Origin of the sequence: Duganella sp. Leaf61, from assembly GCF_001421905.1 — a bacterium.
GTDB classification, from domain to species: Bacteria; Pseudomonadota; Gammaproteobacteria; order Burkholderiales; family Burkholderiaceae_D; genus Rugamonas; species Rugamonas zoogloeoides.
Map to the genome: position 1 here is coordinate 1 of NZ_LMLM01000023.1, position 112,028 is coordinate 112,028.

At 63.8% G+C, this 112,028-nt stretch carries 110 protein-coding genes, 1 tRNA gene and 2 pseudogenes (1 of these 113 running past the window's edge); 44 read left to right on the forward strand and 69 right to left on the reverse strand.

The features are described from left to right. Window positions 1–92 precede the first annotated feature (92 nt). On the reverse strand, window positions 93–653 hold the full coding sequence (locus ASF04_RS13045; RefSeq protein WP_056142217.1) for a recombinase family protein: 561 nt from the start codon (window positions 651–653) through the stop codon (window positions 93–95). Window positions 654–865: 212 nt separating this feature from the next. Here ASF04_RS13045 and ASF04_RS26820 point away from each other — a divergent pair, with 212 nt between their 5' ends. Further along, window positions 866–1,510 carry a DUF4145 domain-containing protein gene (locus ASF04_RS26820; protein WP_082488748.1) on the forward strand — a complete coding sequence of 215 codons (645 nt, stop codon included), beginning with the start codon at window positions 866–868 and terminating at the stop codon, window positions 1,508–1,510. A gap of 354 nt (window positions 1,511–1,864) precedes the next feature. After that, window positions 1,865–2,179, forward strand: coding sequence for a hypothetical protein (locus ASF04_RS27905; RefSeq protein ID WP_200931093.1), 315 nt, complete (start codon window positions 1,865–1,867; stop codon window positions 2,177–2,179). 76 nt (window positions 2,180–2,255) lie between these two features. Here the strand turns inward: ASF04_RS27905 and ASF04_RS13055 are convergent, their stop codons facing one another. The 7 genes from ASF04_RS13055 to ASF04_RS13085 are packed head-to-tail and all read right to left on the reverse strand — an operon-like array spanning window position 2,256 to window position 5,489. Next, window positions 2,256–3,431 (reverse strand): AAA family ATPase, encoded by a 1,176-nt coding sequence (locus ASF04_RS13055; RefSeq protein ID WP_229205048.1) that lies wholly within the window; start codon window positions 3,429–3,431, stop codon window positions 2,256–2,258. Continuing rightward, entirely contained in the window at window positions 3,428–3,745 is a 318-nt protein-coding gene (locus tag ASF04_RS13060; protein ID WP_056142227.1) for a hypothetical protein, read from the reverse strand. Before ASF04_RS13060 ends, ASF04_RS13055 begins: the two co-directional genes overlap by 4 nt. Further along, the gene (locus ASF04_RS13065; RefSeq protein ID WP_056142230.1) at window positions 3,742–4,281 is read right to left on the reverse strand and encodes a hypothetical protein; all 540 of its coding nucleotides are present in this window, start codon (window positions 4,279–4,281) and stop codon (window positions 3,742–3,744) included. Before ASF04_RS13065 ends, ASF04_RS13060 begins: the two co-directional genes overlap by 4 nt. Then, complete coding sequence (locus tag ASF04_RS13070) at window positions 4,278–4,502, reverse strand: hypothetical protein (protein WP_056142234.1); 225 nt, start codon at window positions 4,500–4,502, stop codon at window positions 4,278–4,280. The genes ASF04_RS13065 and ASF04_RS13070 overlap by 4 nt, the downstream gene beginning before the upstream one ends. Next, a complete protein-coding gene (locus ASF04_RS13075; protein ID WP_056142238.1) occupies window positions 4,499–4,927 on the reverse strand; it encodes a hypothetical protein in 429 nt (142 codons plus the stop codon). Before ASF04_RS13075 ends, ASF04_RS13070 begins: the two co-directional genes overlap by 4 nt. After that, complete coding sequence (locus tag ASF04_RS13080) at window positions 4,924–5,292, reverse strand: hypothetical protein (protein WP_056142241.1); 369 nt, start codon at window positions 5,290–5,292, stop codon at window positions 4,924–4,926. Before ASF04_RS13080 ends, ASF04_RS13075 begins: the two co-directional genes overlap by 4 nt. Next, window positions 5,289–5,489 (reverse strand): hypothetical protein, encoded by a 201-nt coding sequence (locus ASF04_RS13085; protein ID WP_056142244.1) that lies wholly within the window; start codon window positions 5,487–5,489, stop codon window positions 5,289–5,291. The genes ASF04_RS13080 and ASF04_RS13085 overlap by 4 nt, the downstream gene beginning before the upstream one ends. A 337-nt stretch (window positions 5,490–5,826) precedes the next feature. Here ASF04_RS13085 and ASF04_RS27515 point away from each other — a divergent pair, with 337 nt between their 5' ends. Together ASF04_RS27515 and ASF04_RS13090 are read left to right on the forward strand one after the other, a co-directional pair. Continuing rightward, window positions 5,827–6,393: a hypothetical protein gene (locus ASF04_RS27515; protein ID WP_156368638.1), complete on the forward strand. Its 567-nt coding sequence runs from the start codon at window positions 5,827–5,829 to the stop codon at window positions 6,391–6,393. Beyond that, window positions 6,393–6,608 carry a hypothetical protein gene (locus ASF04_RS13090; protein ID WP_162241439.1) on the forward strand — a complete coding sequence of 72 codons (216 nt, stop codon included), beginning with the start codon at window positions 6,393–6,395 and terminating at the stop codon, window positions 6,606–6,608. The genes ASF04_RS27515 and ASF04_RS13090 overlap by 1 nt, the downstream gene beginning before the upstream one ends. Before the next feature lie 1,030 nt (window positions 6,609–7,638). Here ASF04_RS13090 and ASF04_RS13100 read toward each other — a convergent pair. The 8 genes from ASF04_RS13100 to ASF04_RS13140 form a co-directional block, all read right to left on the reverse strand. Then, window positions 7,639–7,947: a hypothetical protein gene (locus ASF04_RS13100; RefSeq protein ID WP_056142251.1), complete on the reverse strand. Its 309-nt coding sequence runs from the start codon at window positions 7,945–7,947 to the stop codon at window positions 7,639–7,641. A gap of 181 nt (window positions 7,948–8,128) precedes the next feature. Continuing rightward, window positions 8,129–8,512, reverse strand: a complete 384-nt coding sequence (locus ASF04_RS13105) for a DUF2280 domain-containing protein (RefSeq protein WP_056142254.1) — start codon at window positions 8,510–8,512, stop codon at window positions 8,129–8,131. Window positions 8,513–8,549: 37 nt separating this feature from the next. Beyond that, window positions 8,550–8,852, reverse strand: coding sequence for a hypothetical protein (locus ASF04_RS13110; RefSeq protein WP_056142260.1), 303 nt, complete (start codon window positions 8,850–8,852; stop codon window positions 8,550–8,552). Window positions 8,853–8,966: 114 nt separating this feature from the next. Further along, window positions 8,967–9,587: a DUF6651 domain-containing protein gene (locus ASF04_RS13115; protein WP_056142265.1), complete on the reverse strand. Its 621-nt coding sequence runs from the start codon at window positions 9,585–9,587 to the stop codon at window positions 8,967–8,969. After that, complete coding sequence (locus ASF04_RS13120; protein WP_056142270.1) at window positions 9,584–11,299, reverse strand: plasmid recombination protein; 1,716 nt, start codon at window positions 11,297–11,299, stop codon at window positions 9,584–9,586. The genes ASF04_RS13115 and ASF04_RS13120 overlap by 4 nt, the downstream gene beginning before the upstream one ends. A 109-nt stretch (window positions 11,300–11,408) precedes the next feature. After that, window positions 11,409–11,639, reverse strand: a complete 231-nt coding sequence (locus ASF04_RS13125) for a hypothetical protein (protein WP_200931094.1) — start codon at window positions 11,637–11,639, stop codon at window positions 11,409–11,411. A gap of 504 nt (window positions 11,640–12,143) precedes the next feature. Beyond that, window positions 12,144–12,815 (reverse strand): hypothetical protein, encoded by a 672-nt coding sequence (locus tag ASF04_RS13135; RefSeq protein ID WP_056142278.1) that lies wholly within the window; start codon window positions 12,813–12,815, stop codon window positions 12,144–12,146. Window positions 12,816–12,922: 107 nt separating this feature from the next. Beyond that, window positions 12,923–14,230, reverse strand: a complete 1,308-nt coding sequence (locus tag ASF04_RS13140; protein ID WP_056142281.1) for an integrase family protein — start codon at window positions 14,228–14,230, stop codon at window positions 12,923–12,925. A 607-nt stretch (window positions 14,231–14,837) separates the two neighbouring features. Between ASF04_RS13140 and ASF04_RS13145 the strand changes: the two genes are divergently transcribed. The 6 genes from ASF04_RS13145 (at window position 14,838) to ASF04_RS13165 (ending at window position 21,211) form a co-directional block, all read left to right on the forward strand. Further along, the gene (locus ASF04_RS13145) at window positions 14,838–15,086 is read left to right on the forward strand and encodes a helix-turn-helix domain-containing protein (protein ID WP_056142284.1); all 249 of its coding nucleotides are present in this window, start codon (window positions 14,838–14,840) and stop codon (window positions 15,084–15,086) included. Between the two features lie 2 nt (window positions 15,087–15,088). Beyond that, a complete protein-coding gene (locus tag ASF04_RS13150) occupies window positions 15,089–16,435 on the forward strand; it encodes a type II toxin-antitoxin system HipA family toxin (RefSeq protein ID WP_056142287.1) in 1,347 nt (448 codons plus the stop codon). Between the two features lie 18 nt (window positions 16,436–16,453). Then, window positions 16,454–16,741 (forward strand): hypothetical protein, encoded by a 288-nt coding sequence (locus ASF04_RS27520; RefSeq protein WP_156368639.1) that lies wholly within the window; start codon window positions 16,454–16,456, stop codon window positions 16,739–16,741. Between the two features lie 119 nt (window positions 16,742–16,860). Next, window positions 16,861–17,244, forward strand: a complete 384-nt coding sequence (locus tag ASF04_RS13155) for a BlaI/MecI/CopY family transcriptional regulator (RefSeq protein WP_056142291.1) — start codon at window positions 16,861–16,863, stop codon at window positions 17,242–17,244. Beyond that, entirely contained in the window at window positions 17,241–19,136 is a 1,896-nt protein-coding gene (locus ASF04_RS13160) for a M56 family metallopeptidase (protein ID WP_056142294.1), read from the forward strand. The genes ASF04_RS13155 and ASF04_RS13160 overlap by 4 nt, the downstream gene beginning before the upstream one ends. Then, window positions 19,136–21,211 carry a TonB-dependent receptor gene (locus ASF04_RS13165; RefSeq protein ID WP_056142297.1) on the forward strand — a complete coding sequence of 692 codons (2,076 nt, stop codon included), beginning with the start codon at window positions 19,136–19,138 and terminating at the stop codon, window positions 21,209–21,211. Before ASF04_RS13160 ends, ASF04_RS13165 begins: the two co-directional genes overlap by 1 nt. 102 nt (window positions 21,212–21,313) lie before the next feature. Here ASF04_RS13165 and ASF04_RS13170 read toward each other — a convergent pair whose 3' ends face one another. Then, window positions 21,314–21,955 carry a TetR/AcrR family transcriptional regulator gene (locus ASF04_RS13170; protein WP_056142300.1) on the reverse strand — a complete coding sequence of 214 codons (642 nt, stop codon included), beginning with the start codon at window positions 21,953–21,955 and terminating at the stop codon, window positions 21,314–21,316. A 69-nt stretch (window positions 21,956–22,024) separates the two neighbouring features. On the opposite strand from ASF04_RS13170, the gene ASF04_RS13175 reads away from it, so the two are divergent. Further along, on the forward strand, window positions 22,025–23,191 hold the full coding sequence (locus ASF04_RS13175) for an MFS transporter (RefSeq protein ID WP_056142303.1): 1,167 nt from the start codon (window positions 22,025–22,027) through the stop codon (window positions 23,189–23,191). A 62-nt stretch (window positions 23,192–23,253) separates the two neighbouring features. Here ASF04_RS13175 and ASF04_RS13180 read toward each other — a convergent pair whose 3' ends face one another. From ASF04_RS13180 to ASF04_RS13200, 6 genes and pseudogenes are all read right to left on the reverse strand, one after another. Further along, window positions 23,254–24,042: a hypothetical protein gene (locus ASF04_RS13180; protein ID WP_056142306.1), complete on the reverse strand. Its 789-nt coding sequence runs from the start codon at window positions 24,040–24,042 to the stop codon at window positions 23,254–23,256. Window positions 24,043–24,113: 71 nt separating this feature from the next. Continuing rightward, complete coding sequence (locus tag ASF04_RS13185; protein ID WP_056142310.1) at window positions 24,114–24,899, reverse strand: hypothetical protein; 786 nt, start codon at window positions 24,897–24,899, stop codon at window positions 24,114–24,116. Between the two features lie 99 nt (window positions 24,900–24,998). Beyond that, the coding region (locus ASF04_RS28210) for an alpha/beta fold hydrolase (RefSeq protein WP_229205049.1) at window positions 24,999–25,586 on the reverse strand (588 nt) is incomplete at its 5' end. Between the two features lies 1 nt (window position 25,587). Continuing rightward, window positions 25,588–26,186: pseudogene (locus ASF04_RS28215) on the reverse strand (alpha/beta fold hydrolase); the annotation flags it as partial. Window positions 26,187–26,370: 184 nt separating this feature from the next. Beyond that, window positions 26,371–26,980 (reverse strand): alpha/beta fold hydrolase (locus ASF04_RS27910; protein ID WP_229205050.1); only part of this gene is annotated, 610 nt, incomplete at its 5' end. Window position 26,981: 1 nt separating this feature from the next. Next, window positions 26,982–27,568: pseudogene (locus ASF04_RS13200) on the reverse strand (alpha/beta fold hydrolase); the annotation flags it as partial. Window positions 27,569–27,734: 166 nt separating this feature from the next. On the opposite strand from ASF04_RS13200, the gene ASF04_RS13205 reads away from it, so the two are divergent. The 3 genes from ASF04_RS13205 to ASF04_RS13215 all read left to right on the forward strand — a co-directional run bounded on the left by ASF04_RS13205 (window position 27,735) and on the right by ASF04_RS13215 (window position 29,764). Continuing rightward, complete coding sequence (locus tag ASF04_RS13205) at window positions 27,735–28,628, forward strand: LysR family transcriptional regulator (RefSeq protein ID WP_056142314.1); 894 nt, start codon at window positions 27,735–27,737, stop codon at window positions 28,626–28,628. Window positions 28,629–28,760: 132 nt separating this feature from the next. Beyond that, complete coding sequence (locus ASF04_RS13210) at window positions 28,761–28,967, forward strand: hypothetical protein (RefSeq protein WP_056142317.1); 207 nt, start codon at window positions 28,761–28,763, stop codon at window positions 28,965–28,967. 26 nt (window positions 28,968–28,993) lie between these two features. Continuing rightward, window positions 28,994–29,764: a GIN domain-containing protein gene (locus ASF04_RS13215; protein ID WP_056142320.1), complete on the forward strand. Its 771-nt coding sequence runs from the start codon at window positions 28,994–28,996 to the stop codon at window positions 29,762–29,764. A 103-nt stretch (window positions 29,765–29,867) separates the two neighbouring features. On the opposite strand, the gene ASF04_RS13220 is transcribed toward ASF04_RS13215, so the two are convergent. From ASF04_RS13220 to ASF04_RS13270, 11 genes are all read right to left on the reverse strand, one after another. Beyond that, window positions 29,868–30,671, reverse strand: a complete 804-nt coding sequence (locus ASF04_RS13220; protein WP_082488750.1) for a LytR C-terminal domain-containing protein — start codon at window positions 30,669–30,671, stop codon at window positions 29,868–29,870. A gap of 10 nt (window positions 30,672–30,681) precedes the next feature. After that, the gene (locus tag ASF04_RS13225) at window positions 30,682–31,614 is read right to left on the reverse strand and encodes a type II secretion system F family protein (RefSeq protein WP_056142324.1); all 933 of its coding nucleotides are present in this window, start codon (window positions 31,612–31,614) and stop codon (window positions 30,682–30,684) included. 14 nt (window positions 31,615–31,628) lie between these two features. Then, window positions 31,629–32,615 (reverse strand): type II secretion system F family protein, encoded by a 987-nt coding sequence (locus ASF04_RS13230; RefSeq protein ID WP_056142328.1) that lies wholly within the window; start codon window positions 32,613–32,615, stop codon window positions 31,629–31,631. 3 nt (window positions 32,616–32,618) lie between these two features. Beyond that, the gene (locus tag ASF04_RS13235) at window positions 32,619–34,010 is read right to left on the reverse strand and encodes a CpaF family protein (RefSeq protein WP_056142331.1); all 1,392 of its coding nucleotides are present in this window, start codon (window positions 34,008–34,010) and stop codon (window positions 32,619–32,621) included. A gap of 9 nt (window positions 34,011–34,019) precedes the next feature. Beyond that, a complete protein-coding gene (locus ASF04_RS13240) occupies window positions 34,020–35,192 on the reverse strand; it encodes a CpaE family protein (RefSeq protein WP_056142333.1) in 1,173 nt (390 codons plus the stop codon). A 9-nt stretch (window positions 35,193–35,201) separates the two neighbouring features. Beyond that, window positions 35,202–35,471 carry a hypothetical protein gene (locus ASF04_RS13245; protein WP_056142338.1) on the reverse strand — a complete coding sequence of 90 codons (270 nt, stop codon included), beginning with the start codon at window positions 35,469–35,471 and terminating at the stop codon, window positions 35,202–35,204. Window positions 35,472–35,486: 15 nt separating this feature from the next. Continuing rightward, the gene (locus tag ASF04_RS13250; protein WP_056142341.1) at window positions 35,487–36,926 is read right to left on the reverse strand and encodes a type II and III secretion system protein family protein; all 1,440 of its coding nucleotides are present in this window, start codon (window positions 36,924–36,926) and stop codon (window positions 35,487–35,489) included. Window positions 36,927–36,933: 7 nt separating this feature from the next. Then, complete coding sequence (gene cpaB / locus ASF04_RS13255) at window positions 36,934–37,764, reverse strand: Flp pilus assembly protein CpaB (protein ID WP_056142344.1); 831 nt, start codon at window positions 37,762–37,764, stop codon at window positions 36,934–36,936. After that, window positions 37,761–39,176 carry an ATP-binding protein gene (locus tag ASF04_RS13260; protein ID WP_056142346.1) on the reverse strand — a complete coding sequence of 472 codons (1,416 nt, stop codon included), beginning with the start codon at window positions 39,174–39,176 and terminating at the stop codon, window positions 37,761–37,763. The genes cpaB and ASF04_RS13260 overlap by 4 nt, the downstream gene beginning before the upstream one ends. A gap of 114 nt (window positions 39,177–39,290) precedes the next feature. Continuing rightward, window positions 39,291–39,845, reverse strand: coding sequence for a prepilin peptidase (locus ASF04_RS13265; protein ID WP_056142349.1), 555 nt, complete (start codon window positions 39,843–39,845; stop codon window positions 39,291–39,293). A gap of 60 nt (window positions 39,846–39,905) precedes the next feature. Further along, entirely contained in the window at window positions 39,906–40,091 is a 186-nt protein-coding gene (locus tag ASF04_RS13270) for a Flp family type IVb pilin (RefSeq protein WP_040378099.1), read from the reverse strand. A 285-nt stretch (window positions 40,092–40,376) separates the two neighbouring features. On the opposite strand from ASF04_RS13270, the gene ASF04_RS13275 reads away from it, so the two are divergent. Beyond that, a complete protein-coding gene (locus tag ASF04_RS13275) occupies window positions 40,377–41,420 on the forward strand; it encodes a GGDEF domain-containing protein (RefSeq protein WP_056142352.1) in 1,044 nt (347 codons plus the stop codon). Here ASF04_RS13275 and ASF04_RS13280 read toward each other — a convergent pair. Continuing rightward, window positions 41,417–42,634 carry an HD-GYP domain-containing protein gene (locus ASF04_RS13280; RefSeq protein ID WP_056142355.1) on the reverse strand — a complete coding sequence of 406 codons (1,218 nt, stop codon included), beginning with the start codon at window positions 42,632–42,634 and terminating at the stop codon, window positions 41,417–41,419. The two genes, ASF04_RS13275 and ASF04_RS13280, sit on opposite strands and share 4 nt — an antisense overlap. A gap of 144 nt (window positions 42,635–42,778) precedes the next feature. Here ASF04_RS13280 and ASF04_RS13285 point away from each other — a divergent pair, with 144 nt between their 5' ends. The 6 genes from ASF04_RS13285 to ASF04_RS13310 all read left to right on the forward strand — a co-directional run bounded on the left by ASF04_RS13285 (window position 42,779) and on the right by ASF04_RS13310 (window position 52,765). Next, window positions 42,779–43,714, forward strand: coding sequence for a LysR substrate-binding domain-containing protein (locus tag ASF04_RS13285; protein WP_056142358.1), 936 nt, complete (start codon window positions 42,779–42,781; stop codon window positions 43,712–43,714). A 264-nt stretch (window positions 43,715–43,978) separates the two neighbouring features. Next, window positions 43,979–47,530, forward strand: a complete 3,552-nt coding sequence (locus tag ASF04_RS13290; protein WP_056142361.1) for an indolepyruvate ferredoxin oxidoreductase family protein — start codon at window positions 43,979–43,981, stop codon at window positions 47,528–47,530. Between the two features lie 11 nt (window positions 47,531–47,541). After that, complete coding sequence (icmF, locus tag ASF04_RS13295; protein ID WP_056142364.1) at window positions 47,542–50,829, forward strand: fused isobutyryl-CoA mutase/GTPase IcmF; 3,288 nt, start codon at window positions 47,542–47,544, stop codon at window positions 50,827–50,829. A gap of 63 nt (window positions 50,830–50,892) precedes the next feature. After that, on the forward strand, window positions 50,893–51,306 hold the full coding sequence (locus ASF04_RS13300) for a RidA family protein (RefSeq protein WP_056143158.1): 414 nt from the start codon (window positions 50,893–50,895) through the stop codon (window positions 51,304–51,306). Window positions 51,307–51,475: 169 nt separating this feature from the next. Continuing rightward, the gene (locus ASF04_RS13305) at window positions 51,476–52,519 is read left to right on the forward strand and encodes a HipA domain-containing protein (RefSeq protein WP_056142367.1); all 1,044 of its coding nucleotides are present in this window, start codon (window positions 51,476–51,478) and stop codon (window positions 52,517–52,519) included. A 3-nt stretch (window positions 52,520–52,522) separates the two neighbouring features. Further along, window positions 52,523–52,765, forward strand: a complete 243-nt coding sequence (locus tag ASF04_RS13310; protein WP_056142370.1) for a hypothetical protein — start codon at window positions 52,523–52,525, stop codon at window positions 52,763–52,765. On the opposite strand, the gene ASF04_RS13315 is transcribed toward ASF04_RS13310, so the two are convergent. Continuing rightward, complete coding sequence (locus ASF04_RS13315) at window positions 52,740–53,753, reverse strand: substrate-binding domain-containing protein (protein WP_056142374.1); 1,014 nt, start codon at window positions 53,751–53,753, stop codon at window positions 52,740–52,742. The genes ASF04_RS13310 and ASF04_RS13315 overlap by 26 nt on opposite strands. A 328-nt stretch (window positions 53,754–54,081) precedes the next feature. On the opposite strand from ASF04_RS13315, the gene ASF04_RS13320 reads away from it, so the two are divergent. Then, window positions 54,082–54,339 (forward strand): hypothetical protein, encoded by a 258-nt coding sequence (locus tag ASF04_RS13320; RefSeq protein ID WP_082488753.1) that lies wholly within the window; start codon window positions 54,082–54,084, stop codon window positions 54,337–54,339. A 6-nt stretch (window positions 54,340–54,345) separates the two neighbouring features. Here ASF04_RS13320 and ASF04_RS13325 read toward each other — a convergent pair whose 3' ends face one another. Next, a complete protein-coding gene (locus tag ASF04_RS13325) occupies window positions 54,346–55,434 on the reverse strand; it encodes an MBL fold metallo-hydrolase (protein ID WP_056142380.1) in 1,089 nt (362 codons plus the stop codon). Between the two features lie 82 nt (window positions 55,435–55,516). Between ASF04_RS13325 and ASF04_RS13330 the strand changes: the two genes are divergently transcribed. After that, on the forward strand, window positions 55,517–56,137 hold the full coding sequence (locus tag ASF04_RS13330) for a TetR/AcrR family transcriptional regulator (RefSeq protein ID WP_056142382.1): 621 nt from the start codon (window positions 55,517–55,519) through the stop codon (window positions 56,135–56,137). Here ASF04_RS13330 and ASF04_RS13335 read toward each other — a convergent pair. Together ASF04_RS13335 and ASF04_RS13340 are read right to left on the reverse strand one after the other, a co-directional pair. Continuing rightward, window positions 56,113–57,204, reverse strand: a complete 1,092-nt coding sequence (locus tag ASF04_RS13335; protein ID WP_056142385.1) for a hypothetical protein — start codon at window positions 57,202–57,204, stop codon at window positions 56,113–56,115. The two genes, ASF04_RS13330 and ASF04_RS13335, sit on opposite strands and share 25 nt — an antisense overlap. A gap of 1 nt (window position 57,205) precedes the next feature. Then, entirely contained in the window at window positions 57,206–57,475 is a 270-nt protein-coding gene (locus ASF04_RS13340; RefSeq protein ID WP_056142387.1) for a MoaD/ThiS family protein, read from the reverse strand. A 98-nt stretch (window positions 57,476–57,573) separates the two neighbouring features. Between ASF04_RS13340 and ASF04_RS13345 the strand changes: the two genes are divergently transcribed. Continuing rightward, complete coding sequence (locus tag ASF04_RS13345; protein WP_056142389.1) at window positions 57,574–57,888, forward strand: hypothetical protein; 315 nt, start codon at window positions 57,574–57,576, stop codon at window positions 57,886–57,888. On the opposite strand, the gene ASF04_RS13350 is transcribed toward ASF04_RS13345, so the two are convergent. The 5 genes from ASF04_RS13350 to ASF04_RS13370 form a co-directional block, all read right to left on the reverse strand. Then, window positions 57,885–58,178: a 2Fe-2S iron-sulfur cluster binding domain-containing protein gene (locus ASF04_RS13350; RefSeq protein ID WP_056142392.1), complete on the reverse strand. Its 294-nt coding sequence runs from the start codon at window positions 58,176–58,178 to the stop codon at window positions 57,885–57,887. The two genes, ASF04_RS13345 and ASF04_RS13350, sit on opposite strands and share 4 nt — an antisense overlap. Window positions 58,179–58,223: 45 nt before the next feature. Then, window positions 58,224–59,885 (reverse strand): PAS domain-containing methyl-accepting chemotaxis protein, encoded by a 1,662-nt coding sequence (locus tag ASF04_RS13355; protein WP_056142395.1) that lies wholly within the window; start codon window positions 59,883–59,885, stop codon window positions 58,224–58,226. 192 nt (window positions 59,886–60,077) lie between these two features. Continuing rightward, complete coding sequence (locus ASF04_RS13360; protein ID WP_056142398.1) at window positions 60,078–61,004, reverse strand: ABC transporter permease; 927 nt, start codon at window positions 61,002–61,004, stop codon at window positions 60,078–60,080. Further along, the gene (locus ASF04_RS13365) at window positions 61,001–62,077 is read right to left on the reverse strand and encodes an ABC transporter permease (protein ID WP_056142401.1); all 1,077 of its coding nucleotides are present in this window, start codon (window positions 62,075–62,077) and stop codon (window positions 61,001–61,003) included. Before ASF04_RS13365 ends, ASF04_RS13360 begins: the two co-directional genes overlap by 4 nt. Beyond that, window positions 62,064–63,614 carry an ABC transporter ATP-binding protein gene (locus tag ASF04_RS13370; protein WP_056142406.1) on the reverse strand — a complete coding sequence of 517 codons (1,551 nt, stop codon included), beginning with the start codon at window positions 63,612–63,614 and terminating at the stop codon, window positions 62,064–62,066. Before ASF04_RS13370 ends, ASF04_RS13365 begins: the two co-directional genes overlap by 14 nt. 259 nt (window positions 63,615–63,873) lie before the next feature. Here ASF04_RS13370 and ASF04_RS13375 point away from each other — a divergent pair, with 259 nt between their 5' ends. The 5 genes from ASF04_RS13375 (at window position 63,874) to ASF04_RS13395 (ending at window position 67,745) form a co-directional block, all read left to right on the forward strand. Next, complete coding sequence (locus ASF04_RS13375; protein ID WP_056142410.1) at window positions 63,874–64,587, forward strand: GntR family transcriptional regulator; 714 nt, start codon at window positions 63,874–63,876, stop codon at window positions 64,585–64,587. 80 nt (window positions 64,588–64,667) lie between these two features. Next, window positions 64,668–65,534, forward strand: a complete 867-nt coding sequence (locus ASF04_RS13380; protein WP_019923934.1) for a hypothetical protein — start codon at window positions 64,668–64,670, stop codon at window positions 65,532–65,534. Window positions 65,535–65,565: 31 nt separating this feature from the next. Then, entirely contained in the window at window positions 65,566–66,645 is a 1,080-nt protein-coding gene (locus tag ASF04_RS13385; protein ID WP_056142412.1) for a BMP family ABC transporter substrate-binding protein, read from the forward strand. A 10-nt stretch (window positions 66,646–66,655) separates the two neighbouring features. Further along, complete coding sequence (locus tag ASF04_RS13390) at window positions 66,656–67,144, forward strand: nucleoside deaminase (protein ID WP_019923936.1); 489 nt, start codon at window positions 66,656–66,658, stop codon at window positions 67,142–67,144. Window positions 67,145–67,304: 160 nt separating this feature from the next. Then, window positions 67,305–67,745, forward strand: a complete 441-nt coding sequence (locus tag ASF04_RS13395; RefSeq protein ID WP_229205051.1) for an EF-hand domain-containing protein — start codon at window positions 67,305–67,307, stop codon at window positions 67,743–67,745. A gap of 52 nt (window positions 67,746–67,797) precedes the next feature. On the opposite strand, the gene ASF04_RS13400 is transcribed toward ASF04_RS13395, so the two are convergent. The 4 genes from ASF04_RS13400 to ASF04_RS13415 are packed head-to-tail and all read right to left on the reverse strand — an operon-like array spanning window position 67,798 to window position 73,992. Then, window positions 67,798–68,997, reverse strand: coding sequence for a hybrid sensor histidine kinase/response regulator (locus ASF04_RS13400; RefSeq protein WP_056142419.1), 1,200 nt, complete (start codon window positions 68,995–68,997; stop codon window positions 67,798–67,800). Continuing rightward, window positions 68,997–69,620, reverse strand: coding sequence for a chemotaxis protein CheB (locus ASF04_RS13405; protein WP_056142421.1), 624 nt, complete (start codon window positions 69,618–69,620; stop codon window positions 68,997–68,999). The genes ASF04_RS13400 and ASF04_RS13405 overlap by 1 nt, the downstream gene beginning before the upstream one ends. A gap of 2 nt (window positions 69,621–69,622) precedes the next feature. Further along, complete coding sequence (locus tag ASF04_RS13410) at window positions 69,623–70,438, reverse strand: protein-glutamate O-methyltransferase CheR (protein WP_056142423.1); 816 nt, start codon at window positions 70,436–70,438, stop codon at window positions 69,623–69,625. Next, window positions 70,438–73,992 (reverse strand): response regulator, encoded by a 3,555-nt coding sequence (locus ASF04_RS13415; protein WP_056143161.1) that lies wholly within the window; start codon window positions 73,990–73,992, stop codon window positions 70,438–70,440. The genes ASF04_RS13410 and ASF04_RS13415 overlap by 1 nt, the downstream gene beginning before the upstream one ends. Window positions 73,993–74,165: 173 nt before the next feature. Here ASF04_RS13415 and ASF04_RS13420 point away from each other — a divergent pair, with 173 nt between their 5' ends. Continuing rightward, entirely contained in the window at window positions 74,166–74,615 is a 450-nt protein-coding gene (locus ASF04_RS13420; protein WP_156368640.1) for a hypothetical protein, read from the forward strand. A gap of 10 nt (window positions 74,616–74,625) precedes the next feature. Here the strand turns inward: ASF04_RS13420 and ASF04_RS13425 are convergent, their stop codons facing one another. Next, window positions 74,626–75,384 carry a TauD/TfdA family dioxygenase gene (locus ASF04_RS13425; RefSeq protein ID WP_056142430.1) on the reverse strand — a complete coding sequence of 253 codons (759 nt, stop codon included), beginning with the start codon at window positions 75,382–75,384 and terminating at the stop codon, window positions 74,626–74,628. A gap of 105 nt (window positions 75,385–75,489) precedes the next feature. Here ASF04_RS13425 and ASF04_RS13430 point away from each other — a divergent pair, with 105 nt between their 5' ends. Further along, complete coding sequence (locus ASF04_RS13430) at window positions 75,490–76,392, forward strand: LysR family transcriptional regulator (RefSeq protein ID WP_056142433.1); 903 nt, start codon at window positions 75,490–75,492, stop codon at window positions 76,390–76,392. Between the two features lie 158 nt (window positions 76,393–76,550). On the opposite strand, the gene ASF04_RS13435 is transcribed toward ASF04_RS13430, so the two are convergent. The 6 genes from ASF04_RS13435 to ASF04_RS13460 form a co-directional block, all read right to left on the reverse strand. Beyond that, window positions 76,551–77,912, reverse strand: a complete 1,362-nt coding sequence (locus ASF04_RS13435; RefSeq protein WP_056142436.1) for a cytochrome c — start codon at window positions 77,910–77,912, stop codon at window positions 76,551–76,553. 9 nt (window positions 77,913–77,921) lie between these two features. Next, entirely contained in the window at window positions 77,922–79,697 is a 1,776-nt protein-coding gene (locus ASF04_RS13440) for a GMC family oxidoreductase (protein WP_056142438.1), read from the reverse strand. A gap of 121 nt (window positions 79,698–79,818) precedes the next feature. Then, window positions 79,819–80,544 carry a gluconate 2-dehydrogenase subunit 3 family protein gene (locus ASF04_RS13445; protein WP_056142442.1) on the reverse strand — a complete coding sequence of 242 codons (726 nt, stop codon included), beginning with the start codon at window positions 80,542–80,544 and terminating at the stop codon, window positions 79,819–79,821. A 21-nt stretch (window positions 80,545–80,565) separates the two neighbouring features. After that, window positions 80,566–81,246: a response regulator gene (locus ASF04_RS13450; RefSeq protein ID WP_056142446.1), complete on the reverse strand. Its 681-nt coding sequence runs from the start codon at window positions 81,244–81,246 to the stop codon at window positions 80,566–80,568. Continuing rightward, window positions 81,243–82,664 (reverse strand): ATP-binding protein, encoded by a 1,422-nt coding sequence (locus ASF04_RS13455; RefSeq protein WP_056142449.1) that lies wholly within the window; start codon window positions 82,662–82,664, stop codon window positions 81,243–81,245. Before ASF04_RS13455 ends, ASF04_RS13450 begins: the two co-directional genes overlap by 4 nt. 358 nt (window positions 82,665–83,022) lie before the next feature. Further along, window positions 83,023–83,098: transfer RNA gene (locus tag ASF04_RS13460), tRNA-Arg, on the reverse strand. A 194-nt stretch (window positions 83,099–83,292) separates the two neighbouring features. Between ASF04_RS13460 and ASF04_RS13465 the strand changes: the two genes are divergently transcribed. Continuing rightward, on the forward strand, window positions 83,293–83,841 hold the full coding sequence (locus tag ASF04_RS13465) for a cytochrome c5 family protein (protein ID WP_056142453.1): 549 nt from the start codon (window positions 83,293–83,295) through the stop codon (window positions 83,839–83,841). Between the two features lie 158 nt (window positions 83,842–83,999). On the opposite strand, the gene ASF04_RS13470 is transcribed toward ASF04_RS13465, so the two are convergent. The 4 genes from ASF04_RS13470 to ASF04_RS13485 form a co-directional block, all read right to left on the reverse strand. After that, a complete protein-coding gene (locus ASF04_RS13470; protein WP_229205052.1) occupies window positions 84,000–84,551 on the reverse strand; it encodes a hypothetical protein in 552 nt (183 codons plus the stop codon). A 119-nt stretch (window positions 84,552–84,670) separates the two neighbouring features. Next, the gene (locus tag ASF04_RS13475) at window positions 84,671–86,713 is read right to left on the reverse strand and encodes a M13 family metallopeptidase (RefSeq protein ID WP_229205062.1); all 2,043 of its coding nucleotides are present in this window, start codon (window positions 86,711–86,713) and stop codon (window positions 84,671–84,673) included. Window positions 86,714–86,885: 172 nt separating this feature from the next. Next, window positions 86,886–88,928, reverse strand: a complete 2,043-nt coding sequence (locus ASF04_RS13480) for a M13 family metallopeptidase (RefSeq protein WP_056142457.1) — start codon at window positions 88,926–88,928, stop codon at window positions 86,886–86,888. Between the two features lie 141 nt (window positions 88,929–89,069). Beyond that, a complete protein-coding gene (locus tag ASF04_RS13485; RefSeq protein ID WP_056142460.1) occupies window positions 89,070–89,657 on the reverse strand; it encodes a hypothetical protein in 588 nt (195 codons plus the stop codon). Between the two features lie 357 nt (window positions 89,658–90,014). Between ASF04_RS13485 and ASF04_RS13490 the strand changes: the two genes are divergently transcribed. The 3 genes from ASF04_RS13490 (at window position 90,015) to ybaL (ending at window position 94,564) form a co-directional block, all read left to right on the forward strand. Next, a complete protein-coding gene (locus ASF04_RS13490; protein WP_056142464.1) occupies window positions 90,015–91,439 on the forward strand; it encodes a S41 family peptidase in 1,425 nt (474 codons plus the stop codon). Between the two features lie 125 nt (window positions 91,440–91,564). Continuing rightward, window positions 91,565–92,686 (forward strand): beta-ketoacyl-ACP synthase III, encoded by a 1,122-nt coding sequence (locus ASF04_RS13495; RefSeq protein ID WP_056142466.1) that lies wholly within the window; start codon window positions 91,565–91,567, stop codon window positions 92,684–92,686. Between the two features lie 150 nt (window positions 92,687–92,836). Further along, on the forward strand, window positions 92,837–94,564 hold the full coding sequence (gene ybaL, locus ASF04_RS13500) for a YbaL family putative K(+) efflux transporter (protein ID WP_056142469.1): 1,728 nt from the start codon (window positions 92,837–92,839) through the stop codon (window positions 94,562–94,564). A gap of 169 nt (window positions 94,565–94,733) precedes the next feature. Here the strand turns inward: ybaL and ASF04_RS13505 are convergent, their stop codons facing one another. Beyond that, complete coding sequence (locus ASF04_RS13505; protein ID WP_056142472.1) at window positions 94,734–96,758, reverse strand: NADPH-dependent 2,4-dienoyl-CoA reductase; 2,025 nt, start codon at window positions 96,756–96,758, stop codon at window positions 94,734–94,736. A 101-nt stretch (window positions 96,759–96,859) separates the two neighbouring features. On the opposite strand from ASF04_RS13505, the gene ASF04_RS13510 reads away from it, so the two are divergent. Next, the gene (locus tag ASF04_RS13510) at window positions 96,860–97,483 is read left to right on the forward strand and encodes an SRPBCC family protein (protein WP_307140536.1); all 624 of its coding nucleotides are present in this window, start codon (window positions 96,860–96,862) and stop codon (window positions 97,481–97,483) included. Here ASF04_RS13510 and ASF04_RS13515 read toward each other — a convergent pair whose 3' ends face one another. The 6 genes from ASF04_RS13515 to ASF04_RS13540 all read right to left on the reverse strand — a co-directional run bounded on the left by ASF04_RS13515 (window position 97,484) and on the right by ASF04_RS13540 (window position 102,840). Further along, complete coding sequence (locus ASF04_RS13515; protein WP_026637657.1) at window positions 97,484–97,933, reverse strand: hypothetical protein; 450 nt, start codon at window positions 97,931–97,933, stop codon at window positions 97,484–97,486. Between the two features lie 13 nt (window positions 97,934–97,946). Beyond that, window positions 97,947–98,402 (reverse strand): DUF2721 domain-containing protein, encoded by a 456-nt coding sequence (locus ASF04_RS13520; protein WP_019923961.1) that lies wholly within the window; start codon window positions 98,400–98,402, stop codon window positions 97,947–97,949. A gap of 211 nt (window positions 98,403–98,613) precedes the next feature. Then, the gene (gene pip / locus ASF04_RS13525; protein WP_056142475.1) at window positions 98,614–99,570 is read right to left on the reverse strand and encodes a prolyl aminopeptidase; all 957 of its coding nucleotides are present in this window, start codon (window positions 99,568–99,570) and stop codon (window positions 98,614–98,616) included. A gap of 93 nt (window positions 99,571–99,663) precedes the next feature. Beyond that, window positions 99,664–100,404, reverse strand: coding sequence for an acetoacetyl-CoA reductase (gene phbB / locus ASF04_RS13530; RefSeq protein ID WP_056142476.1), 741 nt, complete (start codon window positions 100,402–100,404; stop codon window positions 99,664–99,666). A gap of 79 nt (window positions 100,405–100,483) precedes the next feature. Then, window positions 100,484–101,662: an acetyl-CoA C-acetyltransferase gene (locus ASF04_RS13535; protein WP_056142479.1), complete on the reverse strand. Its 1,179-nt coding sequence runs from the start codon at window positions 101,660–101,662 to the stop codon at window positions 100,484–100,486. 269 nt (window positions 101,663–101,931) lie between these two features. Beyond that, a complete protein-coding gene (locus ASF04_RS13540; RefSeq protein WP_056142483.1) occupies window positions 101,932–102,840 on the reverse strand; it encodes a LysR family transcriptional regulator in 909 nt (302 codons plus the stop codon). Window positions 102,841–103,100: 260 nt separating this feature from the next. Between ASF04_RS13540 and minC the strand changes: the two genes are divergently transcribed. The 3 genes from minC to minE are packed head-to-tail and all read left to right on the forward strand — an operon-like array spanning window position 103,101 to window position 104,985. Further along, window positions 103,101–103,880, forward strand: a complete 780-nt coding sequence (gene minC, locus ASF04_RS13545; protein ID WP_056142485.1) for a septum site-determining protein MinC — start codon at window positions 103,101–103,103, stop codon at window positions 103,878–103,880. Between the two features lie 35 nt (window positions 103,881–103,915). After that, window positions 103,916–104,731: a septum site-determining protein MinD gene (gene minD, locus ASF04_RS13550; RefSeq protein WP_026637660.1), complete on the forward strand. Its 816-nt coding sequence runs from the start codon at window positions 103,916–103,918 to the stop codon at window positions 104,729–104,731. Window positions 104,732–104,733: 2 nt separating this feature from the next. Further along, window positions 104,734–104,985, forward strand: coding sequence for a cell division topological specificity factor MinE (gene minE / locus ASF04_RS13555; protein ID WP_026637661.1), 252 nt, complete (start codon window positions 104,734–104,736; stop codon window positions 104,983–104,985). Here minE and ASF04_RS13560 read toward each other — a convergent pair. Beyond that, complete coding sequence (locus ASF04_RS13560; RefSeq protein WP_056142488.1) at window positions 104,982–105,554, reverse strand: hypothetical protein; 573 nt, start codon at window positions 105,552–105,554, stop codon at window positions 104,982–104,984. The two genes, minE and ASF04_RS13560, sit on opposite strands and share 4 nt — an antisense overlap. Before the next feature lie 241 nt (window positions 105,555–105,795). On the opposite strand from ASF04_RS13560, the gene ASF04_RS13565 reads away from it, so the two are divergent. The 5 genes from ASF04_RS13565 (at window position 105,796) to prmC (ending at window position 110,419) form a co-directional block, all read left to right on the forward strand. Beyond that, window positions 105,796–106,485, forward strand: coding sequence for a response regulator transcription factor (locus tag ASF04_RS13565; RefSeq protein WP_019923970.1), 690 nt, complete (start codon window positions 105,796–105,798; stop codon window positions 106,483–106,485). Between the two features lie 108 nt (window positions 106,486–106,593). Further along, on the forward strand, window positions 106,594–107,868 hold the full coding sequence (gene hemA, locus ASF04_RS13570; RefSeq protein WP_056142491.1) for a glutamyl-tRNA reductase: 1,275 nt from the start codon (window positions 106,594–106,596) through the stop codon (window positions 107,866–107,868). A gap of 69 nt (window positions 107,869–107,937) precedes the next feature. Beyond that, window positions 107,938–109,014 (forward strand): peptide chain release factor 1, encoded by a 1,077-nt coding sequence (prfA, locus tag ASF04_RS13575; RefSeq protein ID WP_040378104.1) that lies wholly within the window; start codon window positions 107,938–107,940, stop codon window positions 109,012–109,014. Between the two features lie 92 nt (window positions 109,015–109,106). Further along, window positions 109,107–109,580 (forward strand): disulfide bond formation protein B, encoded by a 474-nt coding sequence (locus ASF04_RS13580; protein ID WP_056142494.1) that lies wholly within the window; start codon window positions 109,107–109,109, stop codon window positions 109,578–109,580. Further along, window positions 109,577–110,419: a peptide chain release factor N(5)-glutamine methyltransferase gene (gene prmC / locus ASF04_RS13585; RefSeq protein WP_056142496.1), complete on the forward strand. Its 843-nt coding sequence runs from the start codon at window positions 109,577–109,579 to the stop codon at window positions 110,417–110,419. The genes ASF04_RS13580 and prmC overlap by 4 nt, the downstream gene beginning before the upstream one ends. Window positions 110,420–110,422: 3 nt before the next feature. Here the strand turns inward: prmC and ASF04_RS13590 are convergent, their stop codons facing one another. Both ASF04_RS13590 and ASF04_RS13595 read right to left on the reverse strand, forming a co-directional pair. Further along, window positions 110,423–111,613: a hypothetical protein gene (locus ASF04_RS13590; RefSeq protein WP_156368641.1), complete on the reverse strand. Its 1,191-nt coding sequence runs from the start codon at window positions 111,611–111,613 to the stop codon at window positions 110,423–110,425. Next, window positions 111,610–112,028, reverse strand: partial view of a response regulator gene (locus ASF04_RS13595; protein ID WP_307140539.1) — the 3' portion only. It continues 460 nt past the right edge of the window; 419 of the gene's 879 nt are visible here — the last part of the coding sequence; the start codon falls outside the window, past its right edge; its stop codon occupies window positions 111,610–111,612. The genes ASF04_RS13590 and ASF04_RS13595 overlap by 4 nt, the downstream gene beginning before the upstream one ends.

The window sequence follows — 112,028 nt, forward strand, 5'->3', positions numbered from 1 at the left end:
ATAACTGGATACGACCGCATCAGTTCAACCAGGGACTGGCGCCGGCTGTCGCCGAAGAAAAACTTAACGTAGTGTCCGGGATGGGTTGACCACTACATTACGATGCCTAAGATGTTTGCGCGAGACACGCTATAGAGCCGCGCCAGGGCGCTCACACTCTGGCCGGCAGTGTACTTAGCGATGATATCGCTGCGCTGCTCGGCGCTCGTCTTCGACGGCCGGCCCAGTGTCTTTCCTTCACTCTTGGCGCGGGCCAAGCCGGCTTGCGTGCGCTCCACCAGCAAATCACGCTCCATCTCGGCCACGGCTGCCAACATGGTCATCATCATCTTGCCCGCTGGCGAGGTCAGGTCGAGCTTGCCTAGTTGCAGCACGATGACGGCAATCTTGCGCGCGGCCAGCAGCTTGACCGTGGCACCGACATCCTGCGCGTCGCGTCCCAGTCGGTCCAGCTTCGCCACCACCAGAGTCTCGCCATTGCGAATCTGCGCCAACAGCGCGGCGAACTCCGGGCGCTCGCCGGCGCTGGTCTTGCCGCTGATGGTATCCGCATACCAGTAATCGACCTGGTGGCCGGCCGCCTCTATTTCCATCTTCTGGTTGTCGGCGGTTTGCTCTTTGGTGCTGACGCGGCCGTATGCGAAGGTTGCCATGGTGTATCTCCGGTTAAGACTGTTAGAAAACACTGTTAGAATATCGCCACCTGTTAGAAATAGCAACCCCTATCTTTCCAACATGGATATTGATTCCGTTTCTTACCTGTTGGAAATTGTTCGTTTTCTAACACTCAAACAGCGAACATACTGGACTTGGTGACCTTGAACCGATACAGTTGCCGATAAGAAAATATTAGGAGTGAATTTTGATGAGCTTGGTTGCGCCCAACCCTGAACTAAAAGCCTTTACCTGTCCGCATTGTGGAGTGCTGGCACGTCAGCACAAATGGGGACACGTACTGAGTGAGCCCCAGCAATTTGCTTATTCGGAGGGTGGAATAAATCACGCAGACCTTAAGGTAAGCCTTTGCGATAACTGCGCTGAGAATTGCATTTGGGTAAAAAATGAATATGTCTATCCGGCTCGTAGCTCAGCCCCTCCTCCAAACCCTGACATGCCTCCTGAGATTCAGGTGGACTACAAGGAGGCTGCTGCAATCTACACCAAGTCGCCGCGCGGAGCTGCTGCTCTACTACGGCTCGCCGTGCAAAAGCTGATGGTGCAATTGGGCAAACCTGGGAAGAATATCAATGATGACATTGCTGCCCTTGTGGCTGATGGTCTACCAAAGCTAGTGCAGCAGGCTCTTGATGTCGTGCGTGTTACTGGAAACAATGCTGTACATCCTGGCAAGCTTGATGCAGACGACACCCAAGTCGCGCAGCAGCTTTTTCCGCTGGTGAACTTGATAGTTGAGTATCGGATATCTATGCCCGCACGAGTGCAAGAGCTCTACGACGCGCTTCCCGCTGGGGCTTTGAATGGCATTGATAAGCGGGACGGGAAGTCGTAGCTAATCCATCACATTCCAAGGGAGCACCAAAGGGAGCATTGCTTTTTCTGCGTCCTTTACCCGGATACGCCGCCGGCCTGGGCGCGACCACCGCTCGAAGGTGTTCATTTTCGCACGAAGGTGCTCACATAATTTGATGAGCATCTTCGCAGGATTCTGAGCACCTTCGTTCTAACCTGTTGGCGTCGTGACAAAGTGAATGAATCGCCATGGTTTCCCACAGGCTATTGCCCTTGCGGTACATCTCCATTAAGCTGATTATCAAGTTCGCAACGAAAGACATTGTGTCTTCGATATCGGCTTGCTGGAAACAGCAATGGCTCGGCACGTTGAATTGCCGACAGGGGAAGTGGCATGAAAAAAATATTGATGGCGTTGGCGCTGCTAGTCAGCTATGGCGCGGTTGCGCAAGTCTCAGTGCATGGCTACACGAAAAAAGATGGGACATACGTCCAGCCACACCAGCGAACTGCGCCCGATAGTACGATTAACAACAACTACAGCACGAAGGGCAACGTCAATCCCTACAACGGCAAAGCGGGAACAGTCGAGCCTACCTCGACGCCTACACCATCCACTTGGGCGCAGCCGTCTGCCCCAACTCCGGCGCCAAAAACCTCCGGCTACGGTACCAAGCCTGCCTGCAATTCCAGCTATCAGACCTGCTAAGCCGTCGAAGAGCGCACGAAGGGAGCGAAGGGAGCGCGGAAAAAACAGTGCTCCCTTCGCTCCCTTCGCGCTCCCTTCAAGCCTCGACTCCCGATAGGCACCATATCCAGGCGCCGCCCATGCTGAGCTTTTTGGCCTCGATGCCGAGTGATTTCTTGAACCGCTTGGCCGCATCCCATGAATGCCCTGCATCGCGCACCTCGGCCTGCAATGCCTTTGTGGCCATCTTGCCGCCGGCCTCGCGCAGTGTGTCCACCAGCATGCGCTCTAGGTCCTGCCGGGCATCGCCATCCTCCCCGCTGTCGTCGTGCTCCACGTCTCCCAGGATTTCCCGCGCCGTGCCCTCGATGGCGCCGGCCCATACCGCATGCGTTGCCTCAATACCGCCGGCGATGGTCGCCAGTTCAAGCGAATAGGCTACGCCACCATCGTCAGGGGCGATGTTCGACTTGGCGCGGGCCATCACGCGCCGGTTACTGCCTTCCTCCTTCGCCGTCACCAGCACCATGCGCGCCAGGGCGCCGAAGGCCTGGGAGCCGATAACCCGGTCCTGCGGCGACTTGCCGGCGCCGCCCTTGGCGAAGTGCGTGATGCCGATGACCGCGCAGCCGTGGGCGTCGGCGAAGTCCACCACCGCCTGCAGGCTGCGGCGCACATCGTTGGCGCGGTGCATGTCGCCGGCGACCGCAGACACGATAGGGTCTATCAGCAGCAGACTGACGCCGCCTATGGCCTCGGCCGCGCGGCGAAGGTCGGGAATGTCCTGCGATGGGTCGAACGGTACGCTTTCGCCGTCCTGGGCGATGCCCTCGATGAAGTGGCAGCGCGCGAGGTCGGCGCCAGAGGCAATCAGGCGCGGCACCAGGGTATCGTCGGCCACGTCCTCGCTCGACCATATCAGCACGTTGCCGCCACCGGCGCACTCGCTGCCGTCCGGCCAGCGCCCGCCGGCGGTCACCACGGCGGCCAGCGCGAGGGCCAGCGTGGTCTTGCCGGTACCGGCGGCACCGGCCAGGATGGTCAGCTTCCCCGCCGGCACCCAGCCGGGCCACAGCCAGGTGATGGGCAGCGGCTTGATGTCGGCGCCGCACCGGATTTTTACCACCCGCTCACCGCGCTGCATGCCCCGGTCGAAGTGGCGCGGCGTCTCGCCCTTGCGCTCGAGTTCAAGGCGGGCGGCGCGCGCGGTGTCGTCTTCCTTGCCCAGCGTGAAGCCGGCCATCTGGCCATCTGTGTGCTTGTCCGCCATCATGATTCCGCCAGCTTGAGGAAGGCCGTGCGGTTGTGGTCGCCATCTACCAGCAGCAGCCTTCGCGGCCGGGCCTGATACAGCCGGTCCGACAGCGTGCGCAGCGCGCCGTACCTGGTCAGGTTACCGGGGAATATCAGCACCACGTCCAGGCCGGCCACGGCGCGGCACTCGAAAGCGGTCGGCAGGTTGGCAGGGTCGATTTCGATGGCGTTGCACTTGGGCGGCAGCATGCCCACGCCCAGCCACAGCACGCCACCCACCGGCGCCAGCCCGTATTCGGCGCGGATGCGCGCAAGCTCAGCGAGCGTCGTCATGGCTTACCTCCCAACTTATATCCGTCGATGATGCCCTGCACGATGCGCTGCAACTTATTCAGGTGGCCGTCCATATCAGCGACGCAGGCGGCCGCGTCGCGCACCACCAGGAGCAAACTCGGGTCGGGCTCGCCCACGTCCACGCAGACGTTGACCGGCTGGCGTGCTGCTGGCTGGCCAGGCGCGCGGGCGGCGGCCTCCTCTACAGCCGCGACCAGTTCCGGGCGCACCTTGGCGAACAACTCCGCAACGGTCAGGCCGCTGGGCAGTAGGCGGTCAACCTGGCAATGCACCTCCAGGCGACCACGCACCCACTCCATACTGATTCGCACCTTCAACACATCAGGCCCACGGCGCGCCATGACAATGCGGATTTCGCCCTCCCACTGCGAATCTCCCACGGCCAGGCGCTCGGCCATGATTCTGCTGCCATCCGCGACGCTCACGCCCAGCAGCAATGCGAACCCATTTTCGTTGAAGACGTCGAACAGGGTTTCGCCGGTGTTCGGGTCCAGTGCCATTTGCGGGCGGTTCATTTGGCACCTCGGTCATCGGCCACCAGCTTGATGCGGCCGGGCGGCGCCGGCGGTTGCTCAACTGGGAACATCTTGGCGACCATGTTGGCGTAGTCGATGATGTCGGCGCGCCAGTACGGCACCGTAGCGCGGTAGCGCTGCAGCAGCTTACTTTCGTCGGCGGTGAGCACCAGCGGCGCTAGCGCCAAGGCGGCGGCTTCTTCCTTGGTCGGCGTCTTCATGCGGCACCGCCTTCCGCCACCAGGGCAACAATGTTATCGGCGGCCTCGCGCATCAGCAGCACCGCGCGGGCGGTGCAGGTGGCGAAGCAGTTGATGGCGGCCACCTCCGGCGACGTGTCGCCCACCGGGTCCAGCTTGTCGAACAGGGCTTGCAGCAGGATATCAGCGTGGTCGGCCTGCGAGAGGATATCGGTTGCCTGCTGCTCGATGCGGAGCAGCTGCGCGCTGGCGCTGGCGGGCGCCGCAGCCGCTGCGATGACGGCCGCGCGCTCGTGGTGCCGCGTCATGCCCTCGTCGGCTACTCCGTCCGCCTCGAGCTTGGCGCCTACGCGCGCTTGCTGTTGGACCGTCATGGCGTTGAGCATGGTCCTGATGATGTGGTCGGCGTGGCGCAGCTCGGCCATCAGGTTGGCGTGGGCGGTCATTGAGCACCGCCTTCCGCGCCGCGTACCTCGTTGCGCAGCGCAACGTCATTGAGGTCGGAAAGCAGTTCTTCCGCGATATCGCCAAGCATCTGGAACGACTGGATTGCCAGCATTTGAAGGTAGCCGCATTGCGTGAGCGTGAGGAAGCCGCCACCTTCGACCTGCACGGCGTCGTGTTCCGATTCCATTGCAAGCTGCAGGGCGACCTGGGCGCCACGGCAGACATCGTGAGTCAGCGCGGCGAACTCCTCTTGGCGCTTGCCGCGCAATGATTTGCACAGCTGGCTGAACGGCTGGTGCTTCGGCGCGGGCGTAGCCCGTTCGGCAGCCACGTTAGGCTTGTTGGTGCTGGTCCGGTCGCTCATTTGGCACCTCGCACCAGGGCGGCCAGTTCGCCGGCCAGTTCGTCAGCGAGGCGGGTGGTGGTTTCGAGCGTGGTGCGCTGGTCCGTGACCGGTAGCAGGTGGACGGCAGAGAGCAGATTGGCGACGGCCTTGGCCTGCCAGCGCAGATGGTTGATGGTGTCGCGGGTGTTTTGTTCGGGCGTAGTGGTGCTTGGCATGGTGTTGCCTCCATTGTCGGTTATTCAACCGCACAACCCGTCGCCAAACGGGGTGAGCAGCAAGTGGCGGGGTTGGCGAACCGGTGACAACGGAAACCGGCATACCCGAGGGTATCCCCACCACCGCCGCTCATAGAGGACGTAGTGGTGCAACGGACGAAAAAAAGCCGCCTGGTGGGCGGTGGTCCGCCATTGTCAATCCGAGTCGCCAAACCCGTTCCCCTTTTTCTCGGGGCTTTTTTAGGATAGGCGCGTAGCGGTGAACCGTCAAGGCGTTTTCATCTGCAGTACTAGATTGCCTATATAGTAACGCAGTATTTACTTAAGTGGGAGGCATATGGACTGGCAGCAATTTTTAGGGCTTGGAGCGGTAGCGGCCATCGTAACCGCTGGATCAAACTTTTTTTCGGCAAAATATTTTTCTGAAAAGCAACAAAAACAATCTGCGGATTTCGATGCAATGCGATTAGCGGTCGCGCTTGACCGATTCGCATACGACTGCGCTACTCTAATCACAGATGAGCAGACCTGGCGCGATAGCAGCGGCGCTGGGGGGCGAATGTTCTATGAGCTACCTAACCTCACTGTCCCGGAAGACATTGCTTGGAAAAGTCTAAGTCTAAACCTTGCCGATAAATTCTTTGCTCTCGAGAACGACTTGCTTCGAGCGGGGCGCATCATCGGTGGTGAAATTGAGTACGCTTCTGACCCCAATGAAGGGTTGAGCGAGCCATCAGACCAAGCTGGCTTAATTGGCTATCGCGCACATGTACTGTCATGGGAACTGCGTGCAAAGTATCAACCAAACCGCAAATCAGGGAATCTTCATCCCTGGGATTACGTTAGAACACTGAAATCCAAACACGACGCAAAGGTCGAAGAATACAAACAATTGGAGGCATGATGACCGAAACAGAACTGCGAGAACATTTAGATTTCATAGATGGGGTCCAGAAAGCTCAAATGCTCGTCCTACGTCAGCTATTACGTGAAAACGCGGAATTGAAAGCCAAGGTGAGACAGTACGCCGAGCAGCTTGATGAAAATCCTCTTAGCTCCAGCCTGTCAGCGATGCAGTTAGAAGCCATGAGAACACACATGTTAGGGCTTTCCGACTAAGTAACTTTAAGGCACAGAATAGGACACCTATGTTCCCACGCGTTTTATATTTGGATGACCAGCGGTCACTGGAGTTGAACTGGTTTGGTATGGGTGCGCTTCAAATGCGGCGCAGGGACGGCGGCCTACGCCGCGCCCACCCGGTACAAAAGCAGGTGTTCCTACGAGTGGTCCAGTCCTTCGAAAATGCTGGCCAGCCTATAAGCCCCTCGAACCCAAAATGCGCTAAATTAATGGGCGATTTTGCCGAGTTGTTGGAACACCCGCCCACTAGTTTAATGTGGAAAACAATGTTCGCGGCTGACCTTGATGAGGTTGGCCGAGATTATGCGCGCGACTGAAGCCCACCGGCTACATACCGGAAAATCGCGTTTGCAAAAGTCGCGCCAGCCAAATGCCGTCCCGGCCGGTATTTGCACGTTACCGATGTTCACTCGCAAACTACCCAGCTTCCGGGTGATTTCCAGCGCCGGCGCAACGACCGTTCAACGCCTGTTCAACATCCGTTCAACGTCCGTTGAAACCGGTACGCAAAGGCCAATCGAAGGGGCTTGCAAGGGGCTTCGAAGGCTTCGCGCAAGGGTTCCGGGAAGGCTTCGGCAAAGGGTATCGAAAGGGTTCCGGTAACCGTTCGCGAACCGTTGCAGGCGTTACAGGTGCCGTTACAGGTCCGACGTACAGGACATTCCTCAAGCTGAGGAATGCGGGTATTCGATGGCGGATGCACGCCGGCGCGAGCTGTCGCGAGGACTCGCGAGCATTCCCGACCAGGCGCGCCGGCCTCTATCTCTGCATGGGCACAGAATTGTACCGAAGGCTCACGGCATTACAACATCGCCTGAAAGCGAATGATATGTGGTGGGCGATATGGGATTTCCCATACCGCCAAGCGTTGCGGGAAATCCCTCATCGGTAAGTCGATGCAGGATTTCCTGCATCGGTGAGGTGCATCCAGATTTGGATGGAAGGCGGACCTCCTGGGAATTCAGGACATCCTCAAGCTGAGGAAGTCGGCGCCGGCCAGCGCCAACTATTCGTCCCACTGCAGGCGCGGCGCTTCCGGCGGCGCCGGGCACTCTACACGCGGCATTAGGATACGCGGGTCGTCCGGCGCCAGCACATCGCTGTAGTCGCCATCGTAGAACACCAGCATGTCACCCGGCCGGCGGTCGCTATCGGGCCGCCATATCAGGTGCCCGTTTCGCCCAGCCACGTTATGGCCGGCCCAGCGCCTGAGCAGCGCCGCGCGCGCCGCCCATTCCGCGTGCCATTGTTCCATCGGACCGAACAAGGGCGCGTCGCTGAAAAATTCATTGGTGGTGGTTGGGATGGCGATCATGGTGCAGCAATCGTATCATGCGGACGCGCACCAATCTGCGTACTTACCCGGGCAGGAATTGTTCTGCAAGGGGGGCAGAAACAGGCCATTACAACCGCAGTTCCCCCTATGGCAGCCGCATTTCATGGGGCTTGCGGACATAGCGCCACTGGTGCGTACTATTCGCGCGCGCGATGCGCACTTACTCGGGCCGGGTGTCGTTCGTACGCACGCTACCCACCTCCCGAGCCGCCTGCTCGATGATGCGGAGCGCCAGCGGCAGGTTGCCGGCTGCTTCGGCCTGGGCGGCTGCCCGGTCTAGTACGCGGAGCCGGTAGGCCTGACAGGCGATGGGGATGTCGTCCAGCTCGGCCAGTAGCCTGGCCCGCGTCTCGTAGAACATGGTCCGCCATTGCTTGCCCAGCCGGGCGCCGGCGCGCCGTTCAGGGTGCCACGCCTCGATGCGCTGCCGCGTCAGGGCCAGGCCGAATTGCGCCTTTACGGCTGTTGCCACCTGCTCGGGGGTGTCAAAGCACGCCAGGGCAGCAACGATATAGGCGCTTACATGTCCAGGGAGTGCGGCCACGGGTCATTTCCGTCAAGGTGGGTCAAACAAAACGCGCTTACACGGCCGCCAGCAGGCTCACGGCGCCGTCCAGGTCGATAACGTCGGCTACGTCCAGGCGGCCACGCTGGCGGGCCCAGGCCTTGGCCAGTTCGCGCAGGGCGGCCAGCTCGCGGCGCTTGAGCTCGGTCACCTGGCGGCCGGCCTCGCTCTGCTGCACGGACCGCTGCAAGCACCATCTATCGTCCCCGCCGGCCTTGAGCTGGGCGTCGAGCCGGCGCTTTTCTCGCCCCACGGCGAGGCGGCGCGCGTGGGCGGTGTGCCAAAGCAGCGCGGCGTTTATCAATTCTCGGTCGTTCATGTTCATCTCCGTTTACCCAGCAGTGCCGCAAATCGCGCCGTGGTGACGCGAACGGCGCTGCCTTGGTGGGTGGGGTCTGCCCCTTCAGGAAAACGCCTCAGCGGGCCGATTTGCTTAATCCGATACCGTGCCGCCGGATTTGATGAATGTAGCGCGGGCAAGATGCGGGGTTTGGTCGAACTGGGCCCGGGTCATGACGGCCTTGGCGCCGGTGGTCGATGTGGGCACCTTCGCTGGCGCCGGCGTGCTGCTTTCACCAATCCGGCCGCCCTCGCTCATGAACTTGGCGCGGCTGGCCGGCGGCAGCGCGTCGAACTGCACGCGGGTGATGGTGCTGCCGGAAGGCTGCTGGCCGGGAGCAGCACCGGCGCCAGGCGCGCCGCCCTCGCGCTGAATCATGCCCTTTTTCTCGTACCGGTCCACCAAGTGCGCGAATGCCTCGTTGAAGTCGGCCGCCTCGCCGTGGCGCTTGGGCGAATAGATCTGGATGCCAAGGTTGTCCACCGCGACCAGTTTGCCGCCCTCGATGCGGAACGAGTCGCCGAAGAACGAGGCAGCCACGTCGGCCGGTAGCTTCAAGCCGGCCATCACCGGCGAAGCCTCGAAGTGCGCGCCCAGCGCCAGCTTCCAGGCGGCCGGGGCGTCGAACGCCTCTTCACGGCCATTGCTGTGCACGTAGACTGGTTTGCCATCCTTGACGACGGCCGAGCCGTCTTTGTTCAGTTTCAGTTTCATGATGTTGCCTTTCTGGTTTCGTGTACCCGGTACCGCCGGGCCGGTTGTTGGTGGTGGTGCTGCTGGGCGCCGCACGGCGGGCCGGTGGCGGGCACGAATTCACCGCGGTCACTGCACCAGCTCGCGGCCAGGTGGTCACCGTCGCGCTGCCGCTTGAATTCCCGGCCCACCATCGGCGGTTGGGATGGCCAGGCGCTGCGAAGACTTCCGCCACTGGCGGGTGTCGGCGTCGGCAGGCCCGGGCCCCCCGTTTCGGTGTTCTCGGGAGTTCCCGGTTGCGCGGAAACATGGGCGGGCTGGCCAGATTGCTCGCCCTCAGCGTTGAGGAGCGAGATGTGAGCAGGTTTGCGCGCATCAGCACCGGCAGGGGTGGGCCCAAACTTGGGCGCACCTACAGGGATGACTCCACGAATGGATGCATCTTTGCGCGCAAGAATTTCGTCCGCATTCGGCGCGCCGGCGCCGGCCTGGTGCTGGGCGCCGGCAGGGGTGTCAGGAATCTTTCCAGTACCTGCCTGCGCCAAACTGACGGTCTGGAACGATGCGCACGGCAACTGGGGCGCGCTGCTCGGTGGCTGGCGCGACGGCGCGGTGCGTTCCTTGGGGCGTAGGAGCGCGCCAGGGCCGGCGGCTGGCGCTGCCAGGGTGTCGAACGATGCGACGCCCACGGCGGCCTGCTGATGGGCGGCAACGGCGCAGGGCTCGCGCTGCTCGGCTTGGCCAACGTCATCCGTCACGCCGGCTTCCTGGTCGGCGGCGCTGGCCGTGGTCGGCTGCTGCGGCTGCTCTTGGGCTGGATTTGGGGAGGGGGAAGGAGCAAAGTCTATACAGAGCATAGACGTTGTCGAATTCTTGCTATCCTGATTGCCTAAATTTTGTGCAATGTCTATATGCTTCGTATTCGGTGCAGCGCGGTGGGTGCGCTCGGGCTTGCAGGGCGCCGTCATGATGGCCGCGAAGCTCTTGGCCTTCGGCTTGATGGTCGGCATGGTCTGCCCCATGAGTGCCAGCAGCGTCTCCGCCTGGCTGCCGAGGGCGGCGATAAGTGCGACGCGCATGCCGGGTTCACTCAGGAGTTCAGGGCGGGCGCGCAGCGCATCCAGCACCGTACGACCAGCTGCGTCCCTGCTCGGCTTGCTGAGGCGTTTCGCGCGCGGCTGGTGGGTCAGGCCGAATCGCTGCGCCACCTGCTGCTGGAAGTCGGCCAGCATGGCGCGAATCTTGGCCGGGCCGCCGGCGAGCGCACCGCCCTGCATGCGGCCGGCGACCAGCGGGAGCAGCAGGACGTGAAGGTGCGGCGCGGCTTCGTCCAGGTGGACGGCAGCGCTCAGGATGGGAACATTGAAATAAGCATCAGCCCAGGTTACGGCGGCAGCGAAATATTCGGGGTGCTTGATGGTGGTATCGGCCGGCAAGCTCACGACCAGCTCCAGCGCCATGCATGCGTCGCGGCGGAGCGCGGTCACGCCGGCATTGTCCAGCAGCGCCAACGCCAAGCCGGCCACATCGTCGGCGGTCGCCGGGCCGCGCAGCTGGTAGTTCAGATGCATGCGCGCGGGATTGATGCCGCTGGCCGCACTGGCGCCCAGCTCGGCCTGTATCTCGCGCAGGTTATGCATGGCCGCTATCCGGACGATGTTCTTGGGGGACGTCACGCCGCGCACGGTCCGAGTGTTCAGGCTTTTGAGCCGCAGGTACAGCGAATCGGTCATGCACATCCTCGGCATGCCGCGCAGACAACTGCCACCAACACCAGCAGGCCGGGCGGCGGCGGTGGAAGCGGGCGCAGCAAGGCGGCGCGCAGGTAGTGGGCGGCCGAAATCATTTGTCGGCCTTGCGGTCACGCAGGCGTAACCAGGTGTTGATGGCGCGGCGGTCCGCATCATCGAGCGCATAGACGCCGAACCGGACCGGGTTTCCGTCACGGTCAATACCAGGCGTGCGATGGCAGGTGGCGCGCAGCCCACGGCGGCGCAGTTCCGCCACCAGGTCCGGGCCGTTGCTGGCGCCGGCGATATAGTCGATTTCCTCGCGCTTGCGTGGGCGAGTCATCAGCGAGTGCAGCACGCGCAGGTGGCGCGGGTTGTCAGTGCCCGAAAAATGGGCAGATGCTGTAGAATCGCTGGCAGGTTCAGTAGTTGGGAAGAGGTCCGGTTCTGCTTGGCGGCGGTCGGGCCCTCTTCGTTTTTGGGGCTTGCGCGGTGGCTCCATTACGCCTCCGCACTCAGTGCGCGCGCGACGCCATCCAGGGGCCACATCAACATCTTGCCGCGCTTGATGGGCCGCACGCCGTAGCACTCACCGGTCAAGCAGTGGTTTTTCAGGACCGTTTGCGTTGCGCGGCACATCGCCCGTGCAAACCCCGCAGTGGTGATATGGTCTCGGCCATGGGCAACGATTGCCAAGGCTGGCGGGAGAGAAACTGTCTGCATGTGATGCACTCCTATTTGTCCCGTTTTCACGGTATGAGTGCATCATTTCCAATGTATTGATATTCTCCGATAGAGGCGCGTCACGGCACGTCGGCACGCGTCGGCACGCGTTATCGCACGTCGTCTATTTGCTGCGTTCTCGCCTCATCCGTTCACGCAGGCTACGCTTCTTAAAATTCAAAACGGCCTCGCCGTCCTGATACTTTATCGTATCCTCATCTGCTCCAATCAAACATCCGAACTTGACCTCGGAGAGCTTAACCAACTCAGCCCAAACGCTAGTTGCGTCATCGGAGTCGACCGCTTTCGCCTTCGCGACTTTTATTTCTGCGGCGAGAGGTGCAGCAGCCAAAGACGCAACTCTGTGTTGCCTACCGGGTTGTGTCACCGTTGTTACGCCCGCCACCACATCCCTTTCAGGAACAAAAACCATATCCAGCTCGACGGTTTGCGGCTTATCCAAGTGCCAATAGTGCCATGCAAACGGGCCTTCGTCCTCGGTGCTCGCGTGCCACATCTTGACTTCGACAGAGCCACGCAACGCCAGTTCCACACAATAGGGAGCGTACAAGGCGACGAAAATTGTTCCGCTAGGTGAGCGCTTTGCGTGCAGCGGCGCATGGTGAGAAGGTATGGCGACGAGGGTCGCCTCATGCGCCGCCAGGGCAACGTATAGCAGCCGTTGGCGGTTGGCTGCTTCTTTCAGCAACGCTTTGACAGTCGTGCGCATTATGTTCGCGGCTTGGTCAATTTCGACCATTTCAAGAAAATCTAACTCGACCTGGTTCTGTTGCATGTGCGCTCCCTCGGGCGCCTTCAAAAATAGGTGCTGCAGCCGGTCGGTGAAGGTGCCGATTGTCGCCCCGTCGGGCTAGGCTGCAGCGTAAATCGTGCCTGATGCGGTCAGGCTGCTGGGACCAGGCGTAATACTGCTGGCGCTGGTTGAAACTCGATGCCCGATTGCTCCAGCATCCACTCCTCTATTTTAACGTGCCACTTCCGCAGCAGGTCTAGCGGCCGGCGGATGTAGTTCTGTTCGCGCACGCCCTGGGGCGCGTGGCCTTGAATCTGCGCGGCAATGCCGGCCGGCGTCTCGGTCCACTCGCTCAGAGTTGCGAAACTGCGGCGCAGGCCGTGCAAGGTCAGGTGCGGCAGGCCGGCGGCAGCCACCGCCTCGTTATGGGCAATGCGTGGCTCGGCCAGCTTGCCCGACTCGGCGCTCGGGCTGCTGAATACCCACTCATTCCGACGCGGGAGCGCGGCCAGCAGGTGCGCGACGTAGGGCGTCAGCGGCACCATGCGGAAGTCCTCCACCTTGTCGCCCAGCTTCATGCTGCCCCACTGGAAATCGACGTCGGCCCAGCGCAGTCCGGCAACCTCCTCGCGGCGGGCCCCAATCATCAGCAGCGTTTGCAAGTACGCAGCGATGACAGGATTGCCTATCTTTCGGACCTCGCGGAACCACGCCGACAACTGCTCGCGTTGCAGCAGGTCATGCTTCACCTTTGGCTTGCCGAGTATTTCGCGTGCCTTGGCGCTTTTGGCCGCGTTTCTGGTAACGATGGCCGAATAGTCCGGGTGGGCCGAACACCAGTTCAAAAAGGCTTTCAGTAGACGCATGGCCAGGCGCGCACTGGACGGCCGCGTCTGCGCTTCGACCTTCGCCCACGCCTCAATGCGCGCATCGGTCAAATCGACAAGGCGCTCGGCGGCGAGGATGGAGAGCGGTCCCGGCTTCGTTGGCTTGGGGCTACGCTTGCGCCCTTCTCCGCCGGCCTGAATGATTTTTCGATGCGCCGAAATCTGATGCTCACCCCAGTGCGGCGTGCGCTCCGCGACGTAGACGGGCCACACGGCGCCAAGGGTAACGGATTCCCGCAAGGCGGCTGCCGCTGTCTCGGCCTTTACCGCCGCCTGCGCAGCGTGCTGCTCAGCGCGCACCTGGCGCGGGTCGATATCCTGGTCGGTCTGCGCCTTGTAGCGTGTGGCCTCTGCCTGTGCCTTCCCTACTGTCCACGTCCGGACATCGCCGATTGTGATGCGGATGGTTTTACCCTCAAGGCGAGTTTCGAAGATATAAGACCGCGCGCCGGCGGCGGTAACGCGCAGTCCCAAGCCCGGGGTTTTCGCGTCCCACATGATGCTCTGCTGCTTGCCGGCCTCGCATTTAAATGCGGCCACCCGTTCAGCCGTGAAATTGACCTTCGCCACCTGTCTGCTCTCCCTCGTGTAGGCGCCATGTAGGCACTGTGTAGGCAGATTCTAGCAAACTAAGGGAAAGTATCGGCAGGTTTAGAGAGTGCCAGAACGGCAAAAATCGACCATTTCCCCTATGAGGGAGGATATTTTCGACCAAAAAGGGAAACTATAGAAAACTAAAATCCCAGCGATTTGTAATCATCAGGTGGCCAGTTCGAAACCGGCAGTCGGCACCAGGAATTAGCAGTAAAAATAAAGGGTTACAGGCTTTGGCTTGTGACCCTTTTTTCTGCGCCGTGCTTTTCATAGCAATCGGCACGCGACTAACCGTGCTAGCTTCCAGCGCCCAGCATCAGAAAAATGCCAGCCACGTTACGCGGGCTGCCGAGAACTTCCTTAACTCCCAGAACCGACAAACTCCCCCACCACCACAAATTCTTGTATGGACCAAACTTGCCTGCCTCTCTGAACGCTATCCTGATGTGTTAACCCCGCATGCGCTAACAACTTGGCCATCATCGAATGCCTACAGCCGAAGCCATTTTATCCGTTACTCAGCTATATTGACTTTATCTGAAAACCAGCTAAAGTGAATTTATCTGAGTAACGGATATTCGACATGTCATCTGCCCATCTTCTGCTCACCGCTGCACAGCTCGGCCAGCTGCTCGTATCGGCACGCAAAGGGCGCAAGCTCACCCAGGCTGCGGTAGCGACTCGCATCGGTTTGAGCCAGAATCGCATTTCTTACCTTGAGAGCCATGCCGACGAAATCAGCATCAAGCAGCTGCTCAGTTGGTGCTCGGCGCTCGAGCTGGAGCTGCACCTGGGAGAGCGCGACACTGCCAGCAGCTCGGCGGAGTGGTAGCGATGGGTCGCCGCTCGCACAGCCAAACACTACACCTGTGGGCCAACGGCGATTACGTCGGCCGGTGGACGGTCAACGCCAACGGGAGCTCCGAACTGGAGTACGACGCCGGCTGGCGCGGCGCCAAGGTTGGCCGCCCGATCTCCCTGTCGTTACCGTTCAATATGCGCAATGAGCCGCTAAAGGGCGCGAATGTCTCCAACTACTTCGAGGGCCTGCTACCGGATAGCGGCATCATTCGCAAACGTATCGCGACCCGGTTCAAGACCGGCTCGCTCAAGCCTTTCGACCTGTTAGCCGCAGTCGGCCGGGATTGTGCCGGGGCTTTGCAGTTGCTGCCTGAAGGCGGAAAACCCCACGGACTTGGGCAAGTCGATGGCGTCGCCGTCGACGAGGAAGCCATCGAGCGGCACCTGCTCGAAGTGGTGAATCTGGAGCGCCACGGTGCACCGGAAGACTCCGACGACGACTTCCGGATTTCACTGGCCGGCGCGCAAGAGAAAGACGCATTCCTCTGGTGGGATGGCAAATGGCTCAAGCCGCGCGGCGCCACGCCGACTACGCACATCTTCAAGCTCCCCATCGGCATGGCCGGCGGAAAGCGGGCAGACTTCTCCACCTCGGTCGATAATGAATGGCTGTGCCTGCGCCTGTTCAAGGAATACGGGCTGCCTGCGGCGAATGCGGAAATTGCCACGTTCGGCACGCAACGGGTGCTGGTGGTCGAACGATTCGACCGCAAGCGTTCGTCCGACGGGAGTCAGCTGTTCCGGCTCGTCCAAGAGGATTTTTGCCAGGCGACGGGAACATCCCCGCTGTTGAAATACGAAAATGACGGTGGGCCGGGGTTAAAACAGATGTTTACGCTTCTGCAGCAATCGCGGGAGAGTGCCGCCGACATGCACACGCTCATGGCATCGCAACTGCTGTTCTGGATGCTGCGCGCGCCAGACGGCCACGCCAAAAATTTCAGTATCCAGCTACTTGCCGGGGCGGGCAGGTTCAAATTGACGCCGATGTATGATGTGATGTCGGGGTATCCCGTTATCGGTCCCGGTCCAAACCAGTGGGCAGAGCGCAACCTCAAAATGGCGATGGCACTCTTGGGCAGCAATCGCCATTATCTGGCGCACACCATCCAGCGGCGGCACTTCAACAGCACTGCAAAAGAGGTCGGCTACGGCGCAAACGCAGAGCCGCTGCTGCAGGATTTCATTGCCCGCACGCCCGCAATTGTAGAGAAGGTCCGCAGCGACCTTCCTGTGGGTTTTTCCGAAAAGGTTGCAGACAAAATTTTGGGCGGCCTGCTTGCCGCTGCGCGTGCACTTGAAAAGATGCCGCCAGCCTGAGTCGATGCATCGGTCCAATTGACGCAGGGCGCAGCGTCCACTCCCATCAAGGTTGATTCCGTCACTTCGTCGGTACCGTCCTATTCGATGCAAATCACCGGGTCCGGCGTAGTGCGCTCAACCCTCAATGGACAGGCGCAATGGTGTATCGATTTCGGCGGCGGCTCGCGCACCTGCGTACGCGATGAAGGGGTGCAGCTGGCGGCGACAGCGCGTGGTGGCCTCTACCTGAAAGGGAATCAACTTTTTTCGCTTGATACGAGCGGCTCGACGTTTGTGGTCGGTGGCATCTACACAAAAAAATAGCGCAATGTATTCCAGCAGATCAGTGCTGGTTCACGCCTCACTCTCAAAAAATCACGCAACGCTTGACGCGATGTGACATCTGTCGCATCATTGCCATACCCGTCACAAGAAAGCTTGCCATGTCCATCCCGTCCATCACCGAACTGACCCTGCTCAAAGCCCTGTGGCGCCATCAGCCCCTGAGCGCACGCGAACTACATGAGCATGTCGAGGAAGAATTGGGCTGGTCGTACTCGTCCACCCGCAAAACGCTCGAACGCATGCTGGAAAAGCGCATGGTCACGCAGCAAATGAGCCATGGCGTGCAGGTCTATGAAGCGGCGCTGGAAAAGGTCGATACGCTGGCCGCGTTCACCCGCGACTTCGGCAAGCGCGTGATGGAAATCGATACGCCGTTGCCGGTGATGATGTTCACCGGCAGCAAGCTGGTGGACGAGCAGGAACTCGATCAGCTCGAACAACTGCTGCAACACTGGCCCGATGATGCGGACGGCGCACCATGATGCCGATCGATCTCGATATCGTCCTGGCGCGCCTGCTGCTGGCCGCCGCCGGCTCATTGGCGGCCGGCGGCGCGGTGTGGGCGGTGGCCGTGTTGTGCCGGCGCACCCTGCCGGCGCTGGCGCAACAGCGCTCGCTGTGGCTGTGCGGGCAGGTGGCGGTGGCTGCGGTGTTTCTGGCAATGCTGTGGCCGCCCGCCGAAAGCTTGCGCGTGATGCCGATCATCGAGATCGTCGAACCAGCGGCGGCGCCGATGACTGCCGCGCCGGCACCTGCCGAAACCCACGCGACAGCGGCCGCTGCGTCCGCGCCAGGCCTGGGGCTGACGTCCCGCGCTACCGGCAGGCCGCTGTCGGCCTGGGTGCGCGATGCCGGGCGCGCGTGGCTGGTGTTGTATCTGCTGGGACTGGTACACGCGCTGTGGCGCTGGCAGCGCGCCCAGCGTTTGCTCGATGCGCTGGCTGCCAGTGGTCGTGCGCTGGCGGCGTCGGAACATGCCGGCTTTGGGCAGCACACAACGGCGCAGGTGTCGCCACTGGCCGTGGTCGAAGTGGATGTGCCGATGTCGCCGATGCTGCTGGGCTTGTTCCGGCCGCGCCTGTTGCTGCCGCGCCATTTACGGGGTTTCGATACGCTTCAGCAGCAGTTGATCGTCGAGCACGAATTGACGCACTGGCGCCGCCGCGACCTGCACTGGAGCGCGGCAGCGCTCCTGCTGCAAAGCCTGTTCTGGTTCAATCCCTTCATGCGGCTGCTGGGCGCGCGCCTGGGCTGGGCGCAGGAATTCGGCTGCGACCGCGATGTGCTGCGCGGCCGTCCGCCAGCCGAACGCAAGGCATATGCGGCGGCGCTGGTGGCGCAACTCAAGCTCCAGTGCCGCCCGGCCGGCATGGCGCTGGCGTTTGGCGCCAGCGATGCCAATGGTGGCCACGCCCCCACGCTGGCCGCCCGCATCGGCCTGATCCGTACGCCAGCCACGGCGCGTGGCGCCTGGTCGCGCTGGGTCGCGCTGGGCAGCCTGGCGGCGGTGGCCATCGCCAACTTCGCACTGCAACCGGCGCTGGCCTGGCAGGCGGCCGAGCCCGCCATCGAACCGGTGCGCTTGCTGGCGCGCCACAGCCCGGATATCGCCACCGCGCCGGCCGTCACGACGGCGCCGGCAACGCTCGACTGCACCATGATGGTCGATGCCGCCAGCGGTGCGGCGCTGGTGCGCGAGGGTACCTGCGACGCCAGCGTCACGCCCGCTTCGACGTTCAAGATCGCCATCAGCCTGATGGGCTTTGACAGCGGCGTGCTGCGCGACGACCATGCACCGTACCTGCCGTACAAGGCCAGCTATGCGTCGCCCAATCCGTCCTGGCGTCATGGCACCGATCCGGCCGGCTGGCTGCGTGAATCGATCGTCTGGTACTCGCAGCAAGTGACCAAGCGCCTTGGTCCGGCCAGCGTGCGCGGCTATGTGCAAGCCTTCGACTACGGCAATCGCAACCTGGCCAGCGTGGCCGGCGTGGACGATGCCATCGCGGTCTCCGAACTGTCCCCCACGTTGCGCATTACCCCGCTACAGCAGACCGAGTTCCTGCGCAAGGTGGTCAACCGCGAACTGGCGGTGTCGCAGCAGGCGTATGACGTGACCGCGCGCCTGCTCAAGGTCGACGCGGCGCCGAACGGCTGGGAAGTCCACGGCAAGACCGGCACCGCACCCGTGCGGCTGGCGAACGGCCGCGCGGACCGGGACAACAATATCGGCTGGTTTGTCGGCTGGACCGTCAAGGACGGTCGCAAGCTCGTGTTCGCCCGGCTGATGCAGCATCCGGTCACATCGGAGAGCTATGCCGGACTGAAGACGCGCGAAGCATTCCTGGGCGAACTGGCGCAACGCTCGCTCTGATGAACCCCTCAGTGCTGGCGTGGCTGGGCGTGGCAGCGCTGCCGCTGTTCGCCTCTGCGCAGGATGATGGCACGCCGAGCGTGACCATCACCGCCAGCAAGGACGCCGTCGTGCGCAAGGTGGACAAGACCGTGGTGGACGTCTCCACCATGGCCAGGGCGCAGAACGGCACGGCGCAGGACGTGTTGCAATCGACACCGGAATTGTCGGTCGCTGCCGACGGCACGATCTCGGTCAGGGGCAATGCCAATGTGACGGTGCTGGTCGATGGCAAGCCCAGCGCGATGCTGGCCGGCGACGAGCGCGCCGTGGCGCTGCAAACCATGAGCGGCGCCAACATCGCCAGCGTGGAGGTGATCACCAATCCGTCGGCCGCCTACCACGCCAATGGCGGCGCCATCGTCAATCTCGTCCTGAAACGCCAGCGCCAGCCTGGTGCGCACGCGCAGTGGCGCGCCAGCACGGCCGACCAGGGGCTGTGGAATGCCGGCGCCTCGGGCGATGTCACCACCGGCAAACTCAGCCTGAACGGCAGCGTGGCTTACCGACATGACGGCACGCAAAAGTTCCGCCAGTCCACCGTTGACTGGAACAACCCGCAAGACGGCGCAACCGGGCAGACCAAGCAGACCAAGCAGACATCGTCGGTGTTCGTGCGCCGCATCGTGCACAGCGCCGGCCTGGGCATAACCTACGCGCCCAGCGCTAGCGACAGCCTGAGCCTGTCCGCGCACCACAACCAGCGCCGTTCGCGGCCGTGGTTCGATGTGCTCAACGAGAACACCACGCCTACCGGGCAGACGATTTTTCACCGCCTCTCCGCCGGTCCCAACCAGCAGGCCGACCACGACGCCAGCGTCGCCTATACCCGCCAGGGAACAGGCTCGGTGCTCAAGGCAGTGCTGGCGCGCAGCACCACGCGCAGCCTGGTCGATAAATCGTACAGCGATGTGTACCTGGAACCGCTGGGCGCCAGCCGCGACAGTCGCGGCGCCACCAGGGCGGTGCGCCGGCTCGACCAGGCCACGCTGGACTGGACCCGCGCCTCGGCACTTGGCCAGTGGGGCATGGGCATCGATGTGCAGGACGAAGTCAACGACCTCGCCAATTATCAAGCCGTGGTCGATCGCGCGGCAGGCACCGAAATGCCCGACCCCGCCACCACCAACGGCTACGCGGTAGCGACCACGCTCACGGCCGCCTATCTCACCGACAAGATCAGGCGCGGCCGGTGGGAAGTGCTGCTCGGTGGCCGTCTTGAGCGCATGGCGCTGCGCATCACGCCCGCGCTAGGTGTACCACAGACCGGACGCTGGCAAGCGTTCAATCCCAGCCTGCACGGCATCTACGCGTTGAGCGAGAGGATCGACCTCACGCTCGGCTACCGCCGCAGCTTGCAACGGCCCGATCCGCGCGACCTCAATCCGTTTTCCACGTACATCGATGCGCACAACCTCAGCCGCGGCAATCCGGGACTGCGGCCGCAACGGCTTACCTCGTGGGACCTGGGCGCCAATCTCCAGGCGGGCCGCGTCAGCGCCAGCATGAGCGCGTTCTACCGTATCAGCCGCGACACCGTCATCGACGCCCGCAGTTTCAGCGCCAACAACGTGCTGGTCACGTCGCGCCAAAACGGCGGCCGGGCCCGTTCCACCGGCGTGAGCGGCTCGCTCGACTGGACACCATCCCCCGCGTGGCGCCTGGGACTGGACGGCGGCGCCTATGCCGTGCTGCTCGAGTCGCCCGATTTGTACGACCACGTCCGTCAGCATGACGTGGCCGGCTACCTGAAACTGCGCGCCGGCTACCACGTGGGACAAGACGACCTCTCGCTCGACGCCCAGTGGCAGTCGGCAGGCATCACGCCGCTGGGGGGTTATGGCGCCACCAGCAGCGTCAACGCGACCTGGAAGCGCGAACTGACCGGCACGCTGAGCCTGACCGTCAATGCCAACGATATGTTCGACGGCAGCCGGCGCCGCTATCGCACCGATGCGAGCACCTTGCGCCAGCGCGGCGCCGATCATTTCGTGGCGCGGCGGTGGTATGTGGGGTTGGTGAAAAAGTTCGGCTAGCGAGGAAGAAGCATGGCGGGCCATGCGATGACGAGCAACGCCGGCCCCGCTGCCGAGGCGCGCAAGCAGCGCCTCATTCCCTACCGGGATAGGTTCTAAGCGTCACCCCGCCCGCAAGTACGCCACAAAACTGCGTGCCAATTCCCGCGCCAGCACCTTGTCCGGTTCCGCCAGCACACTATGCCAAAGCGACGTCGGCTCCAGCGTCACCGCCTCGATCGAGGTGAACGCATGCAGCAGCGCAAAGCGCAGCGCCCGTTCGGGTTGGGCGTGGCGGATCTGCTCGCGGTGCGGCAGCATGCATTCCACCACCAACTCCAGGTTGCCGGCCAGGATGGCGCGTGCCCTGCTCACGAATTCCTGGTCGGTATCGGCATCGATGAAGCGCGCCAGCGCCCGCACCAGAACCGGATGCTGGCGGTACTGGCTGAACATCAAATCCATCAAGGCATCGGCGCTTGCTTCCAGCGTGGCGGCGTGCAAGGCAGCTGCCAGCGCCTGGCGGTTGGTGGTCTGGGTTTGCTCCAGAACATGCAACAGGGCGGCACGGATCAGCGCGTCTTTGTTGGCGAAGCGGCGGTAGACGCTGGCTGGAGCCACCCCGGCCAGCGTCGCAATGCGCGGGATCACTGCACCGTCCAGGCCATGTTCATCAAGGGCCTGGATGGTGGCGTTCAACAGGCGCTCCAGCGTAGCCCTGCTGCGTTGCTGCTGGGGTGCGGCAATGATTTTAGTGTCGGTCATAAATCGATCATAGACAAATGCGGATAAATATGCGAATGTAAACTCACATTCACTTTTATAAGGGTCGCCATGAATCGCTTGCCTTCGGCATTTCGCCGGGTGTGGATAGGCTCCACACTGGGTCAACTGGGCGATGTCGGCTTCATGCTGGCGCTGCCCTGGCTGGTGTTGCAGATGACCGGTTCCAGCCTGGCGCTGGGCTCGGTGATGATGGCGCTGGCGATTCCCCGCGCGCTGCTGATGCTGGTGGGCGGCGCGGTGAGTGATCGCTACGCGGCACGGCGCATCCTCGCCATTGCGTGTACCGTTCAGGCAATGTGCGCGGTGGCGATTGCCGCTCTGCTCCATGTGGCTGCCATGGACCTCTCGCTGCTGTACGGTCTGGCTTTCTGTTTCGGCGTGGCCGATGCATTCTCCGAACCGGCACTGCGAGTAGTGGTGCCCGAACTGGTGGCGGCCGAGCAGTTGCCACGCGCCAACGCCCTGTTGCAGGCAAGCGGCCAGCTGTGTTTGTTGGCCGGCTCGGCCGTCGGTGGCGTGGCGATCGCACAATGGGGCGTTCTGCCCGTGTTCGTCTTCCACGCAGCCAGTTATGGCGGCCTGATCGCAATACTGTTGTGCCTGCCCACGCCCGCGCGGGCCGCCGCGCCGGCAGGAGAGGATGGTCTTTGGGCGGCGATTGCCAACGGTTTACGCCACGTCTGGCATGCCCGGGCGCTGCGGTCCTTGTTGACCAGCTTTGCGGGCATCAATTTCTGCATGGCGGGCGCTACCCAGATCGGCCTGGTGGTGCTGGCCAATGCACACTATGGTTCGGCAGGCCTTGGAGTACTGATGACCTGTGTCGCCGCAGGCTCTTTGACAGGCATGATAACGGCTGGCAAGTGGCAACCGGCCGCCGGGACACATGCAGGAGTGGCCGGCGCCAGCATCGCGCTCGCGGTGTTGCTGGCCGGGCTGGCACTGCCGATGCCGCTGTGGTGGGTGTGCCTGATTGCGGCCCTGCTGGGTGCAGTGGCCGGGTTCGTCAATGTCGTTGTCATCAGCTGGTTGCAGGGACAGGTTCGCGGCGACATGCTGGGCCGCGTGATGAGCGTACTGGGCCTGGCTTCGGCCGGCATTGTGCCGCTGTCGCTGGTAGCTGCGGGCCTGGTGGCCCGTCATGGTACCGACGTGCTGTTCATGAGCGCGAGCGGTTTGCTGATATTAATGTTGGTGGCATTTCGGCGCGGGTAGAAATGTATGACTCTGCTTTACCCGATGGCGCAACCATTTTGCCAAGGAGGCAACCTCCTTAATCAAGGCACAGTCTTCCCGTACACCCGCACCAGCTCTGCCAGCCTGCGCGTGGCATTGTCGCCCCACCATGTCCACACCGCCTCCACTTGCTCGCGGTGCTGCTGGTGGTAGGCGGTGCTGGCCGACAGCCAGGCGGTCGAGGTGCGCAGCGGGATCGGCAGGCGGACCAGGTTGGGGCCGTGGCGCGCGGCCACGGACGCATCAGCGGCATCGGGGTTGGAGACGGCGATGGTAAAGCCGTCCACGCGGCGCAGCATCAGCTTTTCCATGTTGCTGGAGGCGTCGGCCGAACCATCGTCAACCTTGTAGCCATCGGCGCGCAGCTGGTCACCCAGCGACGAGGACTGGTTCGAGGCCAGGATGCGGTTGCGGAAATAATCGCCTGGAACAGTGCTTGCCGGCAGGCCATCGGCAGCGCGGACGTACACCACGGCAGTCAGGCGCATGCCGCGCCGCGTGTCGGGCAGGCCGGCGGCGGTGCGCGGCAGGGCCGAATACGGTGTTTCGTTATCGCGCAAATCGACCAGGGCGAAATCGATGCTGCCGTTGGTGAGCGCAAGCTTGATGCGGGCCGGCGGCAGGCGCACCAGCGCGGGCGTGCAACCGGTGACGTACACCGCCTGCCGCAGCAGTTCGGCGCCGGCCCCCGGTGCGTCCGGTATGGCGGGGCCGTTGCCGAGGTAATACGGCGGCCGGTCACGGTCGGGATATGCCACGCGCACCACGCAATCGCTGGCGCACACTTGGCCGCACAATGCCAACAAGGCGGCTGATGCCAGGACTTTCATACTCACACTCCAATTGAAGGGGGCGAGTATAAAGGCAGGTGCAAAGAATGGCAAAACTGCAGGCAGGCGCGCTACCTGGACGGCGGGGGCTGCCTGAGCAGCTCGCCGAGCCGGCGCGCCGCGTTATTGCCCCACCAGTTCCACAGCTGCTCCATCTGCTCGCGATGGGCCTGGTGATACGTGCTGTTCGACGACAGCCACAGCGTGGAAGCACGGATCGGCGTGGCCAGACGGACCACGCGGTTGCCATAGCGCTCTGCGACCGAACGGTCGAGCGCATCGGCATTGGCCAGCGACATGGCAAAGCCGTCCACGCGCCGGAAGATCAGTTTATCGAGGTTGTTGAAAGAGTTGCCGGTGCCGCTATCGACAGTGTAGCCCTCGTCGCGCAGTTGCTCGCCCAGTGGCGAGCCCTGGTTGGTGGCCAGCTTACGCTGTCTGAAATAGATGCGCGGATTGGTAGCGGCAGCGATACGGTCGTCGGTGCGCACGTACACCACGGCCGCCACGCGGATGCCGCGCTGCTTGTCGGGCATGCCGGCAGCGGTCAGCGGCAAGGCCGAATAGCGCCGTTCGCCGTCGCGCAGATCGACCGGCGCCAAGTCCACGCTGCCATCGATAAGCGCATAGCGCAAGCGCGCAGTCGGCAGCCGCACCAGTTGCGCGGTGCAGCCGACACTACGCACCGCTTCCCGCAACAGTTCCACACCTGCGCCGGCCGGCTCGGGCACCACCGCGCCATTGCCTATGTAGTACGGCAAACGCTCGCGGTCCGGATAAGCCACCCGCATCACGCAATCGCGTGCAGCCACCTGGTCGCACAGCAGCACGGTCATGACGAGCGTCAGCATTTTCATATCGCAGCTCCGGTTGGTTGTCGGTAGTGTAACGGCAAACGGCGGGCGGCGATTGCTCGCTACCCGCCGTGGCGTGCTACCCGATCATGCGATCAACCCTTACGACTTGGCAAAGGCCAGGAAGTCGGCGTTGAATTTGTCCTTGTGCGTATCGGTCAGGCCGTGCGGCGCGCCCGGGTACACGATCAGCTTGGAACCCTTGATCAGCGCAGCCGAGGCTTTGCCGGCGGCGTCGATCGGCACGATCTGGTCGTCGTCGCCGTGGATCACCAGGGTCGGCTTGTCGAATTTTTTCAGGTCGTCGCGGAAGTCGGTTTCCGAGAATGCGATCGGCACGATCTGGTCGTCGTCGCCGTGGATCACCAGGGTCGGCTTGTCGAATTTTTTCAGGTCGTCGCGGAAGTCGGTTTCCGAGAATGCCTTGATCGAGTCATAGGTATTCTTGTGGCCGGCCTGCATGCCCTGGGCGTACCACGAGTTGATCAGCCCTTGCGACGGCTTGGCGCCGGCACGGTTGAAACCGTAAAACGGGCCCGACGCCAGGTCCAGGTACAACTGCGCCCGGTTGGCAACCGACGCGGCGCGGATGCCGTCAAACACTTCGATCGGCAGGCCGCCCGGGTTGGTGGCGGTCTTGAGCATCAGCGGTGGCACGGCCGAAATCAAGCCGAGCTTGGCGACGCGCCTNCCGTCAAACACTTCGATCGGCAGGCCGCCCGGGTTGGTGGCGGTCTTGAGCATCAGCGGTGGCACGGCCGAAATCAAGCCGAGCTTGGCGACGCGCCTGGTGCCATGGCGGCCGACGTAACGGGCCACTTCGCCGCCGCCGGTGGAAAAGCCGGCCAGGATGATGTTTTTCAGGTCCAGCGTCTCGATCAGTTGCGCCAGGTCGTCGGCGTAATGGTCCATGTCGTTGCCGTCCCACGGCTGGCTCGAACGGCCGTGGCCGCGACGGTCATGGGTAATCACGCGGAAGCCATTATTGGCCAGGTGGAAAGCAGCGGACTCCCAGCTGTCGGCGTTCAGCGGCCAGCCGTGGCTGAGCACGACCGGTTGGCCGGTGCGCGGGCCCCAGTCCTTGTAATAAATCTCGACGCCGTCGCGGGTGGTGATGGTGCTCACGGTGTGGGCGACCGGGCCGGTGTTTTTCACGGAGGCAGCTTCGGCGGTGCCAGCGGCCATGGCGGTGAGCGGGATGGCCACGGCAGCAGCGGCGGCACCAACGCTGTTGAACAAGGCCGAACGACGGGAAAGGCTGACTTCCTGGGTTTGATGAACGTTGCTCATGATCTGCTCCTGAAATTTAATAGTAAACGATTTGATAGTGCGCTATGTTTGCCCTTGCTACAGTCACAAGTGCGGCGCCGATGTGTGCAATATATATTGCGCGCTATTTGATAGCAAGCTATTTTATTAAAATATTTCGCCGTGAACCCGGGACGCTGGCGAGCCTCCCGGGTTCATCGAGCCCTTACGACTTGGCAAAAGCCAGGAAGTCGGCGTTGAATTTGTCCTTGTGCGTATCGGTCAGACCGTGCGGCGCGCCCGGGTACACGATCAGCTTGGAACCCTTGATCAGCGCGGCCGAGGCCTTGCCGGCGGCGTCGATCGGCACGATCTGGTCGTCGTCGCCGTGGATCACCAGGGTCGGCTTGTCGAATTTTTTCAGGTCGTCGCGGAAGTCGGTTTCCGAGAATGCGATCGGCACGATCTGGTCGTCGTCGCCGTGGATCACCAGGGTCGGCTTGTCGAATTTTTTCAGGTCGTCGCGGAAGTCGGTTTCCGAGAATGCCTTGATCGAGTCATAGGTATTCTTGTGACCGGCCTGCATGCCCTGGGCGTACCACGAGTTGATCAGGCCTTGCGACGGCTTGGCGCCGGCACGGTTGAAGCCGTAAAACGGGCCCGATGCCAGGTCCAGGTACAGCTGCGCCCGGTTGGCGACCGACGCGGCGCGGATACCGTCAAACACTTCGATCGGCAGGCCGCCCGGGTTGGTGGCGGTCTTGAGCATCAGCGGTGGCACGGCCGAAATCAAGCCGAGCTTGGCGACGCGCCTGGTGCCGTGGCGGCCGACGTAANCCGTCAAACACTTCGATCGGCAGGCCGCCCGGGTTGGTGGCGGTCTTGAGCATCAGCGGTGGCACGGCCGAAATCAAGCCGAGCTTGGCGACGCGCCTGGTGCCGTGGCGGCCGACGTAACGGGCCACTTCGCCGCCGCCGGTGGAAAAGCCGGCCAGGATGATGTTTTTCAAATCCAGCGTCTCGATCAGTTGCGCCAGGTCGTCGGCGTAATGGTCCATGTCGTTGCCGTCCCATGGCTGGCTCGAACGGCCGTGGCCGCGACGGTCATGGGTAATCACGCGGAAGCCGTTGTTGGCCAGGTGAAAAGCGGCCGACTCCCAGCTGTCGGCGTTCAGCGGCCAGCCATGGCTGAGCACGACCGGTTGGCCGGTGCGCGGACCCCAGTCCTTGTAATAGATCTCGACGCCGTCGCGGGTGGTGATGGTGCTGACGGTGTGGGCGACCGGGCCGGTGTTTTTTACGGAGGCAGCTTCGGCGCTGCCAGCAGCCATGGCGGTCAGCGGAATAGCCACGGCGGCAGCGGCGGCACCGACACTGTTGAAGAAGGCGCTGCGGCGGGCGAGGTTGATGTTGGCGTTGTTCATGATCTTCATCCTTTTAGTCGATTTTTTGTGGGTGACCGCTGTGCTAGAGTCTCTGGCTGGCGGCGTTGCGATGGAGTGAATCTTAGGCCTGCCGCCGGTTTTGTGGAACAGACAAGCCTGCAAGGTCACTTTGCAAGAATGCAGCCCTTCTCCCCTGGAACCCAAGATGCCGACGAGCACCGACTTCGACTGGAACGACATTCCCCTGATCCTTGCCCTGTCCCGCAGCGGCAATATGAGCGCGGCCGGCCGGCAGTTGGGCGTCGATGCGTCCACCATCAGCCGCCGCATCGCTGCCGCTGAAAAATCCTTGCAGCTGCGCCTGTTTATCCGCGACAACACCGGCTACCGCCTCACCGATGCCGGCCAGGTGTTCGTGCGCCACGCCGACGGCGTGTTCGGCAATGTGCAAAGCATGTTGCAAGCGGCCAGCCAGGAGGCGGACGCCACCGCCGGCCCGGTCAACATCACCTCGATCGACTTCCTGTTCGACTACTGGCTGCTCGACCACGTGCCGGCGCTGCACGCGGCCCATCCGCACATCGCGCTGACCTTGCAGGCGGAAAACCAGAACCTGTCGTTCACGCGGCGCGAGGCCGACTTCGCGCTGCGCCTCGGCAAACCGGGCGACGATGCCGCGCTGGTGATGCGCAAACTCGGTGACCTCGGCTTTGCCGTCTATGGCCATCCGCGCTTTGCCGGCATGGCGCGCGACGCCTGGGGCGAACAGCCGTGGATCGCCTACGACGACGCGCTGGCCGCCACCGGCGAAATGCAGTGGCTGGCGGCGCTGACGCCGGCGCCGCGCCGGGTGCTCAAGGTGAACAGCCTGAGCACGATGGTGCGCGGCTGCCGCGCTGGCGTCGGCCTGGCGCTGCTGCCTTGCATCATGGGCGAGCAGGAAGGCTTGCTGCGCCTGGGAGAACAAGTGGAAGTGCTGCGCGACATCTGGCTGCTCAGCCACCGCGATGCCGGTTCGATCGCCCGCTTCAAAACGGTATCCGCCTGGATCACCACGCTGTATGCCGGCAGCCAAAACCGCCTGTGCGGTGCGGTATAGCACCGCTTACGCCCCCTTTATCCGCAGCCTGCCCCCTGTTTTTTGCACTTCGTCACATCCCGGTGGATGTCCCGAGGGCCCTTGTCTATAGTTCACTCATCGCAACGAACTAACCACCCCAAGGAGCTCAAAATGAACATCGCAAAAAACATGGAAGCCATCTTCATCGCCACCGCCATCATCGCTGGCGCCACCTCGCTGGCTACCGCCAGCACCCCTGCCCCACGCATCTTCATCGCCGCCGATGCCGTGACGACCCAGGCTGCGAAAGCGGCGCCGATGCAGGTAGTGACCATCACCGCCAAGCGCTTGACCGCTGCTGAAAAAGCCGCACTGTAATCCCCCACCTGACGACGGAGCGCATGATGAAACCCACCCTGAAGGCCGCCATGCTGGCTGCGGTTCTGTGCAGCGGCACCCCTGCCGCGCTGGCCGCGGAGCTGACCAGCGAGAGCCGCAGCGTCGATGCGCGCACTGTCAATCTCAACCTCGATGGCGTCATCAGCGTCAAGGTCAAACAAGGGCCGGTGGCATCGCTGACCTTGTACGGCAAGCCGGAAGCATTGAAGAAGGTGACGGTGCTGCAAAGCGGCGACCAGCTGCGCATCGACACCGGCAAGACAAGTAACAGCATCAGCTTTGGCAACAAGCAGGACCTGCGCGCGGAACTGACGTTACCGAACCTGCGCGAAGTAATCTCGGGTGGCGTGGGCGCCACCGAAGTAAACGGTTTTAGCGGCGACACGCTGCGCCTCACGCTGCAAGGTGCGGGGGCGGTGAAGGTCAACGCCCAATATCGCAACGTCGATGTCCACCTGGGCGGGATCGGCGGCATGACAGTCAATGCCGGCAACAGCGACAACGTCGACTTGCATCTGAACGGTGCTGGCCGCATAGAGATGATCGGCCAGACCAGGCAACTGAACGCCTCCCTCGGTGGCGTGGGCAGCCTCGACGCGCAGCAGCTGCGGGCGGAATCGGTCGATGTGCAACTGACGGGACTGGGCAGCGCCAGCGTGTATGCCAGGTCGCGCGCCAACCTGAGCTTGAGCGGACTCGGCTCGGCCACCGTCTACGGCAAGCCGGCCAACCGCCAGTCCAGTGCACAGGGGCTGGGCAGCGTGAGCTGGCAGTAAAGAACGCGCCGGCAGGGACGATCCCGGGCCGGCAGCAACAGGAAAACACATGGGTGTGTTTTTTTCGCCGTCCGGGGGATGATCTCCATCCGGACGGTTTTTTTTATTTTGGCCGGCCGCTGTCGTGGCCCAGCACGATGCGCACATCGCGCGGCGCCGTATCGCGGCGCACCTTGAGCGGTATGTCCAGCTGGTGCGACAGTGCTTCGGCCAGCGCGCGCTGCGCGTGCGGATATTCGATGCGGGTGCGCGGCACGGTGAACGGCCGGGCGTTGGTGAGGCGCACCGTGGTCACGCCATCGAGGTCCAGCGTGCGCGCCACCCGCGCCAGGCTGGCAGCTGCGCCGGTGACGCCGTTGCCGTTGCTGATTTCCAGCCGCACCGGGTCTGGCGGGGCTGCGGACGATGCTGCCGTTGCCGTTGCTGCTGTCGGCGACGACGTCACGGCCGGCGCCACGCGCGGTGCCAACGCCGGCGCCTCCACCCGCACCACCTGCACCATCGCCGCGCCGATCTGCCGCACCTGCGTGCGCGGCATATCCGGGTAAGCGTCGGCGGCTGCCGGTACGGGGACCGACTGCGCGGCCGGTGCGGCGGTACCGGCCAGCAGGGCATAGTCGCGCCGCGCATCGTGCGCACTGAGCGTGGCGGCCTGCTGGTAGAAGCGGGTGGCGCGTTCCCGCTGGCCGTCCGCTTCCAGCGCGGTGGCCAGGCGCGCCCAGTTGGCCGCATTCATGGGATCGAGCAGGCAGGCGCGTTCCAGCGCCGTGATGGCATCCTGGGCGGCGTCCTGCGGCGCCGCCGGGGTTGCCACGCTGGCGGCAGGCAGGCCGCCGCAGGCTGCCAGCAGCAAGCCAGCCAACGTGGCGGCGGCAGTTGCCGTGGCAATCGGAATGGTCTTCATCATGCGCTCCTTTTCAGTGACCCGGGGGTACCATCGAACGGTAGATCGAAATGCCGGCTGGCCCGATCAGCACCAGCATCAGCGTGGGAAAAATGCAGAAGATCAGCGGGAACAGCAGCTTGAGCGCGATCTTGGCGGCCGCCTCCTCGGCCTGCACGCTGCGCTTGCTGCGCAGGTTGTCGGAGTGGACCCGCAGCGAATCGCCCATGCTGGTCCCGAAGCGTTCGGACTGGATCAGCATGGCCACCAGCGTATCGACGTCCTCCACGCCGCTGCGCAAGGCCAGGTTGCGCAGCGCCTTTTCCTTGGAAAAACCCGCGCGCATTTCCATCAGCACCAGTTGCAGCTCCTGCGCCAGCGTCACGCTCTTGATGTGGATTTCGCCGGCCACCTTGGCCAGCGCGCGCTCCAGGCTCAGGCCCGCCTCCACGCACACGGTGAGCAGGTCGAGCGCATCGGGAAAGGTTTCGAAGATTTCGCGGCAGCGGCTGGTGGCCCGGCGCGCCAGCACCAGGTTGGGCAGGTAGTAGCCGATGCTGGCAGCGATCAGCAGCAGCGCCATATGCCCTTGTTGCGGCGCGCGGCCGCTGAACGCCGCCACCAGCAGCGTTGCCAGTGCGGGCAGCGCCAGCGCCAGCACGGTCTTGGCGGCGAAGTACAGCGACGGCGCCGAGGCGCTGCGCCAGCCGGCGTTCATGAAGCGGGTGCGCAGCGGCGAGCGCTCCCACCCCTCCTCCGGCACCGACAGGCGCGAGAACGGCTGCGCCGCGTGCGCCACCTTTTCCACCCAGCCCTGCTGCGGCGCGTCCACTTGCGTTTCGGGGGCGACCACGCCCCCCAGGCGCGCGCGCACCTGCACCGGCGCAAACAGGCGCACGCCCAGGAACACCAGGCCCGCCACCACCAGGAAAACCAGCGCCAGGAAGATCAAATGCTGCGCATCCATGCCACGCTCCCTCGTCAGATGCGGATGCGTATGAGCTTTCGCATCCATAACACGCCGCCGACCGCGATCGCCCCCGCGTACCACATCAGGGAGACGCCGATCGGATCGGTCCACAGCACGCTGATATATTCCGGATTCGTCAGCGACATCAGGAACATCACCACCAGCGGCAGCACGCCCAGGATCCACGCCGACATGCGTCCTTCGGCCGACATCACCCGCACCTGCGCCAGCAGTTTCAGGCGCGCGCGGATCAGGCGGCTGATGTTGCCGAGCGCCTCGGCCAGGTTGCCGCCCGATTCGCGCTGGATCAGCACCGCGATGACCAGGTAGCGCAGGTCGGTGAGCGGCACGCGGTGGGCCAGGTTGTGCAGCGCCTCGCTCATCGACACGCCGTAGTTGATCTCCTCGTAGGTGGTGCGAAATTCGCCGGCGATCGGCTCGGGCAATTCGTCGGCCACCATCTGCATGACGTTGGCGAACGAATGGCCGGCGCGCAGCGCGCGGCCGAAAAAATCGGCGGCCTCCGGCAGTTGCTGTTCCAGCCTGGCCAGCCGTTCGCGGCGCGTACGCAGCAGCAGCATCCACGGCAGCGCCAGGGCCAGGCCCAGCGCCAGCAACGCGCCCACGCCCGGCAGGCCGACGATCCGGGGCGCCACCAGGCCGGCTGCGCCCAGCAGCAGCATCGCGCCGAGAAACTGCGCCACCGACCAGCGCACCCCGGCCTGCAGCAGCAGGGCATCGAGCGCGGCCAGCCGGCACCAGGGGCCGATGCGGCGCAGCAGGCGCTCGATCGCCGGGCGGCGGCTCCAGGTGCGGCGCTTGACGATGTCCACCCGCTCGGCGCCGCCCGGACCGCGTTCGGCCATCAGGCGCAGGCGCCGCGAAATGCGGCGCGCGCCGCCACCGTGCGCCGCCGACCACCACAGCCACGCCCCTTCGACCAGCAGGATCACCGCAGCGAACAGCAGCACCGCAAATGCGGAAAAGACGGCGTCCATGGCTTACTCGAACACCCGGTCGGGATCGAACACCGACTCGGACACCGGTACGCCGAACATGCGCAGGCGGTCGGCAAACCGGGGCCGTACGCCGGTGGCGGAAAACGTGCCCTGCACGCGGCCGTTGGCATCGACCCCGCGCTGCTCGAAGCGGAAGATCTCGTGCATGGCAATCACGTCGCCTTCCATGCCGGTTACCTCCTGCAGGCTGACCAGCTTGCGGGTGCCGTCGGTCAGGCGCGAGACCTGCATCACCACCGTGACGGCCGAGCAGATCTGCTGGCGCGTGGCGCGCGGGGTCAGGTTCACCCCGGCCATGCCCACCATGTTCTCCAGCCGCGACAGCGCATCGCGCGGGGTGTTGGAGTGCACCGTCGCCAGCGAGCCTTCGTGGCCGGTGTTCATCGCCTGCAGCATGTCGAGCGCCTCCGGCCCGCGCACTTCGCCCAGGATGATGCGGTCGGGCCGCATGCGCAGCGCGTTGCGCACCAGCGAGCGCTGATTGACTTCGCCCTTGCCCTCGATATTGGGCGGCCGGGTTTCCAGCCGCACCACGTGCGGCTGGCGCATTTGCAGCTCGGCCGCATCCTCGATGGTGACGATGCGCTCGGCGGCGGGAATAAAGCCCGAGAGCACGTTGAGCAGCGTGGTCTTGCCGCTGCCGGTGCCGCCCGAGATCAGGATGTTGACCTTGGCGTGGCCCAGCGCCTGCAGCACCTCCACCATCGGCGGCGTCAGGCTGCGGTTGGCCAGCAGGTTATCGATGGTAAGCGGGTTGACGGCAAAGCGGCGGATCGACAGGATCGGGCCGTCGATCGCCAGCGGCGGAATGATGGCGTTCACGCGCGAGCCGTCGGGCAGGCGCGCGTCCACCATCGGGCTCGATTCATCGACGCGCCGGCCCACCCGCGAGACGATCTTCTCGATGATCTTCATCAGGTGGGCGTTGTCGTTGAAGGTGACGTCGGTCAGCTCCAGCCGGCCGGCGCGCTCCACGTATACCATGGCGGCGGTGTTGACCAGGATGTCGGAGACGCCGGGATCGGCCAGCAGCGGTTCAAGCGGGCCGAAGCCGAGCATCTCGTGCTGGATGTCGAGCACCAGACTGTGGCGCTCGTGCTGATTGAGCACGATGCGCTCTTCCTCGATGATGCGCTGGACCAGCAGCGCCAGCTCGTGCTTGAACTGCTCGGGCGTGAGCCGTTGCAGGCGCTCGAGGTCGATGCGCTCCATGATCATGTGGTGCATGCTTTTTTTCAGATCCTGGTAAGCGGCGGCAGCCAGCGAGGGCGTGCCGGGCGCACCGCCGATGCTGACCGTGCCAACCGTACCAGTCATGCCTGGTGCGCCGTGGCGGCCATCGCCGGCCACGGACAGGCGTTCACGCAAGCTCATATCGTTCTCCTAGTCGTTGTCGTTGCGGCCGAACAGGCGGTCGAACAGGCCCCGGCTCTCGGCCACGCGGCGCGCCGTCACCAGTTCCACCATGTCGGCCAGACTGCGCGCCACCGCGCTGCTGCGCGACAGTTGCAGCACCGGGATGCCCTGGTTGACGGAATCGGTGGCCGACAGGTAATCGTTGGGTACCGTATGCATCACTTCCGCGCCCAGCGCCTGCTCCAGGTCCACCAGGCGCAGCTTGCCGCCCTTCTCATAGCGGTTGACGATCAGGCGCATGCGTTCTCCCGGATAGCCGAGCGAGCGGAAGATGTCGAGCAGGCGGCGGCCATCGCGGATGTCGGGCAGCGCCAGCTGCAGCACCGGGAAAATCGAATCGGCCTGGTCGAGCGCGCGTAGCGAGATGGCGTCGATCTGGCGGCCCACGTCGAGCACAATGTAGTCGTAGTGCTGGCGCGCCACGCGCAGGATGGTGTCCATGTGCTCGGGCTTCATTTCCACCAGGTGCTGCGGGTCGTCGGCCGCCGCCAGCACGCCGAAGTTGGACGCCACGTGCACCAGGCACGAATCGAGAAACGCGCCGTCCATGCGGCCGATCTGGCCGCAGATGTCGGACAGCGTCATGGCCGGCTTCTGGTCCGAGACATACAGTGTGGCGTCGCCGAACTGGCCGTGCAAATCGATCAGCAGCACTTTTTTATCGGCCAGCGCGGCCAGCGCATAACCGAAATTGGTGGACAAGAAGGTGGCGCCGCTGCCGCCCTTGCAGGAGATAAAAGCCAGCACGCGGCCGTCGCGCATGCGGCTGACTCCGGCGGCCACCTCGATGCGGTCCATCGCCTCGTGGAAGGCGCGGTGTACCAGCGGCAGTTGCAGCACCTCGCGCATGCCGGCGCGCATGGCGCGAATCAGGAGGTCATGCTGTGGCGCGCGCGTGAGCAGCATGAACGACGCTGCCGGGTACTGCTTCGACAGCCGCTCCACCAGTTCGCCCTCGGCCGGCTCGACGTCGCTGGCGTCGAAAATCACCAGGTCAGGCGCTTCCGGCAACTGGCGCTCGACGGCATCGCGCAGGCCGTGGCGCGTGGCCACCAGTTGCACCGCCGGCAGTCGCGCCGATCCCTGCGCCGCCACTTCGGCGTGCAGCAGGCTGTCATTGCTGATCATCAGTGCTCTCATGGCATGTCCTTACTTGGCGTCGATGACGAAGGTGGGCTGCGCCGGCGGGTCGCTGAACGCTTTTTGATAGCGCACATACCCCTGCTGCGCAGCCTTGCCGTCGATGCCGGCCACGGGATCGGGATTGCGGCCGGCGTTGGCATCGATCACCTGCTGCGCCAGCGCCAGGCGCGCGACGGCGCCGAAGTGGGTGTCCCAGTACGGGGTGGTGGGCGCGGGAGACAATGCCGCGCAACCGGCCAGCGTGCATGCCGCCAGCATCACGAAAAGGAGTCGCATAGAGGTTCCTGAAGTTTATCGGGGTGGTGTGCCTTCCAGCTTGCCGCCCAAAAACAGCTCGGTGCGGGTGGGTGCGGTCACGCTGTCGGTCGGCAGCTGGTAGTCGGCCGGCAGTGGCCGCACCAGGCGCGGGGTGACCACGAACAGCAGTTCGGTGCGGTCGTGCTGGAAATCGGTGCTGCGAAACAGCGCTCCCAGGATCGGCAATTCACCGAGGATCGGCAGGCCGTTGATGTTGGTGGTGCGGTTGTTCTTGATCAGGCCACCGATGGCGAAGCTCTGGCCGTCCTGCAGTTCCACGGTGGTGGCAGCGCGCCGGGTGGTGATCAACGGCAGGATGGAGGCGCCGGTAAAGCCGGACGCCGAAATGCCCACGCCCTCGCGCGACAGCTCCGATACTTCCGGCGCCACCCGCAGGTTGATGCGCCCACCCGCCAGCACGGTGGGCGTGAAGCGCACACCCACGCCGAACTCCTTCTCTTCCAGCGTGACCTTGTTGTTATCGTGCGCCACCGGGATCAGGATCTTGCCGCCGGCAAGAAAGCTGCCCTCCTGGCCGCTGATCGCCATCACCGTCGGTTCAGCCAGGATGCGCACCAGGCCTTCCTGCTTTTCGGCCTGGATGCCGAAGCGGTCGCCGGTGGCGCGGCCCACGGCCAGGCCGCCGCGCAGGGTGCCACTGAGGAAGTTCGACGCCAGCACGCTGGCCCAGCTGCCGCCGCCCACGCCGAGCGCGATGCCGCTTTCGAGCTTGTCGAGCAGGGTCTTCGATACTTCGGCGATTTTCACTTCCAGCATCACCTGCTGCGGTGCGCCGACGTTGAGGAAGTTGATCACTCGGGCCTGGGCGGCACCGGTGCCCGCTCCCGCGCCGGCACCAGTGGTGGGATTGGTGGGAGTTGCGCCCTCCTTCTCGCCACCGGCGGACAAGGCTCGCGCCGGCCGCCGCACGAAGGCATGGGCCAGTTCCAGCGCGCGTGCGGCCGCCTGGGTGTCGCTGGCGGTGCCGCTCAATACCAGCGTGTCGCCGGCGCCGGTGACGACGATGTGTTTCTGCTCCGGCATCAACGCCGCCAGCGAGGCCTGCAAGGCGCCGGGATCGATGCCCACCACCACCTCGACCACGTTGCAGACGCCGCTCCTGCCCTGCACGATCATGTTGCTGGTGCCGATGTCGATACCGGCCACGTACAGCGTGTCCGGCGCCACCAGCATCGCCTCGAGCACGGCCGGGTTGCCCACGCTGCGCGCGGCGACCGCTTCGGGCATGCGCATCAACGTCGATTTGCCCAGTTGCAGGGCCAGGTGGCCGGGCGCCGCGGCCTGGCCGGCGCAGCGCAGGCTCGTGTTGGCGCGATCGGGCTGCGCAAACACGGTGGCCGGTACGGCCAGGGCCGCCGCCAGGACCAGTTGCCAGGCACTGGCGCGAAAAATGGATAGTGGCCGGATCATCATGGCGCCCTCACAGGCATTCCTGCTTGCGTTGCACACCGGCGATCACGCCCGCGCAGTGGCGCACCGGTCCGGCTGTAGCCAGCCGGGGGCGCGGCGCGGCCGGCGCGGTGGCGGCAGGTGCAGCGGCAACGGGAGCCGGCGCCGCCATCCCCAGCAGCGAGGCCTTGGTGGCGCCGTCGGTGGTGCCGGGGCGCGGATCGACCTGGTTGCGCAGCACCAGCGACAGCGTGCCCACGCTGCGCGCCAGGTCGAGGTTTTCGGCCTGGCCGGGCGTCACTTCCAGCGTGACGGCGTTGACCACGCGCGGCTTGGTTTCGTCGCGCCCCACTTCCTGCGCCACGGCCAGCACCAGTATCCGTTCGAGCACGATCTTGGAAATCGCATTGTCGCCACCGCGCGCCGACTGCGTGTTGACCAGGATATCGACAAAATTGCCCGGCAGCGCGAAGCCGGCCACGCCCACTACATCGTTGACGCGCACGGTGATGGCGCGGTTGCCCTCGGTGATCAGCGCGGAGAGGCCGCCGACGGTGCCGGCCGGCGCCAGCTTCGCTTCGCTGAGCGGCTCGTCGCGCAGCACGCTCGATTTGAGCACCCGCCCCGCCAGTTTGGCCGGATCGCGCAGGGCGCCATGCGGCAGGTTGTCGGCCGGCCAGTCGAGCGTCTTCATCATCTCGGGCGTCAGGCGCTGGCCCAGGCTGATGTCGGTGGCGGCCACCACGATGCGGTTGGCGGCGGTGGGCGCCTGGCCCAGCAGCCAGCGCGAAGCCAGCGCCACCGCCGCCAGCCCGAACACGACGGCCAGCGCCATCATCCACAGTGCGCGGCGGTTTTTCATACGATGTGCTGGGCCAGTTGGTCGATCAGCGGCGCGAGGTCGCTGGCGGACGGCGCGGATACCGACGTTGAGCAGGCGAACATGCTGGTCCAGGCCTGGTCCAGCGCGCCGATGGTGAGCCGGGGCGGCGCGCCATTGAAGCCGGCGAAATCGACAATGCGGCCCACGATCTCGTGCGGATACGCGGCCAGCAGCGGCAGGCCGCTGCCCGCGTGCAGCTCATCGACCAGGTAGCGCAGCGCGTCATCGTCGTACAGCACGCCGGCGGCCAGGCACTGCTGGCGGAACAGCGCGCGATATGCCGCCGCCCCCAGCGCCGCCACCGGAATCTTGTAGCCCACGCGGCGCAGCGCTGCCTCATCGAACAGCGCCTCGGGCGCCAGGCTGGTGGCAAACACCAGCCGCATGCGGCATGGCGCCTCGAAGTGGTAACCGCCGGCCAGCGACAACTGGCTGCGGCGCAGCTCCTGGGCCTGGGTGAAACGGTTGAGCAGCTCGGTGGCGGCCATGCGCTGACGCCCCAGGTCGTCGACGATCAGCAGGCCGTTGTTGGCCTTGAGCTGCGGCGCGGCGCGGTAGCAGCCGTTGGGCGTGTCCGCCTGCAGGTCGAGCATGTCGGCGGTGACATCGGCGTCGAGCGCCACCACCGGCCGCTGGCACAGCACCCAGCGCGCATCGACGCCGCGCCGATCGGCCGCCACGCGGCTGTGGCGCGCATTCGGTCCACGTAACCCATTCTGCGGGAAGTGCACCTGCGGATCGTAGACCTGCACCACGTCCTGCCCCACCAGCAGCGCATGCGGCACCGCGATCACGCCTTGTTGCAGCGCCCCCAGTTTGCGCGCCAGCGTGGACTTGCCGCTGCCCGACGGCCCGTACAACAGCATGGTGCGGCCGGCGTACATGGCCGCGCCCAGCATTTGCAGCACGCCGGGCGCCAGCAACTGGTCGGCCAGTTCGACGCCGAGCTCGCCGGGGTCCAGCATCGACACCGGCAGCGACTGCCGCTCGACCATGGCGCGGTAAGCTTCCAGCGTGACCGGCGCCGGGCCGGCGTAGCGGCAGCGCTCCATCCAGCCGCCCGCGCGCTGCTTGCCGCCCGCCGTCAGCTGGTACTGGATGTCGATATCGGATTCGCCGCGCCACGCCACTTCGGCCACGTGCTCGGCCACCATGAAGTCGAGCGCCTCGCGCAGCACCGTGATCGGCAGGTGCAGCCGGGTAGTCAGCACCGGCAGATGGGTCTTGCCGGCCAGGTACAAGGCCTTGGCCACCAGCTCCACCACGAACTGCTGCGGCAGGCCGGTGTCGCGCAGCGAACGCGGTGGCGGCGGCAGCACGCTGGCCGCTTCGGTGTCGGCCAGGTGGGCGGTGGCAGGGGCAGAATAAGGTGAGGAATCGAGGCTGAGCATGACTGTTCTCCGCGCTGCTGTAGGGACGACTGAAAATATTTCACTGAGGAATCGAGTCTAGCGAGGCTTGCCTGGCGGATATTGACCGGCAGCAAGAAGGCGCCAACGGGTGGCCTAACGATGCGGCCACGCCACAACCGCTGCCGTGGCCAGCGCGATTGCCACGCCGTACGGCATGCCGCCCACGCTGGCAATCGCCTCGCGCGGCAGCGGCGCCAATGGCAGGCCCGCCAGGCGCCCCAGCCACGGCTGCAACAGGCGCCACAGGTTGCGGCCCATCCGGCGCGCGGTGGCCAGACCATCGCCCTGGCGCCAGCCGTGCCACAGCAGCGTGGCCAGCGCCAGCGGCGCGCCGAACAGATAGGTCAGCAGCGCCACGTGCAGCGCGGCCTGCGGGCCGAGGAACGCGCCCACCATGGCCATCAGCTTGACGTCGCCGGCGGCCATGCCGCGCAACAGGTACAGCGGCAGCAACAGGAAAAAACCGGCCAGCAGGCCGGTGAACCAGTGGGTGAGCGCGGTCAGCCAGGGGTTGGCCAGCCACTGCAACACCAGCGCGAGCGCCAGGCCGCCAAGCACGAGGACATTGGGAATTTTGCGCAGCGCCAGGTCGGTCACTGCTGCCTGCGCGACCAGCCAGAGCACGAGGATGTCGATGCCGGTCCACATGGGCACGCTCCGAAAATAAAAAGGCTTTCCAGCCCGGACTGCGACTGGAAAGCCAAGCCGTCAAGCGTTATGAGCGGCGATCTCATCCGAGATCTTTTCGAAAGCGTCTTTCAACGCCGGCGAGAGGAACGAGAACGCCGCAATGACCGCAGCGACCATGGTGGCGGCAATCAGGCCATACTCGATGGCGGTGATGCCCTCCTCGTCGGATGCAAACACTTTTGCTGCTGCAAGAAGCGATGTCATGATGAACTCCCGTAAAGGTGGAAAGGATGACCCTGGCGCGGTAGCAGCACGGCGGCGGTGGTTTGCCGTCGCTGCGCCATTGCAATCAACTATACGGAGCGGGCTTTTGGGAGAGTTGACTTGAGACAAGCTTTCCATGTGGAACTATTTTTCAAGCGCAAGGAACCACACGATTGTGCTGGTATAGTTTTTTTTCGCACACATGAATTGCCTAGATTGCAAAAAGCTATTATCCTGCTTAGCTTGCCCATTTGCGCAGGACAGCATTTTTCTCCAGAGAAGAAAATGGATTCCCTACTGAAACACATGGTGGACATGACCGGCCACCGCGATCATACGATGCTCGACATCTCCGTGATCTCGGCGGTGCAGGAACTCGCCAATGCCAGCTGTACCCGGGTACTGACTCTTGCCGTTGTGCGCGGCAAGATGTTCGTACGCCCGCGCGCGCAGATTGTCGCCGGCGAGGCGGCCACCATGGTCGGGATGTCGGACCTCCAGCAACCTGGCGAGCCGATCGAACACTACCCGGCGCTGGCGGCTTGCCTGGCCCGCCACGACGCCAGCGCGGAAGTGACCAACGACAGCGGTGGCCACACGCTGTGGCTGCCGATCTGGCTCGGCGACAAGGCCGACACCTGCCTCGAAATCGTCAATCCCACGCCCTACACCAGCGCCACCATCCAGGTGATCGGCGGCGTGGTCAGCGTGTACCGCAATTTCCAGAACCTGCTCGACTACAGCGAACGCGATTCGCTCACCGGCCTGCTCAACCGCAAAACCTTCGATGACCAGCTGGCCAAGATGCTCGCTGCCAGCGCCGACCAGGAGTCGCTGACCCTGCCCGGCGAACTGGAACGGCGCCAGCACGGCGAGGAAGAGCGGCAATGGCTGGCGGTGGTCGATGTCGACCATTTCAAGCATGTCAACGACCGCTTCGGCCACCTGTACGGCGACGAAGTGCTGATCCTGATCGCCAACCTGCTCAATACGTCGTTCCGCGCGCAGGACCGGGTGTTCCGCTTTGGCGGCGAAGAGTTCGTGGTGCTGCTGCGCGGCACCACCCAGGACAACGCCAGGAAAATCATCGAACGCTTCCGCCAGAACGTGGCGTCGCACGATTTTCCGCAAGTGGGCAAGGTGACGGTGAGCGTGGGCTTTGTCAGCATCACCGCGTTCGAGCCGCCGGTGATCGTGCTGGGCCGCGCCGACCAGGCGCTGTACTACGCCAAGAGCCACGGCCGCAACCTGGTGTGCCACTACGACGAACTGCTCAGCGAGGGACTGCTGCAGAGCACCGAATCGAACGACACGGCGGAATTCTTCTAGGCCAGGGTTAAAAACCGCATCGGATCCACATTCCACTTGGCGGCCGATTCATGGCCGACGATCTTGTCGGCGCCCCCAAAACCGAGACCGCGCGACAGATCGACCGTCTCCGGCTTGATGTATACGTTCTGCTTGGTATTGAAAAACACGTTGACCTTGGGCGCCAGCAGGTTGGTCTCGTGCGGCTCGATCACCACGCCCAGGCGGCCCGATTCCAGCATCACCATGGTTCCCACCGGATAAATACCGATGCAGCGCATGAATTCCTGCGCGTACTGCGGGTTGAAATGATGTTTGCTCCACTCGTAAATCTTGCGCAGCGCAGCAGCTGCCGGCATGGCCTTGTGGTAGCAGCGGTCCGACGTCAGGGCGTCGTACACGTCGACGATGGCGGCCATTTGCGCCATGTCGCTGATCTGGCCTTCGGCCAGGCGGTTCGGATAGCCGCTGCCGTCGCGCCGCTCGTGGTGGTGCAAGGTAATGTCGAGCGGAATCGGGCCGATGTCGGGCGACTGCCGCAGCAGGTCGTAGCCGTCCTGCGGATGGCGCCGGATGATCTCGTATTCCTCGTCGGTGAGCGGCCCCGGCTTGTTGAGGATGGCGTCCGGCACCAGCGCCTTGCCGGTGTCGTGCAGCAGCCCGCCCAGGCCGGCCTGGTGGGTGGTCTCGGCATCGAGATTGCGCGAACGGCAAAAGGCCACCAGCAAGGTGCACACGCTGACCGAATGCAGGAAGGTGTAGTCGTCGGCGTTCTTGATGCGCAGCAGGCCGGTGAGCGCGCCGGGATTGCGCAGGATCGATTCGGTAATGGTTTGCACCACCGGCGCCACCTGGTCGAGCTCGATAGCCTTGCCGAGGCGCGCGTCCTGCATCACCGAGCGTACCAGGGTCGAGGCCTGGTGGCGGATGTGCGCTGCGCGCCGCATTTCCTCGCCCAGCGCCACCCGCGTGACCACCGGCGACTTGGCGATCAATTCGATGATTTCGCGCTCGGTGGCTGCCTGCGCCTCGGCCAGCGTGGGCGCCTCCACGTCCAGGCCCTTGTCGCTGTCGATCACCACGTCGTGGATGCCGGCGTTGATGATCTTGCGGATCTCGGCATCGCTGGTGATCAGGAACCGGTTGCGCACGAACGGGTGGGCCATCCAGTCGCAACTGAGGTCCTGGATGAACATGCCTACCTTGAGCTGCGACGCGTCGACTTTCTTGAACATACGGGCACCCGTTATCGAGGCTGGAGAAATGCGGAAAACCTGCATCCAGTATAACAAATAGTTTCTCGTCAGGATCATCAGGAGCCGGTGCTACACTGTGCGGCACAATCCTTTCACCGCGCTTGTCGGACTACTGCAACAAACATGGAACTGCGCCAACTTCGCTATTTTGTTGCTATCGTCGATCACGGCTCGCTGTCGCGCGCGGCGCTGGCGCTGCACGTGGCGCAGCCGGCACTGACCCAGCAGCTGCGCCAGCTCGAGGACGAACTGGGCGTGCAACTGCTGCACCGCTCCGCTCAGGGCATGCTCAGCAACGATGCCGGCAAAATTTTCTACGAACACGCGCAGGCGATACTCAAGCAGGTGGCCGACGCCCGCTCGGCCGTAGTGCAATCGGCCGAGCGTCCCAGCGGCAGCGTTACCCTGGGGCTGCCGCATAGCATTTCCGGCGCGCTGGCCTTGCCGCTGCTCACCGCTGCGCGCGCCCGCTATCCCGAAATCACGCTGCAACTGACCGAGGAGCTGACCGGCAACCTCAACGAGCAACTGCGCTCGGGCCGGGTCAACCTGGCGGTGCTGTTCGACGACGGCCAACTGGGCCAGTTCGCCACCACGCCGCTGGTCGAGGAAGAACTGCGCTTCATCTGCCGGGCCGACGCCCCGTACGCATCGGGCCAAAGCGCGCTGACCTTGCGCGAAGCGGTGGCCACGCCGTTGATCCTGCCCGGCTTGCAGCACGGCGTGCGGCCGCGCATCGAAAGCGTGCTGCGCGGCGCCGGCCTGGCCCTGTCGTCGGTGATCGAAATCAATTCGATTGCGATTTTAAAATCGGCACTGCTGGCCGATCTGGGCGCCACCATTTTGCCGTCGGCGCCGGTGCTGGATGAATTACAGCGCGGCACCTTGCGTGCGCAGGCGATTGGAGAGCCGGCGATCGCGCGCACGGTGGTGCTATGTGCGTCGAAAAACATTCCGCTGACCAATGCTGCGCAGGCGGTGGGTGCGCTGGTGCGCAGCGTGTGCGGCGAGCTGTGCGCCAACGGCGCCTGGCCCGGCGCCGCCGTGATCGACGGCTGAGCACCAGTCACGAACCGCCAGCCCAAGATCCGTCATTCCCTCGCAGCCGCAGCACAGCGCCAACCCCATCACTTTTCCTTATACCCCCATCCGCAAACGGTATTTCCACGCCGGAGTCAGCGCGCCCATACTGCGCTACAAAGCAGGTAATTTAAGCCTAAACTATCTGCCAGCGCCGCCACCATGCGGCCCACAGCCCGATCCTGGCGCGCCTACCCGGCGCTCCCGGGGCGGGCAAGAACGGCACATAACGGAGACACCGCCATGCCAGACGACACCACGGGCCTCGCGCTCGCCGCAGGGGCTCCTGACAGCAACGTCAACCTCGACGTCGGCCTCGACGACAAGTACACCGCCACCAGCGGCCCCATTTTCCTGTCCGGCATCCAGGCGCTGGTGCGCCTGCCGTTGATGCAGCGCGTGCGCGACCAGGCTGCGGGCCTCAACACCGCCGGCTTCATTTCCGGCTACCGCGGCTCGCCGCTCGGGGGCCTCGACGAAAACCTGTGGAAGGCGCAGCCGCACCTGGCCGCGCACCACGTGCAGTTCGTGCCCGGCGTGAACGAAGACCTGGCCGCCACCGCCGTATGGGGTTCGCAGCAGGTGGACCTGATCGGGGAGGCCAAGTACGACGGCGTGTTCGCCATGTGGTACGGCAAGGGCCCCGGCGTGGACCGCTGCGGCGATGTCTTCAAGCACATGAACCATGCCGGCACTTCGCAGCACGGCGGCGTGCTGCTGGTGGCCGGCGACGACCATGGCGCGTATTCGTCCACCCTGCCCCACCAGTCCGACCACCTGTTTTCGGCGTCGATGATCCCCGTACTGTACCCGTGCAATGTGCAGGAATACCTGGACCTCGGTGTGCATGGCTGGGCCATGTCGCGCTTTTCCGGCTGCGTGGTGGCGTTCAAGGCGCTGGCCGACACGGTGGAATCGTCAAGCTCGGTCGATGCCGACCCATTCCGCGTGCAAGTAAAAATCCCGCAAGACTTCGTCATGCCCGAAGGCGGCCTGAACGCGCGGCTGTCGAGCATTCCGCTGGGGCGCCAGGCGCGCAACCAGGAAGCGCTAATGCAGGACTATAAAATCTATGCGGCGCTGGCTTACGCGCGCGAAAATCGCCTCAATCACACCACCATCACCAGCCCCGATGCCAAGCTGGGCATCATCGCCTCCGGTAAATCGTACCTCGACGTGCTCGAAGCACTGGAAGAACTGGGCATCGACGAGGCCATGGCCGCCAGGGTGGGTCTGCGCCTGTTCAAGGTGGCCATGCCGTGGCCGCTGGAACCGGACAGCGTGCGCGAGTTCGCGCAAGGCCTGGACGAAATCCTGGTGGTCGAAGAAAAACGCCAGATCGTCGAATACCAGCTCAAGGAACAGCTGTACAACTGGCGCGACGACGTGCGCCCGCGCGTGATCGGCAAGTTCGACGAAAAAGGCGAATGGGTGGCGCCGCGCGGCGAATGGCTGCTCACCTCGAAGGCCGATTTTTCGGTGTCGCAGGTGGCCCGCGTGATCGCCAGCAGGATCAAGCGGTTCGACCTCGACGCGGCCACGTGCGAACAGATCGCCGCGCGGCTCGACTTCCTCGACGCCAAGGATGCCGTGTTGACGCGCGCCGTCAACACGCCGTTCCGGCCCGCCTTCTACTGCTCCGGCTGCCCGCACAACACGTCCACCAAGGTGCCGGAAGGCAGCCTGGCGCTGGCCGGCATCGGCTGCCACGTCATGGCCACCTCGATTTACCCCGAGTTCAACAAGCTCACCACCCACATGGGCGGCGAAGGCGCACCGTGGATCGGCCAGGCGGCGTTCTCCACCATTCCCCACGTGTTCCAGAACCTGGGCGACGGCACCTATTTCCACTCGGGCTACCTGGCGATCCGCGCCGCGCTGGCGGCCAAGGTCAACATCACGTATAAAATCTTGTACAACGATGCGGTGGCCATGACCGGCGGCCAGCCGGTGGACGGCATCACGTCGGTGCCGCTGATCGCGCGGCAAATGGCGGCCGAAGGCGTGCAGCGCATCGCGCTCGTCACCGAAGATTTGTCGCGCTACCACGATCGCAGCGCCCTGCCCGCCCACATCACGCTGCACGACCGCAAGGATATGGACGCGGTGCAGCGCGAGCTGCGCGAGGTGGCCGGCGTGTCGGTGCTGATCTACGACCAGACCTGCGCCGCCGAAAAGCGCCGTCGCCGCAAAAAGGGAGACTATCCGGACGTGGCCAGGCGCATGGTCATCAATGAAGCCGTGTGCGAAGGCTGCGGCGACTGCGGCGTGCAGTCGAACTGTGTATCCATCCTGCCCAAGGAAACCGAGTTTGGCCGCAAGCGCACCATCGACCAGTCGTCGTGCAACAAGGACTATTCGTGCGCCAAGGGCTTCTGTCCCAGCTTCGTGACGGTGGAAGGCGGCACGCTCAAGAAGAGCCGCGCCGGAGCAGCCCGGATCGACGACTTCGGCCCGCTGCCAGCGCCCGCCTTGCCGTCGTGCGACCAGCCGTACAACATCCTGATCAACGGCATCGGCGGCACCGGCGTGATCACCGTCGGCGCCCTCATCGGCATGGCCGCGCACCTGGAAGGCAAAGGCGCGTCGGTGCTGGACATGACCGGCATGTCGCAAAAAAACGGCTCCGTCACGTCGCACGTCAAAATCGCCCGTACCCCGGCGCACCTGCGCGCCCAGCGTATCGCCACCGGCGAGGCCGACCTGGTGCTCGGCTGCGACATGCTCACCGCCGGCGCCGCCGACGCCATCTCGAAGATGCGTGCCGGCCGCACGCTCGCTGTCGTCAACCTGCACCAGCAGCCGCCGGGCACCTTCGCGCAGGACGCCGACTGGCAGTACCCGGCCGAGGAAGTGCAGGCGCTGATCGCGCAATCGGTGGGGAACGGCGCGGCCGACTTCATCGACGCGACCAGGCTGGCCACCGCGCTGATGGGCGACTCGATCGCGGCCAACCTGTTCATGCTCGGCTATGCCTGGCAACGGGGCCGCATTCCCCTGTCCGAAGCGGCGCTGCTGCGCGCGATCGAATTGAACGGCGTGGGCGTGGCATCGAACCAGCAAAGCTTCCTGTGGGGCCGGCGCGCGGCGTTTGACCTGGCGCGCGTGGAACGCGTGGCCACGCCGGCGCAGGCGGTGGTGCTGCACATGCCGCAGAGCCTCGACACCGTCATCAACAAGCGCGTGGCGTTTCTGACCGCCTACCAGGACGCCGCCTATGCGGCACGGTACCGCGATTTGGTGACCACCGTGCGCGCACGCGAAACCGCGCTGGGACTCGGCAACAAGCTGTCCACGGCCGTGGCCAAGTACTACTTCAAGCTGATGGCGTACAAGGACGAATACGAGGTGGCACGGCTGTACACCGATGGCCGCTTTGTCGAACAACTGAAGCAGCAGTTCGACGGCGATTTTTCGGTGAAATTCAACCTGGCACCGCCGCTGCTGGCAAAGAAGGACGCCAAGGGCCACCTGGTCAAAGCGGAATTCGGCTCGTGGATGTGGAAGGCGTTCGAGTTGCTGGCCAAATTCAAGGGTTTGCGTGGCGGCGCGTTCGACATCTTCGGTTACACGGCCGAGCGCAGGATGGAGCGTGCGCTGATCACCGACTATCGCGAGATGGTCGGCGCCGTGCTGGCCCAGCTCACACCGGACAACCACGCGCTGGCCGTGGAACTGGCCACGCTGCCGGAAAAAGTACGGGGCTTCGGCCATGTGAAGGAGCAGGCTGTTGCCACCTTCCGCACCGATAAAGCACGCCTGCTGGCGCAATTTGCCCAACAGAGCGCAGCATAGAAAGGATACCCATGAACGACCTCTCCACGCCAAGACTGGCCGCCGCTGCAGAGCAGCAAGAGCAAGCCAACAAAATCCGTTTTGTCACCGCCGCCTCGCTGTTCGATGGCCACGACGCCTCGATCAACATCATGCGCCGCATCCTGCAATCGAACGGCGTCGAAGTGGTCCACCTGGGCCACAACCGCTCGGTGGACGAAGTGGTGACTGCCGCCCTGGCCGAGGATGTGCAGGGCATTGCGATCTCCAGCTACCAGGGCGGCCACGTCGAATATTTTAAATACATGATCGACCTGCTGCGCCAGCGCGGCGGCGCCCACATCAAGGTGTTTGGTGGCGGCGGCGGCGTGATCGTGCCCGAGGAAATCGCCGAACTGCATGCCTACGGCGTCACCCGCATCTTCAGCCCCGAGGACGGCCAGCGCATGGGTCTCGTGGGCATGATCCAGTGGATGGTGGCGCAGTGCGATATCGACCTGTCGCAGTATTCGCCCACGTCGCTCGCGCCGCTCACGGATGGCGACGTCGCCGGCCGTCACCGGCCATTGGCGCAGCTGATCACGGCCCTTGAGAACGACCGCGCCGGGCCAGCGCTGCGCACCGAACTGCTCGCTGCTGCTGCCGGCCTGGCGGTGCCCGTGCTGGGCATCACGGGCACCGGCGGCGCCGGCAAATCGTCGCTGACCGATGAACTGATACGCCGCATCCGCCTCGACCAGGGCGATGCCCTGCATATCGCCGTGATCTCGATCGACCCGTCGCGCCGCAAGTCCGGCGGCGCGCTGCTCGGCGACCGTATCCGCATGAACGCCATCAATCCCTGGAACGGCCAAGCACGTGTATTCATGCGCTCGCTGGCCACGCGCGATGCCGGCTCCGAGATTTCGCAGGCGCTGCCCGACGTGATTGCCGCCTGCAAGGTGGCCGGCTTCAATTTGGTGATCGTGGAGACGTCCGGCATCGGCCAGGGCGACGCCGCCATCGTGCCGCACGTCGACGTGTCGATGTACGTGATGACGCCGGAGTTCGGCGCCGCGTCGCAGCTGGAAAAAATCGACATGCTCGATTTTGCCGACATCATTGCGATCAACAAGTTCGACCGCAAGGGCGCGTTAGACGCCTTGCGCGACGTCGCCAAGCAATACCAGCGCAACCGGGAATTGTGGAGCACACCGTCGCACGAGATGCCCGTGTACGGCACCCAGGCCTCGCGCTTCAACGACGACGGCGTCACGGCCCTGTACCAGGGCCTGCTGCCGCTCCTGGCCCGCTTCGGCTTGCACACGACCGCCGGCAGGCTGGCCCCGGAAACCGCGCGCCACTCGAGCGGCAAGAACGTGATCGTGCCACCAGCGCGCGCGCGCTACCTGGCCGAAATCGCCGACACCGTGCGCGGCTATCACCGCCACACGCGCAAACAGGTCACCCTGGCCCGCGAGCGCCAGCAACTGACCGAGTCGAAACGCATGCTGGCCGCCGCCGGCAAAGCTGCCGACTTCGACGACGTGATCCTGGAACGCGACAGCGCCATGGATGCCGGCGCCAAAAAACTGCTGGCGCAGTGGCCGGCGTTGCAAGCTGCGTACGCCGGCGACGATTACGTCACCACCATCCGCGACAAGGAACTGCGCACCAGACTGGTCCAGCACACCTTGTCCGGCACGCGCATCCGCAAGGTGGCGCTGCCGCGCTACGAAGATCACGGCGAGGTGCTGCGCTTTTTGATGCTGGAAAACGTGCCGGGATCGTTCCCGTTTACGGCCGGCGTGTTCCCGTTCAAGCGCGAGGGGGAAGACCCCACCCGCATGTTCGCCGGCGAGGGTGATGCCTTCCGCACCAACCGCCGCTTCAAGCTGGTTTCCACCGGCATGGATGCCAAGCGCCTGTCCACCGCGTTCGATTCGGTCACGCTGTACGGCGCCGACCCGGCACTGCGCCCCGACATCTACGGCAAGGTGGGCAACTCGGGCGTATCGATCGCCACGCTCGACGACATGAAGGTGCTCTACGACGGTTTCAATTTGTGCAGCCCTTCGACGTCAGTATCGATGACCATCAACGGCCCGGCGCCCACCATTCTCGCCATGTTCATGAACACCGCGATCGACCAGCAGCTCGACAAGTTCGTGGCCGAACACCAGCGCCAGCCCGATGCCGGCGAGGCAGCCAGAATCCGTGAATGGGTGCTGCAAAACGTGCGCGGCACGGTGCAGGCGGACATCCTCAAGGAAGACCAGGGCCAGAACACCTGCATCTTCTCCACCGAGTTTTCGCTCAAAGTCATGGGCGACATCCAGCAGTATTTCGTCGACCACCAGGTACGCAATTTTTACTCGGTGTCGATCTCCGGGTATCACATCGCCGAAGCAGGCGCCAACCCGGTCTCGCAGCTGGCGTTCACGCTGTCGAACGGGCTCACGTTCGTGGAAGCATACCTGGCGCGCGGCATGCACATCGATGATTTTGCGCCGAACCTGTCGTTCTTCTTCTCCAACGGCATGGACCCCGAATACACGGTGCTGGGCCGCGTGGCGCGGCGTATCTGGGCCGTGGCCATGCGCGACAAGTACGGCGCCAACGACCGCTCGCAAAAGCTCAAGTACCACGTGCAGACGTCGGGCCGGTCGCTGCACGCGCAGGAGATCGACTTCAACGACATCCGCACCACCTTGCAGGCGCTGATCGCCATCTACGACAACTGCAACTCGCTGCACACCAACGCCTACGACGAAGCGATCACCACGCCCACCGACGAATCGGTGCGCCGCGCGCTGGCGATCCAGCTGATCATCAACCGCGAATGGGGCCTGGCCAAGAACGAAAACCCCAACCAGGGCGCCTACATCCTCGACGAGCTGACCGACCTGGTGGAAGAAGCGGTGCTGCAGGAATTCGAGCGTATTGCCGAACGCGGCGGCGTGCTGGGTGCGATGGAAACCGGCTACCAGCGCGGCAAGATCCAGGAGGAATCCATGCTGTACGAGCACCAGAAGCACGACGGCACCCTGCCCATCGTCGGCGTCAACACCTTCCGCAATCCGAAGGGCAGCGAAGCGCCGCAAAAAATCGAACTGGCGCGCTCCACCGACGACGAAAAGCAGTCGCAACTCGCCCGCCTGGCCGACTTCCACGCCCGCCATGCCAACCAAGCGCCGCAAGCGCTGGCAGCGTTGCAGCAGGCCGCGATTGCCAACGCCAACGTGTTCGAAAAGCTGATGGACGCGGTGCGGGTCTGTTCGCTCGGCCAGATCACCACGGCGCTGTTCGAGGTGGGGGGCCAGTACCGGCGCAATATGTAGGGGCTTGACCTCAAGTTATATTGAGGTTCTAGACTGGCGGGATTGCTCATCAAGGAGGCTTTCATGCAATTCATCAATCCCGCAACCCTGTACGATCCGCGCCCGAACGGCTACACCCATGTCGTCATCGCCCACGCCCCGGCACGGCTGGTCTACATTGCCGGCCAGGGCGGCGAAGACGTCAACGGTGTGCTGTCGGAAGATTTTGCGACGCAGGTAGCGCAAGCGCTGGCCAACCTGCGCGCCGCACTGCAAGCGGCCGACGCCACCCTGGCGCAAGTGGCCAAGGTGACCGCGCTGATCGTCGATCATGACGAAGCCAGGCTCGCCATCTTCAGCACCGCGCTGCGCGCTGCCTGGGCCGACGCCCCGCCCCCGGCCTGCACTCTGATCCCGGTACCGCGCCTGGCGCTCGACGGCATGTTGTTCGAGCTCGAGGCGACGGCGATTGCCAGTCTTTTTGCAGACAAAATCTAAGCTGAAATGCTATTCACTTTGCCATTCAAAAACGCATGATGCTACTATGAGAAATCGGTAAAATTTGCTATTCACGGGTTGCTGAATAAGCGTCCAAATTCAAAACATCGAGCGGGTTCGGCTGCTTCTGCAAAACGGTCCGGCCAAGGCTGCCGCGCTGCTGGAAGCGTTGAACATCAGCCAGCCAACCTTTTCACAGCTGTGGTCCGGCGTGCCGGACGGCGTGGTGCTGGGCGCGAGCAAGGCGCGGCAGTATGCGCTGCGACGACAGGTTGCCGGGGGCAATGCGCCGATACCGGTGTTTCGTGTTGCCACGAACGGGCTGATCATGCCAATCGGCCACCTTGATGTGCTGCAAGGCGGTTTCTACGCCATGACACCGTTGACAGGCACGCGCTACGAGCTGCACCAGGGTATGCCGTTTTTCGTCAGCGACTTGCGCCCGCAAGGCTTCCTGGGCAGGTTGGAACCGGCCAAGCACCGCGACCTGGAACTGCCTGCCGATATCCTGACCTGGACCGATGAACAGGTGCTCAAGTACATCGCGCGGCGCAGCGATAACGCCGCAGGCGATCTTATCCTTGGCAATGATTCGTACGCGCGTTACCTGGCGTCATTGGCAACGCAGGAGGCTGCGGTGCTGACCGAGCAGGAGCGCATGCAGCGCTATCCGCAGATGGCCGACGATGCCATGCAGGGCGATGCGCCAGGTTCGTCTGCCGGCGGCGAACAACCGAAGTTCACCGCCGCCGTCCGCCGCGCTCATACTCCCCGCCGGGTCGAACCGGTCATCGTCAAGTTCTCGCCGCGGACCGGCACAGCGGCGGGGCGGCGCTGGGGTGACTTGCTGGTCTGCGAACACCTGGCTTTGCAAACGCTGTTACGCAACGGCATCGCCGCTGCGACTTCCTCGATTTTGGAATACGAGGGCCGGGTGTTTCTGGAAGTGGTGCGAGTCGATCGCGTGGGCCTGACGGGCCGGCGCCCGATGGCGACCTTCTCCGCCCTTGATGGCGATCTCGGCATGATGGACCGGAACTGGACCGCCGTCGCCCACGAGCTCGGCCGCCTCGGCGTGCTGCCGCAGGACGATGTCATCACGGTCGAATTGCTCGACCTGTTCGGTGCACTGATCGGCAACACCGACAAGCACCACGGCAATATTGCCGTGCGCTGGACGCTTGAACGCCAGCACCGCCTTCTTGAAGCATAGGACATGCTGCCCATGCTGTATCGCCCGAACGCCCACGGTGAGATTGTCGAGCGCGCATGGAAGCCTGACTACCTGGGGAACGTGGCATTACGCCATTTGTCGCGCTGCCACGGCATGGCGCTGGAGTTCTGGCACGATGTATTGCAAGACACGCGCATCTCGGCGGATTTCAAGACCGTGGCAAACAACCACCTGCGCGCCATACAGCCGCTGGCGACTGCTAATTCTCGCTACACACCCCGATAGTCCCCCCCGGCAACAACACCGGCTGCCACATCTCCTGCAAATCGGCCGCCGGTGTGCCGTTCACCAGCGCCAGCAGCATTTCGATCATGCGCGCGCCGGCCTTGCGTGGTTCGGGCTGGTCGATGGTGGCGACGTTGCCGCCAGCCAGGGAATCGGCCATGCTGCCCCATACCACCACCGACATGTCCTTGCCCATCTCGATGCCGGCGTCGCGCATGGCGCGCACCACGCCGGCGCCGGACATGTGGTTGTCGACGATGACCGCGCTCGGTCGCGGCGAGCAGGCCAGCAACTGCTGCATGGCGTGGTGGCCGCTGCGGCGGTCGATGCAGTCGGCGATCAGGTAGCGCGGATCGACCGCCAGGCCGGCGGCCGCCATCGACGCCATGAAGCTGTCGCGCCGCTCGCGGGCAAAATTCATGTCCAGCGAAGCGCTCACCAGCGCCACGCGGCGGTGGCCCAGCGCCAGCAGGCGTTCGAGCGCCAGTTCCACGCCGGCGGCATGGTCGTAGTCGAACCATGCGTACGGCGCATCCTGCTGGGTGCGGCCGTGGGCGATGAAGGGGAATTTGCTTTGCGTGAGAAAGGCGATGCGCTCGTCGTGCACCAGCGTGCGTGAGACAACCAGGCCATCGACGCGGCGCCCGCGCACGATCTGCTGGTAGGCGCGCTGCTCGGTGCCGGGTGAGACAGGGGCAAGGATCAGGTTCTTGTTGAAGGTTTCGAGCGCGCCGGACATGCCGGCCACCACGTCGAGAAACATCGGGTCGGCCAGGTCGGCAGTGAGCAGGGGGAAGATCAGGCCATAGACATTGCTGCGTCCAAGCGCCAGGCTGCGCGCCATGGGATTGGGTTGGTAGCCGGCATCCTGGGCCGCCTTGAGCACGCGTTCCCGGGTTTTGACGTTGACTTCGGGATACCCGTTCAAGGCCCGGCTCACGGTCGTTTTCGACATCCCGAGAAAATTAGCGAGGCGCTGCAAGTTCATAGGGTAACATTCAATGTTGATCATTGATTATAGCGGGGTGGCCAACGCTGCCGCCATGACAACAGATGTTAATCGCAATAAATACAACAAAAATCGGCAAAAATCCTGCTAGCGCTGCGGCCAACGCCACGTCCGCCATATTTCATGTTGCCTCCTTGCCTTTTTCGTTTTTCTGGCCTAATCTTTCCTTGAGTGATGTCAAATCTGCACTGCCATGCCCGGGGTTCTTGATTGAAGGGAATAAGTCGTGGTGACCGTAACTTCCATTAACGCATTGCAATCCGCAGTTGTCCGGGCCGAGCGCCAGGTGCAGCAGGGAGAAACACGCGTGAATCAGGATGCGGCCCGCCTGGACCAGAGCGAAAATCAGCTGAGCCGGGACCGCGAATCGCTGGCGCAAAACCAGCGCGAGAGCACCCAGGCCGCACGTCCCGCGCTCGAACCCGCACCGGCGGTCAATCTCAACCGCGCCATCGAAAATCCCTCGCGCGCCGAGCAGACCCTGCCGGGATTATTTGCCGCCAGCCGGCCCCAGGTCAACGCCCTGGGCCAGACCATCGGCAAGTTCATCAACGTCACTGCCTGACGTTTCTTACGCCACTGCTGCGCGGGCGGCAGCTTCCTGCGCCACCAGTGGCGCCCACCACTGCTGCTGTACTACCATCGCCAACGGCGCCATGATGGACATCGGCATGCCGATTTCCGGCGTGGCCAGCGGCAGCCGCCTTTCGGCCGCCAGCTCGGCAATGCGACTGAACGGATCGTGCCACGGGTGCAGCGACAAGTCGAACGTGCCGTTATGAATCGGCAGCATCACCTTGCCGCGCAAGTCGATATGGGCTTGCAGCGATTCCTCGGGCTGCATGTGGACGTCGGGCCATTGCGGATCGTAAGCGCCGGTCTCCACCATCGTCAGATCGAAGGGACCGTAGCGGCGGCCGATTTCCTTGAAGCCGTCGAAATAGCCGCTGTCGCCGGAAAAGAAGATGCGCGCCTCGCGGTCTTCGATCACGAACGACGCCCACAGCGTCTTGTTGCGGTCGGTCAGGCTGCGGCCCGAGAAATGCTGGGTAGGCGTGGCCAGCAGGCGAATGCCATCGACCTGCGTGCTTTGCCACCAGCCCAGCTGGCGCACCTTGTTAGCCGGAATACCCCAGGCAATCAGGCGGTCGCCCACGCCCAGCGGGGTGATGAACACCTCGGTCCTGGGCGCCAGCGCCATGACCGCCACATGATCGAGGTGGTCGTAATGGTCGTGCGACAGGATGATGCCCTTAAGCGGCGGCAAGTCCTGCATGCTGATCGGCGGCTGGTGGAAACGCTTGGGACCGGCCCACTGCATCGGCGAGGCGCGCTCCGAGAACACCGGGTCGGTGAGCCAGAAGCCGCCGTCGAGCTTGAGCAGCACGGTCGAATGACCGAGGCGGTAAAGAGTGCGATCCGGAGCAGCCAGTAATTGCTGCTGCGTCATCGCATGAACGGGAATGGTGGTGCGCGGCACGGTGTCGGCCGGCTTGTCGAACAACATGCGCACCATGATGCTGAGTCCCTTGAGCAGTCCCATCTTGTGCATCCGCGCCGGGTTGCGAAACCGGCCGTCGCGCGTACGCGGCGCCCCGGGCGCGGTCAGCGCATCAAGGTTGTTGGTCGCAGCTTCTGCAATGACGGACGGATAAGCCATGGGAATCCTTGAAATGGAAAATACACTACACAGTGTAGTTCCAATTTTTGAAAAAGTAAACTGGTGGGTGTAAAATAGCTGCATGAATGCTCCCATCAAGCTTACCGACCGCAAGCGCCAGGCCATCGTCGATGCCGCCATTGCCGAGTTCCGCGTCAGCGGTTTCGAATCGACCAGCATGGACAAGATCGCCGCCACGGCCGGTGTGTCCAAGCGCACCGTGTACAACCACTTCCCCAGCAAGGACGAGCTGTTTGCGCACATCCTGCAGCAGCTGTGGTGCAGTACCTCGTCGCTGGAAGACACACCATACGACAGCGCCCTGCCCCTGCGCGGGCAACTGCTGGACATGCTGTGGAAAAAAATGGAAATGCTCAAGGATGCTTATTTCCTCGACCTGGCGCGGGTAGCGATTGCCGAGGCGATCCACTCGCCCGAGCGCGCCCACGAAATGGTGGCGCGCCTGAGCGCCAAGGAAGAGGGGATTACGCGCTGGCTGCGCGCCGCGCAGGCCGATGGCAAGTTGCGCGCGGCCGACCCGCTGCTGGCCTCGCACATGTTGCACGGCCAGCTCAAGACCTTTGCCTTCTGGCCGCAGGTCACGCTCAACCAGCCGCCGCTCGATACGGCCACCCAGACCACGGTGGTGGAGGCGACGGTGGACATGTTCCTGGCGTATTACGGCACGAACGCCACCGCATAAACGGGCGGCAAGGTGGTGGACACCGTCTGCCACTGGCCGCCGCCATCCTCCGACAGCCACACCCCGCCCGTGGTCGAACCCATCAGCACGCGCTGGCCGTCGTCGCTCACGGTCAGGCCGTGGCGATAGACGAGGTCGTAACAGTGCCGCTGCGGCAGACCGCCGCGCCAGGCAGTGAAGTGTCGGCCCCCGTCGATGGTGCGGGTGACGGCCAGCGCGGCGTGCGGCGCATAGCGGCGGCTATCGCTTTCCGCCGGCACGAACCACGCGGTCTCACCGTCAAGCGGATGCACCGCCACCGCAAAGCCGAAGCACGACGACACGTCACAGCGCACCTCGGTCCACGAGGCGCCGTTATCGATGCTGCGCCAGATGCCGTTGTGATGCTGGCACCACAGCTTGTCCGGCTCGCTCGCGCAGCGCACGATACGGTGCGGATCCTGGATGGCGCCGGCATTGGCCAGTTCGGGTGGCATGTAATCGGCGCGCATGCCGTGCGCGCGCAGCGACCAGCTGGCGCCGCCGTCATCGGTCAGCCAGGCGCCGCCGCACGACACGCCGACCAGCACCGACCGGCTGTCGCGCGGATCGACGCAGATGCTGTGCAACCCCGGCACGTCGTAGCCGCCACCCATCCATTGCGCCCGCTCGGGCACGTTCCACAAGGACTCCACCAACTGCCAGCTGGCGCCCCGGTCCATGGACCGGAACAGGCCACCCGGCAGCGTCCCGGCCAACAGCACGCCGGGCTCGTCAGCCCCGCCAGCCGCCAGCGACCAGACCTGTTTGACGGTCCAGTCGGTTTTGTCTTCGCTGGTATCGGGCTTGGGAGGAAAGGCTGGCGTTGCCACTTCCACCCAGGTGGTACTGCCCGCATCGCGCCGGTGCAGCTTGGCGCCGAAGTGCCCCAGGTTGAGCGCGGCATAGAGGGCGCCGTCGCGGCGGTCGGCCAACAGCATCGACACCGGATCGCCGGCGAAATGCTGGCAGCCGAGGTGCCACGCTTCGTGAGTGCGGTACAGTTCAAACAGCCCCTTGCGGGTGGCAAGGACAGCGTGGTCGGACATGCTAGCCTCCTGACAGTGCTTGCAGAATATGGACCTGTGAATGGGGCGCCAGTGCATTGCGCAAGGCCTCGCGGTCGCGCACGATGCGCCCGTCGATGAATACGACGACGTTCTCACGCAGACGGCCCTGCTCATCGAGCACATAGCCGCGCAGGCGCGGTTCGACGGCAAACGCCGCGTCGAGCGCGCTGCGCAAGTCCGCCGCATCGGTGTCCACCTGCGGCACGTCCATGAAACGGGCCAGCTGCCGGGTAAAGATCAGACGCGCCATGATGGTTGGGGATCGTCGCGGAACAAGCGGAGATTCTAGCGCGAAAAAGCGGCCAGTTGGCTAAAATGACAGGGCGTCAACTACCATCGGAGCCCCGCATGTCGATTACGCCCCAAGAGCTGGAACTGCTGATGCAGGAAGTGGAGCAGGAAGATCCGATCGATTTCGCCGACCTGCCGTTCGAGGAGCAGGAACTGCGCGGCCTGATCGCCAACCACCTGTGCGAAATGGCCGAGGCCATGGACAACTTCAGCGAGGAAGACAAGCAGCTCACCTTGCTGGCGGTGGCAGCCAAGCTGGTACTGGAAAACCTGGTGCTGCACATCCAGCTGCTGCGCCGCCACGGCGTGCCGCTCAGCGCCTCCACCGACGCCCTGCTCGACCGCCTGAGGAAAGGCAGCCAGGGCGGCTAAGCAAGTTTTCGGGCGGCGGGCGCCGCGATGACCAGGTCGGTATCGGCCACGGCCACGCACGGCAGGATGTAACCCTCGCGCTTTTCGTCCAGGCTCACGCCGGGCCAGTCGATCCTGTAATGGATGGCGCCGCGCTCGAGCCGGCACAGGCAGGTGCGGCAGGTGCCGTTGCGGCACGAGCTGGGCAGGCGAATGCCGGCCTGCTGCGCCGCCGCCAGCACGGTGGCGCCAGCGTCAGCTTCGAAGGTCCAGCCCTGCCCCGCCAGGGTAATCGTGATGGTGCCGTCCATGCCGTGGTGTTCTGATTGAAACCGCCATGATACGGCACGCCCGTGCTAGTTGTGCGCCACCAGCTTGGGCTTGGTTTTTACAGCAGCCGGCCGTGCTGGCGGCATGGCCGGACGGGCGCCGGAGCGCGCCCCATGCTGGAGCTTGAACACGGCCATCGCCTGCGAGACATTGCGCGCCTGCTCGACTAGGTTGCCGGCGGCAGCGGCGGCCTGCTCCACCAGCGCGGCGTTTTGCTGGGTGATGTCGTCGATCTGGATCACGGCCTGGTTGACCTGGCCGATGCCGGTGCTCTGTTCGCGCGTGGAATGCGAGATCTCGGCCATCACGCGCGAGACCTTGCTGACCGACTCGATCACCTGGCCCATGGTCACGCCGGCGCTGTTGGTCAGCGCCGTGCCGGCCTGCACCTTGGAGATCGACATGTCGATCAGGGTCTTGATTTCCTTGGCGGCCGTGGCCGAGCGCTGCGCCAGGCCACGCACTTCCGAGGCCACGACCGCAAAACCGCGTCCCTGCTCGCCGGCGCGCGCCGCCTCCACTGCCGCATTGAGCGCGAGGATGTTGGTCTGGAAGGCGATACCGTCGATCAAGCCGATGATGTCGAGAATCTTGGTGGACGAGGTGCTGATATCGCCCATGGTGGTCACTACCTGCGAGACGATCTCGCCGCCGTGCGCGGCCACCTGCTTGGCCTCCTCGGCCAGCTGGTTGGCGCTGGCGACATTGTTGGCGCTCATCTGCACGGTGGACGTCAGTTCTTCCATGCTTGAGGCGGTCTGCTGCAGGCTCGACGCCTGCGACTCGGTGCGGCCCGACAGGTCCATATTGCCGTTGGCAATTTCAGTGGTGGCGGTCGTGATCTCGGCAAAATTGGCGCGCACGTCGCCGATGATGCTGTGCAGGTTGATATTGGTCTGGCGCAGTGCGGCCAGCAGGCGGCCCATCTCGTCGTCGCGGTTTACGTCGATGGTGGCGGTCAGATCGCCGCCAGCCATCATGCGCGCCGCGCGGGTGGCTTGCTTGAGCGGCAGCGCCACGTTGACGCACAGGCTGCGACCGAACAGCGCCATGCCCGCAATCGTCGCCAGCGCAATGCCCCCGAGCCAGCCGCGCGACTGCTGCAGCGTGGCCTCGCCCAGCGTGAACAGGCACAACGCCAGCACCAGCATGAGGGCAGCGCCCACTGCCGTGGCCAGCGCGATCTGCTGGTTGAGCGACATTGCCAGCGATTCCTTCAGGCGCGCGAACACGCCGCCGGAGACGGCGCGGCCGTTCTGGATGCGCAGGCCGCGCGGGTTGCCGGCCTTGATCTCGCGGTACAGAGCATCGGCCGCGCGCACCTGCTCGCGCGACGGCTTGGTGCGCACCGACAGGTAACCCACCTGCTTGCCCTGCTCGATCACGGGCGTGACATTGGCCAGCACCCAGTAATAGTCGCCGTTCTTGCAGCGGTTTTTCACCAGCCCGGTCCACGGCATGCCGGACTTGATGGTGGCCCACAGGTCGGCAAATGCTTCGACCGGCATGTCGGGATGGCGCACGATGTTTTGCGGCGCGCCCATCACCTCGGCCTCGGTAAAGCCGCTCACTTCAAGAAAATACGGATTGGCGTAATTGATATTGCCCTGCAAATCGGTGCTGGAGACGATGGTTTTACCGTCCTCCATGATGTATTCATTCTGGGTAATGGGGGTATTGACGCGCATGACACCTCCTGGATGACTGCTTGTTCTGGATGGGAAAATTATTGACTACTTATGAGATCAAGAAGGCGAGCCGGGGGTTGGGGAGCGCCATAGGCAGACTGCGTCTGTGAAAGCAGGATAAGATTTTTACGGACAAGGAAATATCACCAATTGTCACAATCCAGTGTTTTTATGCAGCAATACAACAAATCCTCAATCAGCCTTGAAGTTTTGACCGAGCGACATTGGCTTGTTGAGCAAGATTGTCTGCGGATTGCGGCAAATCAGCACCAGTACCACGATGGTCGCGACGTACGGCAGCATCGACAGGAATTCCGACGGAATCGCCAGCCCCATCCCCTGGCCGTGGAATTGCAGCACCGTCACCCCGCCGAACAGGTAAGCGCCCACCAGCACGCCGCGCGGCTTCCAGGTCGCGAACACCACTTGCGCCAGCGCGATCCAGCCACGTCCGGCCGTCATGCCCTCCACCCACATCGGCGTCAGGGCCAGCGACAGGTAAGCGCCCCCCAGGCCGGCCATGGCGCCGCCGAACAGCACCGTGCCATAGCGCAGCGCGATGACGTTGAAGCCGATCGCGTGGGCGCTGTGCGGCGACTCGCCCACCGCGCGGATCATCAATCCGAGCCGGGTACGCGCCAGCATCGCCCCGATCACCACCACCAGCGCCACCGACGCATACGTCATGGCGTCAAAGCGGAACAGCAGCGGGCCGATGAACGGCAAATCCGACAGCAGCGGGATGTCGAGGTTGGGCATGCGCTCCACGGTCTGACCGACAAAACTGCGGCCGAGGAACGCCGAGACGCCGATGCCGAACAGCGTTAGCGCCAGTCCGGTGGCCACCTGGTTGGTTTGCAGGGTGAGCACCAGGAAGCCGAACACCAGCGCCATCAGCATGCCGGCCGCCATCGCCGCAAGCAGCCCCAGCACCATGCTGCCGGTGCCCAGCGTGACGCCGAAGCCCACCACGGCACCAACCAGCATCATGCCCTCCATGCCGAGGTTGAGTACGCCGGAGCGTTCGGTCACCAGCTCGCCCATCGAGGCGACGACCAGCGGCGTGGCGGCGCCGGCGGTGCTGGCCAAAAAGGCGATCAACAGTTCGGTGGTCATCATGCTGGTACTCCTGAAAGCCGCTTATGCGGCTTGATGCGATAGTGGATGAACAAATCGGCCGCCAGCAGGTAGAACAGCAGCAGCCCCTGGAACACGCCGGTGATCGCCGACGGTGCACCCAGCTCAATCTGGGCGGTCTCGCCGCCGATGTACAGCAGCGACATCAACAGCGCCGACAGCACCACGCCCAGCGGATGCAGCCGGCCCACGTACGCGACGATGATGGCGGCAAAGCCATAGCCGGGCGACACCGATGGCTGCAACTGGCCCAGCGGCCCCGCCACCTCGCCCACGCCGGCCACGCCGGCCAGCGCACCGCTGACCATGAACGCGAGCCACACGTTGCGCGGTTCGCTAAACCCCGCATACAGCGCGGCGGCCGGCGCCATGCCGCTCACCTGCATGCGGTAGCCGGCAAAGGTATGGCGGCAAAAGAACCACGCCGCACCGGCGGCGATCAGCGACAGGATGAACGCCGCATTCAGCCGCAAGCCCTCCACCAGCAATGGCAACGTCGCCGACTCGCTGAACATTTTCGACTGCGGAAAGTTAAACCCGTCCGGGTCGCGCATCGGCCCGTGCACCAGGTAGCTGAGCAGGTGGTACGCCACGTACACCAGCATCAGGCTCACCAGGATTTCACTGGTGTTGAACCGCGTGCGCAGCAAGGCGGGGATTGCCGCCCACAGCATGCCGCCCACGGCTCCGGCCAGGATCATCAGCGGCAGCACCCACCACGCCTCCACCTCGTGAAATTGCAGCGCCACGGCGCCGGCAGCGATCGCGCCCACCGTCAACTGGCCGTCGGCGCCGATGTTGTTGACGTTGGCGCGAAAGCCGATGGCCAGGCCCACGCCGCACAGGATCAGCGGCGTCGCTTTCAGCAGCAGCTCGCCCACGCCGTACAGGGTGGTCCACGGCTTGATGAAGTACACGTAGAACGCGTGCAGCGGTTCCTGGCCGAGGAACAGGAACAAGAGCGAGCCGGTGGCCAGCATCGCCGCCGCCGCGATCAGGGGCGAGGCCAGCATCATGCGCCGGGACGGTTCGGGACGTTTTTCAAGCCGGGACATTCGAATCTCCTTTGACTGCGCCTTGATAGTTGAAATCGCCGCTCATCCACACGCCGACTTCGTTGATGCTGGTGTCCACCGTGGGCACCGCGCGCGACAGGCGGCCATCGGCCAGCACCGCGATGCGGTCGCTGAGCATGAACAGCTCCTCGATTTCCTCCGACAGCACCAGCACCGCCACGCCGGCGTTGCGCATGTCGATGATGGCCTGGCGGATCAGCATGGCCGCGCCGATATCGACACCCCAGGTGGGCTGGGCGAACACCATCACGGTCGGCGCCAGCATGATCTCGCGCCCGACGATGAATTTTTGCAGGTTGCCGCCCGAGAGGCTGGCAGCGGCCGACCGCTCGCCGCCGCACTTGACCTTGAAGCGCTCGATGACATCGCGTGCGAACGCGCCCACGGCGCCGCGTTTGACCAGGCCACGTTTGACCATGCCGGTGGCCGGCGGCACATAGCCGGTCAACAGCGCGTTGTCGGCCAGCGACAGGTCGGGCACGGCGCCACGGCCCAGTCGTTCCTCGGGCACGAAGCCCAGGCCGCGCTGGCGCCGCTGCGCCGCGTTGAGCCCTCCCACGTCCTGGCCGAACATATTGATTGCGCCCTGGCGCCGGCCCAGCGGCCGCTCACCCGAGATGGCCTTGAGCAGCTCCTGCTGGCCGTTGCCGGAAATGCCCGCAATGCCCACGATCTCGCCCGCGCGCAGCGCCAGGCTGATATCTTTCAAACGCGTGCCGAACGGGTCGTCGCTCTCGATGTTGAGGGCGTCGAGGTGCAGCACCACGTCGCCCGGCTGCTGCGGCGTACTGACGCACACGGGCAGCTCGCGGCCGATCATCAACTCGGCCAGCGACCGCGCGCTTTCCTGCTTCGGCAACGCGGTGCCGGACACGCGCCCGCCGCGCAGCACGGTGGCCTTGTCGCACAGCGTCTGGATTTCGTCGAGCTTGTGGCTGATGTAGACAATGCTCACGCCTTCCGCCGCCAGCCGGCGCAGCGATTCGAACAGTTTCAGTACCGCGTCGGGCGTGAGCACCGACGTCGGCTCGTCCATGATCAGCAGTTTCGGCGACTGCAGCAGGCAGCGCACGATCTCCACGCGCTGGCGCTCGCCCACCGACATGCTGTGCACCAGCCGCGCCGGATCGAGCAGCAAGCCATATTGTTCCGAGACGGCGCGGATGCGCGGCGCCAGTGCCGCCGGCGACGTTTTCTCGTCGAGCGCCAGCGCGATGTTCTCGGCCACGGTCAGCGTTTCGAACAGCGCGAAGTGCTGGAACACCATGCCGATGCCGAGCTTGCGCGCATCGTGCGGCGAGTTGATATGCACTTGCCGGCCTTCCCACATGATCTGGCCGTCGTCGGGTTTCACCACGCCGTAGATGATCTTCATCAGCGTGCTCTTGCCGGCGCCGTTCTCGCCCAGCACGGCGTGGATTTCACCGGGCATGACAGTCAGGTTGACATCGGCGTTGGCCACCACCGAGGGATAGATCTTGGAGATGCCCAGCATCTGCAAGCGCGGTTCAGTCATCTGCCGGTCCTTTATCGTATACAAAGTGAAGTCACGTCGAATACGCCAACAGACGCAAGTAACATGCCACCGGAGCCTGTGGGTACGCATGCCGCCTCGCTGTGCGCGCCGCACTAAAGCAGGATGCACGGCTCCCCAAAAGGGTGCGAGTGGATGCAAAAACAAAGTAATTTCGTACACAATCGTGCGGCGATTTTGTTGCTTCTGCTAGCACGCTTCCTGCTTTGTACGGGCAGTACTACTGATATGGAGCCCAACCATGCCCGACCCGCGCAAAGCCGATCCAGCTGCCGTCAAACGCGGTACCACCGCCATCGACATGCGTATCTATAAGGCGGTCGTTACCGCCGTGATGAGCCACCGCCTGCCGCCCGGCACCCACCTGGGCGAAGCCGATTTCTGCGAGCTTTATCAAGTGAGCCGCACCACCGTGCGCAAGGCGCTGCAACGCCTGGCGCATGACCACATCATCGAGCTGCGGCCCAACCGTGGCGCAGTGATCGCCTCGCCCACGCCGCAGGAAGCACGCGAGATTTTTGCCGCCCGCCGCGCGCTCGAACGCGAGATCGTGCCGCTGGTGATCCGCCACGCCACGCCGGAATCGCTCAAGCAGATCCGCGCCGCGCTGGCCGCCGAAGACGCGGCGCGCCGCAGCGGCGACCGCGCCGCGTGGATACGCCTGGGCGGCGAATTCCACCTGCTGCTGGCGCAACTGGCCGGCAACCACGTGCTGCTGCGCTTCATGGGAGAACTGGTGTCGCGCTGCTCGCTGATCATCGCGCTGTACGAAACCCCGGGCAGCGCCATGTGCGAAAACGACGAACACCAGGACCTGGCCACGCTGATCGAGCAGGGCAAAGTAAAAGAAGCGATCCACCTGATCGAACACCACCTGCTGGCGATCGAAGCGCGCCTGCACCTGGCGGGACAGGACCGCAAGGTAAACCTGGCGCAGGCGCTCAGCGGCCTGTAAATAAAGCAAGGATGCTGGCCTGATCCTTGCTAAAGGGATAGGCAGGAATGCATTGACCATCAACTTACCGGAGCCCGCACATGCCACGTCGTTCACGTCTGATCCGCTGCACCGCAGTTCTCGCACTTCTTGCCGCCAGCACCGTCGGCACCAGCCAGGCGGCCGACTGGAGCGACACGTCGCTCAGCTACCGCTACGGCACCAAGTTCGCCGAGCCGTTCAACGACAACGACATCACCAAGAACATCGTCAACTTCAGCCACGTCTCCGGCTACAAGTATGGCAAGAACTTCTTCAGCGTCGATCTGCTGATGTCGTCCAATCTCGATCCGTCGTCGGCCGGCTCCAACAGCGGCGCCCACGAAGCGTACGCGGTGTACCGCCACACGCTGGACTTCGGCAAGATCGCCGGCAAGAGCTACGCCTTCGGCCCCGTGCGCGGCGTGGGCGCCACCCTGGGCTTCGACTACAACAGCAAGACCGACGCCGGCTACAACTCCAAGAAGCGCATGGTGGTGGCCGGCCCGACCTTGATGTTCGACGTGCCCGGTTTTCTCGACGTCAGCGTGCTGGCGATCTGGGAATCGAACGCGCCGTACAGCACCTTCACCAACCAGGCCACGCCGCGCTACTCGTATAAAACCCACGCCATGCTGACCGGCGCCTGGGGCATCCCGTTCGACATCGGCATTCCGCTCAGCTTCGAGGGCTATGCCAACTTCATCACCGCCAAGGGCACCAATGAATTCGGCGGCGGCACCGCGCCGGAAACCAATATCGACATGCAGATCATGTACGACATGAGCGGCGCCATCGGCGCGGGCAAGAACACGTTCAAAGTCGGCGTCGAGTACCAGTACTGGAAGAACAAGTTCGGCAACCCGGACCGCAACAACAACGGCGCCACGGCCCGCACGCCGATGGTCCGCGCCGAATATCACTTCTGATCACTTTTAATTCACCCTTCAAGGAAAACGCATGATGAATCGCCGCACCGCATTGACCGCCATCGCCGCCGCCTGCACCCTGGCCGCCGCCATCCCGTCGTTTGCCGCCGAGCCGTTGAAGGTGGGTTTTGTGTACGTGGGCCCCGTCGGCGACGCCGGCTGGACCTACGCCCACGACCAGGGTCGCCTGGCGCTGGAAAAAGCCCTGGGCGCCCAGGTGAAAACCACCTTCGTTGAAAACGTGCCCGAAGGCGCCGACTCCGAACGGGTAATCCGCAAGCTGGTCGCCGAAGGGAATAAACTGATTTTCACCACGTCGTTCGGCTATATGAACGCCACCGAAAAAGTCGCCAGGTCGGCGCCCGGCGTCACCTTTGTCCACGCCACCGGTTTTAAAAGCGCCAAGAACCTGGCCACGTACGAATCGCGCCTGTACGAAGGCTCGTACCTGAACGGCATCCTGGCCGGCAAGATGACCAAGTCGAATACGCTCGGTTTCATCGCCTCGTTCCCGGTGCCCGAGGTGATCCGCAACATCAACGCGTTTACGCTGGGCGCCCAAAGCGTCAATCCGAAAATCAAGACCAAGGTGATCTGGGTGAACTCGTGGTACGACCCGGCCAAGGAACGCCAGGCAGCGGAAACCCTGGTGGCGCAAGGCGCGGACGTGATGGCGCAAAACACCGACTCGCCGGCCACGCTGCAAGTGGCGCAGGAAAAAGGCGTGTACGCGTTCGGCTGGGATTCCGACATGTCGCGCTTCGCACCGAAGGCCCACCTGACGGCTGCCACCAACGACTGGTCGGGCTACTACATCGACACCGCCAAGGCGGTCATCGCCGGCACCTGGAAGACCAGCGACTACCGCGGCGGCCTGAAGGAAGGCATGGTCAAGATGTCGAAACTGAACGCAGTGGTGCCGGCCGATGCGGCCAAGATTTACGAGGAGAAGAAGGCTGCGCTTACCGCCGGCACCTTCGCCCCGTTCACCGGTCCGATCAAGGATCAGACGGGCGCCGTCAAGTACGCCGCTGGCGTGCGCGCGCCGGAAAAAGACCTGCTGCAGATGAATTTCTACGTGCAGGGCGTCGATGGCAAGATTCCAAAATAAGGAGCGCACAATGACCGCCACCGCGCAGGATCACGCGTTCATCACCGAAGTGCTGGCACTGGCGCAGCGCTCGCGCGACGAGGGCCACCATCCGTTTGCCGCCATGGTCGTGGCGGCCGACGGCACGGTGATTTCGTCCGCGATGAATGCGTCATCGTCCGACCGCACCGCGCACGCCGAGATGAACGCGTTGCGCCTGGCCTCGCAGCAGTACGGCCCGGCCGAACTGGCCACGGCCACGCTGTACGCCAACGCCGAACCGTGCGCCATGTGCAGTGGCGGCACCTACTGGAGCGGCGTGGGCAGGGTCGTGTATGCGCTGTCGGAAGCAAGCCTGCTGCAACTGACCGGTAGCGATCCCGAAAATCCGACCCTGGCGCTGCCGTGCCGCACCGTCTTCGCAGCCGGCCAGCGCCCGACCGAAGTGATCGGGCCGCTGCGCGAGGACGAGGCAAGATTGGCGCATGCGGGGTTTTGGGATGGCGGAGGAAATAGCTGATCGAACAAGGTTGTTGCCCGCAAGTGATGCTTCCGGGCCACAACCGGGGCCGGCATGCGGGCGCGCGGGCTGGCTGCCAACGACAGCGATTGCTAATTTTTCGTAATCGGATCACAGTATCACCCTGAACCAGGCATCACGCGATGCGGGGGAGATAACTATGACGAGATTACAATTATTAGCCGCCGCAGCGGCAACGGTCGGCAGCCTGTCCATGGCACCGACGCCGGCCCAGGCCCAGACACCACCTGCCGACCTGACCGCCAATCTACCGGCCAAGGCAGCCGTGTCCACGCCGTATTCCGATGCCTATGTGCCGCGCTCGATGCGCCAGCCCAGGCGCGATGTCGCCCCTGCTCCGGCAACCGGTCCGGGGCCGATACTGCTGCGCCTGCAACCGATGCAGAACCTGAAAAAGCGGTTCAATGATGCCGACCTCGACAACAGCGGCACGCTCAACCGCGAGGAAGCGCACCAGGCCGGCCTGTCGGTGGTCGAGAAAAATTTCGACAATATCGACACCGCCCAGCGCGGCCACGTCACCATCGACGACGTCAACGCCTACCTGATCCGCCGCCGCGAAGAAGCCAATTCCAGATAGGGAGCATAGGGCCTCGAAAACCGTAGCGGGACGCGCAGCAGGTTTGCGAGCCCTATGCCGGCGGCGCGTCCGAGCGGGGCAGCGCCAGCGTAAAGATTGCGCCCTCGCCCGGCACGCTGCGCACGGTCAGGCTGCCCTGGTGTACCTCGGCCAGTTCGCGCGAGATGTACAGGCCCAGGCCCAGGCCGGACGGCACTTCGTTGCCCACGCCGCGCTCGTACGGTTCGAAAATTTTCTGTTGCAGCTCGGGCGCGATGCCGGGGCCCTGGTCGCGCACTTCCACCAGCACTTGTTCCTCCTGCACGGTAAGCACCACCGCCACCGGCCGCTGGGCGCCGTAGCGCATGGCGTTGGTCAGCAGGTTGACGACGATCTGCTCGATGCGGAACTCGTCCCACCAGCCGGACACCGGCGTGCCGGCGTCGAGGCCGATGCTGCAACCGGCGGTCGATGCCTGCGGCGTCAGGTCGTGCACCACGCGCCGCAGCAGGCCAGACATTTCCACCCAGCCCGGCCGCAACGACAGCTTGCCGGAACGGATGCGCGAGACGTCGAGCATGTCGTCGATCAGGCGGATGATGCTCTGGATCTGGCGGTCGTCGCGCGCGACCATGCGCTGCAGCTGCTCGGCGCCGAAGGCCGCCATGTTGCCGCGTTCGAGCTGCATCTTGCGCAATTGCGTTTCCAGGTACAGCGTGTTGAGCGGCGTGCGCATTTCGTGCGAGACCATCGACATGAATTCGTCGCGCATGGCCAGCGCGCGCTGCAACTGCGCTTGCGCCACGTTCAGTTCGGCCAGCATGGCTTCCTGCGCCTGCCGCGCTTCCTCGAGTGCCTGCACCTGGCGCCGCATCGCTTCGCGCTGTTCCCACAGCGCCACGAACACTTCGACCTTGCCGCGCACGGCGCGCGAGTCGAGCGGCTTGTACAGCACATCGACGGCGCCGGCCTCGTAACCCTTGAACGAGTAATTGAGTTCCTTGCCGGCGGCAGTGACGAACACGATCGGGATTTGCCGGGTTTTCTCGGTGCCGCGCATCAGTTCGGCCAGTTCGAAACCGTCCATGCCCGGCATTTGCACGTCGAGGAAGGCCATGGCGAAGTCGTGCTGGAGCAGCAGCGCCAGCGCTTCGTCGCCCGAACCGGCCTGGAAGATCTCGCGGCCCGGGCCCCGGATCACGGCGTTCAGGGCTTGCAGGTTTTCCGGCAGATCGTCAACGATCAGCAGTTTGGTCGGTTGCTCGGCTTGCATCAGTTCTTCTCCAGCTTCAACAGCAATGTATGGATCGCGTCCAGCGGCAGCACCAGGTCGGGGTGGCGCACGCGGATCGCTTCCTGCGGCATGGTTGCCACTTCGGCATCTTGCGGGTCTTGCACCACGGTGAGGCCGCCGGCGCGGCCGATGGCCGCCATGCCTGCGGCGCCGTCATGGTTGGCCCCGGTCAGTAATATGCCCATCAGGGCCGGCCCGTAGGCATCGGCCGCCGACTCCATCAGGATGTCGATCGATGGCCGGGCAAAATTGCGCGGCGCTTCGCAGCTTAACGAAAAGCAGTAATCCGACTCGACAGACAAATGGTAGCCGGAACCGGCAAAGTAGAGCGTCCCGGACGTCAAGGTTTCCTTGTCGGCCGCTTCGCGCACCGGCAGCGCCATGCGCTGGGCGAATACGTCGGCCAGCTGGCTTTGCCGGTTTTCCGGCACGTGCAGCACCGCCACCACGGCCGGCGCATACTGCTTGGGCAAGCCCGGCAGCAGCTTGAGCAGCGCCCCGACGCCACCGGCCGAGGCGCCGATGATGACCGCTTCGATGCGGGTGCGGTGGCTGGCCAGGACGGCGTCGATCGCGGCAAGCGCGGTGGCGGCATCGAGCATGGCTAGCGCTTGCGAAACAGCCGTTCGCGTTTGACGATCGGCTCGAACGCGGGTCCGTAGGCGGAAAAGTCGATGCTCTCCTTGCTGCCCAGTCCCAGGAAGCCGCGATGGCACAGCGACTCGTGGAACAGGCCGAACGCGCGCTCCTGCAGTTTCTTTTTAAAGTAGATCATCACGTTGCGGCAGCTGATCAAATGGGTTTCGGCAAACACGGCGTCGGTGGCCAGGCTGTGGTCGGCAAAGGTGACGTTTTCGCACAGCGCGCCGTCGAACAGGGCGGCGTTGTAGGCGGCCGTGTAGTAATCGGAAAAGCTCGACGTGCCGCCGGCAGCCTGGTAGTTGGCCGTGTACTCGCGCATGGCGTCGAGCGGGAACACGCCCTTGCGGGCTTTTTCCAGCGACTGCGGGTTGATGTCGGTGGCGTAAATCATGCTGCGCTCCAGCAGGCCCTCTTCCTTGAGCAGGATCGCCATCGAATACACTTCTTCACCGGTACTGCTGCCGGCGATCCAGATTTTCAGCGACGGATACGTGCGCAGCACCGGCATTACCTGTTCGCGCAGCGCCAGCCAGTAGCTGGGGTCGCGGAACATCGACGTCACCGGGATGGTCAGATACTGCAGCAGCTGGCTGAACGCGGCCGGCTCGTGCATGATGCGCGCCTGCAGCGCCGAGATGGTCTCGCACTCCATGTCGCGCATGGCGTGCAGCACGCGGCGCTTTTGCGAGGCGCCCGTGTAATCGCGGAAATCATAGCTGTACTTCATGTAGATGGCTTCCATCAACACTTTGATTTCAATGTCGGTATCGCTGTGCATTATGCGCCCCGTTCACCGTTGGGCATCCACACCCGCAGCAGCGAGTACAGGCGCGACAAATCGATCGGCTTGGCCAGGTAGTCGCTGGCGCCGGCGGCCAGGCATTGCTCCTGGTCGTCCTTCATGGCCTTTGCGGTAATGGCGATGATCGGCAGGCGTTCGAAGCGGGCGTCGGCGCGGATCCGGCGCGTCGCTTCCAGGCCGTCCATGCCCGGCATCATCACGTCCATCAGTACCAGGTCGATGTCCGGGTTGGCATCCATTTTCTCGATTGCCTCGAAACCGTTGCGGCCCACTTCCACCAGCACGCCTTTTTGTTCGAGCGCGCTGGTCAGTGCGAAGATGTTGCGCACGTCGTCATCGACCAGCAGGATGCGCCGGCCCTCGAACACGCGGTCGCGCGAGCGCACCGTGCGCAGCATGGTCTGGCGCTCGGACGACAGGTCCGCTTCCACCTTGTGCAGGAACAATGTCACTTCGTCGAGCAGGCGTTCCGGCGAACGGGCGCCCTTGATGATGATCGAACGCGAATACTTGTGCAGGTCCGCCTCTTCGGCGCGCGACAGGTTGCGGCCCGTGTACACGATCACCGGCGGGAATGCCGCCAGCTGTTCGGCCGCCATTTTTTGCAGCAGCTCGTTGCCCTGCATGTCGGGCAGTTTCAAATCGATGATCATGCAGTCGTAGATGTTGGTGCGCAGCAGCGCCAGCGCTTCTTCGCCGGTACCGACCGCCACGATTTCCACGTCGTCGTCCGAGATCAGCTGCACCACGCTGTCGCGCTGGCGGTCGTCGTCTTCCACCAGCAGCACGCGCTTGATCTTTTGGGTGAGCTTGGTTTCGATCAGGCGGAACACGTCCATCAACTGGTCGCGCGTGGCCGGCTTCAAGGCGTAGCCGATGGCGCCCAGGTGCAGCGCGGCTTCGCCATTCTCGCTGCCGGACACCACGTGCACCGGGATGTGGCGGGTGGTGGCGTCGTCTTTCAGCAATTGCAGCACCGACAGGCCGGAGCGGTCGGGCAGGCGGATGTCGAGCAGCACGGCGTCCGGGCGGAACTGGCGCGCCAGTTCCAGGCCCTCGTCGGCATGGAACGCTACCAGGCAGCGGTACTGCTTTTCATGCGCCAGGTCGTACAGGATGCGGGCGAAATTGGGGTCGTCCTCGATCACCAGCACGGTGCGCTGGTTGACGCCGTGATCGGCCAGCAGGTCGCGGTCATCGGCAAACGCGCGCACGCGCGGTGGTGGCGGTTCGGTGGGCGCGGCAGCCGGCTTGGGCGCCATCGCCTTCCACGGCGCGGCGGCCGGTAGCGCGACCGGTGGCAGGGTTACCGGCGCGTGGGTACGGCCGGTGTCATCGAGCTCGGCCGGCGCGCTGGCGCTGCCCAGGCGGGGACCGGCTTCGGGCGCGGTAAAGGCGAGCGGCATGGTCAGCGTGAAGCAGCTGCCTTGTCCCACTTCGGAGGCGAGGCTGATGCTGCCGCCCAGCAGGTGCGCCAGGTCGCGCGAAATTGACAGGCCCAGGCCGGTGCCGCCGTACTTGCGGCTGGTGGTGCCGTCGGCCTGCTGGAATGCGTTGAAGATGCCGAGCTGGTCTTCGGGGCGGATGCCGATGCCGGTATCGTGCACCGAGAACGCCACCGCATCGTCGCCCACGCGCTCGAGACTGAGCGTGATCTGGCCGGTGCTGGTGAACTTGAGCGCGTTCGACAACAGGTTTTTCAGGATCTGCTCGAGGCGCTGGCGGTCGGAGACCATGTGCGGCGGCACGTCGTCGGCCACCTGCACCTGGAATGCCAGTTTCTTTTGCTGGGCCAGCGGCTCGAACACCATGGCCATGCCTTCGACCACGTGGCGCAGCGACAGCTGCTCGGGCACCAGTTCGAGCTTGCCCGCTTCCACCTTGGAGATGTCGAGGATGTCGTTGATCAGGTTGAGCAGATCGTTGCCGGCCGAGTAAATAGTGTTGGCGAAGCGGACCTGCTCGTCGTTGAGGTTGCCCAGCGTGTTTTCCGACAGCAGCTTGGCCAGGATCAGCGAGCTGTTGAGCGGCGTGCGCAGCTCGTGCGACATATTCGCCAGGAACTGCGATTTGTACTGGCTGGCGCGCTCGAGTTCGGCAGCGCGGTCTTCCAGGTCCTGCTGCGCCTGCGTCAGGGCGGCGTTCTTGTGGTCGAGCGCCTGGCCTTGTTCGGCCAGCTGTTCGTTGGTTTGTTCGAGTTCGGCTTTCTGGTTTTCCAGGCTCGCTTGCGACTCTTCCAGCACGCGCGACTGTTCTTCCAGTTCCTCGTTGGCGGTGCGCAGTTCTTCCTGCTGTACTTGCAATTCTTCGTTCAGTTGCTGGGTTTCGGCCAGCACTTCCTGCAGGCGCTGGCGCGAATGGCTGGCCTCGATGGCGTTGCCGATATTGCCTTTTACCAAGTTGAGGAATTCGACGTCACGCGTGGTAATCGGGCGCAACAGGCCGACCTCGATCACGCCGTTGATCACGCCGTCATTATCGAGCGGCGCCAGCATGACGCTGGCGGCCGGACCGGTACCGAGGCCGGAGCTGACCTGGATGTAATCGGCGGGCACTTGGTCCAGGCGGATCAGGCGGCGCTCCAGTGCGGCTTGCGCCACCAGCGTCTCGGACGGATGCATTTTCTGTTCGCGCGCGTCCCATTCGGACGAGAAACCGTACGACGCCACCCGGTGGAAGCTGCCGTCCGGTGCGCGCAGGTACAGCGCGCCGACCACCACGTCCATGTAACGCGCCAGAAACTGCAGCAGCGCCGACGACAATTGCGGCAACGCCATCTGGCCGATACCCTGTTGCGCCAGTTCGCTCTGGCCGGTGCGCAACCACGCCTGCTGTTGCAGCAGGTCCGCATGTTCGGTATGTTGCTTGAGCACATCGTTATACACCCTGGACAGGCCCAGCAGCTCACGGCGGCCGAACCACGCCAGTGCACCGCCCACGCCCAATGTGAGCAGCAGATACACGGCAGCCACCACGATGGTGACAGTACGGGCGGTATCGTTGCGCTCCTGGCGCATGCGCGCCTCGGTGCCGATAAAAGCGTCGAGCAGGCGGCGGATCTCGTCGAACTGGGTTTTGCCGCGCGCGGTCTTGACCGGGCCGGTGACGTCGCCGTTGGCGGCCCGCAATGCGATCATTTCCTGCGCGTACTTGTCCCAGCCCAGGTGCTGGGCCTGGATATTGCGCAGGCGATCGACCTGGGCCGGGTTGTCTTCCACCAGCTTGAGCAGGTTGTCGATGCTGGCAGTGACCTTGGGCTTGGACAGCACATACGGTTGCAGGAACGCTTCGTCGCCGGCCAGCAGGTAGCCGCGCATGCCGGTTTCCATGTCCACCATCTGCTTGCTGATCTCGTTGGCGCTGCCGATCACCCGTTCGCTGTGCTCGACCCAGTTCATGGTCGTGATCAGGTAGATCAGCAAAATCACGAAGACGCCGGCGCTGACCACGCCGGACGCCAGCGGCAAGGTGATGTTGCGGGCAAGGATGCGGCGGAATGACTGGTCGTCCATCGACGATTTATTGGGCATGATGCGGACCAAGATATCTTGAGAAGCGAGAAGTTTATCGCATTTACAAGGTTGTTCGCCTGACGGGGCAATCGTGCGCGCAAGAAATAGTGACACCGTGGCGTGCGCAAGTCGCAATGCCTTTATGATAACGTTTTCTGGTGCATCGATCCCAACCACTCCACAAGGCTTACATGTCCCGTTCCTTACGCTCGTTGCCTGGCCTGCTGCTGGCAACAACATGGTTCAGTATTTCGGCCCCTGCGACGGCCGCTGCTGCCCCGCCCGCTGTGCTTATCGAACAAGCGCTGCGCTGCGAGTTGCCCACAGGAAAATACGTCGGTGTGCAAAAGTCGCTCGGCCGCCTGGGTGCCAAACCCACTGCCGACGGCGTCGCCGACAGTTTTCAATTGCCCAAGCCGGTACGGCCTTTCAACCTCGACGTGACTCGTGTCAGCGCGAGCGGCGCCGAGGTCGATACCTATATTGCCGTGCTGCCCGGAGTCCGCCTGGAAGACGTTGCCAAGGCGGCCAATCTCAAAAAAGGAGCCGCCGGCTACAGCCGCGACACCAAGTTCGGTACCCTGCAGGCCGACGTGCGCGAGCACGGCGACATCTGGCTGATGTGTACCGCGCTGCGGTAAGCGCCTTCCCCTATTGCCAGATCACCCCGTCGGCCCGCACCGTGGTGCGGTTGAGGATGCGCCGGCTGTCCGCCGTCAGCGGCGTGGCCTTGTGGGCGACGCGTAAATTGTCGGCCACCACCACGTCGCCGGGCAGCCAGTGATGGCGGTAGCTGGCGCCGGGCCGCGAATAATGGCGGTCGATCGCGGCCATCACTTCGCGCGACTGCTCGCTGTTGTAGCCGAGCACGCCGGCAGTCAGGCCCACGTTCAGGTACAGGCCGGGCACATCGGTGTGCGGATGCCGCAGTACCAGCGGGTGCACCACGCCGTTGCGGTGCGCGGTATGCAGGGCATCGAATTCCTTGCGGATTTCGTCGTTGAGCTCGGCATATGCCTGCTGCAAGTCGGTAAACAGCGTGTCGCCGCCCTGGTCCGATTGCACCACCGTGTACCAGAAGCTGACCGGGGTCGGGTCGTCGCGGAACGACCCGTCCGAGTGCCAGTAACGGCCCACCTCGACGTGGCCGTCCTCGGGCCGGCTGGCCACGCGGAAGATTTCAGGTACGCCCGGCAGTTGCCCGCGCACGGTGGGAAACACCTCCAGCGTGCCGAACAGGCGGGTGGCGGCCAGTTGTTCTTCAGGCGCCAGGGACTGGCCCCGGATCACCAGCAAGCCGTGTTCGACCAGCGCGGCGCGCAGGTCGCGGCCCATGGCGGGGTTGGCGTCGCGCAGGTCGAGTCCTTCGATAGTAGCGCCAAAACCCTGGTTGTGTGCAGTGAGTTTCATAAGGCCTCCTCAGCCATTCGTGTATGAATTCACTATAGATTGTTCGGACGGTGCTGATAATATGGGCGCCATCGCATACACTTTTGCGCGCTGCGCAACGCCACCATGGACCGCTTCGCCGAACTCAACGCTTTCAGCCTGGTGGCCAGTCACGGCGGCTTTTCCGCCGCCGCCCGCCAGTTGGGCGTGGCCACCTCGTCGGTCACGCGCCTGGTCGATGCGCTCGAACAGCGTCTTGGCACGCCACTGCTGAACCGCTCCACCCGCAGCATCACCCTGACCGACAGCGGTCGCACCTACCTCGAGCACACCAACCAGATCCTGGCCGCCCTCGACGAGGCCGATGACGCGGCCGGCGGCGGCGACAGCGAGCTGCACGGCCTGCTACGGGTGGCGGCGCCCGTCACGCTGGCCATCCGCTACCTGGGGCCGCTGCTGCCCGGCCTGGCGGAGCGCTACCCGCGCCTGCGCCTCGACCTGCGCCTGGCCGACAGCGTGACCCACCTGGTCGATGAAGCGATCGACGTCGCGATCCGCATCGGCAGCCCGCCGCAGCAACCGAACCTGATCGCCCGCAAGCTGGCCGGCCACCGGCGCCACATCGTCGCCAGCCCCGCCTACCTGGCGCGCCACGGCACGCCGCACACCCCGGCTGACCTGGCCGGCCACAACTGCCTGCAGTTCGCCTACGGCGCCAGCCGCCACAGCTGGCATCTGCGCAGCGATGCGGAAACAGTCGAGGTGGAAATGACGGGATCGCTCACGGTCAACAACAGCGAAGTGCTGCGCCTGGCCGCGTGCGACGGCATGGGCCTGGCGCTGCTGCCCGCGTGGCTCGTCCAAGGCGACCTCGACAGCGGCGCCCTGGTGGCCATATTGCCCGCTTACGAAGCCAACCCGGGCCAGATGGACATCGGCATCTACGCCGTGTACCCGGCCAGCCGGCGCGGCTCGGCCAAGATCCGGCTGCTGATCGACTTGTTGCAGGTGGCGTTGTCGGGCGAGTAGGAAAAAGAACGGTGTATACCGCTCGCCTGTTCACTCAGAACGGCAAAGGCCTGCTGCCGTGATCGCCACGGCAGCAGGCCTGGTTTCGCCAGCGAGCAGTTAAAACCCATCCTGCCGAGGCGCGCAAGCAGCGCCTCATTCCCTGCCGGGACAGGTTCTCAGTGCGCTGCGGTGACGCTTCCCGCTTCGGCCTTGACCTGCTTGCGCAGCTTGGCCACCTCGCCGGCACTCACTGCGGACGCTTCGTTACCCCAGCTCTGGCGCACGAAGGTGACCAGTTGGGCGGTCTCTTCGTCCGACAGGCGCCACGCGAATCCGGGCATGCCAAGGTCCGATGGCGCCGCTCTGGTCGATGGCAGCTTGCTGCCTTCGAGGATCAGACGGATCAACGAGGTTGCATCGTCGGACAGCACGCTCGGGTTGCCGGCCAGCGCAGGGAACACCTTGCCGTTGGACTTGGCGTCGGTACGGTGGCAGGCAGCGCAGTTGTCGAGGTACAGCTGCGCGCCGCGACCATCTTCACGCCCGGATTTCAAGGCCAGCGCAGTGGCATTGCTCTCCTTGTAGGTCGCTTTTTCCGCCAGGCCCGGCGACAGCGACTTCAGATAGGCGGCCATCGCCGTCAAATCTTCTTTGGTCATGTGCTGGGTGCTGTGCGACACCACTTCCGCCATTGGCGTACCCACCACGGCCGAGTGATCGTTGCGTGCTTTTGACAGCGTATCGACGATGTCCTGCTCGTTCCAGCGCCCCAGGCCGCCAGCCGGATTGCCGCGCAGGTTGACCGCCAGCCAGCCGTCGATCACGGGACCGCCGGACAGGTAGGCCGGGCTCGACTCGTCCTGCGCCAGCTCCTGCATGGTGGACGCGCGCGGCGTATGGCAGGCGCCGCAGTGACCGAGGCCCTGCACCAGGTAGGCGCCGCGCGCCAGCATCGCGCTTTCGTACTTGTTGAGCACCAGCGGTTCAACGGGCGGCGCATACATCTTGCGCCAGATCGCCAGCGGGAAGTTCAGCGACAGCGGCCAGCTGATCGCGCTGGACCGGTTGGCGTTCGAGACCGGTTCCACGCCATGCATGAAGTATGCATACAGCGCGCGCAGGTCGTCGTCGCTGATCTTGGCGTACGACGGATACGGCATGGCCGGATACAGCGTAGTACCGTGCGGCGTGATGCCGTGGCGCACCGCCCGGTCGAAATCGTCGAGGCTGTAGTTGCCGATGCCGGTCGCCTTGTCGGGCGTGATGTTGGTGCTGTACAGGGCGCCAATCGGCGTCGCCATCGACAGGCCGCCGGCAAACTGCTTGCCATTCGGCGCCGTGTGGCAGGCGATACAGTCACCGGCGGTGGCGATGTACTTGCCCTGCTCGATCAGTTGCGCGCTTGGCGCGGCCAGGTTGACGGCGCCGGGACCGATGTTCCTGGTCGGCGTCGCTTGCGAGGCGTACAGATATGCACCACCCACGCCGATCACGCCCAGGCCCACGGCGGTCAACAATAATTTTTTCACAGTGTTCATGCGCACTCCTTAAGCCTGGACCAGCGGGCCGGGGTTTTTCAGATACAGCTCGCGGATGGCCGTGGCGGCCCAGTACGTCAACGCGCCGACCATGCCGGTCGGGTTGTAACCGTTGTTTTGCGGGAAGGCGTTGGCGCCCGGCGCAAACACGTTCGACACGTCCCACGACTGCAAATAGCGGTTCAGCGCCGAGGTCTTCGGATCGCTGCCCATGATGGCGCCGCCGCAGGTATGGGTCGATTGGTACTGGGTGATGTTGTAGTGCGTGCCGTCTTTCTTGGCATCGCCCTTCATCGCTTTCGGGCCCAGCACCTTGCACATGTCGGTAGCTTTTTCCACCAGGTATTGCGATGCCTTGATCTCGTTGTCGTGCCAGTCGAAGGTCATGCGCAGCAGCGGGCGGCCGAACGCATCCTTGTAGGTCGGGTCGAGATCGAGGTAGGCATCGTCGTACGACATGCACGAACCTTGCACCTCGTAGTAGAACGAGTGCAGGAAGGAATCCTTGACGCCCTTCTTCCAGGCGCTGCCCCAGTTCGGTACACCGGGCTCGGTCTGGATGCCGCGCACGGGGCCGGCGCCGGGCTGGCGCGCCCAGATGATGCCGCCGCCGATGTAGCCGGTCTGGGCGCTGTCGTTGCGGTTGCCGTTCAAGTCGTCGAACGTGGCGCCACCGCCGCCGATGCCGATAAAGCCGTTGGCGTGCACGGTTTTATCGTAGAACATCACCACGCGGTTCAGGTTTTGATACGAGTAGTTGCGACCGACGGTGCCGGTCCTGGTGGCAGGATCGTACGGCTTGCCGATGCCCGAGACCAGCATCATGTGGACGTTGAACAGCGAGAACGCACACAGCAGGACCAGGTCCGCCGGTTGCTCGGTCTCGCGGCCCTGCGCGTCGAGGTACGTGACGCCGGTGGCTTTTTTCTTGTCGCCGGTCAGGTTCACTTTCAGCACTTGCGCCAGCGTGCGCATCTCGAAATTCTTGCGGCCTTTCAGGACCGGGAAGATGCAAGCGTTGGGGCTGGCTTTCGAGTAGTTGAGGCAGCCGTAATCGGAGCAGAAGCCGCACGCGTTGCACGGACCCATCTGGCAGCCATACGGGTTGGTGTACACGCCCGAGGCATTCGATGCGGGAATCGGAAACGCGTGGTAGCCCTTTTCCTTGGCGGCCTTGTAAAACCATTCCGCACCGAGGTAGTTGGGGTTGGGGCCCAGCGGATATTCCTTCTTGCGCGAGCCTTCGAACGGGTTGCCGCCTTCGCTCAACTGGCCGTTGATGATGCCGGCCTTGCCGGACGTGCCGCACACGTATTCGAAGTGTTCGAAGTGCGGTTCCAGTTCGTCGTACGTGACCGGGAAATCCTGCACCGTCATGTTGGCGGGGATGAATTTCTTGCCGTAGCGCTGCTCGAGGTTGGAGCGCACCTTAAAATCTTCGGGCAAGGCGCGGAAATGCGCGCCCGACCAGTGCGAGCCGGCGCCACCGACTCCGGTACCAGGCTTGAACGAACCCATCTGGCGATACGGCACGGCGATGTCGTTCACGCTGTGGCGCGCGGTGACGGTTTCCTTGGCCAGCGATTGCAGGTACTTGCGATGGACCGAGCCTTCGAGCTCATCGACCACGCGCGGGTAGGCGAAATCCGGTTGCGTGTCGCGGTCCGGGCCGCGTTCGAGGATGACGACGGACAAGCCCGCATCCGTGAGTTCCTTGGCCATGATGGCGCCGGTCCAGCCGGCGCCGACGATGACGGCGTCTACTTTGTTTTTTACGATGCTCATATTCTTCCTTGATTATCCTTTCGGAGGTCGCTTCAAAATGTCCAGGGCTAGGCGCGGCCGCGAAGACAGTGCGTTAGCACGGCGAGTGGGCGCAACGACGCCATGGGCGTTTTGAACGGCCTCAGCGACGACCTGCTAAATCCACCGGTCCAATTGGGTAAGGCTTGTCCCTGACTTCGACCCAATCCAAATAGTCCGCACGCATGCCGGGATAGCCGATCATTTTCCAGGCGCCCATGTTCTTGTTGCCGCCGTGCTTGGGGTCCGAGAAATAACCGTTACGGACTTCCGTCAGCAGGTTGGAGAAGAACAGTTTCGACGACATGTCTTCCCACTTCAGCTCGCCCTTTTCGGCCGCTTTGAGCAGGTCTTCCTGCGCCTTCTTGTCGAGGTCGGCAAATACCTTGCCCGGGTTCTGGCTGGTGACATAGCCATCAAAGGCCTTGATGCCCACGCGCAGGATGTCGCGCAGCGCCAGTTTGCCCTGGTAGCCGAACTCCGGTGCGGCCTTCAGGTACGGGCCCTGCATGTACCAGATGTCGCCGGCCGCGTACGGGGTTTGCATGTGGCGGTCGAGAAATTCGAGCACGCCCGATTCGATGCCGCCGGGGCCGTGTTCGTCGTGCGGGATCAGGCGATCGACTGCCGCACCGAGGAAGCGCCATTCGTTGGCGTTGAAGAACGACGGCTTGTAGTCGTTCGGTTTGCCTTCCGGCGCGATGGCGTCGGCCGCGTGGGCCGGTTGCAGGGCGCGCACGGCGCCGGCAGCACCGGCCACACCCATCGGTATGAACACCATGCTCTTGATCAGACTACGCCGCGACCGCGACTGGTTGTCGTCAGACATTTGCTTTCTCCTTGTGAAATTTCAGGATGCACGCGCGCTGCGCGCTTCCCATCGATAACCGACCCCATAGACGGCTGAAATCGCTTCAGCCAGGCCGGCCTCCTCCAGCTTGCGGCGCAGGTTTTTGACATGCGTATCGATCGTGCGGTCATGCACGATGCGCCGGTCTTCGTACACACCGCCGCGCAAGTCATCGCGTGACAAGGCTTGCCCGGGCGCGTCGCGCAACATTTTCAGCAGGCGGAACTCCACCGGGGTCAGAGGCAGCTCGGTACCATGCAAAAAGGCGCGCACGCCCTGCTCGTCGATCTGCAAGCCTGGCTTGGGACTGCCGGCCGGGCGGCGGCGCAGCACCGCGCGCACGCGGGCCACCACTTCGCGCGGACTGAAAGGCTTGCAGATGTAATCGTCGGCGCCGCCATCGAGGCCGTCGAGACGGTCCTCCTCCTGCGCGCGCGCGGTCATCATGATGATGGGAATGTCGCTGGACGCGCGCAGCGCGCGGCACAGGGTCAGGCCGTCGATGCCGGGCAACATCCAGTCGAGCAGGATCAGATCGACGTCGCCAGCGGCCACCGTGGCTTGCACCGCCAGGCCGTCGTGCCGGGCCGTGACGCGGTAGCCGGCCGCCTGCAAATAGCTGACCAGCAGCCGCGCCAGGCGCAACTCATCTTCGACCACCAATACATGCTGGGCGCTCATGACTGCTGCTGCGCCAATGGCAGCGCGATGGTGATGCACAGGCCGGTGGGCGTGGCATGCGTTGCGGTAATGTCGCCGCCATGGGCGGTGACGATGCTGCGGCAGATCGACAGCCCCAGGCCGCTGCCGCCGGTGGCACGGGTGCGGGCGCTGTCGCCGCGCCAGAAACGCTCGAACAGCATGGTCAGCGCGGCCTCGGAGACGCCGTGGCCGTTGTCGGTGATGGTGAGCACCGCTTGCTGGCGGTGAACATGCAGCACAACGCACAATTCGGTAGCGCCTTCGGCGTGGCGCAGCGCGTTGTTGAACAGGTTGCGCAGCAGCTGGCGCAGGCGGATCGTGTCGCCCTCCACGGTCAGGTGCGGCAGCATCCCTGCCTGGACGGTCATGCCGGCGTGCGCCAGCGGCTCGCGCCACTTGTTCAGCTCACTCTCCAACAGGGTGCCGAGGTTAAGCGGCTCGCGCTGGTAGCCGAAGGCGCCCACTTCGGAGAGCGTGATCTGGCGCATGTCTTCCACCAGCCGGGTGAGCGTGGCCACCTCGTCTTGCAGCAGCGCCAGGCTGGTGGCATCGGTCGGTTCCAGGCCGTCTTCCATCGCTTCGAGCTGGGCCTGCAACACGGACAAGGGCGTGCGCAGCTCGTGCGACAGGTCGGCCATGAAGTGGCGGCGCAGCGCCTCGTTGCTCTCGAGCGTGGCAGCCATGATGTTGAAGTTGTGCGCCAGCGTGCCCAGCTCGTCGCGCTGGCCGCGCGGTACCCGCACCGCGTAATCGCCGGCCGCCACCTTGGCGGCGGCATGGATCAGGCGCCGCGTGGGCGCCACAAAGCTGCGCGCCAGCAGCAAGGCGGCTAACGCCGCCAGCACCAGCGTGGCAATCCCGATCAGCACGCTGTCGCGCTGCTGTTGCAACAAAAAGCCCTGCTCCGCCTCTTCCTGCAAGCCGCGCAGCGGCGCGCCGACCAAGGTGGCGACTGGTCTGCCCTCGACCAGCACCGGCTGGTAGCGCAGCGACGGCCCCGTTTGCAGGTTGCCGGCCAGGTGATTGCCGGCCATGTCGAACAGGCCGAGCCGGCGCGGCGCCTTGTCCGGCACCGCGTAATAGATGGAGCTGCCGCCGGCATCGGCATTGACGCTGGTGCGCGGCGCGGTGGCGCGTTCGCGGCCGATGGCGCCGGTGGTGCGCTCCCACGCGGCGCGGTTGCCGCGCATGAACTGCCAGTTGCCGCCGTGTTCCTGGTACGCCTGCGCCAGCTCTTCCGCCATCGCCTCCATGCGCCGCGATTCGACCTCGTTCAGGTAGCCCTGGAAACCGCGCTGAAAACTCCAGCGCGTGCCGAAGCCGACGCCAACCGCCGTGAGCAGGCTGACGATCAACAGCGAGAGGAATAGACGAGCGGTGATACCGATTTTAACCATCGGTACATTTAGCCACGCAGAGCAGTGCACAACAAGGGTGCACGGTTGCAGGCTAATGATTCTTCACAGAAACTTCACAATTGTGTGGCAGTTCCTCTACTACGCGATATTTCAAGCTATTTTGATTGACATCAAAAAGGACAATAAATTTTTAGGTAAATACGGGGAGAAAAGCACGCGATCAGCAGCGATATACCGTCACGGGCAACCGATATCGGTGCGAGTGGGTACGACTTGGCGTGACAGGAGGACGAAAGTGAGCGGCGGGGGAAGGATGCGATGGGACAATAAAACCCTGCCATGACTGCAGCCAGGCAACTGGCGTCATGACATAAGCAATTGATTTGAAGGGAATTTCTGGTGCGGCTGGCTGGAATCGAACCAGCGACCCTTGGCTTCGGAGGCCAATACTCTATCCACTGAGCTACAGCCGCGCGGGGGGAACCTTGAAGGTGTGCCGTAGGATACCGGTTTTATTGGTCCGCGTCCATCGGCGCGTGTCGTTTTAACCATGTTGAAGTTTCCATGCGCCGATTTTTGAGCCTATAATCGGCCGTTTGATAAAGGTTTTGCAAGGCAGCTCGATCGGTAATTCGGCACGCAACCCGGCACAGACTTCAAGGACATCATGAACGACGCACACAACGAATCCATCATTAAAACGCCCAAACAACTGGTGGGAGCCGTGGTCGGCTTCTTCCTGGTCACGGTCATCGGCATCATCCTGCTGGTCCAGTATGTCACCACGGACAAGCTCACCGGCGCCGGCTCCAACAGCCAGGCGCCCGAGGAAATCGCCACCCGCATCGCGCCGGTGGCCGACACTGGCTTCACTTTCAAGGATGTGAACGCGCCGAAGGTGCTGCAAGCGGGCGACGCCATCTACAACTCCACCTGCGCGGCCTGCCACGGCGCCGGTGTGGCAGGCGCGCCCAAGGTGGGCGATGCCGGCAGCTGGTCGGCGCGTATCGCACAGGGTTACGACACCGTCCTCAAGCACGCCATCGAAGGCTTGCGCGCCATGCCCGCCAAGGGCGGCAATCCCGACCTCGACGACGTCGAAGTCGCGCGCGCCGTGGTCTTCATGGCCAACCAGTCGGGCGCCAAGTTCAAGGAACCGGAAGCGCCAGCCGCCCCGGCGCCGGCCGCAGAAACCCCGGCCGAACCTGCCAAATAAACCAGCCAGCGCATAAAAAAACCGGTCCATCGCGACCGGTTTTTTTGCGCCCCGCTTCAACCTCCCACTTCAGGGTCAGTGCCGACATGTAGACACAAGCCCAGCAGCGACAAGGCTCAGTTCGTGTCCGAATGTCGGCACCGACCCCGAAGTTGAAGTTAGCGGCAGAGGCCGTAGGCTTTGCGCTCGGGGAAGTAGCGGTAGGTGAACGTGCGCATCGGGTATTCGGTCAGGGCGATTTCAAACGCTGGCGGCACCACGTCGAAGCGTTCGGGCAGCTTGTCTTTCACGCGCAGGCGCACACGCCAGATGGTTTCGTCGGCGGTGGCGCCGGCCACCAGCATGTCCGGTACCTTGGGGATGACGTCGACGATCTCGGCGCGCGAGTTGATGGCGCGCTGGTAGAACGTCACCAGCTCGGCCCTGGCGATCACCGCGCCGCGCGGCGCCGTGACGTTGTAGTCGCGCGAGAGGAAACGGGCGCGCTGGCCGCGCGGTACGAAATAAACGAAAGTGAACTCGGCGCCGCCGCCTTCGAGCGTGACCGGTGGCGTGGTCGCGACGCTGATGCCGCGCGGCAGGTCGAAGCGCGAGCCTTCCTGCCAGTCCTTGCACTCGGGCGTGGCAGCCATGTAGACGTCAACCGGCTTGTAGGAGTCGCCGCAGGCACTGAGGGCGAGCATGGCGGTCATGGGGAGTAAGGCACGCATACGCATGGGTTCGGCTTCCGGGGTTGGGACGATGCGGTAGTTTACACGGGACCGTATCGGCGCGCATAAAAAAAGCGGCGTTGTCGCCAACGCCGCTTCGTTCATCGCTTGCTACCGGCTTACCACATGATCACGCGGTCTTTCGGCGCAAGGTACATCTTGTCGCCCGGTTTGACGCCAAAGGCGTCGTAGAAGCCTGGCTGGTTGCGCATCGGGCCGTTGGCGCGGAACTGGCCTGGCGAGTGCGGATCGGTCTTGATCTGCTGGATCTGCGCCGCTTCACGCATCTTCATGCGCCACACTTGCGCAAAGCCCATGTAGAAGCGCTGGTCGCCGGTCAGGCCGTCGATCACCGGGGCTTCCTTGCCGTTCAGCGACAATTTATACGCCTTGTAGGCAATCGCGATGCCGCTGTTGTCGGCGATGTTTTCGCCCAGGGTCAGTTCGCCGTTGACGTGGTAGCCAGGCAGCGGGCTGAACTGGTTGTACTGCTCGACCAGCATCTTGGTCTTGGTGGCGAAGTTCTTGTGGTCGGCCTTGGTCCACCAGTCGCGCAGGTTGCCGTCGCCGTCGTACTGGGCGCCCTGGTCGTCGAAGCCGTGGCTGATTTCGTGGCCGATCACGCCGCCGATGGCGCCGTAGTTGACCGCGTCGTCGGCAGCCGCGTCAAAGAACGGCGCTTGCAGGATGGCGGCCGGGAACACGATCTCGTTCATTTCCGGGTTGTAGTAAGCGTTCACGGTTTGCGGCGTCATGCCCCACTCGTCACGGTCGATCGGCTTGCCCAGCTTGTTGATTTCCTTGTTGTAGTCGAACTCGTGCGAACGGATCACGTTGCCCACCAGGTCGTCTTTCGACACGGTCAGCGCCGAATAGTCGCGCCACTTGTTCGGGTAGCCGATCTTGGTGGTGAACTTGGCCAGCTTGGCTTGCGCCTGCTTCTTGGTGACCGGGCTCATCCAATCGAGGGTGTCGATGCTGGTCTTGTACGACGCCAGCAGGTTGTTGACCAGCGCTTCCATGCGCGCCTTGCGGTCGGCCGGGAATTGCTCGGCCACGTACAGCTTGCCTACTGCTTCGCCCAGCGCGCCTTCGGCAACCGAGACGCCGCGTTTCCAGCGTGGACGCTGCTCGGTCACACCGCTCAGCACGGTGCCGTAGAAGGCGAAGTTTTCATCGACGAACGACTTGTTCAGGTAAGGTGCGAATGCGCGCACGGTCTGCCACTGGAAGTACGCTTTCAGGGTCTCGACCGGGGTCTTGTTCAGCAACGCGGTCATGCCCTTGAGGTAGCTCGGCTGGCTGACGATCACGTAGCTGACCTTGCCGCCGATGCCGGCATCGGCCAGGTAGGCTTTCCAGTCGTAGCCAGGCGCCAGCGTGTTCAGCTTGGCGACATCGACCTTGTTGTAGGCCTTGATCGGATCGCGCAGTTCTACTTTCGTCCATTGCAGCTTGGCCAGTTGTTTTTCGAATTCCACCACGGCGCGCGCGCTCGCTGGTCCGTTGTTGTCGCCGGCCAGGGTCAACATCTTGGCCATGTGCTGTTCGTACTTGGCCAGGGTGTCGGCCAGTTTCTTGTCGTCCGCTTTCAGGTAGTAGTCGCGGTCAGGCAGGCCCAGGCCATCCTGGTACAGGTCGGCCACGTACTTGGTCGAATCCTTGTTGTCCTGGTGGATGGCGAAGCCGTACGGGGTGCTCACGCCGATCTTGTTGAAGTGCGCGATCAGCTCTGGCAGTTGCTTCTTGTCTTTCAGCGCGGCGATGCGGGCGAACTCGCCTTTCAACGGCGTCACGCCCAGTTGCTCGAGCCTGGCTTCATCCATGAAGCTGGCGTAGAAATCGCCAATGCGTTGCGTGTCGCTGCCGGCCGCCGTGTCCTTGGCGTTGGCGGCGTTTTCAATGATGGTGCGCAGTTGCGGCTGGATGTCGTCGCGCAGCTTGGCAAAGCTGCCCCAGCTGGCTTTGTCGGCCGGAATCTCGGTCGTCGCAAGCCACTTGCCGTTCATGTGGGTAAACAGGTCGTCCTGGACGCGCACGGCCGGATCGATGTATTCGACGGCGATGCCGGAGGTCGGCGCTTTGGCTTGCTGGGTGCTGGCAGGAGTCACACTGGTGGTGTTGTCCGCAGCGCCTGCCAGGCCTGCGATCAGGCTCAGCATCAGTGCACTTACGAGATGACGTTTCACGAAAAATCCTTTGAATGAGGAATACAAAAAGGCCAAGAAAGTACTCTTGGCCAGCCATGAAGTTATATATAAAAACACCAACGGTCGCAAGCGGTTTGCGACAGACGGCATCGCCGCAGGGCCAGGCGGCGTATTTCCGGCTTTTTTACCAGATAATCACGCGCTCTTCCGGCGCCACGTACAGCTTGTCGCCAGGCTTGACGCCGAACGCTTCGTAGAAGCCGGGCTGGTTGACCACCGTGCCATTGGCGCGGAATTCGCCGGGCGAATGCGAGTCGGTCTTGATCATCAGGATCTGCTGCGCCTCGCGCGCCTTGGCACGCCAGATCTGCGCCCAGCCCTGGTAGAAGCGCTGCTCGCCCGTAAAGCCGTCGATCACCGGCGCTGGCTTGCCGCCCAGCGACAATTTATACGCCTTATAGGCGATCGCCATGCCGCTGTTGTCGGCGATGTTCTCGCCCAGGGTCAGCGCGCCGTTGACGTGGTAGCCCGGCAGCGGGCTGTAGCCGTTGTACTGCTTGACCAGCGCGTCGGCCTTGGCCTTGAAGTTGGCGCGGTCGGTGGCGGTCCACCAGTCGCGCAGGTTGCCGTCGCCGTCGGCCTGGCTGCCGCCGTCGTCGAAGCCGTGGCTGATTTCATGGCCGATCACGGCGCCAATGGCGCCGTAATTGACGGCATCGTCGGCGTTCACGTCGAAGAACGGCGGCTGCAGGATGGCAGCCGGGAACACGATCTCGTTCATCGTCGAGCTGTAGTAGGCGTTGATGGTTTGCGGCGTCATGCTCCATTCTTCGCGGTCGATCGGCTTGCCGAGCTTATTGACCATGCGCTGGTGACTGAAGCTCGATGCGCGCAACACGTTGCCCACCAGGTCGCCCTTGACGATCACCAGCGACGCGTAGTCGCGCCACTTGCTCGGGTAGCCGATCTTGGGGCGGAACTTGGACAGTTTATCTTGCGCTTCGCGCTTGGTTTCCGGGCCCATCCAGTCGAGGCCGTCGATGCTGGTTTTATACGCGGCCATCAGGTTTTGCACCAGCGCATCCATGCGCGCCTTGCGCTCGGGCGGGAAGTGCTGCGCCACATAGGCCTGGCCCAGTGCCTCGCCCAGCGCGCGTTCGACCAGGCCCACGCCGCGTTTCCAGCGGTCCTGCTTGACGGTCACGCCGGTCAGCGCAGTGCTGTAGAAATCGAAGTCGGCATCGGCAAACGGCTTCGACAGGTAAGGCGATGCACTGCGCAGCAGCTGCCATTCAAAATAGGCTTTCCAGGTCGCCAGGTCGGTTTTTTCCAGGACGGCGGTATAGCCGGTCAGGAAGCTCGGCTGGTTGACGATAGCGTAGTCGGTCTTGCTGCCCACGCCGGCGGACGCCAGCGCGTGGTTCCAGTCGTAGCCTGGAGCCAGCTCGCCCAGCTTGGCAAACGGCACCTTGTTGTAGCGCTTGACCGGGTCGCGGTTTTGCACCTTGGTCCATTGTGCTTCGGCTAGCGCGGTTTCCAGCGCAACGATGGCCTTGGCGCTGGCCTGCGGGCTTTGCGCGCCGGCCAGCTCGAGGATTTTCGCCACGTGGGCTTCGTATTTGACCAGGATGGCGGCCAGCTTGGCGTCGTCCTTTTTCAGGTAGTAGTCGCGGTCCGGCAAGCCCAGGCCGCTTTGCGAAATGCCGACCGCGTACTTGGTCGATTCGCGCGCATCCTGGCGCACATAGACGTTGTACGGCACGGTCACGCCGATCTGGTCCAGGTGGGCGATCAGCATCGGGAAGGCCTTTTTGTCCTTGACGCCGCGAATGCGGTTGAGTTCGCCAGCGAGCGGTTTGACGCCCAGCGTGTCGAGCCTGGCTTCGTCCATGTAGCTGGCGTAAAGGTCGCCAAGTTTCTGCGCATTGCTGCCAGCCTTGCGGGCCTTGTCATTCTCGGCCGCTTCGATGATGGCGCGCAGCTGCGGCAAGGTGTTTTCCTGCAGCTGGATGAACGAGCCCCAGCGAGCGCGGTCGCCCGGGATCTCGGTATTCCTGACCCAGCCGCCATTCTGGTAGGCATAGAAATCGTCTTGCGGACGCACGCTGGTGTCCATGTTCTTGAGTTCAATACCAGAAGACGTGGCGGCAGGCGCCGGGGTATCGGCAGCGCCGGCAAAGGCGGTGGCCAGGCTCAGTGCCAGAGTGGTCAGCAAATATTTTTTCACTACGTGTCCTTTTAGGTCAAAACGTCCGAAAGCGAACAAGGCAGTTGCATGGTTCATGCAGCGCCGGGTTGCCGCGCGAATATTCTAACGCCACAGGACACGTGTTACCGCTCAGTTACTTTACGATACACAGCGAGCGGGTCAGCCGCCGGGCAGGCTCATGCTGGCGCCGCCGGCACCCACGCCGATGCCCATGCCGCCCTGGCCACCGCCCTTGCGGCCGCCGCCGCGATGTTCGCCGCCGTCGTCGCGGCGCTCGCCACGGCCGGGGCCGGGGCCGCCGTTGTCCTGTACCCGCAGCAGGTGTTCATTGAGTTGCTGGGCGACGATGCCGCGCTGGGTTTCGTCCAGCGCGTCGTTGACGATCAGCCACCATTCGCGCAACTGCTTTTCCTCGCCGGCGGCCGTGATGCTTTCCGCTTCCACGGTGCGGGCGACGTCGCGCAGTTCCACGCCGGGCGTTTGCGCAGCGGTCAGCACTGCCGCCTGCAGGCGTTCGCGCCGCGACTTGCGCTCGCGCAGCAGGTTGCGGGTGCGGCTCTCGGTTTGCTGCCACAGCGTTTGCTGGTTGGCGTTGAGCTTGAGTTGCTGCTTGAGGTCGGCGGCCAGCGGCAGGAAATCTTCGGCGCGCATGTCCATCACGGGCACGGCAAACGCCGGCGACAACATGGCGCCAAGCGCCAGCGCGGCGGCCAGGCGGCGCAGGGAAAACGGCAAGGTAGAACGCATATGGTTAGCTCCAGGGTAAGGCCTGCGCAGGGCAAAAAAAAGCCTGCGCTTTTTGGGGCGCAGGCAAAAACCACTTCAGGGTAGAGAGAAATACGAGTTCAGTGTAGGCCGCGAAAATCGCGATCCACAAAATTCTTACAAATGCTTACTGCCGTGAACGTATGGGATACACCCAATACAAACCGTCACAATTGCCGTTTCACCAGTTGGGAATTGGGCTACTTTAAATGTCAACGCGACGCGTTGTAAATCGCCGTAAAGTTATAAATGATTTCGGGAGGGCTACTACGTTTGCTGGGAATCAGGTTTATACTCGTTTCAATGCGGGCGCACGCTACTCTCTTTTTTGGGTGAAACATGGGCAAGAAACTAAAGAATTCCGGGTTGATCGGCTTGGGCGTGGTAGCCGGCGTGGCCATGTCGCTGCAGTTCTCTGCGATGGCGCAGAAGCCGGCGGTGCCAGCGCTGCCGCTGGCGGAATTGCGCCAGCTGGCCGATGTCTTCGGCCTGATCAAATCGGACTACGTGGAACCGGTGGAAGACAAGAAGCTGCTGACCGAAGCCATCTCCGGCATGGTGGCTTCGCTCGATCCGCACTCGGCCTACCTGGACAAGAAAGCGTATGCCGAACTGCGCGAAGGCTCGCAAGGCAAGTTCGTGGGCCTCGGCATCGAGATCGGCCCCAGCGAGGACGGCTACATCAAGATCGTGGCGCCGATCGAAGACTCGCCAGCGTGGCGCGCCGGCATCAAGCCGGGCGACCTGATCAGCCGCCTCGACAACACGCCGTTGAAGGGCATGCCGCTCGACGACTCGGTCAAGCTGATGCGCGGCGAGCCGCACTCGAAAGTGGCGCTGACCGTGCTGCGCAAGGGCGAGCAGGAGCCGCTGGTGTTCAACCTCACGCGCGAGGAAATCATCCAGAAAAGCGTGAAGGGTAAATTGATCGAACCGGGCTACGCCTGGCTGCGCATTTCGCAGTTCCAGGAGCCGACGGTCGATGACATGGCAGAGAAAATTGCCGAGCTCTACAAGCAAGACCCGCACATCAAGGGCCTGGTGCTGGACTTGCGCAACGACCCCGGCGGCGTACTGCAAGGCGCGATCGGTGTGGCGGCCGCCTTCCTGCCAAAAAACGAGGCAATCGTCTCGACCAACGGCCAGCTGGCCGAGCAAAAAACCGTGTATTACGGCCGCCCCGAGTATTACCAGTTGCACGCCGAGACCGATGCACTGGCCAAACTGCCCGAAGCGCTCAAGCAAGTGCCGATGGTGGTGCTGGTCAATACCGGTTCGGCATCGGCCTCCGAAATCGTTGCCGGCGCCCTGCAGGACTACAAGCGTGCCGAAATCATGGGCACGCAAACTTTCGGCAAGGGCTCGGTGCAAACCATCCGCCAGCTCACTGCCGACACCGCCGTCAAGCTGACCACTGCGCGCTACTACACGCCCAAGGGCCGCTCGATCCAGGCCAAGGGGATTACGCCCGACCTGCTGGTGGACGAGTACGCCGACGGCGACGGCGTCAACGCGCTGCGCACGCGCGAGGCCGACCTGGCCAAGCACCTTTCCAACGACCGCGAGCAGGAAGGCGCGCAAAGCAAGCGCGACGAACTGGAAGAACAACTGCGCATCATTGCCATGGAAAAGCAGCGCAAGCCGCTCGAATACGGCAGCAGCGACGATTTCCAGCTGGCGCAGGCGCTTAACCGCCTCAAGGGCAAGCCGGTGCAGTTCGCCAAGCCGGAGACCACGGTGGTGCAGGCCAATCTCGGCAAGTAAAGCGCGACATCACGATTTTAGAGCGGCGCTTCGGGCGCCGCTTTTATTTGCGCGTAACGTGCAGCCATTGTGTAGAATTTGCTCCACTATTGGCACTCGCCATTGCCCCATTTGAAAGCTTAATCATGAAACAAGCCGTCATCAGCGGTACCGGTCTTTTTACGCCATCGCAGTCGATTTCCAACGAGGAACTGGTCGAGAGTTTTAATGCCTACGTGGCGCAGTTCAACGCCGACAATGCCGCCGCCATCGAGGCCGGCACCGTCACCGCGCTCGAACCGTCGAGCGTGGCGTTCATCGAAAAGGCATCCGGCATCAAGTCGCGCTTCGTGATGGAAAAGGCCGGCATTCTCGATCCGCAACGCATGGTCTCGCACATTCCCGAGCGCGGCGACGACGAATTGTCGTTGCAGGCCGAAATCTGCGTGGCGGCAGCCCACCAGGCGCTCGACCGTGCCGGCCGCACCCCGGCCGACATCGACATGGTGCTGGTCGCCTGCTCCAATATGCAGCGCGGCTACCCGGCCATGGCGGTGGAAGTGCAGGCCGCTCTCGGTATCGACGGCTACGGCTTCGACATGAACGTGGCCTGCTCGTCGGCCACTTTCGGCATCCAGCAGGCGGTGGCGGCCGTGCAAAGCGGCCAGGCCCGCGCGGTGCTGGTCCTGAACCCGGAAATCACCAGCGGCCACCTGAACTGGCGCGACCGCGACAGCCATTTCATCTTTGGCGATGCCTGCACCGCCGTGGTAGTGGAACTGGCCGAGAACGCCAAGGGCGCACACCGCTGGGAAATCCTCGATACCAAGCTGAAAACCAGCTTCTCCAACAATATCCGCAACAACTTCGGCTTCCTCAACCGCTTCGACGAAGCGGGCGTGGGCCAGCCGGACAAGCTGTTCCGCCAGCAAGGCCGCAAGGTATTCAAGGACGTGTGCCCGATGGCCGCCGAAATGATCAAGGACACCATCGCCCATGCCGGCCTGCAAGTATCCGACGTCAGCCGCTACTGGCTGCACCAGGCCAACCTCAACATGAACCTGTTAATCAGCCGCATGGTGCTGGGTCGCGATGCCGAGCCGGGCGAAGCGCCGGTCATCCTCGACAGCTACGCCAATACCTCGTCGGCCGGATCGGTAATTGCCTTCCATAAACATTCGGACGACATGGCCGCGGGACAGTTGGGCGTGCTGTGCTCGTTTGGCGCCGGATATTCGATCGGTTGCGTGGTGTTGCGAAAAATTTAATGAACCGACAGCCGTGCTATTCCCTGTTGTCCGGGGATGGCAGAAGTTCCAACTAATTGGCTGGTGGTTTGCATTTTTTGACAGCAATTGCCGTGTGATGTGCTACTCTTGGGTTGTTTTCTAACAATCTTCCAGAGGAGTCCCCCCCGCATGCCCCACAACATCAGTCTGATTACCACCATTGCCGCCGCACTTGGATTCGGTCTTGTCCTTGGTTATATAGCAACGCGCTTGCGATTACCGGCGCTGGTGGGGTATCTCGCTGCGGGCATCATGTTGGGACCGGCAACACCTGGTTTTGTCGCCGATGCCGCGCTGGCTGCCCAGTTGGCCGAGATCGGCGTGATGCTGATGATGTTCGGCGTGGGTCTGCACTTCTCGCTTGACGACCTGTGGGCGGTACGCAAGGTGGCGCTGCCAGGCGCCGTGCTGCAAATCGCGGTGGCTACCGGCATGGGCATGGGGCTGGCGCACTGGTGGGGCTGGAGCATCGGTGGCGGCCTGGTCTTCGGGCTGGCGCTGTCGGTGGCCAGTACCGTGGTGCTGTTGCGCGCGCTCGAGGAGCGCGGCATTCTCGATAGTTTCAATGGCCGCATCGCGGTCGGCTGGCTGGTGGTCGAAGACCTGGTGACCGTGATGGTGCTGGTGCTGCTGCCGGCCGTGGCCGGCTCCCTCGGCGGCACCACCATGGACGCCCACGGCGTGGCGATTCCCGCCGGCGAAGTCGATCTGTGGAGCACGCTCACCATCACCCTGGGCAAGGTTGCCGCGTTTATCGCACTGATGCTGGTCGTCGGCCGCAAGCTGTTCCCCTGGATCCTGTGGCAAGTGGCGCGCACCGGTTCGCGCGAGCTGTTCACGCTGTGCGTGATCGCCGCAGCCGTCGGCATCGCCTACGGTTCCACCCATTTCTTCGGCGTGTCGTTCGCACTGGGCGCCTTCTTCGCCGGCATGGTGCTGCGCGAATCGGAACTGGCGCACCGCGCCGCGCAAGAGTCGCTGCCGCTGCGCGACGCGTTTGCCGTGCTGTTCTTCGTCTCGGTGGGCATGCTGTTCGAGCCGGCCATCGTCACCGAACAGCCGCTCAAGTTGCTGGCGGTCGTGGCGATTATCGTGTTTGGCAAGTCGGTGGCAGCGTTCCTGCTGGTGGTGCTGCTGCGTTACCCGGCCAAGACGGCGCTGATGGTCTCGGCCAGCCTGGCGCAGATCGGCGAATTCTCGTTCATCCTGGCTGCGCTGGGCATGTCGCTGGGCCTGATGCCGGCCGAGGGCCAGAGCCTGATCCTGGCAGGCGCCATCATCTCGATCGCCCTGAACCCGGTCGTCTTCAGCGTGACAAAACCGCTGGAGCGCTGGCTCACCCGCGACGGTTCGGTGATTTCCAACTTCGAGCGCGCAGCCGATCCGCTGGCCGAATTGCCGATGTCGGTGCCGCACGAACACCTCGACGGCCAGGTGGTGCTGGTCGGTTACGGCCGCGTGGGCCGCCGCATTGCCGAGGTACTGCTCAAGCACAGCATCCCGTTCGTGGTGGCCGAGCAAAATCGCGAAGTGGTCGATCAACTGCGCCGCAAGGGCATCCACGCGGTGGCCGGCAATGCCGGCGAGCCGGCGGTGCTGATCCAGGCCCACGTGGCCCGCGCCAGCATGCTGGTGATCGCCACGCCCGACACCTTCCACGTGCGCGCCATGGTGGAAACCGCGCGCCTGCTCAACCCGAACATCAAGACCGTGGTGCGCACGCACAGCGACGAGGAAGCGGAATTGCTGCGCAGCGAGTTGCCGGCCAAGATCTTCATGGGCGAGGAAGAGCTGGCCAACGGCATGACCGATTTTGTGATCAAGAATTTCGAGCGCAAGGAAGGTGGCGGGCACTAACAGTGCCAGCTAAGAACCTATCCCGGTAGGGAGGGGGCAGCGGATTGCGATGCCTCGGTAGCGGGGGCAAGGCGCGAGGAAGAAGCATGGCGGGCCATGCGATGACGAGCAACGCTGGCCCCGCTGCAGAGGCGCGCAAGCAGCGCCTCATTCTCTACCGGGATAGGTTCTAAAGCCGCGCGGCCAGCTCGGCCCCTTCCCTGATGGCCCGCTTGGCGTCGAGTTCCGACGCCAGCGCGGCGCCGCCGATCCGGTGGAAGCGCGGGTCCGCTTCTGCCGGTATCAACTCCGCCAGGCTCTCCTGCCCGGCGCAAATCACCACGTGATCGACTGCCAGCAACCGCTGCTCGCCACCAACCGTGATGTGCAAGCCGTGGTCGTCGATGCGGTCGTATTGCACGCCCGCCAGCATCACCACGCCATGTCTCGCCAGCACCGCGCGGTGCACCCAGCCCGACGTCTTGCCCAGTCCCGCGCCCGGCTTCGACAGCTTGCGCTGCAGCAGGTATAACTGGCGGAACGTCTGCGGTGGCGCCGGCGCCACCAGGCCGCCGCGGGCGTCGCCGTGCAGGTCCACGCCCCATTCGCCGGCCCAGGCGTCCACCGGCTGCGGCAGCGGGTGGGCCGGATCGTGCAGCAGGAATTCGCCCATGTCGAAGCCGATGCCGCCCGCGCCAATGATCGCCACCCGCTTGCCCACTGGCGCCTTGTCGCGCAGCACGTCCAGGTACGACAGCACCTTCGGGTGATCGATGCCGGCGATGGCCGGCAGCCGTACTTTGACGCCTGTCGCCACCACTATGTCATCGTAGCCGTCGGCCAGCAATTGGTCGCGCGTGGCACGCACGCCGAGTTTCACCGTTACGCCCAGCAGCGCCAGCTGGCGCCCGAAATAACGGATGGTTTCGGAAAATTCTTCCTTGCCCGGGATCTGCATGGCAATGCGGAACTGGCCGCCGATGGCATTGGCAGCCTCGAACAGGGTCACATGGTGGCCGCGCTGCGCCGCAACTGTTGCGGCCGACAGGCCGACCGGCCCGGCACCGACTACCGCAATACGGCGCGCGTGCGCAGCCGGTGCATACACCAGCTCGGTCTCGTGGCAGGCACGCGGGTTGACCAGGCAGCTGGCGCGCTGGTTGGCGAACGTATGGTCGAGGCAGGCCTGGTTGCAGCCGATGCAGGTATTGATGTCGTCGGCGCGGCCCGAAGCCGCCTTGTTGACGAAGTCGGCGTCAGCCAGGAACGGCCGCGCCATCGAGACCAGGTCGGCGTCGCCGCGCGCCAGGATGCTTTCTGCTTCGGCCGGCATATTTATGCGGTTCGACGCCACCACCGGAATGGTGACAGCCTGGCGCAGCCGCCCGGCCAGGCCGGCAAACGCGGCGCGCGGCACCGAGGTCACGATGGTGGGCACGCGCGCTTCGTGCCAGCCGTAGCCGCTGTTGAGGATATTCACGCCCGCACCCTGCAATGCCTGGGCAACTGTCACCACCTCGTCCCAGGTATTGCCCCCTTCCACCAGATCGAGCAGCGAGTGGCGGTACATGATGATGAAGTCCGGGCCCACGGTGGCGCGCACCCGGCGCACGATCTCCACCGGCAGGCGCATGCGGTGTTCGATGGGGCCGCCCCAGCGGTCGGTGCGCAGGTTGGCGCGCGCGCACAGGAACTGGTTGAGCAAATAGCCTTCGCTGCCCATGATTTCCACGCCGTCGTAGCCGGCTGCCTTTGCCAGCCGGGCGCAGCGCGCATAGTCGCGGATGGTGGCTTCAATGCCGGCCTCGGTCAGCGCGCGCGGCTTGAACGGCGAGATCGGCGATTTTTTGGCCGATGCCGACACCACCAGCGGCTGGTAGCCATAACGGCCGGCATGCAGGATCTGCAGCAGGATCTTGCCGCCCTCCTCGTGCACGGCGCTGGTGACCTTGCGGTGATTGAAGACGTCGCCGCGCCAGTTCAGGGTCCCTCCAAAGGGCAGCAGCCAGCCTGCGCGGTTGGGAGAGATGCCACCGGTAACGATCAAACCGACTCCGCCGCGCGCACGTTCGCGATAGAATGCGGCAAGTTTGCCGTAGTGATAAAAGCGGTCTTCGAGCCCGGTATGCATCGAGCCCATGATCACGCGGTTCTTCAGGGTCGTAAAACCGAGGTCGAGGGGCGCGAGCAAATGCGGGTGGTGGAGGGATGCCATGCCGTGTGTGTGCGCCCTGTGATAAATACTGGAGGGTTACGGTTAGGTAACGGGAGAGTGTTGCCCTTGTATTCTGCCACCCTTTCCCGTAGGCTGGAAAAATGATGCGATTCCTTCTGTTACTGTTGTTAGGTGTCACCGCCCCGCTGGCCATGGCGCAAACACCGAAGCCGGACACATCCCGGCTGGAGGTGTCGGTCAACCGGGTGGAGGTGGACGGCCAGCATATGTATGAACTTGACGCCAGCGGCGTCGTGGCCGCGCCGTTGCCGCGCGTGTGGCGCATCCTCACCAACTACGAACGCATGACCGAATTCGTGCCCGACCTGGAGTCGTGCAAGGTGCTATCGCGCAATGGCAATGAAGTCATGATCGAGCAATTCGGCGTGGCCCGGCTGCTGTTCATGACGCGGCCGATCCACCTGATCGTGCGCGCCACCGAGCAGCCGATGTCGGCCATCGACATTGCCCTGGTGTCGGGCGACATGAAACACTACGAGGCGCGCTGGGAACTGATCCCCGTGCCCGAGACCGGCGGCACCAAGGTGGTGTACAAGGGCCGCATGATGCCCAATTTCTATGTGCCCAGCCTGTTCGGCTCGAAGATGATACGGTCGGACGTCGAGCACATGATGCGCGCCGTGCTCACCCGCCTGGACCGCCGCGAGGACCGCCAGCCCAGCGTCAATTCCATCCTGATCCCGCCGGCGGCCCCGGCCAGATAATCAGGACAGGCGGGTATCGCGGTCGCGCAGCTCGGCAAAGTTTTCCAGGCTGCCCAGCTTGATCATTACCGGGTTCAGGCTGGCGTGCTGCATGGCGCGCCAGGCGAACAGCCACTCCTGTTCCTGCGCCTCGGCTGCCGTCTTGGTGAAGGCGGCGCCCAGCGCGGCGCGCACGCCGTATTCCACCACGCCATCGATGCCGGCCCAGTTGGGCAAGGTGCGCTGTACCGCGCGATGCAGGCGCTCGCCGAATTCTTCGCTGTTGTGGATCACCAGGCAGCTGTCGGCGGAAAACAGGTCGAACAGCTTGCGGTCCCACACTTGCGAAAAGCTCAGGGCCAGGCACGGCGGGGCCGCGCGCAGGATGAACTGGCCCTGGGTCAGCGCCAGTTCCAGGTCTTCGCGCACGCCGTAGCGGTACAAGGTCGGAGGGCGTTGGTAGTCATGCATACAAAACTCGATTCTAATCAGGTTGTTTGGTTGGCGGACGGCGCACGTGACGCAGTGCGCGCATCGCGGCCGAAGCGATGAAGATTTCGCGCAGCAGGTAGCAAAAACTGCCGATCAGGCAGAACACGGAAAACACGAACATGCCGGCAATGTATTTTTCCAGCGCGATGTCGGTGATATCGCTGAAGAAGAGCATGGCAATCACCAGGCAGACCATCAGGCCGCAGGCGGTTGACAGGGCAATCGAATAATTGATCAGGTGCGAGCGCCGGTACATCACGTCGAGCTCGTTGATATACATGTCGCTGTAAGCGATATCGAGCCGGTCCTCGAGCACGCGCGAGCGGTCGATGATGCGCGCCAGGCGGTTGGTGAGCACGATCAGGTTGGTGCACACGCCGGACAACAGGAACACCGGCGCAATGGCCAGCTGGATGAGGTGGCCGATATCGCCGAGCTGAATATTCATAAATGACGGTACGCTGAAAATAATACTGGGCCTCTTCGGGCGGTCCTTGCTGGGAGTTGCTAGTGTAGCAGCCCGGCACCGCGCCGGGCCAACTTTAGCGCCCAATAAAACGCGTCGAACATAGCCTTCAGAGCAAGGCGCAGCGACGAAGACAGTACGAATGTACGGCGAGGCGCTGCAACGCAGCTCTGGAGGTTATGTTCGGCGCGCCTCAGTCGAACGCGCGTAAACGCCAGAATTGCTCGGTTGCGGCCACCAGCGCGCGCGCGATGCCTTGCTCCATGGCGCCATGGCCAGCATCCGGAATCATGCGCATCACCGAGCCCGGCCACGCCTGCTGCAAGCGCCACGCCGACAGCGGCGGGCAGATCACGTCGTAGCGTCCCTGCACGATGACGGCCGGCAAATGGGCAATGCGGTCGATATTGCGCACCAGCTGGTCGTCGCTGAAAAAACCGAGGTTGGCCATGTAGTGCGATTCGAGACGGCCCACGCCGAGGTCGAGCGCGTCGCATGGCGCGTCCTCGGGCTGCGGCAGCAGGAACACGCGGCGGCCCTCGAAGCGGCTCCAGGCGCGCACGGCCGGCCAATGCACGGCCGGATCGTCGCTCATGATGCGGCGTACGTAGGCGCCCAGCAGGTCGCCACGCTCGTCTTGCGGGATCGGCGCCACGAATTCTTCGTACAGTTCCGGGTAAAACCATTGCACGCCGTGCAGGAACCAGTCGATCTCGGGCTGGGTGCACAGGAAAATCCCGCGCAGAACAAAACCGAGGCAGCGCTCGGGATGGGCTTCGCCGTAAGCGAGTGCCAGCGTGGAACCCCACGAGCCGCCAAACACCAGCCACTGGTCGATCTCGAACTGGCGGCGCAGCCGCTCGATGTCGTCGATCAGCAATTGCGTAGTGTTGTTGCGGCATTCGCCCACCGGGACCGACTTGCCGGCGCCGCGCTGGTCGAACAGGATCACGCGGTAGCGCTCGGGGTCGAAAAAGCGCCGGTGCTGCGGCGACAGGCCGGCGCCGGGGCCGCCGTGCAGGAAGATCACCGGGATGCCGCTCGGGTTGCCCACTTCTTCCCAATAAATGGTGTGGATCTCGTCCACGGCCAGCATGCCGTGGCGGGTGGGTTCGATGGGCGGGAACAGCGGGGAATGGGGGTCGAACATGGCAATCCTTCAGGCGACGATAGCGGATTGTACGTAAAAAAAGCCGGGATCGCGCACGATCCCGGCTCGTCTTGTCGTCACGCCGGCAGGCGATCAGGACATGTGCTGGCCGCCGTTGATGGCGATGTTGGCGCCGGTAACGAAAGCGGCTTCATCGGACGACAGGTAAGCCACCAGGCCTGCCACTTCTTCCGGTTTGCCCAGGCGGCCCATCGGGATTTGCGGCACGATCTTGGTTTCCAGGACTTCGGTCGGGATTTCCATGACCATCTTGGTGCCGATGTAACCGGGCGAGATGGTGTTGACGGTGACGCCCTTGCGCGCCACTTCCAGCGCCAGCGCCTTGGTGAAGCCATGCATGCCGGCCTTGGCAGCCGAATAGTTGGTCTGGCCGAAGGCGCCCTTCTGGCCGTTGACCGACGAGATATTGATGATGCGGCCCCAGCCGCGGTCCACCATGCCGTCGCACACCGGCTTGGTCATATTGAACACGGAGTCCAGGTTGGTGGCCATGACGGCATCCCAGTTTGGCTTGTCCATCTTCTTGAAGGTCATGTCGCGGGTGATGCCGGCGTTGTTGACCAGCACGTCGATCGGACCGATTTCCTTCTCGATGGCGGCGATGCATGCCTGGGCCGAATCGTAGTCGGCCACATCGCATGGATAGGCGCGGAAGTTGAAGCCCTGGTCGCGGGTGGTCGCCAGCCATTGCTCGACCTTGGCGTTACCGGGCGAATACGTGGTGACCACGCAATAACCAAGCGCCGACAACTTGAAACACACTGCTTCGCCCAAACCGCCCATACCGCCAGTAACCAATGCAACTCGTGCCATGTTTTGTCCCCTCGTTAAGTGACTTGAAAAACAGACCGCCGCGCACGGCGGACGGTCCGGGTCTATCGTTTTATTGTCGTTACGCGCGTTCGATGGCCAGCGCCACGCCCATGCCGCCACCGATGCACAGCGACGCCAGGCCCTTCTTGGCATCGCGACGGATCATTTCGTGGATCAGGGTGACCAGGATGCGCGCGCCGGACGCGCCGATCGGGTGGCCGATGGCGATGGCGCCGCCATTGACGTTGATCTTGCTGGTATCCCAGCCCATTTCCTTGTTGACGGCCACGGCCTGGGCAGCAAACGCTTCGTTAATTTCCAGCAGGTCAAGGTCGTCCGGGGTCCAGCCAGCCTTTTTCAGGCACAGGCGGGTGGCGCTGACCGGGCCCATGCCCATGAAGGCCGGATCCAGGCCCGACGAGGCGTAAGCCTTGATCTTGGCCAGCACCGGCAAGCCCAGTTCTTTCGCTTGCGTGGCGGACATCATGATCACGGCGGCGGCGCCGTCGTTCAGGCCCGAGGCGTTGCCGGCGGTGACAGTGCCTTCCTTGTTGAAGGCGGGGCGCAGGCCGGCCAGGCCTTCCAGCGTCGAGCCGGGCTTGATGTATTCGTCGGTGTCGAAGACGATGCTGCCCTTTTTCTGGACGATTTCCAGCGGCAGGATTTCATCCTTGAATTTGCCTTCTTTTTGAGCAGCTTCGGCTTTCAGCTGCGATTGCAGCGCGAACTCGTCCTGCTCGGCGCGGGAAATCTCGTATTTCTTGGCGACGTTTTCGGCAGTAACGCCCATGTGGTACTGGTTGTACACGTCCCACAGGCCGTCGACGATCATGGTGTCGACCATCTTGATGTCGCCCATGCGGAAGCCGTCGCGCGAACCCGGCATCGCGTGCGGCGAGGCGCTCATGTTTTCCTGGCCGCCGGCGATGACGATTTGTGCGTCGCCGCATTTAATGGCCTGGGCTGCCAGGTGAGTGGCTTTCAAACCGCTGCCGCACACGTGGTTGATGGTAAAACCCGGGATGGTGTTGGGCAGGCCCGACTTGATGACGGCCTGGCGCGCCGGATTCTGGCCGACGCCGGCGGTGAGCACCTGGCCCAGGATCGCTTCGCTGACCAGGTTGGGATCGATGCCGGTCTTGGCCAGCAAACCCTTGATGACGTGTGCGCCCAGTTCGGACGCCGGGGTCTTGGCGAGCGCGCCGCCGAATTTGCCCACACCAGTACGGCCAGCGGCCACGATTACTACATCATCCATGTGATTCTCCAAAGCGCCGGCATAAAGCCGGCATGGTTAGCAAAAGCGAACTTCGATCAACTTGATCATACGCCTGCCACGCCCGGGGCGTGGCGGCTTTCGATGGTGCGTTGCCGCGAAAACTCCTGTGCAGAAACTCGCGCCTGCGCAAGGTTTGCCATGTCAACCGTCATCATCAATCGGGAACTTATCGTAAGCGCGGCAATTCCCCGTGCCTTTGATCTGCCTCAATCCCTCACCATACATTTTGAATAAGACATATCTATTTGTCACGACAATAATTTGATACCGTCCAGCGTGGCCGCGCATTGCTCGCGTATCACTTTGACAAAGTCGAGCACGTAAGCCTTGTGCTGCTGCGCCGGCGGCACCGACACGAACAGGTCGCTCCACAAGCCCTGCTCGCCCACCGGCCTGGCGATCACGTAGTCGTAATCGACATAGTTCTTGATAGCCCAGTTGGGCAGCGCGGCGATGCCACGCCGGCTGGCCACCAGTTGCAGCACCGCCACCGTCAGTTCGGCAGTGCGGCGCTCGAACTGGATATTTTCCGGCAGCAGTACTTCGCGGATCAGGTCGATACGGGTTTCCGGCACCGGGTACGTGATCAGGGTTTCGCCGGTAAAGTCGGCGGCGTGCAGGCGGCGCTGGGCAGCAAGCCGGTGCTTTTGCGCCATCACCACCAGGATCTCGAAGCGGAACAGGGGAAACGTCGCAAAGTCCGGGCCGTACGGCGAACCGATCACCAGGTCGGCGGCGCCGGTGCGCAGCAACTCCGCCGGTTCGCTGTGGAAACCCGAGACCAGGTCGATCTCGACGTCGGGCCAGCGCTTGCGGAACTCGTCCATGACGGGCATCAGCCAGTCGAAGCAGGTATGGCATTCGAGCACCATGCGCAGCTGGCCCGTGTCGCCCTGCGTCAGGCGCGCCACTTCGCGCTCGGCGGTTTCGATTTCGGGCAGCAGCAGGTCGGCCAGCTTGAGCAACCGGGCGCCAGTGGCGGTAAACCCGATCGGCACCGATTTGCGTTCAAACAGCGGGCCGCCGTAGCGATCTTCCAGCAACTTGATTTGATGTGACAGCGCCGACTGGGTCAGGTTGAGCAACTGGGCGGCGCGCACCAGGCTGCCGGCCGAGCGCAAGGCGCTTAGCGTACGAAGGTGGCGTATCTCTAACATGCATTAATCTTTTTCATGTGAATCCGAGAGATCTTTCATTTGGATTGTAGATCGAATGCGGCAAACTGTACCGTATCGATATGAAATCCTTATGACAAACCCCAAGACCACCGGAAAAACATTCATCCAGCACGGCAGCGCGCGGCGCCGCATTTTTCCATGCGTTCAGCCGTGCGCGCCTCCCCATTGCGGGTTTTCCACAGTAGAATGCCAGCACCTGCGCATGCGCGCGCGGTTGCAACCCTCTCATACTGTCGCCCATGTCCAAGAGCCTGTTTCAAAAGCCGATCGAAATCAAGATTTCCACTGTTGTTGCGGTCTCCGCCATCCTCACTACGGCAGACGTCTCCGCGCTCGACGCGGCGCTGGCCAAGATGACCGGCGGCAGCGCCGACTTTTTCGAAGACGACCTGACCGTGATCGACATTGCCGCCTTGCCAGCCAGCACGGCCATCGACTGGAAGGCCATCATCGCGGTGCTGACCAGGTATCGTTTGAAGCCGGTGGCCGTGCGCAATGCGCCCGCCGCCATGGCCGCCGAGATCGCCGCGCATGGCCTGAGCCTGGAAACGGCCAGCAAGCCGCGCGAAGAAGCAAGTGTTGCAGCAACCCGCGCCGAGCCGCAGCCGGCGCCCGCACCAGCCCGGGCATCACCGACTATTTCCAGTACCGTCGAACCGCTGCCCAACGGCCAGCAAGTGATGATCATCGACACCCCGGTGCGCGCCGGCCAGCGCATTTATGCGCGCGGCTGCGATCTGATCGTGACTGCCGTGGTCAACAACGGCGCCGAGATCATTGCCGACGGCAGCATTCACGTCTACAACACGCTCAACGGCCGCGCGCTGGCCGGTGCGTCCGGCAATGCCGACGCCCGTATCTTTGCTTTGAACATGTCGCCGGAACTGGTGTCCATCGCCGGCGTGTACCGTACTTTTGAAGACGGCTTCCCGGCTGAATTTGCACGTTCCCCCGCGCAAATACGCTTGATGGGCGACCGAATCGATATACTATCTGTCAATTCTGCAACCCGCGCCTGAGTGGCCGCCGTCCCTCTTTTTGAAAAGGATTATCTGTGGCAAGAATCATAGTTGTAACGTCCGGTAAGGGCGGCGTCGGTAAGACGACCACGAGCGCCAGTTTTTCCACTGGCCTGGCCATGCGCGGCCACAAGACGGCAGTGATCGACTTCGACGTCGGCCTGCGCAATCTCGACCTGATCATGGGTTGCGAACGCCGCGTGGTGTACGACCTGATCAATGTGATCAACAAGGAAGCCACGCTGAACCAGGCCCTGATCAAGGACAAGCACTGCGACAACCTGTTCATCCTGCCCGCTTCGCAAACGCGCGACAAGGATGCGCTGTCGGAAGAAGGCGTGGAAGTGGTGTTGAACGAACTGGTCAACATGGGCTTCGAGTACATCATCTGCGATTCGCCGGCCGGTATCGAGCACGGCGCGCTGATGGCGCTCACCTTTGCCGATGAAGCGATCATCGTCACCAACCCGGAAGTGTCGTCGGTGCGCGATTCGGACCGCATCCTCGGCATCCTGCAAGCCAAGTCGCGCCGCGCCCAGAGTGGCGGCGAACCGGTCAAGGAACACCTGTTGATCACCCGCTACTCGCCGAAACGCGTGGAAGCGGACGAAATGCTGTCGCACGAGGACGTGAAGGAAATCCTGCGCATCTCGCTGATCGGCATCATTCCGGAATCGGAGTCGGTCCTGCATGCATCGAACCAGGGCAACCCGGCGATTCATTTCAAAGGTACCGATGTGGCGCAAGCCTACGAGGACGTGGTCGCGCGCTTCCTCGGCGAAGAACGTCCCCTGCGCTTCGTCAACTACGAAAAACCGGGCTTCCTGCAGCGACTTTTCGGGAGTAAGTGACCATGGCTCTGCTTTCTTTCCTGTTCCCGCAAAAGCAGAAAACTGCGACGGCGGCCAAGGAGCGGCTGCAAATCATCATCGCGCGCGAGCGCAACGGCCGCACCGGGCCGGATTTCCTGCCCGCGCTGCATAAAGAGCTGATCGACGTGATCTCGAAATACACCAAGGTCAACGCCGACGACATCAAGATTTCGCTCGACCGCCAGGGCAACCTGGAAGTGCTCGACGTCAACGTGGTGTTGCCGGACGCTTAAACCGCTTGCTCTGCCGGCACCTGGACCTGCCCTTCGGGGTGGGCCGGGTAGGCCGGGCTTACCGGGTTGGCTATCCCTGCCAACTGCAGCTCCCGCGCCACGGCCACGCACGCTTCCACGTGCTGGTAGCCGATCTGGCGAAACGCAAAAAACCCGATCCCCGCCGACGCCAGCTGGCCCGCCAGCGGCACCAGCTTGCCGGCCTGCTTGGCCGCTGTTTTGACACCCACCCGGCGCAGCACGTGCATCACTACCTCGCGCGTGACCACCTTGCCCACCAACATGCTGCCGATGCCCACCGCCGCCTGGTACGCGATCATGCGGAAGCGCGGGTGCATGCGCTCGATCTGCTCTTCGGACAGGCCGAAGTGGCGGTTGATGTCTTCGATCAGGTTGGCGAACAGGCGCATGTCCGAGATGATGTCGAGCCCCGGAATGGGCACCGCCGCCACGCCGGCCGAGACCATGGCGCGCCGTCGCACCAGTTGCCGGCACCGGTCGCGCACGGCGTCGAGATCGCGCGCCGTGCCGGGTACCAATGTCCAATTTGTGTCTTTTTTCAAACCCATTCTGGCCCCCGGAAGAGATACTGAAGATTCTTTCCAAAATTCAACTTCGTCATTGAATTCACAGTTTTTAAAGTGTACCGTGTATTGAAGAGCCAGCTATACACGATAGGAGCATGTCACTTTCTAGGCAATAGTTGTTGTTCCATGGAAAATAATCTCTGCTAATTTAGGGAGCAATTGTAAATCTCTGGTATATTGCCTGGTGTCAACTCTTTAACAATTATTTCCCACGGGCAGCAGTATGAGAATCGCTGTACTTGATAACGACCGCAGCCAGGCCGACCTGATATGCCAGGTGCTGACCTCCGCCGGTCACATTTGCCATAGCTTCCAGACCGGGAAGGATGTCCTGGCGCAGGTCCGCAAGGACAGTTACGACATGCTCATTCTCGACTGGCAAGTGGTCGACATGACCGGCGCCGAGGTCATGCGTCGCGTGCGTGAAAAACTGCCCGACACCGCGCCGGTGCTATTCCTGACCACCAGTTCCGGCGAGGACGATATCGTCGCCGGACTGGGGGCGGGCGCCGACGACTACATGATCAAGCCGCTGCGCCGCAGTGAAATGGTGGCGCGCGTGCAGGCGCTGCTGCGGCGCGCCTACCCGGCCCAGAACGGCGCCGAGCAGTTGCAATTCGGTCAATATGTATTCGAGACCCGCCCCGGTCGCTTATTGATGGATGGCATCGTGCTCGATGTCACCCACAAGGAGTTCTACCTGGCACTGTTATTTTTCCGCAACATCGGCCGTCCGCTGTCGCGCGCCTACATCCACGAAGCGGTGTGGATACGTGAGACCGCCGTGCCGTCGCGCACCATGGACACCCACGTCTCGCGGGTACGCAACAAGTTGCAATTGAAGCCAGAAAATGGCTTCCGGCTGGTGCCGGTGTACAGCTACGGTTACCGCCTGGAAAAGCTGGGAGCCTGAAATGTGGCCGGTCAGCTGCCCTCCCTTTAGGCAGTCACCCCGGCAGCAGTAGGGACATCGCGCTATAATGTCCGCTAATTCATGACACTGGCCCCGCCCGGAACCGAAATGCAGCTGCTTGCCGTCGGCCTCAACCACCATACCGCCCCTGTCTCGCTGCGCGAGCAGCTGGCGTTCGCCCCCGAGCAACTGGGCCAGGCGGTGGTGGCGGCGCGCTCGTGGTTCGAACGCATCGACCATCGCGGCGCCGACGAAGCGGCCATCCTGTCCACCTGCAACCGCACCGAGCTGTACGCGGCCAGCCAGGTACCCGATCCGCTCGACGCCGGCGCCCACTTCCTTGCCGATTTCCACAAGCTCAACTACGCCGACCTGCGCCCGCACCTGTACATGCTGCCGCAGCACGACGCCGTGCGCCACACGTTCCGCGTGGCGTCCGGGCTCGATTCGATGGTGCTGGGCGAAACGCAAATCCTCGGCCAGATCAAGGACGCGATCCGCACCGCCGACGAAGCCGGCGGCCTCGGCACCTACCTGCACCAGCTGTTCCAGCGCAGTTTTTCGGTCGCCAAGGAAGTGCGCAGCACCACCGAGATCGGCGCCCACAGCGTGTCGATGGCGGCCGCTGCCGTACGCCTGTCGCAGCGCATCTTCGACAAGATCTCCGAGCAGAACGTGCTGTTCATCGGCGCCGGCGAAATGATCGAATTGTGCGCCACCCATTTTGCCGCGCAAAACCCGCGCAGCATCACCATCGCCAACCGCACGCTGGAGCGCGGCGAGGCACTGGCCCACCGCTACGGCGGGCGCGCCATGCGCCTGGCCGAGTTGCAGGACAAGCTGCACCAGTTTGACATCGTCATCTCGTGCACCGCCTCGTCGCTGCCGCTGATCGGCCTCGGCATGGTCGAGCGCGCCATCAAGGCGCGCCGCCACAAGCCGATGTTCATGGTCGATCTGGCCGTGCCGCGCGATATCGAACCGGAAGTGGCGCGCCTGAACGACGCGTTTTTGTACACCGTGGACGACCTCGGCAAGGTGGTGCAGGCCGGCATGGAAAACCGCCAGGCTGCTGTTGCCCAAGCCGAAGCCATCATCGAAACCCGGGTGCAGTCGTTCATGCACTGGATCGACGACCGCGCCGTGGTGCCGGTCATCCAGAGTCTGCACGAGAACGGCGAGGCGCTGCGCCAGCTCGAACTCGACCGCGCGCGCAAGATGCTGGCCAAGGGCGAAGATATCGACGCGGTGCTGGAAGCGCTGTCGCGCGGCCTCACCGCCAAGTTCATGCACGGCCCGCAGCAGGCGCTGCACCGCGCCCAGGGCGAAGAACGCGCCCACCTGGCACAGTTGCTGCCACAGCTATTCCGCGGCCGTCGTTAGCGCCCCTCCTCTGCCATGCTGCCGCGTCGATCGATGCGGCCTCCGTTATACCTCTCACAGAAATACGCTATGAAACCATCCATGCTGGCCAAGCTCGACCAACTGGCGAACCGCCTGGTCGAACTCGATGAATTGCTGATGTCCGAAGGCGCCACCGCCAATATGGACGCCTACCGCAAGATGACGCGCGAACACGCCGAACTCGGCCCGCTGGTCGCGCTGTATAAATCGTACCAGGACGCGCAAGGCGACCTGGTCGCGGCGCAAGACATGTTGTCGGACCCGGAAATGAAGGAGTTCGCCCAGGACGAGATCGAAGCGGCCAGGGAGCGCCTGGCCGAACTGGAGCTGGAACTGCAAAAAATGCTGCTGCCGAAGGATGCCAACGACGAGCGCAACATCTTCCTGGAAATTCGCGCCGGTACCGGCGGCGACGAGTCGGCGCTGTTTGCCGGCGACCTGCTGCGCATGTACACGCGCTTTGCCGAGCGTAACCGCTGGCAAGTCGAGGTGGTGTCGGAATCGGCATCGGACCTGGGCGGCTACCGCGAAGTGATCGTGCGGCTGGTGGGCAACAGCGTGTACTCGAAACTGAAATTCGAATCGGGCGGCCACCGCGTGCAACGGGTGCCGGCCACGGAAACGCAGGGCCGCATCCATACCTCGGCCTGCACGGTGGCAGTGATGCCCGAGGCCGACGAGGTCGAGGACGTCCACATCAACCCGGCCGACCTGCGCATCGACACCTTCCGCGCGTCGGGCGCTGGCGGCCAGCACATCAACAAGACCGATTCGGCCGTGCGCCTCACCCACCTGCCCACCGGCATCGTGGTCGAGTGCCAGGACGACCGCTCGCAGCACAAGAACAAGGCGCAGGCGATGAAGGTGCTCGCTGCCCGCATCAAGGACGTGCAGTTGCGCGAACAGCAGTCGAAGGAAGCGGCCACCCGCAAGAGCCTGATCGGCTCGGGCGATCGCAGCGAGCGGATCCGCACGTATAACTATCCGCAAGGCCGCATGACCGACCACCGCATCAACCTGACCTTGTACAAGCTCGACTTCATCATGGATGGCGATTTGACCGAATTGACCAATGCGCTGGCGGCCGAGCACCAGGCCGAGTTGCTGGCGGCGCTGGGCGACTGATCTTAAGAGCTTGCTAAGGGCAAACCGGCAACTTTGTGCGAAAATCCACGATTGTCGCCCATCGTCCATTGTCCAACCTGACCGGAACCACCATGCACCAATCACGCTCCCTGCTGTTGTCCATCGCCGTCGCCAGCTTCGGCCTGATCGGCGTTGCCCTGTATCTCCAGCATGGGCTAGACCTGCTGCCCTGCCCGCTGTGCGTGATCCAGCGCTACCTGTTCCTGGCGATCGGTATCGCTGCCCTGGCCGGTGCGTACATCCCCAAGCCGAAACTTGGCGCCGGCGTGGCCTTGCTGGCCGCACTGGGCGGCCTGTACACGGCCGGCAAGCATTTGTACGTGCTGGCCAACCCGGGCCTGTCGTGCGGCATCGACCCGGTGGAAACTTTTCTGAACAAAATCCCTACCGCCACGTATCTGCCATTCCTGTTCAAGGCTGACGGCCTGTGCGAGGACGCTACCGCGCCGTGGTTCGGCCTGTCGATTCCGCAGTGGGCGTTCCTGTGGTTCGCGCTGTTTACCATTGCGCTGGCCTGGACCCTGATCCGCCGCAGCCGCGCATGATCGCAGCAGTCACCGACATCGTTGCCGGCGTGACCGTCGGCACCCTGCAACGGCAGGCGCTGCTCGATGCGCTCGACTGGCGCGTGCTGCTATGCCATGCCCTCAACGCCACGCGCGTCGGTTTGATCACCGGCTCCGAGCGCGCCTTGACCTCTGACGAAGCGCAGCGCTTCGGCGACCTGGTGCAGCGGCGCCTGGCCGGTGAGCCGGTGGCCTACCTGGTGGGCCAGCGCGAATTCTTCGGCCTGCCATTCGAGGTCAGTGGCGCGGTGCTGATTCCGCGTCCAGACACCGAGCTGCTGGTGGAGTTGACGCTCGACCGTTTGCCGCAAGGCGGGCGGGTGCTCGACATGGGTACCGGCAGCGGGGCGATTGCGGTATCGCTGGCACACACGCGGCGCGATGCCGACGTCACCGCGCTCGATGTCAGCGCCGACGCGTTGGCGGTCGCCCGCCGCAATGCCGAGGCCAACGGCGCACGCGTGACGTTCCTGCACAGCGACTGGTTCGCGGCGCTGGCCGATACACCGCCGTTCGACATCATCGCCTCCAACCCGCCGTACATCGCCAGCGGCGACCGCCACCTGTCCGAAGGCGACTTGCGCTACGAACCGGTCGGGGCGCTGACCGATCACGCGGACGGTCTCTCGGCCCTGCGCATCCTGGTCGCCGGCGCCCCGGCGCACCTGGTGCAGCAAGGCTGGCTGCTGATGGAACACGGTTACGACCAGGCCGAGGCCGTGCGTGCATTGCTGGCTACCGCCGGCTACACCGACGTCCAGAGCTGGCGCGACATCGCCGATATCGAACGGGTCAGCGGCGGCCGCCGGCCGCTGTAGTTGTTATTTCCCCAGCAGGCAGCGCGCGGCAGCGAGCAACTGCTGCGCCGGCGCCGGCTTGAACAATACCACCTCGAAATCTTCTGCCCGCGCGGGCGGTCGCAGCGCGTGCAGCAGGCGCGGCGCGGTTTGATACCTATGCACACGGGCACCGTCTGCTGCGGCTGCTAGGGCGGCGGCGGCAGAGGCCGCAGCTGTGCCTGTGCCTGTGCCTGTGCCGGTGCTGGCGTTGGCATCGGCATCGGCATCGGCGCACACTACCAGCGCAGGTGGAATACCGTCCAGTTCCTGGACGTCGTAGCACAGCGTGAAGCCGGCGCTGTCGAACACCTCGGTCAGGTAATCGCGCATGGCGTCGTGCGGTTCGAGCACCAGCACGGTGAGACCGTCGCCGAACGGGATCGGCAGTTCGTCGCGCGCCGTAAAGGGATTTGGCGGCATGGCCTGGTCTTCGTCTGCCGGCGCAGCGGTCAAGGTGAAGCGCAGCGCGGCACCGGCCTGCTGCAAGCGCCCGCCCATGGCGCGTACCAGGTGCGCCGCCAGCACCAGGCCCGGCGCAAGATCATCGCGCTCCAGCGTGGCATGCACGTCGGTCCACGCGACGCCCGTCCCGGCGCGGTCCTCTGTACCTTTGCCAACGTTATTACAACTCCAGTTGCCGCTGTCGTTGTTGTTGTCGTTGTCGTTGTCGTTGTCGCCAGCGTCGCCGTTTCCATCACCGGTGTGGAAAGCCAGCGCCAGCATGCCATCTGCCGCTGCGGCAACGTCCAGCACCAGCGGCGCACCGGAGTGCCCCGCCACGCGTTCCAGCACCTGCGCCAGCAGGCGCGCATCGAGCATGGCCAGACCCGGCAACGACTGCGGTTGATAGCGCACGCCGTGGGCCTGCATCAGCGCGTGCAGATACGTCGGTGCCGGCGCCAGTTCGGGCGCTGCCACTTCGTACCGGGCGCACGCGTGCAGGTCGCCGAGCCAGGCCAGCTGGCGGTGCGCGAGGCCGGCGATGTCGTCCAGGCCATCACCGTGGGCGCGCGCGGCGATCTGCGCCAGCGGCGCGCGCAGGTCATGGTTCAGGCGCGCCAGCAAACGTAACCGTTCCTGCGCCAGCAGCAGCGCGGTCGCGTCAGCACCAGCACCAGCACCAGCACCAGCATTAGCATCGACGCCAGCATCGGCAGCAGAGCCCCGCATCATGAATGGCCGATGGTCTGCCGCACCGACTGCCGGTAGGCGGTGGGCGTGGCGTCGGCGTGTTCGCGGAAGGCGGTAGCGAAATTGGCGGCGCTGCGAAAGCCGATCTGCTCGGCGATCTGCTGCACGCTCATGTCGGTATCGACCAGCAGCTGGCGCCCGCGCATCATGCGCGCTTCGGCCAGGTAGGCGAACACGGTGATGCCGGCCTGCTGGCGGAACGCCTGCGACAACCGCTTCTCGTACGTGCCCAGCGCGCGCGCAATGCCGGCCAGCGTGAGCGGCGCGGCCAGGTTGTCGTCGATCAGGCGCATGGCGGCATCGGTCATGACGGCGTCGGGATGCGGATGAAAATGGATGTCGGGATGAACCGGGGTTGCCTGGGGCGTTGGCGCCAGCGCCGGTCCCGCGATAACGG

Bases quoted from the DNA above. Each gene is read 5' to 3' on its own strand.
- ASF04_RS13045 (WP_056142217.1), bottom strand. From the start codon at position 653: ATGGCAACCTTCGCATACGGCCGCGTCAGCACCAAAGAGCAAACCGCC.
- ASF04_RS26820 (WP_082488748.1), top strand. From the start codon at position 866: ATGAGCTTGGTTGCGCCCAACCCTGAACTAAAAGCCTTTACCTGTCCG.
- ASF04_RS27905 (WP_200931093.1), top strand. From the start codon at position 1,865: ATGAAAAAAATATTGATGGCGTTGGCGCTGCTAGTCAGCTATGGCGCG.
- ASF04_RS13055 (WP_229205048.1), bottom strand. From the start codon at position 3,431: ATGATGGCGGACAAGCACACAGATGGCCAGATGGCCGGCTTCACGCTG.
- ASF04_RS13060 (WP_056142227.1), bottom strand. From the start codon at position 3,745: ATGACGACGCTCGCTGAGCTTGCGCGCATCCGCGCCGAATACGGGCTG.
- ASF04_RS13065 (WP_056142230.1), bottom strand. From the start codon at position 4,281: ATGAACCGCCCGCAAATGGCACTGGACCCGAACACCGGCGAAACCCTG.
- ASF04_RS13070 (WP_056142234.1), bottom strand. From the start codon at position 4,502: ATGAAGACGCCGACCAAGGAAGAAGCCGCCGCCTTGGCGCTAGCGCCG.
- ASF04_RS13075 (WP_056142238.1), bottom strand. From the start codon at position 4,927: ATGACCGCCCACGCCAACCTGATGGCCGAGCTGCGCCACGCCGACCAC.
- ASF04_RS13080 (WP_056142241.1), bottom strand. From the start codon at position 5,292: ATGAGCGACCGGACCAGCACCAACAAGCCTAACGTGGCTGCCGAACGG.
- ASF04_RS13085 (WP_056142244.1), bottom strand. From the start codon at position 5,489: ATGCCAAGCACCACTACGCCCGAACAAAACACCCGCGACACCATCAAC.
- ASF04_RS27515 (WP_156368638.1), top strand. From the start codon at position 5,827: ATGGACTGGCAGCAATTTTTAGGGCTTGGAGCGGTAGCGGCCATCGTA.
- ASF04_RS13090 (WP_162241439.1), top strand. From the start codon at position 6,393: ATGACCGAAACAGAACTGCGAGAACATTTAGATTTCATAGATGGGGTC.
- ASF04_RS13100 (WP_056142251.1), bottom strand. From the start codon at position 7,947: ATGATCGCCATCCCAACCACCACCAATGAATTTTTCAGCGACGCGCCC.
- ASF04_RS13110 (WP_056142260.1), bottom strand. From the start codon at position 8,852: ATGAACGACCGAGAATTGATAAACGCCGCGCTGCTTTGGCACACCGCC.
- ASF04_RS13115 (WP_056142265.1), bottom strand. From the start codon at position 9,587: ATGAAACTGAAACTGAACAAAGACGGCTCGGCCGTCGTCAAGGATGGC.
- ASF04_RS13120 (WP_056142270.1), bottom strand. From the start codon at position 11,299: ATGACCGATTCGCTGTACCTGCGGCTCAAAAGCCTGAACACTCGGACC.
- ASF04_RS13125 (WP_200931094.1), bottom strand. From the start codon at position 11,639: ATGACTCGCCCACGCAAGCGCGAGGAAATCGACTATATCGCCGGCGCC.
- ASF04_RS13135 (WP_056142278.1), bottom strand. From the start codon at position 12,815: ATGCAACAGAACCAGGTCGAGTTAGATTTTCTTGAAATGGTCGAAATT.
- ASF04_RS13145 (WP_056142284.1), top strand. From the start codon at position 14,838: ATGTCATCTGCCCATCTTCTGCTCACCGCTGCACAGCTCGGCCAGCTG.
- ASF04_RS13150 (WP_056142287.1), top strand. From the start codon at position 15,089: ATGGGTCGCCGCTCGCACAGCCAAACACTACACCTGTGGGCCAACGGC.
- ASF04_RS13155 (WP_056142291.1), top strand. From the start codon at position 16,861: ATGTCCATCCCGTCCATCACCGAACTGACCCTGCTCAAAGCCCTGTGG.
- ASF04_RS13160 (WP_056142294.1), top strand. From the start codon at position 17,241: ATGATGCCGATCGATCTCGATATCGTCCTGGCGCGCCTGCTGCTGGCC.
- ASF04_RS13165 (WP_056142297.1), top strand. From the start codon at position 19,136: ATGAACCCCTCAGTGCTGGCGTGGCTGGGCGTGGCAGCGCTGCCGCTG.
- ASF04_RS13170 (WP_056142300.1), bottom strand. From the start codon at position 21,955: ATGACCGACACTAAAATCATTGCCGCACCCCAGCAGCAACGCAGCAGG.
- ASF04_RS13175 (WP_056142303.1), top strand. From the start codon at position 22,025: ATGAATCGCTTGCCTTCGGCATTTCGCCGGGTGTGGATAGGCTCCACA.
- ASF04_RS13180 (WP_056142306.1), bottom strand. From the start codon at position 24,042: ATGAAAGTCCTGGCATCAGCCGCCTTGTTGGCATTGTGCGGCCAAGTG.
- ASF04_RS13185 (WP_056142310.1), bottom strand. From the start codon at position 24,899: ATGAAAATGCTGACGCTCGTCATGACCGTGCTGCTGTGCGACCAGGTG.
- ASF04_RS13205 (WP_056142314.1), top strand. From the start codon at position 27,735: ATGCCGACGAGCACCGACTTCGACTGGAACGACATTCCCCTGATCCTT.
- ASF04_RS13210 (WP_056142317.1), top strand. From the start codon at position 28,761: ATGAACATCGCAAAAAACATGGAAGCCATCTTCATCGCCACCGCCATC.
- ASF04_RS13215 (WP_056142320.1), top strand. From the start codon at position 28,994: ATGAAACCCACCCTGAAGGCCGCCATGCTGGCTGCGGTTCTGTGCAGC.
- ASF04_RS13220 (WP_082488750.1), bottom strand. From the start codon at position 30,671: ATGATGAAGACCATTCCGATTGCCACGGCAACTGCCGCCGCCACGTTG.
- ASF04_RS13225 (WP_056142324.1), bottom strand. From the start codon at position 31,614: ATGGATGCGCAGCATTTGATCTTCCTGGCGCTGGTTTTCCTGGTGGTG.
- ASF04_RS13230 (WP_056142328.1), bottom strand. From the start codon at position 32,615: ATGGACGCCGTCTTTTCCGCATTTGCGGTGCTGCTGTTCGCTGCGGTG.
- ASF04_RS13235 (WP_056142331.1), bottom strand. From the start codon at position 34,010: ATGAGCTTGCGTGAACGCCTGTCCGTGGCCGGCGATGGCCGCCACGGC.
- ASF04_RS13240 (WP_056142333.1), bottom strand. From the start codon at position 35,192: ATGAGAGCACTGATGATCAGCAATGACAGCCTGCTGCACGCCGAAGTG.
- ASF04_RS13245 (WP_056142338.1), bottom strand. From the start codon at position 35,471: ATGCGACTCCTTTTCGTGATGCTGGCGGCATGCACGCTGGCCGGTTGC.
- ASF04_RS13250 (WP_056142341.1), bottom strand. From the start codon at position 36,926: ATGATGATCCGGCCACTATCCATTTTTCGCGCCAGTGCCTGGCAACTG.
- cpaB (WP_056142344.1), bottom strand. From the start codon at position 37,764: ATGAAAAACCGCCGCGCACTGTGGATGATGGCGCTGGCCGTCGTGTTC.
- ASF04_RS13260 (WP_056142346.1), bottom strand. From the start codon at position 39,176: ATGCTCAGCCTCGATTCCTCACCTTATTCTGCCCCTGCCACCGCCCAC.
- ASF04_RS13265 (WP_056142349.1), bottom strand. From the start codon at position 39,845: ATGTGGACCGGCATCGACATCCTCGTGCTCTGGCTGGTCGCGCAGGCA.
- ASF04_RS13270 (WP_040378099.1), bottom strand. From the start codon at position 40,091: ATGACATCGCTTCTTGCAGCAGCAAAAGTGTTTGCATCCGACGAGGAG.
- ASF04_RS13275 (WP_056142352.1), top strand. From the start codon at position 40,377: ATGGATTCCCTACTGAAACACATGGTGGACATGACCGGCCACCGCGAT.
- ASF04_RS13280 (WP_056142355.1), bottom strand. From the start codon at position 42,634: ATGTTCAAGAAAGTCGACGCGTCGCAGCTCAAGGTAGGCATGTTCATC.
- ASF04_RS13285 (WP_056142358.1), top strand. From the start codon at position 42,779: ATGGAACTGCGCCAACTTCGCTATTTTGTTGCTATCGTCGATCACGGC.
- ASF04_RS13290 (WP_056142361.1), top strand. From the start codon at position 43,979: ATGCCAGACGACACCACGGGCCTCGCGCTCGCCGCAGGGGCTCCTGAC.
- icmF (WP_056142364.1), top strand. From the start codon at position 47,542: ATGAACGACCTCTCCACGCCAAGACTGGCCGCCGCTGCAGAGCAGCAA.
- ASF04_RS13300 (WP_056143158.1), top strand. From the start codon at position 50,893: ATGCAATTCATCAATCCCGCAACCCTGTACGATCCGCGCCCGAACGGC.
- ASF04_RS13310 (WP_056142370.1), top strand. From the start codon at position 52,523: ATGCTGCCCATGCTGTATCGCCCGAACGCCCACGGTGAGATTGTCGAG.
- ASF04_RS13315 (WP_056142374.1), bottom strand. From the start codon at position 53,753: ATGAACTTGCAGCGCCTCGCTAATTTTCTCGGGATGTCGAAAACGACC.
- ASF04_RS13325 (WP_056142380.1), bottom strand. From the start codon at position 55,434: ATGGCTTATCCGTCCGTCATTGCAGAAGCTGCGACCAACAACCTTGAT.
- ASF04_RS13330 (WP_056142382.1), top strand. From the start codon at position 55,517: ATGAATGCTCCCATCAAGCTTACCGACCGCAAGCGCCAGGCCATCGTC.
- ASF04_RS13335 (WP_056142385.1), bottom strand. From the start codon at position 57,204: ATGTCCGACCACGCTGTCCTTGCCACCCGCAAGGGGCTGTTTGAACTG.
- ASF04_RS13340 (WP_056142387.1), bottom strand. From the start codon at position 57,475: ATGGCGCGTCTGATCTTTACCCGGCAGCTGGCCCGTTTCATGGACGTG.
- ASF04_RS13345 (WP_056142389.1), top strand. From the start codon at position 57,574: ATGTCGATTACGCCCCAAGAGCTGGAACTGCTGATGCAGGAAGTGGAG.
- ASF04_RS13350 (WP_056142392.1), bottom strand. From the start codon at position 58,178: ATGGACGGCACCATCACGATTACCCTGGCGGGGCAGGGCTGGACCTTC.
- ASF04_RS13355 (WP_056142395.1), bottom strand. From the start codon at position 59,885: ATGCGCGTCAATACCCCCATTACCCAGAATGAATACATCATGGAGGAC.
- ASF04_RS13360 (WP_056142398.1), bottom strand. From the start codon at position 61,004: ATGATGACCACCGAACTGTTGATCGCCTTTTTGGCCAGCACCGCCGGC.
- ASF04_RS13365 (WP_056142401.1), bottom strand. From the start codon at position 62,077: ATGTCCCGGCTTGAAAAACGTCCCGAACCGTCCCGGCGCATGATGCTG.
- ASF04_RS13370 (WP_056142406.1), bottom strand. From the start codon at position 63,614: ATGACTGAACCGCGCTTGCAGATGCTGGGCATCTCCAAGATCTATCCC.
- ASF04_RS13375 (WP_056142410.1), top strand. From the start codon at position 63,874: ATGCCCGACCCGCGCAAAGCCGATCCAGCTGCCGTCAAACGCGGTACC.
- ASF04_RS13380 (WP_019923934.1), top strand. From the start codon at position 64,668: ATGCCACGTCGTTCACGTCTGATCCGCTGCACCGCAGTTCTCGCACTT.
- ASF04_RS13385 (WP_056142412.1), top strand. From the start codon at position 65,566: ATGATGAATCGCCGCACCGCATTGACCGCCATCGCCGCCGCCTGCACC.
- ASF04_RS13390 (WP_019923936.1), top strand. From the start codon at position 66,656: ATGACCGCCACCGCGCAGGATCACGCGTTCATCACCGAAGTGCTGGCA.
- ASF04_RS13395 (WP_229205051.1), top strand. From the start codon at position 67,305: ATGACGAGATTACAATTATTAGCCGCCGCAGCGGCAACGGTCGGCAGC.
- ASF04_RS13400 (WP_056142419.1), bottom strand. From the start codon at position 68,997: ATGCAAGCCGAGCAACCGACCAAACTGCTGATCGTTGACGATCTGCCG.
- ASF04_RS13405 (WP_056142421.1), bottom strand. From the start codon at position 69,620: ATGCTCGATGCCGCCACCGCGCTTGCCGCGATCGACGCCGTCCTGGCC.
- ASF04_RS13410 (WP_056142423.1), bottom strand. From the start codon at position 70,438: ATGCACAGCGATACCGACATTGAAATCAAAGTGTTGATGGAAGCCATC.
- ASF04_RS13415 (WP_056143161.1), bottom strand. From the start codon at position 73,992: ATGCCCAATAAATCGTCGATGGACGACCAGTCATTCCGCCGCATCCTT.
- ASF04_RS13420 (WP_156368640.1), top strand. From the start codon at position 74,166: ATGTCCCGTTCCTTACGCTCGTTGCCTGGCCTGCTGCTGGCAACAACA.
- ASF04_RS13425 (WP_056142430.1), bottom strand. From the start codon at position 75,384: ATGAAACTCACTGCACACAACCAGGGTTTTGGCGCTACTATCGAAGGA.
- ASF04_RS13430 (WP_056142433.1), top strand. From the start codon at position 75,490: ATGGACCGCTTCGCCGAACTCAACGCTTTCAGCCTGGTGGCCAGTCAC.
- ASF04_RS13435 (WP_056142436.1), bottom strand. From the start codon at position 77,912: ATGAACACTGTGAAAAAATTATTGTTGACCGCCGTGGGCCTGGGCGTG.
- ASF04_RS13440 (WP_056142438.1), bottom strand. From the start codon at position 79,697: ATGAGCATCGTAAAAAACAAAGTAGACGCCGTCATCGTCGGCGCCGGC.
- ASF04_RS13445 (WP_056142442.1), bottom strand. From the start codon at position 80,544: ATGTCTGACGACAACCAGTCGCGGTCGCGGCGTAGTCTGATCAAGAGC.
- ASF04_RS13450 (WP_056142446.1), bottom strand. From the start codon at position 81,246: ATGAGCGCCCAGCATGTATTGGTGGTCGAAGATGAGTTGCGCCTGGCG.
- ASF04_RS13455 (WP_056142449.1), bottom strand. From the start codon at position 82,664: ATGGTTAAAATCGGTATCACCGCTCGTCTATTCCTCTCGCTGTTGATC.
- ASF04_RS13465 (WP_056142453.1), top strand. From the start codon at position 83,293: ATGAACGACGCACACAACGAATCCATCATTAAAACGCCCAAACAACTG.
- ASF04_RS13470 (WP_229205052.1), bottom strand. From the start codon at position 84,551: ATGCGTGCCTTACTCCCCATGACCGCCATGCTCGCCCTCAGTGCCTGC.
- ASF04_RS13475 (WP_229205062.1), bottom strand. From the start codon at position 86,713: ATGCTGAGCCTGATCGCAGGCCTGGCAGGCGCTGCGGACAACACCACC.
- ASF04_RS13485 (WP_056142460.1), bottom strand. From the start codon at position 89,657: ATGCGTTCTACCTTGCCGTTTTCCCTGCGCCGCCTGGCCGCCGCGCTG.
- ASF04_RS13490 (WP_056142464.1), top strand. From the start codon at position 90,015: ATGGGCAAGAAACTAAAGAATTCCGGGTTGATCGGCTTGGGCGTGGTA.
- ASF04_RS13495 (WP_056142466.1), top strand. From the start codon at position 91,565: ATGAAACAAGCCGTCATCAGCGGTACCGGTCTTTTTACGCCATCGCAG.
- ybaL (WP_056142469.1), top strand. From the start codon at position 92,837: ATGCCCCACAACATCAGTCTGATTACCACCATTGCCGCCGCACTTGGA.
- ASF04_RS13505 (WP_056142472.1), bottom strand. From the start codon at position 96,758: ATGGCATCCCTCCACCACCCGCATTTGCTCGCGCCCCTCGACCTCGGT.
- ASF04_RS13510 (WP_307140536.1), top strand. From the start codon at position 96,860: ATGATGCGATTCCTTCTGTTACTGTTGTTAGGTGTCACCGCCCCGCTG.
- ASF04_RS13515 (WP_026637657.1), bottom strand. From the start codon at position 97,933: ATGCATGACTACCAACGCCCTCCGACCTTGTACCGCTACGGCGTGCGC.
- ASF04_RS13520 (WP_019923961.1), bottom strand. From the start codon at position 98,402: ATGAATATTCAGCTCGGCGATATCGGCCACCTCATCCAGCTGGCCATT.
- pip (WP_056142475.1), bottom strand. From the start codon at position 99,570: ATGTTCGACCCCCATTCCCCGCTGTTCCCGCCCATCGAACCCACCCGC.
- phbB (WP_056142476.1), bottom strand. From the start codon at position 100,404: ATGGCACGAGTTGCATTGGTTACTGGCGGTATGGGCGGTTTGGGCGAA.
- ASF04_RS13535 (WP_056142479.1), bottom strand. From the start codon at position 101,662: ATGGATGATGTAGTAATCGTGGCCGCTGGCCGTACTGGTGTGGGCAAA.
- ASF04_RS13540 (WP_056142483.1), bottom strand. From the start codon at position 102,840: ATGTTAGAGATACGCCACCTTCGTACGCTAAGCGCCTTGCGCTCGGCC.
- minC (WP_056142485.1), top strand. From the start codon at position 103,101: ATGTCCAAGAGCCTGTTTCAAAAGCCGATCGAAATCAAGATTTCCACT.
- minE (WP_026637661.1), top strand. From the start codon at position 104,734: ATGGCTCTGCTTTCTTTCCTGTTCCCGCAAAAGCAGAAAACTGCGACG.
- ASF04_RS13560 (WP_056142488.1), bottom strand. From the start codon at position 105,554: ATGGGTTTGAAAAAAGACACAAATTGGACATTGGTACCCGGCACGGCG.
- ASF04_RS13565 (WP_019923970.1), top strand. From the start codon at position 105,796: ATGAGAATCGCTGTACTTGATAACGACCGCAGCCAGGCCGACCTGATA.
- hemA (WP_056142491.1), top strand. From the start codon at position 106,594: ATGCAGCTGCTTGCCGTCGGCCTCAACCACCATACCGCCCCTGTCTCG.
- prfA (WP_040378104.1), top strand. From the start codon at position 107,938: ATGAAACCATCCATGCTGGCCAAGCTCGACCAACTGGCGAACCGCCTG.
- ASF04_RS13580 (WP_056142494.1), top strand. From the start codon at position 109,107: ATGCACCAATCACGCTCCCTGCTGTTGTCCATCGCCGTCGCCAGCTTC.
- prmC (WP_056142496.1), top strand. From the start codon at position 109,577: ATGATCGCAGCAGTCACCGACATCGTTGCCGGCGTGACCGTCGGCACC.
- ASF04_RS13590 (WP_156368641.1), bottom strand. From the start codon at position 111,613: ATGATGCGGGGCTCTGCTGCCGATGCTGGCGTCGATGCTAATGCTGGT.